At 65.9% G+C, this 112738-nt stretch carries 109 protein-coding genes (1 of these 109 running past the window's edge); 46 read left to right on the plus strand and 63 right to left on the minus strand.

The annotated features are described in order from the left end of the window. Positions 1-549: the 5' portion of an isocitrate lyase/PEP mutase family protein gene (locus C7R54_RS22965; protein WP_129152902.1), read on the minus strand. 282 nt of this gene lie to the left of the window's left edge; only the first 549 of its 831 coding nucleotides appear in the window; it begins with the start codon at positions 547-549; the stop codon falls past the left edge of the window. A gap of 266 nt (positions 550-815) precedes the next feature. Between C7R54_RS22965 and C7R54_RS22970 the strand changes: the two genes are divergently transcribed. The 3 genes from C7R54_RS22970 to C7R54_RS22980 all read left to right on the plus strand — a co-directional run bounded on the left by C7R54_RS22970 (position 816) and on the right by C7R54_RS22980 (position 4845). Further along, positions 816-2807, plus strand: coding sequence for a CocE/NonD family hydrolase (locus C7R54_RS22970; protein WP_129152903.1), 1992 nt, complete (start codon positions 816-818; stop codon positions 2805-2807). Between the two features lie 15 nt (positions 2808-2822). Beyond that, positions 2823-4418, plus strand: a complete 1596-nt coding sequence (locus tag C7R54_RS22975) for an ABC transporter substrate-binding protein (protein WP_129152905.1) — start codon at positions 2823-2825, stop codon at positions 4416-4418. A gap of 82 nt (positions 4419-4500) precedes the next feature. Beyond that, positions 4501-4845 carry a DUF2322 family protein gene (locus tag C7R54_RS22980; protein WP_129152907.1) on the plus strand — a complete coding sequence of 115 codons (345 nt, stop codon included), beginning with the start codon at positions 4501-4503 and terminating at the stop codon, positions 4843-4845. Positions 4846-4923: 78 nt separating this feature from the next. Here the strand turns inward: C7R54_RS22980 and C7R54_RS22985 are convergent, their stop codons facing one another. Next, positions 4924-7047 carry an alkaline phosphatase D family protein gene (locus C7R54_RS22985; protein ID WP_129152909.1) on the minus strand — a complete coding sequence of 708 codons (2124 nt, stop codon included), beginning with the start codon at positions 7045-7047 and terminating at the stop codon, positions 4924-4926. A 287-nt stretch (positions 7048-7334) separates the two neighbouring features. On the opposite strand from C7R54_RS22985, the gene copM reads away from it, so the two are divergent. Together copM and C7R54_RS22995 are read left to right on the plus strand one after the other, a co-directional pair. Then, the gene (gene copM, locus C7R54_RS22990) at positions 7335-7733 is read left to right on the plus strand and encodes a CopM family metallochaperone (protein ID WP_204524378.1); all 399 of its coding nucleotides are present in this window, start codon (positions 7335-7337) and stop codon (positions 7731-7733) included. A 105-nt stretch (positions 7734-7838) separates the two neighbouring features. Then, a complete protein-coding gene (locus tag C7R54_RS22995) occupies positions 7839-8177 on the plus strand; it encodes a hypothetical protein (protein ID WP_129152911.1) in 339 nt (112 codons plus the stop codon). A gap of 24 nt (positions 8178-8201) precedes the next feature. On the opposite strand, the gene C7R54_RS23000 is transcribed toward C7R54_RS22995, so the two are convergent. Continuing rightward, positions 8202-9143: a LysR family transcriptional regulator gene (locus C7R54_RS23000; RefSeq protein WP_129152913.1), complete on the minus strand. Its 942-nt coding sequence runs from the start codon at positions 9141-9143 to the stop codon at positions 8202-8204. 105 nt (positions 9144-9248) lie between these two features. Between C7R54_RS23000 and C7R54_RS23005 the strand changes: the two genes are divergently transcribed. From C7R54_RS23005 to C7R54_RS23020, 4 genes are all read left to right on the plus strand, one after another. Beyond that, the gene (locus C7R54_RS23005; RefSeq protein ID WP_129152915.1) at positions 9249-10694 is read left to right on the plus strand and encodes a CoA transferase; all 1446 of its coding nucleotides are present in this window, start codon (positions 9249-9251) and stop codon (positions 10692-10694) included. 67 nt (positions 10695-10761) lie between these two features. Then, entirely contained in the window at positions 10762-11769 is a 1008-nt protein-coding gene (locus C7R54_RS23010; protein ID WP_129152917.1) for a Bug family tripartite tricarboxylate transporter substrate binding protein, read from the plus strand. A 132-nt stretch (positions 11770-11901) separates the two neighbouring features. Continuing rightward, positions 11902-12885, plus strand: coding sequence for a tripartite tricarboxylate transporter substrate binding protein (locus tag C7R54_RS23015; RefSeq protein WP_240039672.1), 984 nt, complete (start codon positions 11902-11904; stop codon positions 12883-12885). A gap of 69 nt (positions 12886-12954) precedes the next feature. Continuing rightward, a complete protein-coding gene (locus C7R54_RS23020) occupies positions 12955-13758 on the plus strand; it encodes an SDR family NAD(P)-dependent oxidoreductase (RefSeq protein ID WP_129152919.1) in 804 nt (267 codons plus the stop codon). Here C7R54_RS23020 and C7R54_RS23025 read toward each other — a convergent pair. Beyond that, positions 13745-14647 (minus strand): LysR substrate-binding domain-containing protein, encoded by a 903-nt coding sequence (locus tag C7R54_RS23025; RefSeq protein WP_192903724.1) that lies wholly within the window; start codon positions 14645-14647, stop codon positions 13745-13747. The genes C7R54_RS23020 and C7R54_RS23025 overlap by 14 nt on opposite strands. A gap of 205 nt (positions 14648-14852) precedes the next feature. Between C7R54_RS23025 and C7R54_RS23030 the strand changes: the two genes are divergently transcribed. From C7R54_RS23030 to C7R54_RS23055, 6 genes are all read left to right on the plus strand, one after another. Then, the gene (locus tag C7R54_RS23030) at positions 14853-15824 is read left to right on the plus strand and encodes a tripartite tricarboxylate transporter substrate binding protein (RefSeq protein ID WP_158021268.1); all 972 of its coding nucleotides are present in this window, start codon (positions 14853-14855) and stop codon (positions 15822-15824) included. A gap of 79 nt (positions 15825-15903) precedes the next feature. After that, positions 15904-16461 carry a carboxymuconolactone decarboxylase family protein gene (locus tag C7R54_RS23035; protein WP_129152924.1) on the plus strand — a complete coding sequence of 186 codons (558 nt, stop codon included), beginning with the start codon at positions 15904-15906 and terminating at the stop codon, positions 16459-16461. 41 nt (positions 16462-16502) lie between these two features. Further along, a complete protein-coding gene (locus C7R54_RS23040; protein WP_129152926.1) occupies positions 16503-17303 on the plus strand; it encodes an SDR family NAD(P)-dependent oxidoreductase in 801 nt (266 codons plus the stop codon). Between the two features lie 22 nt (positions 17304-17325). Beyond that, on the plus strand, positions 17326-18132 hold the full coding sequence (locus C7R54_RS23045) for an amidohydrolase family protein (protein WP_129152928.1): 807 nt from the start codon (positions 17326-17328) through the stop codon (positions 18130-18132). 24 nt (positions 18133-18156) lie between these two features. After that, a complete protein-coding gene (locus C7R54_RS23050; protein WP_129152930.1) occupies positions 18157-19095 on the plus strand; it encodes an SMP-30/gluconolactonase/LRE family protein in 939 nt (312 codons plus the stop codon). Positions 19096-19128: 33 nt separating this feature from the next. After that, positions 19129-20094 (plus strand): Bug family tripartite tricarboxylate transporter substrate binding protein, encoded by a 966-nt coding sequence (locus C7R54_RS23055; RefSeq protein ID WP_240039673.1) that lies wholly within the window; start codon positions 19129-19131, stop codon positions 20092-20094. Between the two features lie 57 nt (positions 20095-20151). Here C7R54_RS23055 and C7R54_RS23060 read toward each other — a convergent pair whose 3' ends face one another. Continuing rightward, the gene (locus C7R54_RS23060) at positions 20152-21075 is read right to left on the minus strand and encodes a LysR family transcriptional regulator (RefSeq protein ID WP_129152932.1); all 924 of its coding nucleotides are present in this window, start codon (positions 21073-21075) and stop codon (positions 20152-20154) included. 211 nt (positions 21076-21286) lie between these two features. Between C7R54_RS23060 and C7R54_RS23065 the strand changes: the two genes are divergently transcribed. Both C7R54_RS23065 and C7R54_RS23070 read left to right on the plus strand, forming a co-directional pair. Next, positions 21287-22864 (plus strand): MFS transporter, encoded by a 1578-nt coding sequence (locus tag C7R54_RS23065; RefSeq protein WP_129152934.1) that lies wholly within the window; start codon positions 21287-21289, stop codon positions 22862-22864. 138 nt (positions 22865-23002) lie between these two features. Continuing rightward, positions 23003-23884, plus strand: a complete 882-nt coding sequence (locus tag C7R54_RS23070) for an EamA family transporter (protein ID WP_129152936.1) — start codon at positions 23003-23005, stop codon at positions 23882-23884. Here C7R54_RS23070 and C7R54_RS23075 read toward each other — a convergent pair. Then, a complete protein-coding gene (locus C7R54_RS23075; RefSeq protein ID WP_158021269.1) occupies positions 23853-25043 on the minus strand; it encodes an acyltransferase family protein in 1191 nt (396 codons plus the stop codon). The genes C7R54_RS23070 and C7R54_RS23075 overlap by 32 nt on opposite strands. A gap of 416 nt (positions 25044-25459) precedes the next feature. Here C7R54_RS23075 and C7R54_RS23080 point away from each other — a divergent pair, with 416 nt between their 5' ends. Both C7R54_RS23080 and C7R54_RS23085 read left to right on the plus strand, forming a co-directional pair. Further along, positions 25460-26446 (plus strand): tripartite tricarboxylate transporter substrate binding protein, encoded by a 987-nt coding sequence (locus tag C7R54_RS23080; RefSeq protein WP_129152940.1) that lies wholly within the window; start codon positions 25460-25462, stop codon positions 26444-26446. Positions 26447-26600: 154 nt separating this feature from the next. Next, positions 26601-27866 carry an MFS transporter gene (locus tag C7R54_RS23085; protein ID WP_129152942.1) on the plus strand — a complete coding sequence of 422 codons (1266 nt, stop codon included), beginning with the start codon at positions 26601-26603 and terminating at the stop codon, positions 27864-27866. Between the two features lie 136 nt (positions 27867-28002). On the opposite strand, the gene C7R54_RS23090 is transcribed toward C7R54_RS23085, so the two are convergent. After that, positions 28003-28980, minus strand: coding sequence for an MBL fold metallo-hydrolase (locus C7R54_RS23090; protein WP_129152944.1), 978 nt, complete (start codon positions 28978-28980; stop codon positions 28003-28005). 356 nt (positions 28981-29336) lie between these two features. Between C7R54_RS23090 and C7R54_RS23095 the strand changes: the two genes are divergently transcribed. Beyond that, positions 29337-30116 carry an SDR family oxidoreductase gene (locus C7R54_RS23095; protein ID WP_129152946.1) on the plus strand — a complete coding sequence of 260 codons (780 nt, stop codon included), beginning with the start codon at positions 29337-29339 and terminating at the stop codon, positions 30114-30116. Between the two features lie 107 nt (positions 30117-30223). Here the strand turns inward: C7R54_RS23095 and C7R54_RS23100 are convergent, their stop codons facing one another. Further along, a complete protein-coding gene (locus tag C7R54_RS23100) occupies positions 30224-31213 on the minus strand; it encodes a Bug family tripartite tricarboxylate transporter substrate binding protein (protein ID WP_129152948.1) in 990 nt (329 codons plus the stop codon). 111 nt (positions 31214-31324) lie between these two features. Next, positions 31325-32239 (minus strand): NAD(P)-dependent oxidoreductase, encoded by a 915-nt coding sequence (locus C7R54_RS23105; protein ID WP_129152950.1) that lies wholly within the window; start codon positions 32237-32239, stop codon positions 31325-31327. Positions 32240-32400: 161 nt separating this feature from the next. On the opposite strand from C7R54_RS23105, the gene pcaC reads away from it, so the two are divergent. Next, positions 32401-32811 (plus strand): 4-carboxymuconolactone decarboxylase, encoded by a 411-nt coding sequence (pcaC, locus tag C7R54_RS23110; RefSeq protein ID WP_129152951.1) that lies wholly within the window; start codon positions 32401-32403, stop codon positions 32809-32811. A 55-nt stretch (positions 32812-32866) separates the two neighbouring features. On the opposite strand, the gene C7R54_RS23115 is transcribed toward pcaC, so the two are convergent. Beyond that, complete coding sequence (locus C7R54_RS23115) at positions 32867-33580, minus strand: GntR family transcriptional regulator (protein WP_129152953.1); 714 nt, start codon at positions 33578-33580, stop codon at positions 32867-32869. Between the two features lie 252 nt (positions 33581-33832). On the opposite strand from C7R54_RS23115, the gene C7R54_RS23120 reads away from it, so the two are divergent. Together C7R54_RS23120 and C7R54_RS23125 are read left to right on the plus strand one after the other, a co-directional pair. Then, positions 33833-35248 (plus strand): MmgE/PrpD family protein, encoded by a 1416-nt coding sequence (locus C7R54_RS23120; protein ID WP_129152954.1) that lies wholly within the window; start codon positions 33833-33835, stop codon positions 35246-35248. A 30-nt stretch (positions 35249-35278) separates the two neighbouring features. After that, positions 35279-36232 carry a tripartite tricarboxylate transporter substrate binding protein gene (locus C7R54_RS23125; RefSeq protein ID WP_240039674.1) on the plus strand — a complete coding sequence of 318 codons (954 nt, stop codon included), beginning with the start codon at positions 35279-35281 and terminating at the stop codon, positions 36230-36232. 140 nt (positions 36233-36372) lie between these two features. On the opposite strand, the gene C7R54_RS23130 is transcribed toward C7R54_RS23125, so the two are convergent. The 9 genes from C7R54_RS23130 to C7R54_RS23170 form a co-directional block, all read right to left on the minus strand. Continuing rightward, positions 36373-36699, minus strand: a complete 327-nt coding sequence (locus C7R54_RS23130) for an NIPSNAP family protein (RefSeq protein WP_129152956.1) — start codon at positions 36697-36699, stop codon at positions 36373-36375. A gap of 29 nt (positions 36700-36728) precedes the next feature. Beyond that, positions 36729-37118, minus strand: coding sequence for a cupin domain-containing protein (locus tag C7R54_RS23135; protein WP_129152958.1), 390 nt, complete (start codon positions 37116-37118; stop codon positions 36729-36731). Between the two features lie 4 nt (positions 37119-37122). Then, positions 37123-38028, minus strand: coding sequence for an NAD(P)-dependent oxidoreductase (locus C7R54_RS23140; protein WP_129152960.1), 906 nt, complete (start codon positions 38026-38028; stop codon positions 37123-37125). Next, the gene (locus C7R54_RS23145; RefSeq protein WP_129152962.1) at positions 38025-38435 is read right to left on the minus strand and encodes a carboxymuconolactone decarboxylase family protein; all 411 of its coding nucleotides are present in this window, start codon (positions 38433-38435) and stop codon (positions 38025-38027) included. Before C7R54_RS23145 ends, C7R54_RS23140 begins: the two co-directional genes overlap by 4 nt. A gap of 57 nt (positions 38436-38492) precedes the next feature. Then, the gene (locus C7R54_RS23150; protein WP_129152964.1) at positions 38493-39710 is read right to left on the minus strand and encodes an ABC transporter substrate-binding protein; all 1218 of its coding nucleotides are present in this window, start codon (positions 39708-39710) and stop codon (positions 38493-38495) included. Between the two features lie 45 nt (positions 39711-39755). Continuing rightward, positions 39756-40463, minus strand: a complete 708-nt coding sequence (locus C7R54_RS23155; RefSeq protein ID WP_192903729.1) for an ABC transporter ATP-binding protein — start codon at positions 40461-40463, stop codon at positions 39756-39758. After that, positions 40456-42279 carry a branched-chain amino acid ABC transporter ATP-binding protein/permease gene (locus C7R54_RS23160; protein ID WP_129152968.1) on the minus strand — a complete coding sequence of 608 codons (1824 nt, stop codon included), beginning with the start codon at positions 42277-42279 and terminating at the stop codon, positions 40456-40458. Before C7R54_RS23160 ends, C7R54_RS23155 begins: the two co-directional genes overlap by 8 nt. After that, the gene (locus tag C7R54_RS23165) at positions 42279-43241 is read right to left on the minus strand and encodes a branched-chain amino acid ABC transporter permease (RefSeq protein WP_129152970.1); all 963 of its coding nucleotides are present in this window, start codon (positions 43239-43241) and stop codon (positions 42279-42281) included. Before C7R54_RS23165 ends, C7R54_RS23160 begins: the two co-directional genes overlap by 1 nt. A 67-nt stretch (positions 43242-43308) precedes the next feature. Next, on the minus strand, positions 43309-44052 hold the full coding sequence (locus C7R54_RS23170) for an SDR family NAD(P)-dependent oxidoreductase (protein WP_129152972.1): 744 nt from the start codon (positions 44050-44052) through the stop codon (positions 43309-43311). 281 nt (positions 44053-44333) lie between these two features. Between C7R54_RS23170 and C7R54_RS23175 the strand changes: the two genes are divergently transcribed. Next, positions 44334-45155, plus strand: a complete 822-nt coding sequence (locus C7R54_RS23175) for an N-acyl homoserine lactonase family protein (protein ID WP_129152974.1) — start codon at positions 44334-44336, stop codon at positions 45153-45155. Positions 45156-45246: 91 nt separating this feature from the next. Here C7R54_RS23175 and C7R54_RS23180 read toward each other — a convergent pair whose 3' ends face one another. The 4 genes from C7R54_RS23180 to C7R54_RS23195 all read right to left on the minus strand — a co-directional run bounded on the left by C7R54_RS23180 (position 45247) and on the right by C7R54_RS23195 (position 49718). After that, a complete protein-coding gene (locus C7R54_RS23180; RefSeq protein WP_129152976.1) occupies positions 45247-46146 on the minus strand; it encodes an NAD(P)-dependent oxidoreductase in 900 nt (299 codons plus the stop codon). A 48-nt stretch (positions 46147-46194) separates the two neighbouring features. After that, positions 46195-47178, minus strand: coding sequence for a Bug family tripartite tricarboxylate transporter substrate binding protein (locus C7R54_RS23185; protein WP_129152977.1), 984 nt, complete (start codon positions 47176-47178; stop codon positions 46195-46197). A 94-nt stretch (positions 47179-47272) separates the two neighbouring features. Next, positions 47273-48661 (minus strand): MmgE/PrpD family protein, encoded by a 1389-nt coding sequence (locus tag C7R54_RS23190; protein ID WP_158021270.1) that lies wholly within the window; start codon positions 48659-48661, stop codon positions 47273-47275. 58 nt (positions 48662-48719) lie between these two features. Beyond that, on the minus strand, positions 48720-49718 hold the full coding sequence (locus C7R54_RS23195; protein WP_129152981.1) for a Bug family tripartite tricarboxylate transporter substrate binding protein: 999 nt from the start codon (positions 49716-49718) through the stop codon (positions 48720-48722). Between the two features lie 154 nt (positions 49719-49872). Here C7R54_RS23195 and C7R54_RS23200 point away from each other — a divergent pair, with 154 nt between their 5' ends. After that, a complete protein-coding gene (locus C7R54_RS23200) occupies positions 49873-50745 on the plus strand; it encodes a LysR substrate-binding domain-containing protein (RefSeq protein ID WP_129152983.1) in 873 nt (290 codons plus the stop codon). A 28-nt stretch (positions 50746-50773) separates the two neighbouring features. On the opposite strand, the gene C7R54_RS23205 is transcribed toward C7R54_RS23200, so the two are convergent. Then, positions 50774-51553: an IclR family transcriptional regulator gene (locus C7R54_RS23205; protein WP_192903725.1), complete on the minus strand. Its 780-nt coding sequence runs from the start codon at positions 51551-51553 to the stop codon at positions 50774-50776. Positions 51554-51837: 284 nt separating this feature from the next. Between C7R54_RS23205 and C7R54_RS23210 the strand changes: the two genes are divergently transcribed. The 6 genes from C7R54_RS23210 to C7R54_RS23235 all read left to right on the plus strand — a co-directional run bounded on the left by C7R54_RS23210 (position 51838) and on the right by C7R54_RS23235 (position 57330). Continuing rightward, on the plus strand, positions 51838-52695 hold the full coding sequence (locus tag C7R54_RS23210; RefSeq protein ID WP_158021271.1) for a TauD/TfdA dioxygenase family protein: 858 nt from the start codon (positions 51838-51840) through the stop codon (positions 52693-52695). Further along, positions 52692-53507, plus strand: coding sequence for an HpcH/HpaI aldolase family protein (locus C7R54_RS23215; protein ID WP_129152989.1), 816 nt, complete (start codon positions 52692-52694; stop codon positions 53505-53507). Before C7R54_RS23210 ends, C7R54_RS23215 begins: the two co-directional genes overlap by 4 nt. A 64-nt stretch (positions 53508-53571) precedes the next feature. Next, positions 53572-54543 (plus strand): Bug family tripartite tricarboxylate transporter substrate binding protein, encoded by a 972-nt coding sequence (locus C7R54_RS23220; protein ID WP_158021272.1) that lies wholly within the window; start codon positions 53572-53574, stop codon positions 54541-54543. Positions 54544-54591: 48 nt separating this feature from the next. After that, positions 54592-55506, plus strand: a complete 915-nt coding sequence (locus C7R54_RS23225; RefSeq protein ID WP_129152994.1) for an isocitrate lyase/PEP mutase family protein — start codon at positions 54592-54594, stop codon at positions 55504-55506. Positions 55507-55529: 23 nt separating this feature from the next. Next, positions 55530-56777 (plus strand): aconitase family protein, encoded by a 1248-nt coding sequence (locus C7R54_RS23230; RefSeq protein ID WP_192903726.1) that lies wholly within the window; start codon positions 55530-55532, stop codon positions 56775-56777. A 22-nt stretch (positions 56778-56799) separates the two neighbouring features. Then, complete coding sequence (locus C7R54_RS23235; protein WP_158021273.1) at positions 56800-57330, plus strand: LeuD/DmdB family oxidoreductase small subunit; 531 nt, start codon at positions 56800-56802, stop codon at positions 57328-57330. An 18-nt stretch (positions 57331-57348) separates the two neighbouring features. Here C7R54_RS23235 and C7R54_RS23240 read toward each other — a convergent pair whose 3' ends face one another. The 14 genes from C7R54_RS23240 to hydA form a co-directional block, all read right to left on the minus strand. Beyond that, positions 57349-57567 carry an acyl-CoA carboxylase biotin carboxyl carrier protein subunit gene (locus C7R54_RS23240; protein ID WP_129153000.1) on the minus strand — a complete coding sequence of 73 codons (219 nt, stop codon included), beginning with the start codon at positions 57565-57567 and terminating at the stop codon, positions 57349-57351. A 54-nt stretch (positions 57568-57621) separates the two neighbouring features. Beyond that, entirely contained in the window at positions 57622-58968 is a 1347-nt protein-coding gene (locus tag C7R54_RS23245) for an acetyl-CoA carboxylase biotin carboxylase subunit (protein ID WP_129153002.1), read from the minus strand. 3 nt (positions 58969-58971) lie between these two features. Next, positions 58972-60189 (minus strand): CaiB/BaiF CoA transferase family protein, encoded by a 1218-nt coding sequence (locus C7R54_RS23250; protein WP_129153004.1) that lies wholly within the window; start codon positions 60187-60189, stop codon positions 58972-58974. 11 nt (positions 60190-60200) lie between these two features. Continuing rightward, positions 60201-61022 (minus strand): IclR family transcriptional regulator, encoded by an 822-nt coding sequence (locus tag C7R54_RS23255; RefSeq protein WP_129153006.1) that lies wholly within the window; start codon positions 61020-61022, stop codon positions 60201-60203. 10 nt (positions 61023-61032) lie between these two features. Next, positions 61033-62061, minus strand: a complete 1029-nt coding sequence (locus C7R54_RS23260) for a tripartite tricarboxylate transporter substrate binding protein (RefSeq protein ID WP_129153008.1) — start codon at positions 62059-62061, stop codon at positions 61033-61035. 49 nt (positions 62062-62110) lie between these two features. Further along, positions 62111-63670, minus strand: coding sequence for an acyl-CoA carboxylase subunit beta (locus C7R54_RS23265; RefSeq protein WP_129153010.1), 1560 nt, complete (start codon positions 63668-63670; stop codon positions 62111-62113). A 116-nt stretch (positions 63671-63786) separates the two neighbouring features. Then, entirely contained in the window at positions 63787-65214 is a 1428-nt protein-coding gene (locus C7R54_RS23270; RefSeq protein ID WP_129153012.1) for an FAD-binding oxidoreductase, read from the minus strand. A gap of 4 nt (positions 65215-65218) precedes the next feature. Next, positions 65219-65878 carry an aspartate/glutamate racemase family protein gene (locus tag C7R54_RS23275; protein WP_129153014.1) on the minus strand — a complete coding sequence of 220 codons (660 nt, stop codon included), beginning with the start codon at positions 65876-65878 and terminating at the stop codon, positions 65219-65221. Positions 65879-65924: 46 nt separating this feature from the next. Further along, positions 65925-66860 carry a dihydrodipicolinate synthase family protein gene (locus C7R54_RS23280; protein WP_129153016.1) on the minus strand — a complete coding sequence of 312 codons (936 nt, stop codon included), beginning with the start codon at positions 66858-66860 and terminating at the stop codon, positions 65925-65927. 101 nt (positions 66861-66961) lie between these two features. Next, positions 66962-67630, minus strand: a complete 669-nt coding sequence (locus C7R54_RS23285; RefSeq protein ID WP_129153018.1) for an amino acid ABC transporter permease — start codon at positions 67628-67630, stop codon at positions 66962-66964. 12 nt (positions 67631-67642) lie between these two features. After that, on the minus strand, positions 67643-68320 hold the full coding sequence (locus C7R54_RS23290; protein ID WP_129153020.1) for an amino acid ABC transporter permease: 678 nt from the start codon (positions 68318-68320) through the stop codon (positions 67643-67645). Next, positions 68320-69072, minus strand: a complete 753-nt coding sequence (locus C7R54_RS23295) for an amino acid ABC transporter ATP-binding protein (protein WP_129153022.1) — start codon at positions 69070-69072, stop codon at positions 68320-68322. Before C7R54_RS23295 ends, C7R54_RS23290 begins: the two co-directional genes overlap by 1 nt. Positions 69073-69108: 36 nt before the next feature. After that, on the minus strand, positions 69109-69960 hold the full coding sequence (locus tag C7R54_RS23300) for a transporter substrate-binding domain-containing protein (RefSeq protein ID WP_129153024.1): 852 nt from the start codon (positions 69958-69960) through the stop codon (positions 69109-69111). Between the two features lie 93 nt (positions 69961-70053). Next, positions 70054-71550 carry a dihydropyrimidinase gene (gene hydA, locus C7R54_RS23305; protein WP_129153026.1) on the minus strand — a complete coding sequence of 499 codons (1497 nt, stop codon included), beginning with the start codon at positions 71548-71550 and terminating at the stop codon, positions 70054-70056. 246 nt (positions 71551-71796) lie between these two features. Between hydA and C7R54_RS23310 the strand changes: the two genes are divergently transcribed. Both C7R54_RS23310 and C7R54_RS23315 read left to right on the plus strand, forming a co-directional pair. Next, on the plus strand, positions 71797-72789 hold the full coding sequence (locus C7R54_RS23310) for a LysR family transcriptional regulator (RefSeq protein WP_129153028.1): 993 nt from the start codon (positions 71797-71799) through the stop codon (positions 72787-72789). A 384-nt stretch (positions 72790-73173) separates the two neighbouring features. Further along, the gene (locus C7R54_RS23315; protein WP_129153163.1) at positions 73174-74103 is read left to right on the plus strand and encodes an N-carbamoyl-D-amino-acid hydrolase; all 930 of its coding nucleotides are present in this window, start codon (positions 73174-73176) and stop codon (positions 74101-74103) included. A 25-nt stretch (positions 74104-74128) separates the two neighbouring features. Here C7R54_RS23315 and C7R54_RS23320 read toward each other — a convergent pair whose 3' ends face one another. From C7R54_RS23320 to C7R54_RS23350, 7 genes are all read right to left on the minus strand, one after another. Continuing rightward, the gene (locus C7R54_RS23320) at positions 74129-75193 is read right to left on the minus strand and encodes a phenylacetaldoxime dehydratase family protein (RefSeq protein ID WP_129153030.1); all 1065 of its coding nucleotides are present in this window, start codon (positions 75191-75193) and stop codon (positions 74129-74131) included. Positions 75194-75197: 4 nt separating this feature from the next. Beyond that, entirely contained in the window at positions 75198-76211 is a 1014-nt protein-coding gene (locus C7R54_RS23325; protein WP_129153032.1) for a carbon-nitrogen hydrolase family protein, read from the minus strand. 151 nt (positions 76212-76362) lie between these two features. Next, complete coding sequence (locus tag C7R54_RS23330; protein WP_129153034.1) at positions 76363-77064, minus strand: ABC transporter ATP-binding protein; 702 nt, start codon at positions 77062-77064, stop codon at positions 76363-76365. Further along, complete coding sequence (locus C7R54_RS23335; protein WP_129153036.1) at positions 77048-77776, minus strand: ABC transporter ATP-binding protein; 729 nt, start codon at positions 77774-77776, stop codon at positions 77048-77050. The genes C7R54_RS23330 and C7R54_RS23335 overlap by 17 nt, the downstream gene beginning before the upstream one ends. Beyond that, positions 77773-78804 (minus strand): branched-chain amino acid ABC transporter permease, encoded by a 1032-nt coding sequence (locus C7R54_RS23340; RefSeq protein ID WP_129153037.1) that lies wholly within the window; start codon positions 78802-78804, stop codon positions 77773-77775. The genes C7R54_RS23335 and C7R54_RS23340 overlap by 4 nt, the downstream gene beginning before the upstream one ends. Then, the gene (locus C7R54_RS23345; protein WP_129153039.1) at positions 78801-79667 is read right to left on the minus strand and encodes a branched-chain amino acid ABC transporter permease; all 867 of its coding nucleotides are present in this window, start codon (positions 79665-79667) and stop codon (positions 78801-78803) included. Before C7R54_RS23345 ends, C7R54_RS23340 begins: the two co-directional genes overlap by 4 nt. An 89-nt stretch (positions 79668-79756) precedes the next feature. Further along, positions 79757-80980: an ABC transporter substrate-binding protein gene (locus tag C7R54_RS23350; RefSeq protein WP_129153041.1), complete on the minus strand. Its 1224-nt coding sequence runs from the start codon at positions 80978-80980 to the stop codon at positions 79757-79759. A gap of 236 nt (positions 80981-81216) precedes the next feature. Here C7R54_RS23350 and C7R54_RS23355 point away from each other — a divergent pair, with 236 nt between their 5' ends. Continuing rightward, positions 81217-81999, plus strand: coding sequence for a TrmB family transcriptional regulator (locus tag C7R54_RS23355; protein WP_129153043.1), 783 nt, complete (start codon positions 81217-81219; stop codon positions 81997-81999). Positions 82000-82042: 43 nt separating this feature from the next. Here the strand turns inward: C7R54_RS23355 and C7R54_RS23360 are convergent, their stop codons facing one another. The 5 genes from C7R54_RS23360 to C7R54_RS23380 form a co-directional block, all read right to left on the minus strand. After that, the gene (locus C7R54_RS23360; RefSeq protein ID WP_129153045.1) at positions 82043-83596 is read right to left on the minus strand and encodes a DHA2 family efflux MFS transporter permease subunit; all 1554 of its coding nucleotides are present in this window, start codon (positions 83594-83596) and stop codon (positions 82043-82045) included. Between the two features lie 230 nt (positions 83597-83826). Further along, positions 83827-84972 carry a mandelate racemase/muconate lactonizing enzyme family protein gene (locus C7R54_RS23365; RefSeq protein ID WP_129153047.1) on the minus strand — a complete coding sequence of 382 codons (1146 nt, stop codon included), beginning with the start codon at positions 84970-84972 and terminating at the stop codon, positions 83827-83829. Between the two features lie 118 nt (positions 84973-85090). Then, the gene (locus tag C7R54_RS23370; RefSeq protein WP_158021274.1) at positions 85091-86101 is read right to left on the minus strand and encodes a Bug family tripartite tricarboxylate transporter substrate binding protein; all 1011 of its coding nucleotides are present in this window, start codon (positions 86099-86101) and stop codon (positions 85091-85093) included. Positions 86102-86138: 37 nt separating this feature from the next. Beyond that, a complete protein-coding gene (locus tag C7R54_RS23375; protein ID WP_129153051.1) occupies positions 86139-86801 on the minus strand; it encodes a dihydrofolate reductase family protein in 663 nt (220 codons plus the stop codon). Positions 86802-86909: 108 nt separating this feature from the next. Continuing rightward, complete coding sequence (locus C7R54_RS23380) at positions 86910-87803, minus strand: LysR substrate-binding domain-containing protein (RefSeq protein WP_129153053.1); 894 nt, start codon at positions 87801-87803, stop codon at positions 86910-86912. Between the two features lie 137 nt (positions 87804-87940). On the opposite strand from C7R54_RS23380, the gene C7R54_RS23385 reads away from it, so the two are divergent. From C7R54_RS23385 to C7R54_RS23400, 4 genes are all read left to right on the plus strand, one after another. After that, on the plus strand, positions 87941-88804 hold the full coding sequence (locus C7R54_RS23385) for an alpha/beta hydrolase (RefSeq protein WP_129153055.1): 864 nt from the start codon (positions 87941-87943) through the stop codon (positions 88802-88804). Positions 88805-88829: 25 nt separating this feature from the next. Then, entirely contained in the window at positions 88830-90593 is a 1764-nt protein-coding gene (locus C7R54_RS23390; RefSeq protein ID WP_129153057.1) for a M28 family peptidase, read from the plus strand. An 84-nt stretch (positions 90594-90677) separates the two neighbouring features. Further along, positions 90678-91694, plus strand: a complete 1017-nt coding sequence (locus C7R54_RS23395) for a Bug family tripartite tricarboxylate transporter substrate binding protein (protein WP_158021275.1) — start codon at positions 90678-90680, stop codon at positions 91692-91694. A gap of 151 nt (positions 91695-91845) precedes the next feature. After that, positions 91846-92091, plus strand: coding sequence for a hypothetical protein (locus tag C7R54_RS23400; RefSeq protein WP_129153060.1), 246 nt, complete (start codon positions 91846-91848; stop codon positions 92089-92091). 112 nt (positions 92092-92203) lie between these two features. Here the strand turns inward: C7R54_RS23400 and C7R54_RS23405 are convergent, their stop codons facing one another. The 5 genes from C7R54_RS23405 to C7R54_RS23425 are packed head-to-tail and all read right to left on the minus strand — an operon-like array spanning position 92204 to position 96215. Then, the gene (locus tag C7R54_RS23405) at positions 92204-92758 is read right to left on the minus strand and encodes a DUF4142 domain-containing protein (protein ID WP_129153069.1); all 555 of its coding nucleotides are present in this window, start codon (positions 92756-92758) and stop codon (positions 92204-92206) included. Between the two features lie 51 nt (positions 92759-92809). Beyond that, a complete protein-coding gene (locus C7R54_RS23410; RefSeq protein ID WP_129153071.1) occupies positions 92810-93664 on the minus strand; it encodes an MBL fold metallo-hydrolase in 855 nt (284 codons plus the stop codon). A gap of 14 nt (positions 93665-93678) precedes the next feature. Continuing rightward, positions 93679-94614, minus strand: a complete 936-nt coding sequence (locus C7R54_RS23415) for an SDR family oxidoreductase (protein ID WP_129153073.1) — start codon at positions 94612-94614, stop codon at positions 93679-93681. A 27-nt stretch (positions 94615-94641) separates the two neighbouring features. After that, positions 94642-95124, minus strand: coding sequence for a hypothetical protein (locus tag C7R54_RS23420; RefSeq protein WP_129153075.1), 483 nt, complete (start codon positions 95122-95124; stop codon positions 94642-94644). 47 nt (positions 95125-95171) lie between these two features. After that, positions 95172-96215 (minus strand): SDR family oxidoreductase, encoded by a 1044-nt coding sequence (locus tag C7R54_RS23425; protein ID WP_129153077.1) that lies wholly within the window; start codon positions 96213-96215, stop codon positions 95172-95174. A gap of 125 nt (positions 96216-96340) precedes the next feature. On the opposite strand from C7R54_RS23425, the gene C7R54_RS23430 reads away from it, so the two are divergent. Next, a complete protein-coding gene (locus tag C7R54_RS23430; RefSeq protein WP_129153078.1) occupies positions 96341-97036 on the plus strand; it encodes a glutathione S-transferase family protein in 696 nt (231 codons plus the stop codon). Positions 97037-97038: 2 nt separating this feature from the next. Here C7R54_RS23430 and metE read toward each other — a convergent pair whose 3' ends face one another. Next, positions 97039-99333, minus strand: a complete 2295-nt coding sequence (gene metE / locus C7R54_RS23435) for a 5-methyltetrahydropteroyltriglutamate--homocysteine S-methyltransferase (protein ID WP_129153081.1) — start codon at positions 99331-99333, stop codon at positions 97039-97041. A 103-nt stretch (positions 99334-99436) separates the two neighbouring features. On the opposite strand from metE, the gene C7R54_RS23440 reads away from it, so the two are divergent. Then, the gene (locus C7R54_RS23440; protein WP_129153083.1) at positions 99437-100336 is read left to right on the plus strand and encodes a LysR family transcriptional regulator; all 900 of its coding nucleotides are present in this window, start codon (positions 99437-99439) and stop codon (positions 100334-100336) included. Positions 100337-100393: 57 nt separating this feature from the next. On the opposite strand, the gene C7R54_RS23445 is transcribed toward C7R54_RS23440, so the two are convergent. Next, positions 100394-100834: a cupin domain-containing protein gene (locus C7R54_RS23445; RefSeq protein WP_129153085.1), complete on the minus strand. Its 441-nt coding sequence runs from the start codon at positions 100832-100834 to the stop codon at positions 100394-100396. 237 nt (positions 100835-101071) lie between these two features. Between C7R54_RS23445 and C7R54_RS23450 the strand changes: the two genes are divergently transcribed. Together C7R54_RS23450 and C7R54_RS23455 are read left to right on the plus strand one after the other, a co-directional pair. Further along, positions 101072-101950, plus strand: coding sequence for an RNA polymerase sigma-70 factor (locus C7R54_RS23450; protein ID WP_129153087.1), 879 nt, complete (start codon positions 101072-101074; stop codon positions 101948-101950). Positions 101951-102120: 170 nt separating this feature from the next. Further along, positions 102121-102561, plus strand: coding sequence for a cupin domain-containing protein (locus C7R54_RS23455; protein ID WP_129153089.1), 441 nt, complete (start codon positions 102121-102123; stop codon positions 102559-102561). A gap of 249 nt (positions 102562-102810) precedes the next feature. Here the strand turns inward: C7R54_RS23455 and C7R54_RS23460 are convergent, their stop codons facing one another. The 5 genes from C7R54_RS23460 to C7R54_RS23485 all read right to left on the minus strand — a co-directional run bounded on the left by C7R54_RS23460 (position 102811) and on the right by C7R54_RS23485 (position 107434). Then, positions 102811-103290 carry a carboxymuconolactone decarboxylase family protein gene (locus C7R54_RS23460; protein WP_129153090.1) on the minus strand — a complete coding sequence of 160 codons (480 nt, stop codon included), beginning with the start codon at positions 103288-103290 and terminating at the stop codon, positions 102811-102813. A gap of 946 nt (positions 103291-104236) precedes the next feature. Beyond that, on the minus strand, positions 104237-104755 hold the full coding sequence (locus tag C7R54_RS23470; RefSeq protein ID WP_129153094.1) for a ferritin-like domain-containing protein: 519 nt from the start codon (positions 104753-104755) through the stop codon (positions 104237-104239). Positions 104756-105276: 521 nt separating this feature from the next. Further along, positions 105277-105666 carry a RidA family protein gene (locus C7R54_RS23475; RefSeq protein WP_129153096.1) on the minus strand — a complete coding sequence of 130 codons (390 nt, stop codon included), beginning with the start codon at positions 105664-105666 and terminating at the stop codon, positions 105277-105279. Between the two features lie 79 nt (positions 105667-105745). Next, positions 105746-106750, minus strand: a complete 1005-nt coding sequence (locus tag C7R54_RS23480; protein ID WP_129153098.1) for a tripartite tricarboxylate transporter substrate-binding protein — start codon at positions 106748-106750, stop codon at positions 105746-105748. A 21-nt stretch (positions 106751-106771) separates the two neighbouring features. Further along, complete coding sequence (locus C7R54_RS23485; protein ID WP_129153100.1) at positions 106772-107434, minus strand: HAD family hydrolase; 663 nt, start codon at positions 107432-107434, stop codon at positions 106772-106774. A gap of 71 nt (positions 107435-107505) precedes the next feature. On the opposite strand from C7R54_RS23485, the gene C7R54_RS23490 reads away from it, so the two are divergent. Then, a complete protein-coding gene (locus tag C7R54_RS23490) occupies positions 107506-108438 on the plus strand; it encodes a LysR family transcriptional regulator (protein ID WP_129153102.1) in 933 nt (310 codons plus the stop codon). A gap of 28 nt (positions 108439-108466) precedes the next feature. On the opposite strand, the gene gntR is transcribed toward C7R54_RS23490, so the two are convergent. Then, entirely contained in the window at positions 108467-109447 is a 981-nt protein-coding gene (gntR, locus tag C7R54_RS23495) for an HTH-type transcriptional regulator GntR (RefSeq protein ID WP_240039675.1), read from the minus strand. A 183-nt stretch (positions 109448-109630) separates the two neighbouring features. Here gntR and C7R54_RS23500 point away from each other — a divergent pair, with 183 nt between their 5' ends. The 3 genes from C7R54_RS23500 (at position 109631) to C7R54_RS23510 (ending at position 112662) form a co-directional block, all read left to right on the plus strand. Continuing rightward, a complete protein-coding gene (locus tag C7R54_RS23500) occupies positions 109631-110173 on the plus strand; it encodes a TRAP transporter small permease (RefSeq protein ID WP_240039676.1) in 543 nt (180 codons plus the stop codon). A gap of 117 nt (positions 110174-110290) precedes the next feature. Further along, positions 110291-111577, plus strand: coding sequence for a TRAP transporter large permease (locus C7R54_RS23505; protein WP_129153105.1), 1287 nt, complete (start codon positions 110291-110293; stop codon positions 111575-111577). A gap of 65 nt (positions 111578-111642) precedes the next feature. Beyond that, the gene (locus C7R54_RS23510; protein ID WP_129153107.1) at positions 111643-112662 is read left to right on the plus strand and encodes a TRAP transporter substrate-binding protein; all 1020 of its coding nucleotides are present in this window, start codon (positions 111643-111645) and stop codon (positions 112660-112662) included. Positions 112663-112738 lie beyond the last annotated feature (76 nt).

A 112738-nucleotide genomic window follows, 5' to 3' on the forward strand; every position in this document is an offset into this window, starting at 1 on the left:
GTACAGGCAGTCCGCGCCCGCGTCGGCGTAGGTCCGCAAGCGGACCAGCACGTCATCGATATCCGGCTTGCCCGTAAAGAAATTTTCCGCGCGGCCAACCAGCAAGGTATCACCGCCGCGCACGTCGATCGCGCGCCGCGCCGCCGCGATGCGCGCCACCGCCACATCCAGGGGAAAAAGGGAGCCGTCGGCCGCGCCGGTGGAATCCTCGATCGACAGCCCGGCCACGCCCGTCTCGACAGCCAGGCCCACGCTCTCGCCCACGGCGGCCGCATCCGCGCCGAACCCATTCTCGAAATCCGCGTTCACGGGCAGGGCGGTGGCCGCGACCATTTCGCGCAGGTGCGCAAGCACCGCCTCGCGCGTGACATGGTTGTCCGCGTGGCCCCTGGACCAGGCGTATCCTGAACTGGTCGTCGCGAGGGCCTGGAATCCCAGGCTGGCGAGATACCCGGCACTGCCCACATCCCAGGGATTGGGCAACATGAAGCAGCCGGTCGTGTGCAGGGCCCGGAAGGCCGCTCGTTTTTGCGTGATCGTTCGTGACATAAAAGTCTCCTGTGTAGGCATGGGCCGCGGCCTGCCCGCGCCGGCATCCGTCCGGCATCCGTCCGGCATATACGCAGTTTATGCCGGTATAAACATCACATGTCATTGCGGGTTCTGCAATTCCATTAAATTCGACCGAAATATTGCTGCTTGATAACTCGCACATCCAAGGGAGAAGGCATGGCGTACTCCATGCTGCACGGCGTCGCGCCATCGATCGCGACACCGATGCCGGCCGACCGCGCAGGCTGCCGGGAGCGTCAGCGATGACCGCCCGCGATACCGAAAAACACGACATCCGCATCATCAAGGGCCTGCGCATCCGCATGCGCGATGGCGTGGAGTTGAATGTCCGCATCACCCGGCCGGCCACACCAGGCCGCTATCCCGCGGTGCTGGAATACAACCCCTACCGGCGCCTGGATCATGCCCAGGCCAGCTTCCCGCCCGCCGTGCCCTATCTGGCCGAACACGGCTACGTCGTGGTGCAGTTCGACGTACGCGGCACGGGCAGCTCGACCGGCACGTCGACGGACGCCTACTCGGACGATGAACAGCAAGACGGCTACGACATGGTCGAATGGGCCGCGCGGCAGGACTGGTGCACCGGCGCCGTCGGCATGATAGGCAAGTCCTACGGCGCGACCGTGCAATGGCAGGTGGCCGGCAAGGCGCCGCCGCACCTGAAAGCCATCATCGTGCGGTCCGGCAGCAATGACATGTACGAGGACACCGCCTATCCGGGCGGCTGCCGGCGTCCCTGGCGCTTCGAGTTCTTCGCGCCGAACATGAACGCGTACAACTTCGCGCCGCCGGACCCCATGCTGACGGGCGCCGACTGGTCGCGCGTCTGGCAGCAGCGCCTGGACGGCAGCCAGCCCTGGAGCCTCAACATCTTTCGCCACGACACCGACAGCGGCTACTGGCGCGGCAAGAGCATCAAGGGCAACTTCCAGGACGTAGGCTGCGCCGTGTACCTGATCGAGGGTTGGGCGGATTGGTACGCCTATGCCGAACTGGACGCCTTCCGCGAACTGAATGCCCCCAAGAAGGTCGTCATCGGCCCTTGGGGCCATTACTATCCCGAGGAAAAATTCGCCCTGCCCGGCCCCCGCATCGACACCCGCATCGAGTACCTGAGGTGGTTCGACCACTGGCTCAAGGGTATCGCCAACGGCATCATGGACGAGCCGCCCGTGACGGTATTCGTCCGCCAGTGGCAGCAGCCCTCGCTGCTCACGCTGAACGAACCCGGGCACTGGCACAGCGACACGAACTGGCCGCCCGCCGCATCCAGGACCGTCGGCTACTACCTCGATCCCGCATCCGCGGGCCTCGCCGCCCAGGCGCCGGAGGACGGCGCCGTCAGCTACGACTACCGGCCCACCGTAGGCATGGCCAGCGGCCGTGTCGGCCTGGGCAGTACGTCCCCCTGGGGGATGCCCACCGATCAACGCATCGACGATGCGTATGCGGCCTGCTTCACCACGCCGCCGCTGGATGCGCCCCTGGCCTTGCTGGGGCAGCCGCAAGCCGTGCTGTTCGTTTCTTCCTCCGCCGAAGTGGCCTATTTCAACGTCAGGGTCTGCGATGTCGCGCCCGACGGCACGTCGCGCCTGCTCAGCCAGGGCGGCCGCCTGGCCACCCATCGTGCAGGCCACGACCGGCCCGAGCCGCTCGCGCCCGGGGAGATCTACGAACTTCGCGTGACCTTGCGCGACCTCGCCTATGAAATCGCCCCTGGCCATCGCCTGCGCATCGCTGTCTCCAGCGCGGACTTCCAGAATGCATGGCCGACCGGGATGCCGGCCCGTAATACCATCCATTGCGGCGCGGCCCATCCGTCGCGCGTCGAACTGACGCTCCTGCCCGCGGGTGGCCCGCGGCAGGATCCGCCGTCGTTCGCGCCCTCGCCGCACCCGCTGCCCGCCGCGTCGGAAGTGCCCAAGGCGACCTACACCCTTACCCACGACCTGGCCGCGGACACCGTCGTCTGCACGCTGGGCGCGACGGGCGACGGCACCGTGCGGCGCTCCGACTACACGGTCTCGAACCGCGACCCGGCACGCGCCTCGATCGTGGCGGAGGTCCGCTATCGCGCGCCGCATCCCAACATGGCCATCGACATCGAGTCGAATTGCCAGACCACGAGCACGCGCTCGGAATTCACGCACGCCGCCCAAGTCACCATACGCATCGAAGGCAAGGTGCATTTCCAGAAAAGCTGGGCGGAAAGCGTGCCGCGGAACCATGCATGACAAGGGGAAAGGACCATGTACTCGAAACGACGTGATTTTCTGCTGGGTACCGCCGGCACGCTGGCCGTACTGGCGAGCCCCCGGACGCTGCATGCCCAGACGCGCCAGGACACGCTGATCATCGGCACCCGCTCGGCGGCGACGTCCGCGGACCCGCACTATGCCAATACCCAGCCCAATATCGACTACGCCTCGCACGTTTTCGAGAAGCTGGTCGAGCGGGACGAGCACTCCAAGCCCACCAACGGCGGTCTCGCGGAATCGTGGAAACTGATTTCCGACACGGTGTGGGAATTCAAGCTGCGGCCCAACGTGCGCTGGCATGACGGCAAGCCGTTCTCGGCGGAGGACGTCGAGTTCACGCTCAAGCGCGTGCCCAACATCCCCGGCACCCCGGGCGGCTTCGCAAGCTATATCAACGCGATCTCGAAGATCGAGATCATCGACCCGCTGACGGTGCGCCTGCATACATCGACACCCTACGCGAACCTGCCGCGCGGCGTGGGCACGATCTACATCGTTTCCAGGCATGTGGGCGAAGGCGCCAAGCCCGAGGACTACAACACCGGCCGCGCCGCCATCGGTACCGGCCCCTACCGCTACGAGTATTTCAAGCAGAACGAGGAAGCGGGTTTCGTCCGCAACGACGACTACTGGGACCGGAAGGCGCCGTGGGCGCGCGTGCGCCTGCGCACGCTGGCCAACGACAGCACGCGCATCGCGGCCCTGCTGGCCGGCGACATCGACATGGCCGACCAGATCCCGACCTCCGACATCGCCCACCTGAAGACGGCGTCCAAGGTCAGTGTCGACCAGATCGACGGCATGCGCTCGATCTTCCTGTTTCCCAACGTCTCGCGCGACACGGACATGTCCTTCATCAAGGCCATGGACGGATCGCCGCTGCCGCACAATCCCTTGCGCGACCTGCGCGTCCGGCAAGCGCTCTCCCTGTCCATCGACCGGAAGCTGTTGGTGGATCGCCTGATGAACGGGGGGGCGGCGGCGAACGGCCAGTGGATACCGGCGGGCGCCTACTCCTACAACCCGGAGATTCCCGTCCCGCAAGCCAATCCGCAGGAGGCCAGGCGGCTGCTGGCCGAGGCCGGCTATCCGCAGGGCTTCCGGATCACCCTGCACAGCCCGAACGACCGCTATCCCAACGACGCGCGCGTCGCCCAGGCCATCGGGCAGATGTGGACCCGCGCGGGCCTGGCGGTGGATGTCGCCGTCATGCCCTACGCCGTTTTTGCGCCGCGCGCGCGCAAGCAGGAATTCGCCATCCACCTGATCGGCTGGGGCAATTCCGCGGGCGACGCATCGACGGGCCTCATGAACGTGGTCGGCACCTACAACGCCGAAACCGGATGGGGCGTGGCGAACGAAGGCCGCTACAGCAACCCCAAGCTCGACGCGATGACGGCCAAGGCGCTGGCAACCATGGATGACCAGTCGCGCGAGCAGCAATTCAAGGATGCCGTCAAGGTGGCCGTCGACGACCTTGCCATCCTGCCGCTCTACCAGGTCAATCCGGTATGGGCCGTGCGCAAGGGACTGCGGCATCATCCCAGGGCGGACGAGCGGACATCGGCGATCGACATGTCGGCGTGAGGCGTGAGGCGTGAGGCTGGGCCGGCCCTCGCGCCACGCCTCGGATAACATGTCGATTTTCAAGCAAACCAGGAAATCCGCAATGCTCCCAGTCATCCAGCCCGGCGCCGCGTTCAAGGACAACTTGCAGAAGCTGCCGTCCATCGACGGCGTCCAGCGCATCGATCTCATCGACGGCAAGGGCGCCGTCGTCGCCAGCATCGAGAACCAGCCCGGCAAGCAGGGCTCGCTGGCGATCTACCAATACCTGGCGCAGGCCTTCGGCAAGCTCGACGCCAAGGCGGCGGAGCACGGCCTGGCCGTCTTCGGCGAGCATACCGCCGATGCGCGCAACCGTCCGGGCGCGCATCCCAACGTCGACCGCCTGCTGGCAATCGCCGCGGGCGGCGCAGCCTTGCGCATCGAGGTCATCGCCGCGGGACGCTGAGCAGAATGCACAGGGCGCACCCATCCCGCAACGTCACGCCGTGGGACACATGCCCGCCTTCCGGGGCGCAGGATCTTCCTACGCGACGCTGACGGTAACGTCCGGCGTGCCCGCCGCGACGGTCGCGGTCACGACCTGGGCCACGACGTTGGCGCCCGTGGGCGCCGTGGCGCCATCGGACAGCAGCTTGTGGACCTTCTTGATCTGGCAGGTGAGGCTGGCGGGCGTCAGCGTGACGACGGCATAGCCCTGCGCGTCCGTATCGGCGTACTTGATCCACGAGCCCGATCCCTTCATCGTGGCCGATAGCGCGTCGCCGGTGTAGTTGGCCACGTCGGTCACCACCAGGCTGGCCATGGCATCGAAGGCGTGGTTGGCGTTCTTGATCGCCGCCGTATAGAAGCCCAGCAGCGACGTGCTGGATATGCCGGGCGTCATCAGGTCGACCATCACCGGCGTGGGCGTCGCCGCATCGTAGTCGTCCATGACCTGGCCGGCGAAGATGGCATGCAGGTCGCCCGTCAAGGCCACCACGTTCTGGATGCCGTTGCTCTTCAGGTGAGCCATCAACGCCTTGCGCTCCGCGTCGTAGCCGTCCCACTGGTCGCAGTCGAACAGGTAATTGGCCAAATACTGGAAGAAGGACGAATAGCCGCCATTGAGCGTGGACACCAGGCTGGCCGCGACGGCGGCGGCCGACGGCGCGTCCGCCAGCATCGTCACCAGGGCCTGCGTCCGCGCCAGGTCGCCTGCCGCGATGGCCAGGGTGCCGCCCTGCGCCTTGGCGAGCAGATATTGCGTGCCGAAGCTTTTCAGGTCGGCGGCGATGGCCGTGGCCAGCTGGGCCTGGGCGGGCGCCAGGGCCGGCACGGCGGCAACCACGCCGGCGGCCAGTTGCGGTCCCAGCCGCAGGGCGTTGACGAGATCCACCTGCATGCGCATCAAGGACACTTCATTGCCCCACAGCTTCCACGTGGTCTTGCCATTGGCGGCGCTCATCTGGTCCTTCCACCACTGGCGCTGGACATCGCCCAGCATCGATACCGACGCGTTGACGCCGCCGCCCGCCAGTTTCCGCGCCTCGACGGCCTGCAGCAAAGGCTGCGGCACCAGGTAGCGGCTGCCGATCTCGCTGCCGCCCGTATTGCTCTCCGGAATCAGATGGTCCGCGCGGTAGAGGCGTTCGTCGGTCATCACCAGCGTCGCCAGCTTGCCGAAGGTGAAGGAGCGGTAGATCTGGATATCCAGGTACTGGTCGCCGGTCATGCCGTCCGTGAACGTCACGTCGGCCAGCATGTATTCGTACCAGGCCTGGTTGGCGCCGCGGCGGCGGGCCGGCTGCGGCACGCCGGTGCTGGTGTCGCCGTTGTCGTTGTAGGTGCTGTCGTCGCCCCAGCAATCGTCCGAGAACTCGTGATCGTCCCAGATGGCGATGAAGGGGTAGCGGGCATGCAGGGCCTGCAGGCGCGGGTCGGAGCGATAGGTCTTGTACAGGGCGCGATAGTCGTCGATGGTGGTGGCGTACACGTCATCGCCCACCTTCGTGCCCCCCGCCAGCTTGTCGACCAGCGGCGGATGCACGTCCTCGCAAGCCACCAGGCGGGTCGCGGCCGCGCGTTCGTAGATATAGTCGCCGACGTGGACGATGAACTTGATGTCCGGGTCCTCGGCATTCACCAGGGCATCGAAGGCCCCCCAGTGGTTGGCGTTCCAGTCCTGGCAGGTGATGAAGGCGAATTTCAGGCTGGCCACGTCCGCGTCGGCGGCCGGCGCCGTCCAGGTGCGTCCGGTCGTGCTGGTCACCGCGCCCGTGAGAAAGCGGTAGTAGTAGTTGGTGTTGGGCGTGAGCCCCGTCACCTTGTGACGCACCGTGTAGTCCCACTGCGATACCGCGCTGACCTGGGCGTCCACCACCAGGGCCGTGAAGCCGGCATCGGTGGCCACCTGCACGCGCACCGCCACCGTGCCGCCCGAACCGCCATCGACGCGTGTCCACAGGATGACGCTATCGGGCGTGGGATCGCCCGACGCCACGCCCAGCGTGAAACCCGTGCCGGCGTTGGCGCCCGTTCCTGGATCGGCGCCGGCGCCGGCATCCGTGTCGTCGTCTTCGTGATCGCCGCCACAAGCGGTCAGCAAGACGGGGCTGACGGCCGAGACGCTGATGAATCCACTCCACTTGAGGAACCGGCGACGATCCATGACTATCCTTTTTTCGCGCTTCGCATTTGCGAAGCTGGTGTGTAGGCCGGGCATCCGTACGCAAGGCCGAATGCCGGAAAAGGCGCATTTACACACAGGGAGGTGTCACAGGAGTTACAACCGGGTCCGAGACGATAGCGTGTCGGGCGATCGTCGGGATACGGCCAGCTCCGGCCAGTCGGGCTTCAGGGAAACAGGGGGCGCTCGATAAGGGAAAAAACTTGACCTTGCCAGCATGGCAAGGTACAGACTGGCGGGTCCGCTGTCCACGTACGAGGATACCCAGTATGAAACAACGCCCCTTGCTGCTCGCGATGTGCACCCTCTCGCTCGCCCTCGCCTCGGGCCTGGCCCAGGCCCAATCCAAGCCGACAGACCCCGCGATGGGAACCATGGCGACGCACGGCCACGCGGCGGGCAAGCCGTCGTCGAATGCGGCGGTCCAGGCCTACCAGCAGGCTAACGCGAAGATGCATGGCGCCATGGCCATCGACTATACCGGCGATGCCGATGTCGACTTCATGCGGGCCATGATCCCCCACCACCAGGGCGCCATCGACATGGCGCGCGTGGAACTGGCGCACGGCAAGGATCCGGAAGTGCGTAAACTCGCGGAAAGCGTCATTGCCGCCCAGGAAGCCGAGATCGCGTCCATGCGGAAATGGCTGGCCGCGCGGGGGCATTGAGCCCGCCGTTCCAGGCCAATGACCCGGGCCAATAACCCGGGCCAGTGACCCGGGCCAGTGACCCGCGCTACCGACACCCAGCAACGCACCCGCAAAGGACCACGCATGCCAACGCCCGCCCCCCTTTCGGCCTACGACCAGCTCGTCGCCGCCATCGACCAGGCCTGCCGGGAAAAGAAGGATACCCCCGTGGTCGACGTCGCCGTCGCCCTGGACATGAAGGAAGTGGCCAGCAAGTGGAAGACCGCCTACTGGCAATATGAACTGGAGACCGAGGCCGAGGGCACCATCACCGTGATCCACGGCTGGAACGACGTCTCAGGCAGCAACCCGGGCAGCAACCCCGGCGGCAATCCGGCCCCGAACCCGGGCTCGTCCGAAGCCGAACTGTTCGAAATTTCCAGGACGCGGCCGCCCGCCACCTACCGCAACCAGTACGAATAATCGCCGCCGGCGCCGTCCCGCGCATCAAGCGGCGCCAGCGTCCGCCGCGCCCGCGGCCGGCGTCCTCGATCCCGCCGCCAGGCTGCGCGCGACCTCCAGCAGGGAGTGCAGCGCCGGATTCGCGTCATTGCGACGCCAGGCGATGGAGACCTCCTGGTCCAGATAGGGCGTGCGGTTCGAGATGGGCACATAGCAGACCTTGGGGTGGATGAGCGAGGTCAGGTTGCCCGACACCAGCGCGACCGACAGGCCCGCGGCGATCAGGCAAATGACGCTGGCCACCTGCGAGCACTCCTGCTCGATGTTGGGATGGAAACCCGCCGCCCCGCACACCGAGATCAGCTGCGCGTGCGCCGCGGGCACCTTCTCCCTGGAAAACGAGACGAACGACTCTCCCGCCAGCTGCCGCAGGTCGATGCGCTTGCGTCCCGCCAGCGGATGGCTACGCGGCAGCGCGACCACCAGCACGTCGCGCTTGTGAAAGCGCGTCTGGATCTGCGGCGCGGCGACCGGCAGCGGCGTGCGCAGCATGCCGACATCCAGCGCGCGCCCCTGTAGCTGCTCCAGCTGGTCCTTGGTCGTCATCTCGACGACGCGCAGCCGCACCTGCGGATATTCCAGCCGAAACCGGTTGATCAGTTCCGGCATGAAGCCATAGCCCACGCTGCCGATGAAGCCTATGGTCAACTGCCCTGTCTTGCCGCTGCTCGCGCCCACGGTGCGCTGTATCGCCACCTCTTCATAGCACAGCCACTGGTACGCCTCTTCAAGGAACACCGTGCCGGCCGGCGTCAGCGCGACCGACCGCTTGTTGCGCACGAACAGCGCCGTACCCACATGGGCCTCCAGTTTCTGGATGGCCTGGCTGAGCGGCGACTGCGCGATGCCGGCGCGCGCCGCGGCGCGGCCGTAGTGGAGTTCCTCGGCCACCGCGATGAATTGCCGGAGCACGCGGCTATTGATCATTTAAGACACGCCTTATCTCACAGACCCACAAATTATATGTTGGACGCGTTTTTTCCCGCTTTATAGACTGCCCTTCCCGCATTCGATGAAGATGGAGTTCCTGTCATGCAAGCGTCCCCTACCCTGTCCCACCGCGCCTGCGAGGCCATCACGGATCTGCTCGGCGCGCAGCAGCCATGGGAGGAGGCGCCGGCCGCCAGGCTGCGTTTTCACGGCACGGCGCCGGCGTTCGATACGCCGCACGCGCTGACGCTGTCGGCAGGCGCGGCGATAGGGGCGTATGCGCTGGCGGTGGAGAAATGGTGGCATCTGGCCACGGGCCAGCGCCAGACGGTCGCCATCGACTGGATGCAGGCGGCGTCCTCGCTCAATCCCGGGCACTTCCAGACCCAGAACGGCTACGGCCTGCCGGCCTTGTCCCTCCTGACCGAACTGAAGGCCGACTTCTACCGGACGGCCGACCAACGCTGGTTCTTTCCCATCGGCTCCTATCCCCACTTGCGCGACGGCGTGCTGGAGCTGCTGGACTGCGCCAATACCCCTGCCGCGCTGAGCCGCGCCATCGGCCGCTGGAAAGGCGACGACCTGGAAGCCGCCTTCGAGGAAAAACGCCTGCCCGGCGTCTACGCGCGCAGCACGGAGGAATGGCTGCGGCATCCGCAGGGCGCGCTGCTGGCGCAACGGCCGGTCATCGAAATCACCAGGATTGCCGACAGCGATCCGGAGCCGGCCCGCCCGGGCGCCCGGCCGCTGTCGGCGCTGCGCGTGCTGGACCTGGGCCACGTGATTGCCGGTCCCGTCGTCGCGCGCTCGCTGGCCGAGCATGGCGCCGAAGTGCTGCGCGTCACCCCGCCGATGAACCAGGATCCCTTCCGCCAGACGATAGACACGAACATCGGCAAGCAGTCCGCCTTTCTCGACCTGACGCAGGCCGCCGACCAGCAGCGCGCGCGCGAGCTGGTCAGCGGCGCGGACGTCGTGGTGCAGTCATGGCGGCCCGGCAGCCTGGCCCGCCGCGGCCTGGGCGCCGAGGACGCGGCCGCCTTGCGCCCGGGCGTGATCTACGTCAGCGTGAGCGCCTTCGGCGACAGCGGTCCCTGGGCCGAGCGCGGCGGCTTCGAGCAACTGGGCCAGACGGTCACCGGCATCGCCATCAGCGAGGGCGTGGCCGGCGGCAAGCCACGCGTCGTGCCGACCTACCTGCTGAACGACTACCTGACCGGCTACCTGGGCGCCGCCGGCGTCATGCTGGCATTGCTGCGCCGTGCCGTCGAAGGCGGCAGCTACCACGTCAAGGTGTCGCTGACCCGGACCTCGATGTGGGTGCAGGGCCTGGGACTGGAGCCCGGCCACACGCCGCGCGAGGACCGCCGCCATTTCGCGGAAGGGCTCCTGCCCTTGCTGGAAACCCGTCCCTCGGCCTATGGCGTGCTGCAACAACTGCCGCCCGTGGCGCAGTTCTCGCACACGCGCGCCCATTGGGCCCTGCCGCCCGCGCCCAACGGCGCGCATCCAGCGGCGTGGCTGCATCGCCCGGCCCTCACGCCATGACCGCCATGACGCATTAACGCATTAACGCCCACGCGCGCATCACCTTACCCATAACAAGGAGACACCCATGAGAACGACGCTGCCCCGCATTTCCCGCAAGCAAGCCGCCGCACTGGCGTTGGCGCTGGCCGCTTTTGCCGCCGCGATGCCCGGGGCGCAAGCCGCCGATGCCTATCCCAACAAGCCGATCACCCTGCTGATCGGTTTCGCGCCGGGCGGGCCTACCGATGCCATCGGCCGCGTGCTGTTCAAGCGCGTCTCCGAAATCCTGGACGTACCCATCATCATCGAGAACCGTCCCGGCGCGGGCGGCAATATCGGCACGCAGGAACTGATACGGGCCAAGCCGGACGGCTACACCCTGATGTACGGCACGTCGTCGGTGACCACCGCGCCCGCGCTGTTCAACCGGGACGACCTCGACCCCACCAAGGCCTTCGCCGTCGCCGGCTGCTCGGTATCCGTGCCCCTGATCCTGCTGGTGTCCAGGACGGAGGCGGCCGCCAACGCCGAGGACTTCTACAAGGCCGTCAAGGCGAATCCCGCGAAGTATTTCCAGGGCTCCTCGGGCAACGGATCGATAGACCACCTGGTGTCCATGGACATCGCGGGCAGGCTGGACCTGAAGTTCCAGCATGTGCCGTACAAAGGCAACGGTCCCGCGCTGTCGGATCTCGCCGGCGGCAACGTCAACTTCATGTACTCGGGTTCCTTCAACAGCGCGCTGCCCTTCATCAAGGCCGGCAAGGTCAAGCCGCTGGCCGTCACGTCCGGCCACCGGTCGCAGGCCCTGCCCGACGTGCCGTCGCTCAGCGAAAGCGTGGCGGGACTGCGCGGCTTCGATGCCGGCACCTGGCAGATACTGGCCGCGCCCAGGGGCACCCCGCCCGCGGTGCTGGCGAAACTGAACGACGCGATGCAGGCCGCCATGAAGGACGCCAAGGTCAAGGAGAGCCTGGACTTCCAAGGCGCCGAGCCGATGAACATGGACCAGAAGCAGTGCAGCGCCTACATCGGCCAGGAATACACGCGCTGGTCCGGCACCATCAAGCGGCTGGGACTGAAGTCCGAGTAGAAGGCGTCCGGACGCGGCGCGCCGGGCACTGATTCCCGCATCGAATTACTGCGATGCCAAATGCAAATTGGACCGGGCGGGAAGAACAAGCGACATTAAGCGCACAGAAGAACACACACACCGGAGACAAGCATGCGCAAGCCCTTCACGATGCGCCTGATGGCCGGCCTCGGCCTGGCCGCGGCCCTATCCTGGCTTCCTCTCGCCGGACACACGGCGCCGGTCTTTCCCGACAAGCCCATCCATCTCGTCGTGCCCTTCCCCCCGGGCGGCGGCACGGACACCCTGGCCAGGGTGCTTGCAGAACGCATGGGCGCGGAACTGAAAACCAGCGTGATCGTCGAGAACCGGCCCGGCGCGGGCACGGTCGTCGGCAGCGATTATGTCGCGCGTAGCGATCCCAGCGGCTATACCCTCCTGCTGAACACATCCGCGCACGCGATCAACGACACGCTGGCGCCCAGGCTGCCCTACGAAACCGAGCAGGCCTTCGCACCCATCGCCATCGTGGGGCGGGCGCCGAACGTCGTGGTCGTGCGGCCCGACAGCCCGTTCAAGACCATCGAGGATATCGCCGCCTACGCCAGGACGCACCCGGGCAAGCTGACCTTCGGGTCCTCGGGCAACGGCACGGCGGTGCACCTGGCCGCGGAGCTGTTCAAGGAGACGGCGCGGATATCGCTGACGCACGTTCCCTACAAGGGCGCCAGTCCGGCGATGACCGACCTCATCGGCGGCCAGATCGATATGTTCTTCGGCACCGCCGGTGCCGTCACTCCCCTGGTCAAGGCCGGCAAGCTGCGCGCCGTGGCGATCACCAGCACCGAACGTTCGCCTTACTGGCCCGGCGTTCCGACGATCGCGGAAACGTATCCGGGCTACGCGGCCGACGTCTGGTACGCCCTGTTCGCCGCGGCGAAGACGCCGCCCGCCGTCATCGACGCGCTGAACCGCGCCGCCATCGGCGCCACGCAATCGGACCTGTTCAAGCAGCGCATGGGCAGCGAGGGCATCACCAACAGCCCCAATACGCCCGCCGATCTGGCCCGGTACGTGCACGAGGAGATCGCGCGCTGGCGCAAGGTCATCCAGGATGGCCACGTCGCCATGGGCTGACCGCCCCACCGCGCGCACCCCACGGACGGCGGCGCGCGCCCATGAAATTCTCGTTGGAAAGGAAGTGCCATGAATGAAAAAGGCAGGCTGGCCGGCAAGGTCGGCATCATCGTCGGCGGCGGCCAGCAGCCCGGCGGAACCATAGGCAACGGCCGCGCGGTGGCGGAACGCTTCGCCGCCGAAGGCGCCACGCTGCTCATCGTCGACATCAACCCGGAATGGGCCGACGATACGCTGCAGGCCGTCGCCGGGCTAGGGGCGCGCGCGTCGGTCCTGCGCGCCGACATCACGAAGGAGGACGACTGCCGCGCGATCGCGCGGGCCTGCGTGGAGCGCTATGGCCGCATAGACATCCTGCACAACAACGTGGGCCGGTCCACGGGAGACCGGCGGACCACCGACCTGGACGTCGACATGTGGGACGCCATCATGGATATGAACCTCAAGGGCATGTTCATGACCTGCAAGCACGTCCTGCCGGTGATGATCGCCCAGGAATCAGGCTGCATCATCAATGTATCGTCCACGTCGTCGCTGGCCGCGCGCCCCACGCTGACCTACAAGACCAGCAAGGGCGCCGTGAACACGCTGACCCAGCACCTGGCCATGGAGAACGCGGCGCACGGCATCCGCGCCAATGCGCTGCTGCCCGGCCTGATCGACACGCCCATGGCCATCGAGCGGCGGGCCCGCGAGCGCGGCGTCCCGCGCGAACAGGTGCGGGCGGAGCGGGACGCCCTGGTTCCCATGGGCCGCATGGGAACCGCCCTGGACGTGGCCAACGCCGCGCTGTTCCTGGCGTCCGACGAGGCCAGGTACATCACCGGCGTGCTGCTGCCGGTCGACGGCGGCCTGCTGGTCAAGCGCGGCTGACCGGCGCCGGCGGGCGACCCGTTTCCAGCAAGGAAAGGACCCGCGGCAACAGGGGCAGCGTATTCGCCGGATTCCACACCGCCGAATACTCCGCCTCGACGGCGACGCCCTCGATCGGCTTGAATATCGCGCCCGGCAGGCCGGCGCGCGCGAACGATCGCGGCACCAGCGATACGCCGCGTCCCATCGCGACCAGGCTCACCACCGACACCAGGTGCTTGGCGTAGTGGACGATGCGGGGGCTGAAGCCCGCGCCCATGCACGCCGCGATGGTCAGGTCGTGGAAGCTGGGACCGCTGTGCCGCGGGATGGCGATGAACGCGTCCTCGGCCAGGTCCGCCAGGCGCACCTTGCGGCGGCGCGCCAGCGGATGCCCCGTCTCCAGCGCGACCACCAGGTCCACCCGCCCCACGGGTATGGACATCATCTCGCTCATTCCCCGCGATATCTGCGCGAAGCCGATGTCGATACGGTCCTGTTGCAGCGCCCGGATCTGCTCCGATGAACTCATTTCCTCCCACTGGGTCTCCAGGCCCGGCATCTTGCGTTCCAGCCCGAGTATCACCTCGCGGATGTCCATGAAGAGCACGGCGGCGACGAAGCCTATGCGTATCCGGCCGGCATTGCCGCGCTCGGCGCGCTGCACGGCGCGTATGGACAACTCGGTCTGCGTCAACAGCCGGCGCGCCTCCTCGACCAGCACATTGCCCGCGACGGTCAGGCGCACGCTGCGCTTGTTGCGGTCGAAGAGCGTGACGCCCAGGCGCTCCTCCATCTGCTGGATCGCCTTGGTCAACGGCGGCTGCGAGATGAAAAGGCGCTCCGCGGCCCGGCCATAGTGCAACTCTTCGGCCAAGGCGAGAAACATGCGCAGGAATTTTGGATCCATGGAATGGGGGTCGAGGTGCATGGAATCGAGGGCCTGGAGTTATGCATGCAGGATATTCAGCGCGGGATACTCACCGCAGAACACGCGCCGCGGCAGTAATTCCAATAGGGAATTACTTACATCCAAAAATGCAATTGGACGGATATCTGCCAGCTTAAGCAGAATCTCCCCACAAGACAACAAGGCAAACACCGAGGAGACTTTCTTGACCAAGCGCATCCTGCGTTGGCTGATCGCCATCGCCGCTCCCCTGGCCATCCTGGCAAGCGGCACCGCCGCCGCGGGCTATCCCGAACGGCCCATCCGGCTGATCGTGACCTTCGTGCCCGGGGGCGGCGCGGACCTGCTGGCGCGCTACCTGGCGAAGGCCCTCAGCGAGGACATGGGGCAGCCCGTCATCGTGGAGAATCGCCCGGGCGCCGGCGGGATGATAGGCGTGGAAGCCGGGCGCAACACCAAGCCGGACGGCTATACCCTGACGCTGATTTCATCGAGCTACACGGTCAACCCCAGCCTGTACCGGATGACCTTCGATCCCGTGGCCGACATCACGCCCATCGTGCAGGTATCGCGCGGCCCGCTGCTGGTGGTGGCGAATCCGGCGTTCCCGCCCAACTCCCTGCCCGAATTGATCGCCTATGCCAAGGCGCATCCCGGCGCCATCAACTATGCCTCGTCGGGCGAAGGCAGCGTCATCCACCTGGCCACCGAACTGTTTGCCCGCCAGGCCGGCATCCGCATGACGCACATCCCCTACAAGGGCGGCGGCAATGCGCAGACCGACCTGATGGCCGGCCAGGTCCAGCTCTACTTCGCGGCCACGGCCAGCGCCCTGCCTCATGTGGCGGCCGGAAAAATGAAGGCGCTGGCGGTCACCACGGCAAATCGCATCGCGGCCCTTCCCGAGGTGCCGACCATTGCCGAAAGCGGCCTGCCGGGCTATGACGCCACCCTGTGGTACGGCTTGATCGGCCCGAAGAACCTGCCCGTCGACATCGTCGAAAAAATCAATGCCGCGGTGAATCGCGCGCTGGTGACGCCGGAGGCCCACGCCAAGCTCCAGGCCGACGGCGCCGAGCCGGCCGGCGGCAGCGCGGCGGCCTTCACGACGACGATCGCCACGGGGATCACGCAGTGGGCCGGCATCGTGAAGGACCTTGGCATCAAGCCCGAATGAACGATGCCGGGAATGACATCCGGAAGCACCGTCCGCCAATGATTCCGGCCTTTCCCGGAAACCGAACAGGAGTCCATCCATGGCAAGAGTCCTCCCTCCCCTGGTCGAGGAAATGTCGCCCGCGCAGAAACGCGTGCACGACCTCATCGCCGCCGGCCCGCGCGGCCGCGTACGCGGACCGCTGGCCGTATGGCTGCACCGGCCGGCGATGGCCGAGCCCGCGCAGGCGCTGGGCCAGTTCTGCCGCTACGACAGCGCGCTGCCGCCGCGCCTCTCCGAGCTGGCCATCCTGGTCATCGCGCGCTGGTGGGGCGCGGAGTTCGAGTGGTGGGCGCACAAGAAGATCGCGCTGCAGGCGGGGGTGGACGTCGCGGTCGCGGACGCCATACGCGACCGGCGCCCGATTCCCTTCACCCGCGACGACGAAGCGCTGGTGCACGAATTCCTCACCGTGCTGCACGAAACGCGCGAAGTGCCCGACCCGGTCTATCGGCGCGCCGAGGCCATGCTGAGCCGCGACGGCGTGCTCGACCTGGTCACGCTGGCCGGGTACTACACCCTGATCTCGATGACCCTGAACGTATTCCGCATCGAACCGCCCGCGGGCGAACCGCAAGAGATGCGCGCCGGCGCCTGAACGCCGGGCGCGTCCCCTCACTCTCAAGGAGCCATGACGACATGAAAGGAAGACTGGAAGGAAAAGTGGCCATCGTGACCGGCGCCGGCTGCGTCGGCCCCGGCTGGGGCAATGGCCGGGCGGTGGCGGTCCGCTTCGCGCAGGAAGGCGCCAAGGTCCTGGCCGTCGATATCAGCGCGGATGCCATGGCGGAGACGCTGGCGCTGGCCCAAGGCGCGCCCGGTGAAATCCGCGCTTGGACCGCGGATGCCACCCGCAACGCCGACGTCCAGGCAATGGTCGCGGCCTGCCTGGACAACTACGGCCGCATTGACATTCTCGTCAACAACGTCGGCGGCTCGCGCCGGGGCGGCCCCGTCGACCTCTCCGAGGACGACTGGGACGCGCAGATGGACTTCAACCTGAAGAGCGTATTCCTCGCCTGCAAGCACGTGATACCCGTCATGCAGCAACAGGGCGGCGGCGCGATCGTGAACACGGCATCGACCTCCGGCATCCGCTGGACCGGCGCGGCGCAGGTGGGCTACGCGTCGTCCAAGGCGGGAATCATCCAGTTCTCCCGGGTGGTCGCGGTGGAATACGCCAAGCACAGGATACGCGTGAACACCGTGGTCCCCGGCCAGATGCACACCCCCATGGTGGAAGCCCGGCTGGCGAAACAGCGCGCGGGCGGCGACGTGGAGGCGCTGCTCAAGCAACGCCAGGCGCGCATTCCGCTGGGCTTCATGGGCGACGGCACCGACACGGCCAATGCCACGCTGTTCCTGGCATCGGACGAGGCCCGCTTCATCACCGGCACCGAAATCATCGTCGATGGCGGCATGAGCGTGCGGTGCGATTGAGCGGCGGCCAAGGATAGCCAACATGCCGGAACACGATATCTGGGATTGCCACACGCATATCTTCGGCCCCTGGGCGGACTTCCCCTTGCCGGAAAGTCCGACGTACCAGCCGGACGCCGCGCCCTACGCCGAACTGCGCGCGCTGCACGCCCGTTGCGGCATCACGCGGGGAGTCATCGTCCAGGCCACGCCTTACCGGGACGACCACGGCGCCCTGCTGGCGGCGCTGCAAGCCAGCGCCGGCGCCTATCGCGGCATCGCGCTCATCGATCTCGACACCTCCGAGGAAACGCTGGACAGCATGCATCGGCTGGGCGTGCGTGGCATCCGGCTAGGCATGATGAAACACTTGGCCGGCGCGCTGGACCTGGACCGGATGCGCGCGCTGCTGCAACGCATAAGGCCCTACGGCTGGCACGCCCTGGTCCATGCCGACCTGGCCGACGTGCTCGCCGCCGTGCCGGCGCTGGCCCCGCTGGGCGTGCCATTGATCATCGACCACATGGGCCGGATACCGGTCCACGCAGCCCATGACCCCGCGCCGCTGCTGCGCCTGCTCGACGACCCGGGGGTCTGGATGAAGATATCGGGCGCCGACCGCGTCACCGGGGGGCGCGACGGCTACCAGGCGGCGCTGCCGCTCATGCGGCGGCTGATCGCGCGTGCGCCGGACCGCATCCTGTGGGGAACGGACTGGCCACACGTCAATATCGCCTATGCCCGCCCGCGCGTCGAAGCCTTGTACGACCTGCTGCGCCAGGCTTGCGCCGATACGCCCCAGGCGTTGACGGCCATCCTGGGCACCAACCCCGCCCGCCTCTACGGCTGATTCCATCCACCAGGGACATGCATCATGTGGCAACCCTCGCAACGCTACCCCGACCCAGCCATCCGCGTGCTGGACCACCGCTTCGAGAAATACCATCTGGCGTCCACCGCCGTCGAACGGCTGGCGACCGGATGCCGCTGGGCCGAGGGACCCGTGTGGTTTGGCGATGGCCGCTACCTGCTCTGGAGCGACATCCCGAACGACCGCATCCTGCGCTGGGACGAGATCGGCAACAGCGTCCAGGTGTACCGTTCGCCGTCCAATCACGCCAACGGCAACACCCGCGACCGGCAGGGACGGCTCATCACCTGCGAACATCGTGGGCGGCGCGTCACGCGCACGGAGCACGATGGCCGCATCGCGGTGCTGGCGGACCGCCACGACGGCAAGCCCCTGAACTCGCCCAACGACGTCGTCGTCAAATCGGATGGCTCCATCTGGTTCACGGACCCGCCCTTCGGCATCGTCGGCTACTACCAGGGCGAGCCGGCGGTGCAGGAACTGCCCGGCAATGTCTATCGCATCGATGGCGTGACCGGCGAACTCACCGTCGTGGCCGAAGGCATCAACGGCCCGAACGGCCTCGCGTTCTCTCCCGACGAAAAGCGGCTGTACATCGTCGAATCGCGCGCGCGGCCGCGCAACATCGTCGTCCTGCGGGTCAGCGACGACGGGCGAGGCCTGTCCCGGCCCGAGGTCCTGATCGATGCGGGCCCCGGCACGCCGGACGGCTTGCGGGTCGACGTGGACGGCAATCTCTGGTGCGGCTGGGGCATGGGCACGGAGGAACTGGACGGCGTGCGGGTATTCACGCCGGAGGGCGATGCCATCGGCCACATCGCCTTGCCCGAACGCTGCGCGAACCTGTGCTTCGGCGGCCTGCATCGCACCCGGCTGTTCATGGCGTCCTGCACGTCCATTTATTCGTTGTACGTGAATACCCAGGGTGTCGCCGGCGGCTGAGCCGCCGCGCGCCTTGCCTGGAGGAGATACGACATGAAGAAGAATATCCGCCGCGCCATGCTGGCAGGCGCCATGATGGCCGGGCTGGCAGCCGCCGCCAGCCACGCCGCGCAACCCGTGCGGCTGGTGGTGGCCTTTCCGCCTGGCGGTCCGGCCGACACGCTGGCCCGCGTCCTGGCCAGGGAACTGGCCGACGACTTGAAGGAATCGGTCATCGTGGAGAACAAGCCGGGCGCCAACGGAGCCATCGCCATTACGTATGTGATGCGCGGCCCGGCCGACGGCAGCGTGCTGTTCCTCAGCTCGGCGGGCGCCATCGCCATCAATCCTTCCCTGTATCCCAGCCTGCCGTACAAGCCGCTGGAAGACCTGGCGCCCATTTCCCTGGTGGTGCACACGCCGGAGGTGCTGGTGGTCGCGCCCGGCAATCCCGCGCGCTCCGCCGCGGACTTCGTGGCCGCGTCGCGCCAGCAGGCCAAGCCGGCCAACCTTGCCTCCTCCGGCATCGGCAGCATGCCGCACATGGCCATCGAGCTGTTCAAGCAGCAGACCAAGGTGGGCTTCCTGCATGTTGCCTACAAGGGCGCTGCGCCCGCCATCTCCGGCACCATAGGCGGCCACGTGGACGGTTTCTTCGGCGACGTTTCGGGACTGATGCCCTTCATCGGCGACAAGCAGCTCAGGGCGATCGGCGTCGCGGCCCCGCGGCGCCTGAAGGCCCTGCCCGACGTGCCCACCCTGGCGGAGCAAGGCATACCGAACGTCGAGGCCAGCAACTGGTACGGCGTCTTCGGCCCGAAAGGCATGTCGCCGGAACGGGTGGCCAGCCTCAACGCGGCGGTGGGTCGCGCCTTGACCGCCAAGGCGCTGGTCGACAACCTGGCCACGCAGGGTGTCGAGCCCACCGGATCGACGCCCCAGGCGTTCCGCGAGCTGATCCAGCGCGACACGGAGAAATGGGCCAAGGTCATCAAGGACGGCAAGATCAAGGCGGAGTGACCCGCCGCGCGCCAGGCAATTGACGATCCGGGACCGGAAAACGACATGCGTCCGCGCCTAGCCCGCGGCAAGCGGTCCGGCCCCCATCAGCGCCGGAATCCGCGCGGCCAGCGCATCGATGGCCGCGCGGGTCTTGCAGCGCAGGTGGCGGGCCCGCGGCCAGACCGCGTGGATCTCCTGCGGCTGGATGGTGGTGTTCTCCAGCACCTGCACCAGCGCTCCGCGCTGGACATAGCGCGCCAGCAGCCAGGCGGGCATCCAGGCGAGACCCAGGCCGTCGGCGGCCGCGTTGGCGATGGCCTGGATATCGTCCATGCTGATCTGCGCCGGCACGTCCACCCGGCGCGCGCGCCCGTCGGCATCGCGCAGCGTCCATGCCGCGGTCGCCCCGCCATGCGAATAGGCGATGCGCACGTGGCCTTCCAGGTCGCCGACATCGCGCGGGGCGCCATGGCGCGCCAGGTAGGCCGGCGACGCGCCTATGCCCGTGTGCTGCGTGCCCAGGCGCCGCGCCGCCAGGGTGCTGCTGTCTTCCAGCGCGCCGATACGGATGGCCAGGTCGAAACCTTCCTCGATAAGATCCACGTAGCGGTCGCTGAAGGACAGGTCGACGTGCAGCCGTGGGTGCTGGCGCGCCAGGTCCAGCAGCACGGGCGCGACGCACAGCTGCCCGAATGCCTCGGGCACGCTGACGCGCAGCCGGCCGCTGGGCGCCATGCGCCCGCTGTCCAGGTCGGCTTCGCCCGCGTCCAGTTCGGCGAGCGCGCGCACGCAGCGTTCGTAATAGGCCTGGCCCTCGGCGGTCAGCGCCTGGTTGCGCGTGTTGCGCTGGATGAGCCGCACGCCCAGCCTGGCCTCCAGCCGGGCGATGGCCTTGCCGACCGCCGAGCGGGTCAGGTCCAGCCGCGCCGCGGCGGGGGCGAATCCACCGGTTTCCACCACCTGCACGAAGGTGGTGACGCCGTCCAGTTTGTCGATCATGGCACCGCCGATAGGCGTCCCGGTGGGGCTCGCCTGGGTCTGTATCGGACTCCCGTTGGATCCGAATTGGATCCTTACAGGATCAATAGCTAGGAATATATCTAGCCAATCTGGGAATTTTATTCCCATAAACTCCGTTCGTCGCGTCCTCGCCAGGAGCTCACGCCTTTTCCAGGAGCTGGACGCCTTTCCCTTACGGAGTGACAGCACCATGCAGGCCCGCGAAATCGACGTTCCCGCCACGGCCCCCACGGATCCCCGCCCTCGGCCCGCGTCGCGCGGCGCCTTCTCGCTCCGCGACCGCCTTGCCCTGCTGGCGGTGTGCCTGGCCGCCTTGATGTCCGGCCTGGAGATTTCCAGCGTGCCGGTAGTCCTGCCCATCCTGGAGCACACGCTGCAGGGCAGCTTCCAGGGCATGCAATGGATCATGAACGGCTACACCATCGCCTGCACCACGGTGCTGATGGCCACCGGCACGCTGGCCGACCGCTATGGCCGCAAGCGCGTGTTCCTCTGCGCGATCGTGCTGTTCGGCGCGTCGTCCCTGCTGTGCGGCCTGGCCTGGAGCACGCCCCTGCTGATCGCCGCCCGCGTCCTGCAAGGGGCCAGCGGCGGCGCCATGCTGATCTGCCTGGTGGCGGTGCTCTCGCACCAGTTCGACCAGCCCGGCGCGCGCGCCAGGGCGTTCGGCGCGTGGGGCATCATCTTCGGCATCGGACTGGGCTTCGGCCCTTTGATCGGCGGCCTCATCGTCGCCGTCTCCAGTTGGCGCTGGGTGTTCTGGGTGCATGTGTTCGTCGCCGTGCTGACGTGGGCGCTCGCCATGAGCAGCGTGCGCGAATCGCGCGATCCCCACGCAGGCCGGCTGGACGTCGCGGGTACCGTCACGCTCTCCCTTGCGGTGCTGGGGCTGGCGTACTTCGTGACCCAGGGGGCCGACGCCGGCTTCGACAGCGTGCCGGCCCTCGCCGCCCTGGCGGCAAGCGCGATTTCCCTCGTCGCTTTCCTGGCGGCGGAAACGCGCGCCGCGCACCCCATGTTCGACTTCACCGTATTCCGCGTGCGCAACTTCTCCGGCGCACTGCTGGGCTCGGCGGGCATGAACTTCAGCTTCTGGCCCATGGTCATCTACCTGCCCATCTACTTCCAGGGCGCCCTGGGCCAGGATGCGGCAACCGCCGGCGCCTCGCTGCTGGCCTACACGCTGCCGACGCTGGTCTTTCCCCCCTTGGGTGAACGCCTGGCGCTGCGCTATCGGCCGGGCATCGTCATTCCGGCCGGCCTGTTCACCATCGGGCTGGGATTCGCGCTGATGCGCATCGGCAGCGTAACCCCATGGCTGACCGTGCTGCCGGGCTGCCTGGTGGCCGGCGCCGGACTGGGCTTGACCAACACCCCGGTCACCAACACGTCGACCGGCTCCGTGTCGAGCGCGCGCGCCGGCATGGCGTCCGGCATGGACATGAGCGCCCGCATGATTTCCCTGTCGGTGAACATCGCCATGATGGGTTTCCTGCTGGTCGCGGGAGTCGCCACCCATCTGCGTACGGCCTTGCCCGCGCTGCCGGGCGGCGAGGTGGTCCAGGCACTTGCCAGCCGCATCGCCTCGGGCGACGCACGCGAGCTGGCCGTCGTGTCCACCGGCTTGCCGCCGGCAACGCTGGCGGCGATAGCCCGCGACGCCATCACGCACGGCTTCGGCTGGATCACGCTGTACGGTGCCCTCGCCGTATGGTTGCTCGCCTTGGCCAGCTACCTGACCATGCGCGGCGCAGGCGCAGGCAAATGATCCGCGCAGGCAGAGGCCGGCGAAATACGGCAAAATCGCGCAATACGGTGTTGCACTCTTTGCAAGCCCGTCCACCACCGCTCAGATTCAGCCCCGACCCGGGCTAACCCCCCGGCCCCACGCCACCATCCGCCCCTCATGCGCCGCGCCACGCTGTTACCGCTCCTGTCCGTCCTCGGCTCCGTGATCTTTCTCGCGCTGGGCACCTCCTGGGCCAAGCACACGCTTTTTCCACTGGTCGGGGCGCAGGGCACGACGGCCGTGCGGGTCGGCTTCTCGGCCCTGATCCTGCTGCTGCTGTGGCGCCCGTGGCGCTGGCCCCTGCGCGCACGCGACGCGCGCAGGGTGGCCTATTACGGCGCGGCGCTCGGCGCGATGAATCTTTGCTTCTACATGGCCTTGCGCACCATTCCCTTCGGCGTGGCGGTGGCCATCGAATTCTCCGGCCCCTTGCTGGTGGCCTTGCTCGCGTCCCGCCGTCCGCTGGATTTCGTCTGGGTGCTGCTCGCCATCGTCGGCCTGGGCCTGCTGCTGCCCATGGTGAACAACGTCAGCACCCTGGACCGCACCGGCGTCATGTTCGCCCTCGCGGCAGCCGCGCTTTGGGCCACGTACATCCTCAACGGCAAGCGCGTGGGGCATTTGCACGCCGGGCATTCGGTGTCGCTGGGCCTGACGGTCGCCGCCCTCGTCGTCGTTCCCATCGGCGCGGCGCAGGCCGGCACGGCCCTGCTGTCGCCCACGGTGCTCCTGGTCGGCCTGTGCGTGGCCGCCCTCTCCAGCGCGATTCCCATGTCGCTGGAAATGGTGGCGCTCAAGCGCCTGCCCAAGCAGGCTTTCGGCATCATGCTCAGCATGGAGCCCGCGGCGGCGGCGCTGCTGGCCCTGCTCATGCTGGATGAACATCTCAGCACGACCCAATGGCTGGCCATCGGCCTGATCATGGCGGCGTCCATGGGCACCGCCCTCACGTCGCAGCGGTCGCCGGTCACCCCGGCGGCGGCTTCGCTACAAGGGTAGCGCTGCGCCTGCGCGGGTCGCCGCTGCGCAGCGCCAGCGCGCCCCGCAGGTATCGCTGCGCGGGCTTCTCGATCCAGCGATAGCAGGCAGCCGCCAGCAGCAGGCTGGTTCCCAGCATCAGCGCCAGCAACCACAGCGACGTACCGGAGGACAGCGCATGGCGGTCCTGGATATGCAGCCCCCGCGACAGCACTTCGCTGGCCGCATGCTGCACCAGGCCATGGATCAGGTACAAGGCGTACGAGACCTCGCCCAGCCAGACCAGCGGACTGCTGTTCAGCCATGCCCCGATCCGGCTGCGGTTGGACACCACCGCCATCAACAATCCCGCGAACAGCAGGATCGCCATCAGGTCCGGCCCCTTGGCATGCAGCGTCAACAGCAGCGCGGCCAGCAGGCCTATCGCCACCGCGTCGCCGGACAACAGCGCGGCGCGCGCCGGCGACAGGTAGGCGCGATAGAGCAGCGTGCCGAGCAGGAATTCCGGCAGGCAGCGCAACAAGGTGGTGGGCCCGTCCCATTGGTTGAAATCGTCGCCGGTCCACCATGCCAATCCGGCCAGGATCGTGCACATGGCCAGCGCCAGCAAGGCCTGCGTTCGCGGACTGGCCCGCCATACCCACGCCAGCACGAAGGGGAAGGCCAGGTACGCCATGAACTCCAGGCTGATGGACCACGCCGCGTAGTTCCAGCTCAAGGTGCTGGCATGCAGGCCCTGCAGCATGAAAAGATTGGCGACCAGCGCCAGCAGGGATCGGACGCCTGTGACGGGGATGCCCGACAGGGGGCCGCCGGAGGCGTACTCCACGGCGCAGACCGCCAGCGCCAGCGCCACGAACAACCCCAGCACGGCGAGGTGCAGCGGATACAGGCGCGCGATCCGCGCCGACAGGAAGGCCCAATAGCCGCGCTTGTCGACCTGGCGCGAGAACGTTTCGCGATAGACGTGCGCCATCACGAAACCGCTCAGCAGGAAGAACAGGTCCACCGCCAGGTATCCCTTGTTCAGCAGGGCCGTATGCCTGTCCGGCCGCATCGCGGGAAAATAAAGCACGCCGTAGTGATAGAGCACCACCCAGACGGCGGCGATGCCGCGCAGTGGCGTCAGTGAAGGCAGGTGGGAGACGCGCCGGCCTGGCGCCGACGGCGGATTATCCAATCGCCCGGCCGCTCCCACGGCGTGGGCGTCCTCCGGAGGCGAGGACGATGTTTGCGAGATAGTGCGGTCCGTGATCGCTCGTTCCTCCTCGATTCAAGTTCCCGGGCAGGCTATCACGCGATGCCGGGGCGGGAGATCTCGATAACTCAAAGGATGTTTCCGTATCTTCCGTCTCTTCCGGGGCGGCCCAGGACGCGGGGACACCCGATAGCCGTTCTTCGTCAGGGGCGGCCACCTCTGCAGGACGGCTCGTCGCACGGCGGCACCTGTTACGGCTGGTGGCCGACCCGCCGGCCGCCAACCCTTCGGTTTTACTGAAGAGGGGTTGGACCAAAGTGAATGCCGGGCCGCGCCGAAGGGCGCAGACTCATTGGCGCAGTGCCACTGACATGAATAAAAACGACGGAGACTAGCCTGTGAAATCGATAAGCACCCGCCTTGCGACAGCCTTTCTTGGCATTTCCCTGATATCCGGCGCCGCCTGCGCGCAGTCCAAGGCCGCGGACAACTATCCCGACCACCCCATCAAGATCGTGGTGGGGTACACCCCCGGGGGCGGCAACGATGTCGCGGCACGCCTGCTGGCCAAGGAGCTGGCGAGCATCCTGCATGGCAACATCGTGGTCGAGAACCGCCCCGGCGCGGGCACCAACATAGGCGCGGCCTATGTCGCGCGATCGGCGCCCGATGGCTACACGCTGTCCCTGTCGTCGACGGCCCTGGCCGTGAACAAGACCTTGTATCGCCACCTCGACTACGACGCCGTCAAGGATTTCGAGCCGGTCGCCCTGTTCGCGGAGGCGCCCAACCTGCTGCTGATCAACCCCAAGCTGCCGGTCAAGTCCGTGTCCGAGTTCATCGCCTATGCCAAGAAGCATCCCGGCAAGTTGAACTTTTCGTCGGCCGGCAGCGGCAGCACGCAGCACCTGTCCGGCGAGCTGTTCAAGCTCAAGACCGGCATCGAGGCTACCCATGTGCCCTACAAGGGCTCGGCGCCCGCATTGACCGCGGTCATCAGCGGCGAGGCCGATTTCAGCTTCATCAACATCCCCAGCTCCAAGCAGCTGATAGAAAGCGGCCAGATCCGGGCGTTGGCCATCACGGCCGCCAAGCGCTTCCCGGCCGTGCCGGACATACCGACCATGGCGGAGCAAGGCGTCACGGGCATGGAAGTGGCCACGTGGTACTCCATCGTCGCCCCCGCCGGCACCCCCACGCCCATCATCGACAAGCTGAACAAGGCCATCAACCAGGCGATGAAGGAACCCGAGCTGCGCCAGCGCTTCATCGACCTGGGCATGGCGCCGATGGCGGAATCGCCGGCCTTCTTCAAGAAATACCTGGCCGACGAAATAGAACGCTGGCGCGTCATTGTGCAACAATCGCATGCATCCGTAGATTGATAGATGGCCAGGCGGCCCCGGACAGGGGTCCGCGCCGGCCCTGGACGCGCCTCGGCGACACCCGGCCGCACTCGCGCCCAGTTGTTGAATTCATCGTCCTCCCGATCACGCGCGGCGCACGTTGGTGCGTCCGCGCACCGCGTCCTTGTCATCCATGTCTTCCTCCGACACCCATTCCGCCGCGCCGCTCACCCCGGGCAGGGAGCGCGCCCTGCTGTGGCTGCTCGCGCTGACCCAGTTCACCATCATCGTCGACTTCATGGTGATGATGCCGCTGGGACCGCAGATCATGCATGCCTTCTCCATCACGCCGGCGGCCTTCGCGGCGGCGGTATCGGCCTATTCCTGGTGCGCCGGCATTTCCGGCCTGCTGGCGGCGACCTATGTGGACCGGTTCGACCGCCGCACGATGATGCTGGTGGTCTACGCGCTCTTCGCGCTGTCCAACCTGGTCTGCGCGATGGCGACGAACTATCACGCGCTGCTGCTGTCGCGCGCCTTCGCCGGCCTGACGGGCGGCGTATTGAACTCCGTGCTGCTCGCGATCATCGGCGACGTCATTCCTCCGCAGCGCCGCGGCGCCGCGATGGGCCTGGTAATGACTTCGTTCTCGCTGGCGGCCGTGGCGGGCGTACCGCTGGGCGTGGTCCTGGGCGCGCACTACGGCTGGAGTTCGCCGTTCTTCGAACTGGTCCTGCTGTCGGGCCTGATCTGGGCCGGCGCGTGCAAGGTGGTGCCCACCCTGACCGCGCACATCCGCATTCCGCCCGTGCCGCTTTCCCGGACGCTGCCGGAACTATGGTCCTTGTTGCGCGAGCCGTCGCACGTGCGCGGCTTCATCCTGACGGCCATCGTCATGGGTTCGCACATGCTGATCGTGCCCTTCATCTCGCCGACCTTCGTGGGCAACCTGGGCGTGGAGCCGGAGAATATCTCGCTGATCTACATGGCGGGCGGCTTCGCCACCTTCTTCACGTCGCGCCTGGTCGGCAGGCTTTCCGATCGCTACGGCAAGCGCCGGGTATTCCAGGTGGCCGCGCTGTGTTCCCTGCCGCCGGTCCTCTTCATCACGCATCTTCCACAGTTGCCGCTGTGGTGCCTGATCGTCCTTTTCCCCTTCTTCATGGTATCGGGAAATTCGCGCATGATTCCGGTCCAGGCGCTGCTGACCACCGTTCCGGAACCGCGCCGGCGCGGCGCCTTCATGAGCGTGAATTCGGCGGTGCAGCAGATCGCCACGGGCACCGGCGCGTGGATCGGGGGTTTGACGCTGAGCACTTCCGACACCGGGCGGATTTCCGGCTACGGCGTGAACGGGTGGCTGTGCTGCGCCTGCATCGTCCTTGCGATGTGGTGGATAGGCAGGGTGAGCCCTTACGCCGCCATGTCCAAAGGGCAGGCCGTTGCGCCCGCGACCTGAGGCGGGCGGAGAGTCCGCCCGCGCCTGCCTGGCGCGAGACGATCGCGTGGCCAGGCAGGCCGGCCTCGCCCTTGCAGCGTCGCCCTTGCAGCGTCCGCCTGTGCGGCCTGGCTTGGCCGCGCCAGGCCAGGCCGCCCTACTTGCAGCCCGCGACGCAGAGCCCCTTTGCATCGAAGGCCATCGTCCGGCCCGACAAGGGCACATGCACCGGCACGTGCACGGCCTTGACGAAGGCCTCGGTCTTGCTGCCTGGCCGGATCTTGCCATTGACGGTGCCCACCTCGTTGGCGTGCGAGGGGATGACCGAGGCGGGCTTGACCAGGCTGTTGACGATATAGGCGGCCTCGCGCGGCCCCGTGGTAAAGCCGTCGCCCATGTTCATCACCACGAGCTTGGCGTGGTACAGGTCGCGGACGACGAACTCCTGGTCGGCGAGCACTCCTGTATCGCCTGACAGGTAGGCCACCAGGCCGTTGCTGAACGTCAGCACGTAGCCCGTGGCCGGCCCGACATCGCCGGCGATGCCGGCATCCTTCATCTGCTTGCCCAGATCGCCGCCGATGAGATCCGGGTCCAGGCCGTTGCTATGCAGCGCGGCCACCGTGGCGATGCGCACGCCGCCGATCACCACGCTGCCGCCGAAGCGCGCCAGGACGGCATTGGCGGGGTCGCCGCCATTGGCCTTCAGCTTGGCGGCGAAGAACGGCGGCATTTCGCTGCCCGTGACGATCTTCGATTGCTTGGCCAGCGCGATATTGACGGCATTGGTGTTGGGCACGTCGGAGACCGACACGTCCGGCTTTTCGCAACTGCCGGAATTGGGCGCCTTGTTGTGGGCATTGCCCACGTGATCGCCATGCATGTGGCTGACCAGGATGATATCGATCTTGCCCAGGCGGGGATCGCCGGCGCCCGCGACGGTGCGGCCCGGGTCGTAGAGGATGCGGGTGCCATTGGGATCCTCGAAGACCAGGGCGCGATCCTGTGGGCAGAATTCACCGTCGATGCCGCCCAGCGGCGTGACGCGCACATTCCTGGAATCCGGCGAGGCGGCGACGGCCGGAAGGGTGGAAGCCAGGGTCAGCGCAGCAAGGAATACCGTGAGGGGTTTCATGTAGGGCTCCGTACGGGACACGCTCAGGACAGCTCAAGGACACGCTCAAGGGCACGCTCAAGGGCACGCACAAGGACACGCTCAGGGGAACACGCAAGGACAGCCGGGCACAGACAACCGCCGCGCTAGTCTAGCTTCGCCCGTCCTGGATTGCCATGCGGAATTCGCAGTATGCGGGGCATCTTGGGCGGCCCAATTGGTAGCCGGGATGGTGAGGGGACCAACTGGTCGCCATGGCGCCGGCGCCCCGTTCCGCCCGTTTGATGGTCGCGGTAGTATCGGGGCACCGGCGCGGGGCCGACGGCATCGCCGCGGCGCGTCCGGCGCAACGGGCGTTCGACCTTGGGAGCTATCACATGGATCTGGGTATCAAGGGCAAGTCGGCCCTCGTGTTCGGCGGCAGCCGGGGAATGGGGCGGGCCTGCGCGCGCCAGCTGGCGCTGGAAGGCGTGCGCGTGACGCTGGCGGCCCGCACACCGGCGACGCTGGCTGCCGCGGCCGACGAGATCTCCCGCGAGGCCGGCCTGCCCGTCGGCTGGGTGGCTGCCGACCTCACCCTGGACGCGGGCCGTTCGGCGGCCCTCGCGGCCTGCCCGGCGCCCGATATCCTGGTCAACAATGCCGATGGCCCCTTGCCCGGAGACTTCCGCGACTGGGAGCGCCAGGACTGGCTGGACGCGCTCGATGCCATGATGCTGGGCCCCATCGACATGATCCGCCGCACGGTCGACGGCATGATCGCGCGCCGGTTCGGCCGCATCGTCAACATCGTGTCGCGCAGCGTCAAGGCGCCGCATGCCGAACTGGGCTTGTCCAACGGCGCCCGTGCCGGCCTGGTCGGCTTCGTCGCCGGTCTGGCGCGGCAGACGGCGCGGCACAACGTCACCATCAACAACCTGCTGCCCGGGGCCTTCGCCACCGACGCGCAGGTTCGCCATATCCGAGGCCTGTCCGAGCAGACCGGCAAGCCGTTCGACACCCTCTGGGAAGAGCGCGCCCGCGCCAACCCCACCGGCCGCTATGGCCAACCCGAGGAACTGGGCGCCCTGTGCGCCTACGTATGCTCGGCACACACCGGCTACATGACGGGGCAGAACATCATGATGGACGGTGGCGGCTACCCGGGCACGTTCTAGACCCCTCCAAGGGATCAGCTCGGCGGCGCGGGATATCGGCCATGTCCGGGGCGCTGCCTTCCAAAGCCGCCTATCGTTTCCGTGGAGCCAAGATGGGCAGCCACGCACTATTCGAGCTTGATGTTGGCCTCCACGACCACGGTGTGCCACTTGTCGATTTCCGCCAGCAGCGCGCGATTGAACTCCTCCGGCGAACTGCCTACCGTTTCGATGCCGTCCTCCGCCAGGCGCGCCTTCAAGGCGGGATCCGCCAGCACCTTGACGATCGCCGCCTGCAGTGTGCGGATGATGGGCTCGGGCGTGCCGCGCGGCGCCAGGACGCCATGCCAGGCCGATGCCTCGTAGCCCGGCACGCCGGCTTCGGCGACCGTGGGTACGTCGGGTAGCAGGGGCGACCGCTTGGCGCCGGTGACGGCCACCGCCTTGACGTTCTTCGCCTGCGCTTGCTTGGACGCAGAGGCCGCGTCGCCGAAGGTCATGTCGACGGTGCCGCCGACCACATCCAGCAGGGCCGGGCCGGCGCCCTTGTAGGGCACCGCGTTGATGGAAATCCCCGCTTGCCGCATGAACAGTTCGATGGCAAGGTGCGCCGAACTTCCCTGGCCCGCCGTGGACACGGTCAGCGTCCCGGGCTGCCGTTTCGCCAGCGCGATCAGTTCCTTCAGGTTATCGACCGGCAATTGCTTCTTCACGGCAACGACGTACGGGTAGCGGGTCAGTTGCGTCACCGGCGCGAAGTCCTTGCGCGCATCATAAGGAAGCTTGCTGTACACCGACGGGTTGATGGCGTTCGGGCCGCTCTGGCCCAGCAGCAAGGTATAGCCATCGGGCTCGGCCTTGGCCACCGCATCCGTTCCGATGATGCCGCCCGCGCCCCCGCGGTTGTCGATGATGAATGCCTTGCCCAGCTGCTCGCTCACGCCCTTGAAGACCAGCCGCGCCACGATGTCCGCGCCGCCTCCGGCCGCGAACGGCACGATGACCCGGACCGGGCGTTCCGGATATGCCGCATGGGCGACGCTCGCGCCCAGCAGGGCTGCCGCGCACAGCGCGAGGCGTGGCAGCAGGCCGCCGCCGTTTCTTGAAAAACCGTACATCGATCGTCTCCGTGCTTGCTTTATGGCTTTGCTTTGTTCTTGGTTCTTGATCCGCCCTTCGTCCCGTCGCGCGCATGCGGACACATGAGCCAACCAGCGCGCAAAGACAGGCTACTTGGCGCCAGCCGCTTTCCCCCGCACCTCCACGCCAACTTCCTCTTCGACGTAGCGGATGATCTCGGTCATGTCCGCATCGTTGCCGAACTTGTCGCGCGCATCGTTCAACAGACGACGCGCGGCGTCACCCACGCGCAGCTTCATCCCCAGCTGCTCGCTCTCCTCAAGGCACAGGCGCACGTCCTTGGCCGACAGGCCCAGCGCGAAACCGAAATCGAACTTGCGGGTAAGCACGAAGCGCGGAATCTTGTCTTCGGACGCATTGCTGCGGCCGGAGCCCGCATTGATGATCCGCAGCATGATGTCCGGATCCAGGCCGGCCTTCACGCCCATGACCAGCAGTTCGGACGTGACGCTCAGCGCGGTGACGGAAATCAGGTTGTTGATGACCTTCATGGTCTGCGCCATGCCGGGCTTCTCGCCGACGTGGACGGATTTTCCCAGGACGCCCAGCACCGGTTGCAGCGCCTCGAAACTGGCACGCGGGCCGGAGACCATCAACGCCAGCGTGCCCTTACCCGCGCCCGCAACGCCGCCGCTCACGGGGCAATCGATGCTCTCGATCCCGTGCCTGGCCAGGCCCTCGGCCAACGCGCGCGCCGCCTGCGATCCGCTGGTGGACAGGTCGACCACGGTACGCACGGCCTTGCCTAGTGCCAGGCCTTCATCGCCCAGGGCGACCGCCAGGACGATGTCCGGCGTCGGCAGGGATACCAGCACCGTCGCCGCCGCGTCGGCCACTGCCTTCGGCGAGGCGGCGATGCTCGCCCCCTTGGCCGCCAGCGAGGCCAGGGCGGTCGGCTGCGTGTCGTGAATGGTGACCTTGTATCCGGCATTCAGCAGCCGCTCCACCATCGGGGCGCCCATGCGTCCGATGCCCACAAAACCCAGGTGCATATCCGTCGTCATTGAAGTCTCGCTCTCTTCGTTTTTCCAGGGAGAAGGCGGGGCGACCCGCCTCCTGTTTCCATCCGGCCCATCCAAATACAATAGGATTGTATTATAGTAATACGAATGGCGATGGCAACAGGAAGACCCATCGCCGCGGTTCAACCCTGGGAGAAAAGAGCATGGCAATGAGGCCGGAGTTTCAGTCCGAACAATTCAAGAAAGGCCTGGAAGTGCGTCGCGCCGTCGTCGGAGACGCCTATGTGAACAAGTCGCTGGACAGCGCCGATGACCTGACGGCCCCTTTGCAGAAGCTGGTCACGGAATACTGCTGGGGGGATGTCTGGACGCGGCCCGGACTGGAACGCAAGACCAGGAGCTTCCTGAACCTGGCGATGCTGATCGCCTTGAATCGGCCGAATGAGCTGCGCCTGCACATGCGCGGCGCGATCAACAATGGCATCACCAAGGCCGAGATCGTGGAGGTGGTGCTGCAGGCGGCCATCTATTGCGGCGTGCCCGCTTCGCTCGATGCCATGAAAGCGGCACGCGAAGTCATTGCCGAGATGGAAAAAGAGGGTCCGGTCGCCTGATCCGGACCGGGGCGCGCGGGGACGAACGCCGCGCCGCCCGCTACGTCACCGCTATTTATTGCACGGCGGCGGGCTGCGCCGCCAGCGATTCGCGGAGTATCGCTATCGCGACATTGGCGGCGTTGCGCACATGCAGGCTTCCGGCGGCCCGGGCCGCCTTGCCGTCGCGCGCCTCCAGCGCCTGCATCAGCACGGACAGCTCCGCGATACTCTGCTTGGCGCGGCCGGGCGCCTGCATGGACGTCGAGCGCAACAGCATGATGCGGGAGTTCAGCAGCCGCAGCGTGGTCATCAGCGCTTCATTGCCCGCGCCATCCAACAGGCACTGGTAGAACGCATTCTTGCTGGCGATCTGTTCAAGGGCGGTGCCGCGCGGCCAGCTACGCTTGAGCGCCTGGAAGGTCTCGCGCAACTCCGCGAGCTGGGCATCCGACGCGGATTCGGCGAACAGCTGACAGGCCAGGCCTTCAAGTTCCTCGCGTACCTGGTATATGCCCCGCGCCTGTTCCGGCGTCACTCGCGCGACCTCGGGCCCGCGATGCGGGATCACCACGATGAGCCCTTCGGATTCCAGCTGCCGCAGCGCCTCGCGCACCAGGGTGCGGCTGACGCCGGTCATCTCGCAAAGCTCGCGCTCGGGCAGGCGCTCACCAGGACTGAAGCGGCCAACGAGGATCGCATTACGGATACTGTCCGTGACGCGGTGGCGCAGCACCGAAGCAACGCGTTCGACCTTGAAATCGTCTTGTGTCTCTGCGTGAGAAGTCATGCGTCTTTAGGGAAAGTATGGTCCGGCGATCGATGGACGTGCCAGGACGGCTGCAAAACGTCCGCTTTGAATCATCCGCTTTGAATCATCTGGAAGCCGATAGTTTAGCCGGCAAATCCACGAGTCCCCGCGCGTCCTCCCATAACGTATAAGGCGCGCCTTGCGCATGCGCCGGCACACGACTAAGATCACTCAATCATACAATCCTCTAATAATACCCAAAACAAGTCGTGTGCAGACATGGCGGACATCATGAAAACCACAGCACCCTCTTCCGCTGAAGCCGCAAGTGCAAGCGCCAGCGCGACACTTGCCCGTTTCGTTGCCGACCATCCATGGCAGGACGTGCCGGAGCGCGTGCGCCATGCCGCATGCCGTGCCTTGTTGAATTTCTTCGCGGCCGCCCTTTCCGCCGCCCGCACGCCGACGATAGACGCTGCCCTGCGCACCTTTTCGCGCTTTTCGGGCCCATCACAGGCCAGCCTGGCGGGCCGTGCCGAGCGCGTGGACATGCCCACCGCCGCGGCGCTCAATGCCATGGCGGCGAATCTCTACGACTTCGACGACACGCATCATCCCACCATCATCCACCCCACGTCGCCGATCGCGCCGGCGCTGTTTGCCCTGGCCGAGACGCGTCCCCTGAGCGGCCAGCAGCTGCTGCACGCCTTCGTCCTGGGCGTCGAGGCCGCCTGCCGCATCGGCAATGCCATCTCGCCGGAGCATTACGCGCGCGGCTGGCACATCACGTCGACCTGCGGCGTCTTCGGCGCCGCGCTGGCCAGCGCGCGCTGCCTGGGACTGGACGCGGCGCGGAACGTCCACGTCATCGGCGCGGCCGCGGTCCAGGCGGGCGGACTGGTGGAAACGTTGGGTACGGCGGTAAAGAGCATCAGCGTGGGCAATGCGGCGCGCAATGGCCTGTTGTCCGCCTTGCTGGTCCAGGAGGGGCTGGACGGACCTGCCCAGCCCCTCGAAGGCGAACGCGGTTTCCTGCGCGTCGTGGGCGAAGCCCCCCGCCTTGGCGAGGTCACGGAAGGCCTGGGCGAACGGTGGGAGCTGCTGAAGAACGCCTACAAACCCTATCCTTGCGGCGTCGTCCTGAATCCCGTCATCGACGCCTGCCTCGAACTCGCGCAGGCGCCGGCGGTCGCGGAAGGCGGCTGGCGCCGCATTGCATCCATCGAACTGCGGGGCCACCCCCTGCTCAGGCAGCGCACCGATCGTCCATCGATTTCGAGCGGCCGGCAATCGCAAGTCTGCGCCCAGCATGCGGTGGCGGTATCGCTGGTCCGCGGTCGCGCGGGTCTCGCGGAGTTCTCGGACGAAGCCGTGGCCGATCCCGACCTCCGGGCATTGGGGTCGCGTGTCGTGTTCCAGGACGACGCCGCCATGTCCGTGGACGCCGTCCAAGTGCGCATCGATTTCCCGGACGGCCAGGTGTTGCGGCGCGAGATATCCACGCCGCGCGGCTCCCTCGCCCGTCCGCTGGAAGACCACGAAATCGAGCAGAAGCTGCGGGAACTGAACCGCTACGGCGGCGCCGGCATCGACGCCGACCGGCTGATAGAAGCGGTGTGGTCGTTGGAGCGGGCCCCCGATGCGTCCCTTCCCATGCGCATGGCCGCGCGTGCGGAACGTGCGGAAGGTGAGGAACGCCATCCATGATTCCATGATGGATTACCGAGGAGACATAGCGTGATAAGAAAAATATTGTGCGGCATGGCCACGGTACTCTTGTTCGCCGGCATGGCAAGGGCGGAATATCCGGACAAGGCCATCCGCCTTGTCGTGCCTTTCGCGGCGGGCGGCGGGGTGGATGTCCTGGCGCGCCCCTTCGCCAAGGAATTGGGCCAGATCCTGGGCCGCGGCGTGGTCGTGGAAAACAAGGCCAGCAACACGGGCCAGATCGGCGCCACCGACGTGGAACGCGCCGCACCGGACGGCTATACCCTGTTGCTGACCTCCGCGGCATTCGCGACGACGCCAGCGTTCTATCCAGACGTTCCCTATCATCCCGTCAAGGGTTTCGCGGCCGTCACCATCCTCGCCGCGGCGCCCCAGGTGCTGGTGGCTAGCAACAAATTCAACGCGTCCTCCCTCGCGGAAGTCGTCGCCAAGGCGAAACGGTCGGAAAAGATGAATTTCGCGTTGAGCGGCAGCACCGGGATACAGTCGCTGGCCACCGCGATGCTGGCGCAGCAGGCCGGCGTTTCCTTCATGAAAATTCCCTACAAGGGCGCGGGCGCCGCCTTCGTCGACCTGATCAGCGGCGAGGTGGACCTGATGATAGACAATCCCGCGTCGTCGCTGGTGCACGTCAGGTCCGGCAAGCTGCGCGTATTGGCCACGACAGGAAGCAAGCGCATGGCCATCCTGCCCGACGTTCCCACCGTGGCGGAGCTGTACCCGGGCTTCGAGGCTAAGAATTGGTTCGTGCTCGCCGCGCCGGCAGGCACGCCCGCGACCGTGATAGAAAAACTGAACGCCGCGGCGAGAACGGCGATGAATTCGCCCGCGCTGCAGGAAATGCTTGCGCGCGACGGCATGGACCTGGTGTCGAACAGTCCCGCCGAAGCGTCCAGCCTGGTGGCGTCCGAAGTACAGAAATGGGCCACGCTGGTCAAGCAACTCGACCTGCGCGCGGAATGAAAAAAGGCATCGAGGCGTCTTCGATGACGCCATCGATGCCGCAAGCCTGACGGGCAGGCACCGGCTGGAGCGACGCTCGAAGGGCGGCGCCCCCATGCTGGCGCCCTCCCTTCGCGGGCGTCATCCTTTCCGCCGGGCCCTCAACGCATGGGCGAATAATCCGTCGGCGCGAGAAACATATTCTCGATACGCTCGACAATGGCCTTTTCCGCTTCGCTGGCGGCGCGCTTGGCGATCCATTCCGGATCGGCCTGGAAGGCATTCCACTTGCGCTCCCGCTCTTCCATGTTTTCCCATTCCAGCATATAGGTCAACGCATGGTTGCTCGGGCCGACCAGTGTCGTCCAGAAACCGACGGCACGAATGCCGTGCTTCTTGAAGAAGTCCAGCGTGGTCCCGGAGAAGCGCTCGTGCAGCGCGGGCAGTCGCCCCGGCAGGCAATGGTAGATGCGTGTTTCGATGATCATGGTGGGGTCCTTGCTGCTTGGTACAGGACTCAGCGTCCCGCCTGGGCGTACTCGGGCTGCGGCAGTTCTTCCTGCCAGTCGGCCTTGCCCAGCGAAATAGCCAGGTGCGCCATGAAGGTATCGGCGGCCGCGCCATGCCAATGACGTTCGTTGGGCCGTATCCAGACCACGTCGCCCTGGCGGATTTCCTGGGGCTCCGAACCCTCGGAACAGATCCAGCCGCGTCCGGCGGTCACGTGCAGGACCTGGCCATACTCGTGGGCATGCCAGAACGTGCGCGCGCCCGGGGAAAAGAAGACGTGATTAATACCCACGTTGTCCTGGGTCGGCATGACCGGGTCGGCCCAGACGACGCCGGTGAAGGTGGGACCGCGCTGTTCCGAAGGCCTGCCCTCGTCCCGGCCGTGAAATACTTGCATGGCACTACTCCTTGGTTGAAACGCCATTCAAACGAACGCCGCCCGACACATCGCCGATGGCGTCCACCACACGATTGCTGATCTGGTCGCCATAGCCCAGCGCGGTGGCCAGGCCAAAGCAGGCCGCCGGACCCGCGGCGTTCAGCGACGCCACGCCCAGTTCGCGGACCATGTCCACATACAGCACCACATCCTTGGTCATTAGCTTACTGGTCAAACCGCCTTCCAGGTAGTCGCCGTCGACGATGAAGGGAAAGCGCTTGAGCGACGCGAAATTCACCCCGCTGCTGCTGTTGATCACATCCAGCAGGCGATGCAGGTCCAGTCCCGCCTTCTTGCCGGCCACCATGACCTCGGCGGTCGCCGCCAGGCTGACCGCGTTCAGGAAATTGTTCAACAGTTTCGTCACGTGCCCGGCGCCGCTGCCGCCCATCGTCACCACCTTGGCGCTGATCGGCGCGAACACCCAGTCCAGCGCTTCGATGGCCCCCGCGTCGCCGCCCACCATCAAGGTCAGCGCGCCCTTTTCCGCCGCGGCCGCGCCGCCGGATATGCCGGCGTCGACATAGCGCACGCCAGCCGCCGCGAAGCGCGCGTTCAGGCGCACGGTCGAGCTGGCCGCCGCCGTGCTGAGGTCGACCACGATCTGGCCGGGGCGGCAGTTCTCCAGCAATCCGCCGGCGCCCTCGACCACCGCCTCCACCACCTTGCTGTCAGGCAGCGACAGCAGCACGACATCGGCGCCGCCCACGACGTCTCCTATCGTCGAAGCCGCCTCGGCCCCGGCCGCGGCGGCGCGCGCCGCGTCGGTGTCATAGCCCAGCACCGCGATACCGGCGTCGACCAGGCGGCGCGCCATGCGTCCGCCCATATTGCCCAGGCCTATGAATCCGACCCTGTCCTTGTTCATTTTCCGTCTCCCTTCCCCGCGCCCGTCTCGGTCTCATACGCCCGGATGGCCTCGGAGGCGATGCGAAACGCCGCCAGCCCCAGGGGTACGCCGCAGTAGACCGCCGCCTGCATCAGCACGGCGCGGATTTCCTCCCTGGTCACTCCGTTGCGCAAGGCGCCCCGCACATGCACGCCCAGTTCGTGATGTTGGCTGGTCGCCGTGAGCATCGCCAGGTTGATGATGCTGCGCGTCTTGAACGGCAGCGCGTTGTCCCCCCAGATCTCGCCCCAGCAGTATTCCGTCACCAGCTGCTGCATGGGCCGGTTGAAGTCGTCGGCGGCCGCCCACGACCGCTCCACGTGATCCGCCCCGAGGACCGTCTTGCGATTCTCGAAACCCTCGGCAAACCGCTCGGACTGATGCATTACATGACCTCCAACGTCATCGATGCGCCGCCGCGGAAAGCAGCGGCGGAAAATCGCCTACTTGCCCGGCCAGATGGGCTGCGCGATGGCCTGGGCCTCCGGAAACACGGTGACCGGCACGCCGTCCTGCCACTGGATGACCGTGAGCGTCGCGCCGACGCGATGCCCCGCCTCGTCGAACTTGAGCACGCCGCCGGGGAAATACGGGCTGGGACCGTCGTCCAGCGTATGCATCGCCCGGCCGACCGCCTCCCGGTCCGCCTTGCCGGCGCGTTCCAGCGCCGCCTTCATGATCCACATATCGCCATAGGTGGAGATGGCGTTCTGCGTCATCCAGGGTTCGTTGTATTCCGTCTTCATGCGCTTGATGAGCGCTTCCTGGCCCTTGGCGCCCCAATTCCCCACGGCCGACATGACGCCATTGAGCAAGGCCGGGCTGACCGTCTTGACCACTTCGGGCTCGGCGATGGCGATGCCGAAGGAAATCACCGGCACCTTCACATTGGTCTCGTTCATCTTCTCCAGTATCAACTTGGCATCGGAAATAACCGTGGGCAGGAAGAACAACAGGTCGGGACGGCGCGAGCGCACCCGCTGGATCAGGGACGAGGCATCGGCCAGCGGCGGCGTGAAGGTCTCGTCGACGACAAGCTCCAAGCCGTTCTTCTTCAACAGGCCATCCTTCAGCGCCTTCACGGTGGACAACGAAGCCGCCGTGTTGTCGGTCACGATGGCCACGGTCTTGGGGCGTTTGCCGGAGGCCTTCTGCGCCAGTTCGAGTATGCTGGGCAAGGCGATATCGGCCTGCTTGCCGGCCGGCGCCGAGGTCTGGAAAACGTACTTGAACCCCCGCGACGTGATCAGGTCCGAATACGACAGCGTCAACATCGGCAGCCTGGCCCGCTCCGTCACTTCGGTGGCCGCCAGCGTGAAGGAGCTCAGGTAAGCGCCCGTCGCGGCGACCAGGTTGGGATAGTCGGCCACCATGCGCTCCGCAGCGCTCTTGGCCTTTTCGGTGGAGTCCCCGGAATCCACCACCACCAGTTTCAGCTTGGCGCCGTCCAGTGCCTTGATGCCGCCCTGGTCGTTGATATCCTTGATGCCCATCTCGGCGCCCATGCGCATGACCTGGCCATAGCGTGCATAGATGCCCGACATGGGCGCGATGAGCCCCACGCTGACGGGCGCCGGCTCGGCCCCGGCGGGCCCGGCCAGCAGCAGGCTGGCCCCCAGGGCCATGCCGATGAGACTGAAAAACGCGGATGTCTTCTTCATGTCGATCTCCTCGCCCTTTCCGCCTTGTTCCAGGCGGCTTGTGTGCTACATCCCAAGATATGCACGGCGAACACGGTCGTCCGCCTGCAGCGTCTGATGCGTGCCTTCCAGCACCACGCGCCCGGTTTCCAGAACGTAGCCCCGGTCGGCGTATTGCAGCGCCTCCGCCACCCGCTGCTCCACCAGCAGGATGGTCAGGTTCGTCTCCCGGCGAATATCCATCAGGCGTTCGAAAATGAAATCGGCGACGGCGGGCGCCAGTCCCATCGACGGTTCGTCCAGCATCAACAGGCGCGGCGACGATGCCAGGCCCCGCCCTATCGCCACCATCTGCTGTTCGCCTCCGGACAAGGTGCCCGCGAGCTGCCGCCCGCGCTGCTTGAGGACGGGGAACCAGGCATGGATGCGTTCCAGGTTGCGCGCCCAGTCCCGCCGTCCCGCCTCGGTATAGGCGCCCATCTCCAGGTTCTCGAACACGCTCATCGACGCGAATACCTGCCGTCCCTCGGGCACGTGGGCGATGCCCAGGTGCGGTCGCCGGTCGATGGGCACGGCCAGCAGGTCCCGGCCATCGAACCGGATGCTGCCCGCGCGCGCCGCCACGCTGCCGGAAATGGTCTTGAACAAAGTGCTCTTGCCCGCGCCGTTGGGACCGACGACGGACACGAACATGCCCTCGCCCACTTCGATCGATACGCCCTTGAGCACCGGCACGGCGGAATAGCCGGCCTCCAGCCGGTCGATTTCAAGCAGCATGTTGCGCGCTCCACTTCTTGCCCAGGTAAGCCTGCACCACCCGCGGGTCCTGGGTGATCGATTGCGGATCGCCCCGGGTGAGCACCTGGCCATGGTCCAGCACCAGGAACTCGTCCACCAGGCGCACCATGGTCTGCATCGTGTGCTCGATGATGACGACCGTGATGCCTTCGGCCGAGAGCTTGCGGATGGCGTCGACGATGTCCTCCACTTCGCCATGCCCCAGGCCGGCCAGGGTTTCGTCGAGCAGGAGCAGCTCGGGCTGTCCCGCCACCGCCCGGGCCAGCTCCATCAGGCGCAACTCGCGCGTGGTGAGCAGCGCGGCGACCTTGCCGGCGCAATCGGACAGGCCGACGCGCGCCATCGCCTGCGCCGCCAATTCCTGCGCCTGCGCCTCGTCCTTGGCACGCACGTACGCGCCCACCTTGACGTTCTGCGCCACCGTCAATCGCATGAAGGGCCGCATCACCTGGAAAGTGCGTCCCACGCCCGCCGCGCACAGCACGTGCGGCTTGCGCCCGGCCATGTCCACGCCATTGACCATCACCTTGCCCGTGTCCGGCCGCAGGAAGCCGTTGAGCAGGTTGAACAGCGTGGTCTTGCCCGCGCCGTTGGGACCGATGATGCCCAGGATCATGCCTCGCCGCACCGAGAAGCTGACGTCCTGCACGGCCTTGAGCCCGCCGAAGCTCCGCGACACGGATTGCACGTCCAGGATGATGTCCCCGGCGGCAGCCGTGGGCCTGTGCAGGCGGACCAGCCTCGCGGCGACGTCGGCGACGTCAGCGTCGGCCTGGCCGCCGACGGCGGCGGGCCCGACGCCGTCGGCCGGATGCGCAGGCGCGGCAGCAGGGGCGCCGAGCGCCAACTTGCGGCGCTGCAAGGTATCGCGCAACTTCCAGAACACGCCTTCCGGCGCCATCAGGATCACCCCGATGATGGCAAGGCCCAGGATCACGCCCTGGATGCCCGGATAGGTGGAGCCCAGCTCGGCATGCAGGAGTTCGCCCAGCGGCACCAGGATGGCCGCGCCGATGATGGGCCCCCACACCGATCCCACGCCGCCGAACATCGACACGGTAAGCGCCTGCGCCGACACCAGCATGCCGAACACGGACACCGGCGTCACCACCAGCAGCACGACGGCGTAGAAGGCGCCCGTGGCGCCCGCGATGGCGCCGCTCAGCGCGATCGCGCGCAGCTTCCAGCGCAGCGTGTCGATACCCGCGGCCTCGGCGGCCGCCTCGTTCTGCTTGATGGCGATCAGCGCCATGCCGAAGCGCGTGCGCTCCACGCGCAGGGTGATCGCCACGAATACCAGCAGCAGGACCAGTCCGACCACGGTGTAGTAGCGCCGGTCGCTGAACTGCATGTACAGCCCCGGGTGTTCGCGCTGCATCGGAAAAGTGACTTCCTGCAGGCCCAGCCATTCGAACACATACAGCAGGGCCAGCGGATACGCCAGCATGGCCAGCGCGAAGTAGTGTCCGCGCAGGCGGAACGTGGGCAGGCCCACCAGGACGCCGGCCACCGCGCCTATGATGGCGGCCAGGGGCAGCATCACCCAGGGCGACAGGCCCAGGTGTATCTGCCCCAGCACCGCCGCGTAGGCGCCCAGGCCGAAGAACGCGGCATGGCCGAACGACACCAGGCCGGTGTAGCCGCTCAGCATGTTCCATGACAGCCCGAAGCAGGCCCACACCAGTACCAGCGTGAAAATCAGTTGATGGTAGGCATTGCTCACCAGCAAGGCGGCGGCCAGGTAGATCGCCGCGACCAGCAGCAACACCAGGGAAGTCGGCAGTCGTTTCATCAGGTGCGCTCCGAAACCCGGCCGAACAGCCCTTGCGGCCGCAGCATCACGATCAGCAGGAAAAACACGAAGATCGCCGCGTTCTGCAACTGCATCGGCAGCACCAGCGACGACAGCTGCTGCACCAGGCCGATCACCATGCCGCCCCAGAACGCGCCGAGGATGCTGCCTATGCCCCCCAGCACCACGCCGGCATACATGATGATCACGTACTCCAGGCCCACGAAGGGATGGAAGGGAAAATTGGTCGCCAGCAGGCCGCCGGCCAGCGCCGTCACGCTGGTTCCCAGGGCAAACGCGATGCGGTACGAGCGATTGACGTCGATGCCCATGTAGGACGCGGCGACCGGATTGTCGGCCGAGGCGCGCAGGGCCTTGCCCAGGCGGCTGCGCGCGATCACAACGCCCAGCGCCACGATCGCGGCCACCGAGATCAAGGCGGCGACGGCGCGTCCCTTGTTGGCGAATACGCTGACATAGTCGCCCCACAGCGGACCGATCTCCCAGGCGCTGCTGGACAGGGGCGTGCGCAGCGACACCAGTTGCGGGCCGAACACCATCATGCCGCCGTTCTGCAGAATCAGGGCGATGCCCAGGGTCAGCACCAACTGGGCATAGTGGCCGTCGCCGTCGAGCGTGGCCCCGCGCCGCCCCGTGACGCGGGAAATCAGGAGCCGGTGCGCCAGGTACCCCACCGCATACATGACGGGCACGGCCAGCAGCACGGAGACATAGGGGACCAGCGCGGCGCCCGCCAGCCAGTGCGCGCCCAGCAGGATGAAGAAGTAGTACGTCACGTACATGCCGAGCATCATGAAATCGCCCTGGGCGAAATTGATGACGCGCATGATGCCGAAGATCATCGCCAGCCCGACGCACATCAATCCATACAGGCCGCCCACCAGGATGCCGGCGGTGAGCGCCTGCAGGAAGGCTTCGAGCTGGATTTGCAGTCCGGTCATTTCCATCGTGGCAAGCCCTTTCCCGGTTCCCGGGTCTGTGCCGCATGCGGCCGCGCTTGTGGCCGCTTCAGTAGCCTTGGACGGTCATCGCGCCGTCCACCTTGAGCGTGATGCCGGCCACCGTCGCGCTGGCCTCGGACGCCAGGAACACCGCGACGCCGGCGATATCGGCCCCGGTGGCCAGCCGGTTCAAGGGCGTGCGGGCACGCCGCTTGGCCCAGCCTTCCTCGGAGATCACGGAGCTCGCGCCCGGCGTGACCACCGGCCCGGGCGCCAGGGCGTTGACGCGGATGCCATGGGCGCCCAGTTCCACCGCCTGCTGCCGGGTCAGCGTGTCCAGCGCCCCCTTGATGGCGCTGTATACCGCGGCGTTGGTGATCGACACCGACACCGCGACGGACGACAGGTTGATGACGGCGCCGCCGCCGCGCGTCACCAGGTGCGGCGTGGCGGCCTGCAACGACCACAGCGCGCCCTTCAAGCCGACGTCTATCATCCGGGACACCTTGTCCTCGGGCATGTCCGCCAGCGGCGCGTAGTAGAAATAGGCCGCGTTGTTCACCAGGATATCCAGCCCGCCCGACTCGGCCACATAGGCGTCGACCACGCGTCGCACTTGCGCACGGTCGGACACGTCGCAGGGCAACGCCCGGGCCCCCGGCAGTTCCTGCTCGGCCTCGGCCAATGCCCGCGCGTCGATGTCGACCAATCCGACCTTGGCGCCCTCGCGGACGTAGGCGCGGGCGATTTCCCGGCCGATGCCGCCAGCCCCGCCGGTGATGATCGCGACCTTTCCTTCCAGCACTCCCATACCGCCTCCTTTGCGCATGCGCGTATCGCCTGTGCCTGCGTCTCACCGGGCACGCCCGTCGCGGCGCCGTCGATATCGATTTGTTCCCGGCCACGCTTTATTTTTGTACTATAGACTGATTGTATGATTGAATGCTTGAAGATTTGCGGCTTTGGTCCGGGTTTTTATTTGAGGATTTACCCTGAGTCCTGATGGCCTGAAGTCCTGGAATCCCGACCGCGGTCCCAGGGCATCGACAATGAAGCGCCGCCGGCGCACCGCCCCACAACAAGGAGACAACCGTGAGCAACGCCACCCCGCACACCCCCGGCCCGTTCGAGGTCTATGCCATCCGCTATGCGCATCACGCCAACCGGCGCGCCTCGGACAACTACCTGGGCACCGTCGACTTCCATGACGCCGCGTCCGGTCTCGACTACTTCGTCTGGGTGCTGCGTCGCGGACAGGAGGTCTATCTCGTCGACACGGGCTTCGGCGAAGAAGCCGCCACCCAGCGCGGCCGCGAACTGCTGATGCGCCCCGCCCAGGGCCTGGCGTTGCTCGGCATCGACGCCGCCGCCATACGCGACATCATCATTACCCACATGCACTACGACCACGCCGGCACGCTGGGCGACTTTCCGGCCGCCACCCTGCACGTGCAGGACGCCGAGGTTTCCTACGCCACCGGCCGCTGCATGTGCCACGCGCCCATGCGCCACCCTTACGACGTCGAAGACGTGGTCACCTTCATCCGCAAGCTGTACGCGGAACGCGTCAAGTTCCACCGCGGCACCGCCGAGCTTGCGCCCGGCCTGTCGCTGCACCTGGTGGGTGGGCACACCGCCGGCCTGCAGATCGTGCGCGTCTGGACGCAGCGCGGCTGGGTGGTGCTGGCGTCCGATGCCTCCCACCTGTACGGCAACATCGGGCGCAATGCCCCCTTTCCGCTGGTGCACAACGTGGCCGACATGATGGAGGGCTACGCCATCGTGCGGGCCATGGCCGACTCCGACGCCCATATCGTGCCGGGCCATGACCCGCAGGTGATGCAACGCTATCCCGCGCCGTCCGTGCAGCTCCAGGGCAAGGTCGTGCGGCTGGACGTCGCGCCGTCCGCATGATCCCGTCCGGGGGTCCGGCTCGCCGGGCCCGCCAGGGCCGATCGTGCCCACCCTGCCGACCGTGCCCGGGGCCGGTCGGCACCGTTGTCGCTTACTTCTTCGCACGCACTTTCACACCGGCCCAGTCTTCCACGACGCGGGCCACGTCGGCGTAGTCCGCGTCCTGGCCGCGAATGGCGGTGGTCATCACCAGCATCTCGCGCACGGAGGATCCCACCACCATGGGCACACCGCGCAGTTCGGCCTCTTCCAGGCACAGGCGCACGTCCTTGTGCGCCAGGCGCGCCGCGAATCCAACGTTAAACGTGCCGGTCAATACCGCCTTGGGGAATTTCTCCATGGTGGCGGAGTTGCGTCCCGAACCGGCATTGATGACATCGATCATGACGCTAGGATCCAGCCCCGCCTTCACGCCCAATACCATGGCCTCCGACGTAATGGCCACCGCGGTCGCCGACAGCAGGTTGTTCGCCAGCTTCATCACCTGGGCCTGGCCGGCCTCGGCGCCCAGGTAGAACGGCTTGCCGAAATTGCCCAGCACCGGCGTCAGTTGCTCATAGCGCGCGGGCGGGCAGGCCGCCATGATGGCCAGCGTGCCGCGCTCGGCGCCGGACACGCCACCGCTGATGGGCGCATCGACGTATTCGATGCCTTGCGCCGCCAGGATCTCGAAGGCGCGCCGGGCGGCCGCGGGACCGATGGTCGACAAGTCCACCACGCACTTGGCGCGGCTCGCCCGCGCGAGGCCATGCTCGCCGCCCAGCACCTTCTCCACCACCTTGCCGTCGGGCAGGCTGAGGAACACCACGTCGGCCGCGTCGCCCACCGCCCGCGCGCTATCGTGCGCGACGGCGCCGCGTGCCGCCAGCTTCTGCGTGGCGGCGGGATTGCTGTCCGTCACGTGCAGCGCAAGGCCGGCGTCGAGCAGGCGTCCCGCCATGGGGCCGCCCATATTGCCTAGTCCAATGAATCCATAGATCGTGTCGCTCATCGTTATCCTCGAATGAAAGAGTTCGCCGCGCCTGGGCGCGACGGTGGTTCAACGGGCCTCCAGGCCTATTTTCCTGGCCAGCTCGGCAAATTGCTTCTGGTCGCGCTTCAGGGTATTCGTGAAGCCGGCGGGACTGCGCTCCTCCGGTGACGGAACCTGCGCGGCCAAGGTGTCGATGCGGGCGCGGAAATCCGGCGTCTGCACCGCCCGGGACACCGCGTCGGCCAGTTTGGCCACCACGTCCCTGGGCATGTCCTTGGGTCCGACCAGCCCATTCCAGATCTGCAGGTCGAACTGCGGCACGCCGCCTTCGGCGAAGGTCGGCACATCCGGCATCTGCGGCAGGCGTTCCTTGGCGGCCACCGCGATGGCCTTGACCTGCTTGCCTTTGTGCAGGGGCAGCATGGTGACCGTCTGGTCCAGCACCGCCTGGATGGTGCCCCCCATCAGGTCGGTGATGGCGGGACCCGAACCACGGTACTGGATCAGGTCCGCCTTTACGCCGGCCATTTGCAGGAACAGGGCCTCGGCCAGATGGGCGGTAGTGCCGGGGCCGCCCGAACCGAAGTACAGCTTGAGCTTGCCGCTGCGCATGCCCGCCAGCATGGAAGGAAGATCCTGGATGCCGCTCTGGTTGCTCACGCTCAGCACCATGGGAACGTTGGCGACCGTGCCGACCGCCGTCGTGTCCTTCACGATGTCCAGGCCGGCCTTGGGATAAAGCAAGGGGATCAGCACCATGGACTGGTTGCTGAACATCAGGGTGTAGCCGTCAGGCGCCGAGCGGGCCAGCCGCTGGAAGCCCAGCAGACCGCCGGCGCCGGTGACGTTTTCCACCACGAAGGTACTGTTCGTGACCTTCCCCAGTTCGGTGGCCAGCAGGCGGGCCAGCGCATCCAGGCTGCCGCCGGGCGCCACGCCCACGATGATGGTGACGGGCCTGGACGGAAAGCTGTCGTCCGCCACGGCGGCATGGGCCAGCCCCAGGCACAAGGCGATGCTGGCAAGCGCGGATGCGATGCGTCGTTTCATACTGTCTCCTCTCCTCGCGTAATGGCGTAGTGGCGTAGTGGCGTAGTGGCGTAATGCCGTAATCGCCTTCACGGCCTTTGTTTTCAGTCTTCGCTCAACCTTCCAGACCTTTGTCCAGGCGCCGGGTCAGCGACCGGACGGTGTCGGCGCGATCCAGGCTCCTCACCGCATCCAGGCAGGCCGCGGTCGCGTGCGCCGGCAAGCCGGCCTGCGGGAACAGCCGCAGGAACTTGTCCTCGACGTCGCGCCACTCGATGCCGCGTGCGCCGGAGCCGCGCGGCGCGACGCACGTGGCGCGATGCACCGAACCGTCCTTCATGTGGATGATGACCGTGCCGCCATGGCGGTGCGGAAAGCGGTCCGGCAGAGGTGGTGGATCGGGATCGAACTCGACCTTGTCCTGCAGGGCGGCGATCGTCGGATCCGCCATCCTGGACTGCTCCATGTGCTGCCACGAAAAACCGCCGTCGACGATGGCCGCGGCGACGAAGTAGTGCAGGCTGTGGGCAGCGTCGACCAGGTTGCGCGGATGGGGCTCCCCCTTGAAATTGGTCCACTGCACCGCCGCCGACACGACGATGCGCGCGATATCGCCCGGCGCCACCCGGCCCGCGCGCGCGGCCTGCGCCGCTGCCTCCGCCGTCGCATGGAAGGGATGCGCGCCCGGCATGAGCTTGATCGCCATGTCGGTCACGATGTCCCAGGACGCGCCCCAGTCGCGCACGATGTCCTCGCGCGCCTGCCCGCCCAGGGCATCGAGAAAGCCGCGCGGCAGGTCCAGCACGCCCAGCTCCCCCTCGAATCCGTGCTGCGCCGCCAGCGCCGCGCGAATGCCCGTGCTCGCGGCAAGGCCGGCGTGGTACTCGCGCGCGCAGCTGGTGTCGGCGGCGATGGCCATGCCGCCGATGGAGGTGGCCGACAGCGCGATCGCGTGGGCCAGCCGCCGCGCATCCAGCCGCAACAGCAGGCCGGCGGCGACGCAGGCGCCGAATACCGTCGAAAAAGAGCCGTGGAAGCCGCGCTGCATGCGCACCGGCGTCAGCGACTCGTCGATGCGTCCGGCGACCTCGTAACCCAGCACCATGGCACTCAACACCGCCCGGCCGCCCGCGCCCTCGCGCTCTCCCACGGCCAGCGCCACGCTGGACACGATGGTGCCGATATGCGCGATGCTGCGCATATCGCTATCGTCCGAGGCCGCCGCGTCGCTGGCCACCGCGTTGACCCGCGCGGCGCCCGCCAGCGGCAGCCGGCCGCCATCGAACCAGACCGGCGCGGCCGCCACGCCACCGTCGGCGAGCTCAAGCTCACGGATGATGCGCGCCGATTCGATGCCCTGCCCGGCGGCGGCGCTGGCGAGCGTGCTGGCCAGGCTCATCTTGGCATGTTCGAGAGCCAGGGCCGGCAGTTCGCCGTCGCGTATCGACAGGACGTGTTCGGCCAATTGACGCGCCAGGGGCGGCGTCGCGGAAAGGGATTGCACAATAGGTTTCCTTCCTAGGACTCAGGACTAAAGGTGACGGCGAGGGGTTACCGTCAGCTCATTGCGCCGCCGTGCCAAGTTGCTTCAGAACGGGTACCCATTTGGCGAGGTCCTGGCGCACCAGGTCCTGGAAAGCGGCGGGCTTGGGAATCGGGGTATCGGGCAAGGTAAAGCCCTGGTTGATCAGCTTGTCGCGCAAGGTCCGCTCGCTCATCACCTTGTCCAGCGCCGCGTACAGGCGCGCGGACACGTCGGCGGGCAAGCCGGCCGGTCCCACCAGGCCCCACCATAGGGTGACCGAATAGCCCTTCAGGCCGCTCTCGTCCAGGGTCGGCACGTCAGGCAGCAGGGTCGAGCGCCTGGGTCCGGTGACGGCCAGCGCCCGCAGCTTGCCCGACTTCACCAGCCCGATGGCGGCCGGAAGGTTGTACAGGCCCATGTCCACGTCGCCGCTGAGGATGGCGCTCAAGCCTTGTGGCGCGCCGGTATAGGGCACGTGCATGAGCGGCTTGTCGAGGAATTTCGCCACGGTGGCGCCGGCGATGTGATGGCTGGTGCCCACGCCGCTGGACGAATAGCGGAAGGTCTCCGGCGGCTTGGCCTTGATGGCGTCCAGCAGGGCGAGCGCGCTCTCGTAAGGCGACTTCTCGGAAACCACCAGGAGATTCTGCACATCGGCGATCTCGCTGATGAAGCTGAAGTCCTTGATGGAGTCGTAGCCGGGCGAGGTATAGAGCACCTGGTTGTTGACGAAGGTGCCCTGCGCGGCGATGCCCAGCGTGTAGCCGTCGGGCTTGGCGCGGGCGATGTCCACGGTGCCTATGGTGCCGCCCGCGCCGCCCTTGTTGTCGACCACCAGGGGTTGGCCGAGCTGCTCGGCCAGCGCCGTCGCCACCACGCGGGACAAGGTATCCGCCGCGCTGCCGGCGGCAAAGGGCACGATGAGCTTGATCGGATGGTCGGGATAGGCGGCCTGGGCGCGCGCACCGACCAGGGTGCCGCAGACAAGCGGGAATAGCGCGAAGGCGAGCGCCATGCGTCGATGTGGCTTGGTCATTTTTGTCTCCACCTGGCCGGATCCTTGCTGCGGCACACAATGCAAATCCTGGTCCGACACTTGATTTGGTTTTATCTGGCAAGGCAGACTGTAGGCTGCTTCCTCCTCGGCGTCTGTGGAAACTTATTCCTGGATCGTTGAATCGACCTCAACAATGCACAAACTGAGAAATCGTCTCGGCCCTTTGCGGGTATTGGATGCCGTGCACCGTAGCGGCGGCGTCGGCAGGGCGGCCGAGCTGCTGCATATCACGCCGGGCGCCGTCAGCCACCAGTTGCGCAGGCTGGAAGACGAGCTGGGCGTCCGGCTGGTGCGCAAGGATGGCCGCGACATCGGCTTTACCGCGGCCGGCTCGGAGCTGGCCGTGCAGGCGGCGCAGTTGTTCGACCAGCTGGAGTCGGTGCTGGCCCGGGCCACCGAAGCGGGCGCCAATCGCCGCATCCGGGTCAAGGTCATCCCCAGCCTGGCCATCAAATGGCTCATGCCAAGGCTGGGTTCGCTGTACGCGCGCCATGGCGACATCGACATCGAAGTCGCCACGGTCGCCCGCGCCGACGACACGGAGCTGCACAACGCCGATTTCGTTGTGCGTTGCGGCAACGGCCAGTGGCCGGGGTTGAGCGCCCACCTGCTGTTCCCGGACGAGCTGGTGCTGGCCTGTGCGCCCGCGCTGGCCGAACGCCTGCGCACGCCCGAGGACGTGCCGCGCGAGACCTTGTTGAAATCGATGATCGCACCCGACTGCTGGGATCGCTGGCTGTCTTCGGCGGGCCTGGCGCCGAACGGCGACACACGCTTTCTTCCGCTGGCCAATGCCGTGCTTTGCCTGCAGGCCGCGGCCGAGGGCCTCGGCATCGCGGTCACGCAACGCGCCTATATCGCGCAGGACTTCGCCACCGGCCAGCTGGTGCAGCCGCTGGCGCACCGCGCGCTCAGCGGCGACGGCTACTACCTCGTCAGCGACCCCGCACGCACGGCCGGACGGCCATTCAGCACGTTCTCCGATTGGATATTGAGCGTGAGGTAGACGAGGCGGCCTCGTCGAGCCTCGCCGGTTACCGCGCGCGGCCGGAGGACGTGCGCTCGATTCCCGCCGCCGCCAATTCGCCGCGCATCAGCGCGGCGACCTCCCGCTGCCGTTGCAGCGGCAGGCGATCGTGCGGCGCCGTCACGCTCAATGCCGTGACGGGCCTGCGCGCGTTGCCGGCGATCGCGATGCCCACAGCCAGGACGCCCTGCAAGGCGTAGTTGCCCACGACGGAATAGCCCCGGGCCCGGCAGTTCTCGATCAGTTTCCTGATGGTCGAGACATGCAGGTTGCCCCACTCCAGATATTCAGCGGCATTGGCCGCCATCACTTCATCGCGTTCGCGCAGGCTCAACGCGCCCAGCATGGCAATACCGCCCGCCCCCACGCCCAGCGGCGATCGGCCACCGATCTGCAAGGACAGTATCTGCACAGGATGCGATCCGATCTCGCGGTGCAGGCAGATCAGGCTGCGGTGGTCACGACGGGACAGGAAGACCGCATTGCCCGTCTGGACGGCGATTCTTTCCATGATCGGCTTCATGCGCCGGATGAACAAGGCCCACTCGCTACCCACATCCACTTCGGGCGCGGACGCCAGGAACGCCTTGCCGGACTCGTCCCGCCTGACGAAGCCCTCGCCTTCAAGAATGTCCAGCAGGCGATACACGGTGGGCCGCGTCATCTCCACCGCCCGCGCAATCTCGGCGGGTCCGAGCGGGCGCGTGCTGCGCTGCAAATGCAGCAGGATGCGCAGCCCGCGCCGTAGCGCACCGGGACCGCCCGCCGCTTCGCTCTCTCTGGTCACGGCATCGTCCCCTCTTCGTCCGCTTCCTGCATCTGTATTTTTGTCCGTCTGCCAGACATTGTAGTTTCGCGCGCAACGCGATGTCGTCCTCTCCATGGGCCTTCCCGCGGTTTTTTTCGAGGTCTTTCCCACGGCGGTGTCCGAAATACGGACACCAACTCTTCACCCGGGGCGGCGACCGTCGAACAATCTCCCCCGATCGCCGGACCGCCGGACCGCCGGACCGCGGAATCGTAGACAACACCTTGCCCCACGCCCGGGCAAGTCACGGAGACATGGAGCACATGAAGGTACGCAAACTCTCATACTCGCTCGGAGCCGAAGTCCTGGGCTTTCAAGTGACCGACAAACCCTCGGCGGAAACGCTCGGTGAACTGAAGGCACTGTTTCACCAGTACCAGGTTCTGCTATTCCGCGACCAGGCCATCAGTTTCGACACCCATATCGGCTTCAGCGCCCTGTTTGGTGGACTCGACGACCACGCGCACGTTCCGGAATACCGGTCCGAAGGCCATCCCCAGCTGATCAAGGTGACGAACGAGGGCAAGGAACGCAAGACGGTCTTCGGGCAGCAGTGGCACTCGGACCATTCGCAAACCATCTGCCCCAGCATGGCGTCCCTGCTGCACGCGCACGAGTTACCCGAAGTCGGTGGCGAAACCATGTTCGCCAATATGTACATGGCGTTCGATACGCTTTCGCCAGGCATGCGGCGCATGCTGGAAGACATGCGCGCCGTGCACACCGTCGTCAACGCGAAGCACCTCAGGGGCATCGATGTCGAATCGCGGCGACAGAAGGAGCTGCGCAATCCTCCCGTGCTGCACCCCGTGGTGCGCACCCATCCAGACACGGGCCGCAAGGCGCTCTACGTCAGCGAAATGCTGACAAGCCGCTTCGAGCACCTGACGGAGGAGGAAAGCGCCCCGCTGCTGCAGTACCTGTTCAAGCATTCCGTCCAGCCGGAATTCGTCTACCGGCATCAGTGGCGCAAGCACGACCTGCTGATGTGGGACAACCGCTGCACCATGCACCTGGCCTTGATGGACTATGACCACGCGCAGCTGCGCAGACTGTTCCGCACGACGATCCTGGGCGATCACCGCGGGGAGTATCTCCAGAGCCAGGAGGCGGCGGCATGATCCACCGAAAGAACAATGTCCTGGAAGCCTTGAGGCAGGATCGCGTACCGGTGGGCGCGTTCGTGCAGATGCGGTGCCCCGAGATCGTCGAGGCGGCGGGCAATGCCGGCTACGACTATGCCTGGATCGATTGGGAACATGGTTCCTTCGAGCTCGACACCGTGGTCGACATGATCCGCGCGGCCGAGGCCACCGGGCTCACGCCCATCGTCCGCGTGCCTTGCGGCCAGCCCGCGGAGATCGCACGGGTGCTGGACGCGGGCGCCATGGGCATCATCGTGCCCCAGGTCTCGACGGCCGAGGCGGCCCGCCTGGCGGTGGCTTCGGCGAAGTACCGGACCGCCGCCTACGAGCCCGGACGCCGCGGCGCTTGTCCGCTGATCCGCGCCACGGGTCACCAGACCTTGGACTGGCCGACCTATGCCCGCTGGGCGAACGAGAACACCACGGTCTGGCTGCTAGTGGAAACGATGGAAGGCTTGCGCAACCTCGATGAGATCCTTGCCGTACCCAGCATCGACGCCATCGTCCTGGGCGCCTTCGACCTGGCCGTGTCGATGGGCAAGGACGGCGACCGGCGCGATCCGGACGTGGAGCGCGTTCTCGATGGCATGATCGAGCGCGTGCGCCGTGCGGGCGTGGAAGTGGCAGGCCTGTTGTTCGACGCGGATCTCGATGCCATGCGCGTGTCCCGCGAGCACTATATCCGTGCCGGTTGCCGCATTCTCGTGGCGGGCAGCGACCGCCGCATTCTCTCGAACGGGCTGGCCGCGGTCCGCGCCACGGCGGCCCCGGCGCCTGCCGCGCGGTAGCAAAAGCAGCAAGAACAGCAAGAACAGCAAGAACAGCAAGAACAACCAGATACTGGAGACATCCATGCAATTCAAATGGCAATGCATCGCTGTGTCGGCGATGCTGCTGACCTCGCCCGCGGTTCACGCCGAGGCCTATCCGTCCAAGCCGGTACGGCTGATCGCGCCGGCGCCTGCCGGCGGCGGCACCGATTTCCTGGCGCGTCAATATGCAATGCGCTGGTCCGGGCAAACCGGCCAGACGGTGGTCGTGGAGAACATCTCCGGCGCCAACGGCAACATCGGCGCGTCGCAGGTGGCGCGAGCGCCGGCTGATGGCTATACCCTGCTGGCCTCCTATGTCGGCACGCAGGCGATCAATCCCAGCCTGTACCAGGCCATGCCCTACAACTCCGAACAGGATCTGGTCCCCATCGGCAACCTGGCCACGTACCCTTTTGTCATCGCCGTGAACAGCGGCGTGCCGGTTCATAGCCTGGCCGAACTGGCCGACTACGCCCGCACCCACCCCGACAAGATGAGTTTCGGCAGCGCCGGCGTGGGCAGCGGCGGGCACCTCGTGGGAGAGCTGTTCAACACCCGGCACAACATCAAGCTGACGCATGTGCCGTACAAGGGCAGCGCGCCGATGATCCAGGACCTGGTAGGCGGCCAGGTCCAGGTCATCTTCGACACGTTGAGCACCGCCGGGCCCTTCATCAAGTCAGGCAAGATCCGCGCGCTGGCGCTCACCGCGGACGAGCGCGTGTCCAGCTATCCCGACATTCCCACCGTGAAGGAGCTGGGCGAGCCGGACATGGTGATCCAGGGCTGGTACGGGATCTTCGCGCCCAAGGGCACGCCCGCGCCGGTCCTGGACGTGCTCAGCGCAAGCTTGAAAACGGTCCTGGCCTCCAAGGACTACCAGGCGCGTGTCCTGTCAGCGGGTTACACCCCGGCGAAGTACATCGACCGTGACGCCTACGCGAAATTCGTGCACGCCGAAACGCAGCGCTGGGGCGGCCTGGTCAAGACCAGCGGCGCCACGGCCAACTAGTTCGCGGCGTACGCGCCTCACCCGGAACCCGTTTATCAAGGAATCATCATGACGATCACCCATCCCGGCGCAAGGCTGAGGGAATTGCTGCGCATGGACACGCCCGACGCCCTCATCGCGCCCGGCTGCTATGACGGCATTTCCGCCAAGCTGGTTGAACAGGCCGGCTACCAGGCCGCCTATATGTCCGGCCTGTGCGTGGCCGCCACGCTGGGCGAACCCGACGTGGGCGTCATCAGCGTCGATGCCATGGTCGAGCGGGTTCGTATCATCACCCGCGCCAGCAGCCTGCCGCTGATCGCCGATGCCGACTCGGGCTATGGCGGCGCGGTCAACGTCGCCCATGCGACGCGTGCATTCGAGGCGGCGGGCGCTGCCGCCATCCATATCGAAGACCAGCCTTTTCCCAAGAGATGCGCGGCGATGTCGGGCAAGAAGCTGGTCCCCGTGGCGGAGATGGTCGCGCGGGTGAAAACGGCGCTGGCCGCGCGCCGCGATCGGGACTTCATGATCATCGCGCGCACCGATGCGCTGGCGGTGGAGGGACTGGAAGCGTCGATCGCACGCTTGCGCGCCTATGAGGAAGCGGGCGCGGACGCGACCATGCTGATGTCCGTCTCGTCCGAGGAGGACATGCAGCGCGTCACTGCCAGCATGAAGATGCCGACCATCGTACTGATGGTGGAGGGCCTGCGGCCCACCGTGCCGGCAAACCGCTTGAAGCAGCTCGGCTATCCGCTGGTGCTCTATCCCGTGTCGCTGCTGCAAGCCCAGGCATGCATCCAGGCGCGATACCTGCGCCAATTGCGCGAGACAGGCGGCACCGAGGCGGCGGCCGCGTCGATGTGGTCGCTGGCCCGGATCGCGGCGCTGCTCGGCCTGCCGGCGGCCAATGCCACCGATGAGGCGTTTTCCCGTCACGCCGAAGAGGCGCTAGTGCCTACCCCGAGGATCGGGGCATGACGGCGGCGTATCAAGGGACCTCCATGCCGAACGTATCGCACCGGACAGTGGGCCATACCGCCGTCGAAAAAATCCTCGCGCGCGCGGCGAGGCGGGATCGGGTGCGCGCGGACGATGTCGTCTGGGCCGAACCGGACATGATCACCGCGCACGACCTGAACTACCACCGTCATCGGAAACTGATGGCCTCGCTGGGCTACCCCGACCTGGCCGTCCCCGAGAAAATGCTGGTCACCATAGACCACACCACGCATTCTTCGGCGCCGGGCCACCTGGAGGCGCAAGCCTACATGCGCGGGGACACGAAGGCGCAGAATGTACGCTGGTTCTTCGATACCGGCCGGCATGGCATCAGCCACAACCTGCCCCTGGAGATCGGTGCGCTGGCGCCGGGCATGCTGCTCGTGGCGGCCGACACGCGCGCCCCGGCGCTGGGCTGCGGGGGCGCCATCGGCATCGCGCTGGGCATGAGCGTTACGCTGGCCCTGGCCACCGGCAAGGTCTGGCTACGCGTTCCGCGCAGCATCCGGGTAGACCTGCACGGCACGCCGCGCGACGGCGTCATGAGCCGCGATATCGCACAATGGATCGCGGCACGGATCGGCGCCGATGCCGGCGACTACAAGTGCATCGAATTCTGTGGCCCCTACGTGCGCAATGCGAGCCAGGATGAGCGGCACACCCTGTGCAACGCCGTCGTGGACATCGGCGTCAAGACCGCCATCTGCCCGGACGAATCGACGCCCTGGCACAGTGACGACGACGCCGTCTTCGAGCGCCGCCTGGCCTGGGATGTCGGCGATATCGAGCCGCAGGTCTGCCTGCCGCCCGATCCCCAGCTCTGCGTGCCGCTCACCCAGGCGCTGGGAACGCCGATCACGTCGGCCTTCATCGGGTCCTGCATCGGGGGCAAGATGGAAGACCTGCGCGGCGCCGCCCGGGTCCTGCGCGGTCGGCGGGTGGCGGCGGGCGCCCGCCTGACGGTCATCCCGGCAACGCAGGCCATCTATCGGCAGGCCTTGAGCGAGGGGCTGGTCGCCGACATCTCGCTGGCCGGCGCCGAGATCGCGGTGGGCGTGTGCGGTCCCTGCTATGGCACCCATGCGCCGTTGGGCGACGGCGACACGTCCATCTGCACGGCCACCCGCAACGACACAGGCCGGCTCGGCAGCATGCAGTCCAAGGTCTACATCGCCAATGCCGCCGTCGTGGCCGCTTCGGCCGTCGCCGGCAGGATCGCCGATCCGGTGGCGTTGGAAGCGGGAGGCTGATCCAATGGGAGACTCGACCAACATGAAGCAACGGGGACGCGCCTGGGTATTCGGCGACGATGTACTCAATGATGGCCAGATCATGGACATCGAGATGACCAGGCAGGTCGTCTACGAACCCGAGCGGCTGGCGCCACTGGCGATGTGCGGACTGGACCCCACGTTCGCGAGCAAGGTCCGTCCAGGCGACTTCGTGGTCGCCGGAGAACGCTTCGGGCAAGGCCCCATGCACATACAGGGTCCGCTTGCGCTAGCCGCGCTCGGCGTCGCGGTCCTGAGCGCCTCGATGGCCCGCAGCTTCTATCGCCTGTCGATATCCGTAGGGTTGCGGGTGCTGCCCTTTGCGACCGGCATACGGCAATTCACCAGCCAGGGCGACGAACTGGAAGTCGATTTCCGGACCGGCGAAGTCGTCAACCTGACGACTGGCCATCGCCTGTCCGTCGCCCCGCTCACCGGCGCCGCCCTGGAAATCCTCGAAGCAGGCGGCGAGGCGGGCTGGCTCAGGGCGCATGCGCGCAGCGCGCAGCGGTCGCTCATCTTGCCGACGTGAGCGTAGCGATGCGGGTCGTCACGCCAATGTCGCGACGGTCTGGCCTTCCTCGACGATGTCTCCCTCCTGCACCAGTATTTGGGAAATGACGCCGGCGACAGGAGCCTGCACCGGGATTTCCATCTTCATCGATTCTAGGATCATGACCACGCCATCCGCCTGGACGGATGCGCCAGCCTGGACCTCGATCTTCCAGACCTTGCCGGTGGTGACGGCTTCGATATTCGTACTAGTCATGGGGACTCCTGCTACCGGGATGATCAATGAGGCGAGCGGGTTGGCGGGAAAGCGCTATTTGCCCGCCAGCACCTCGGCCGCCATGCCCGTGTGCACGTCGCCCGCGAGGAATGCGGGATGGCGCAGCACGGCCTGGATGAACGGAATATTGTTCTTGACGCCGGCGATCTCGAAGCGCGACAGCGCGGACCGCAGGCGATCGATCGCCTCGCCGCGATCGGCGCCATGGGCGATGACCTTGGCGAGCAATGGATCGTAGAAGGGCGTAACGGTACTGCCCTCGGCATAGCCGGTCTCCACCCTGATGCCCTCCCCTTCGGGAGGCGCGTAGCGCGCAAGCGTGCCAGGCGACGGCAGGAAGCGCACGGGATCCTCCGCGTAAACGCGGGCCTCGATGGCATGGCCGCGCGGCGTCGGGGCTTGCGGCAGCACATCCCGCAACCGATCACCAGCGGCCAGCCTGATCTGTGCCCGCACCAGGTCGATATCACAGACCATCTCGGTCACCGCATGCTCGACCTGCAATCGCGTATTCATTTCAAGAAAACCGAAATGACCGTCGCCGTACAGCATCTCGACGGTGCCGATCACGTCGTAGCCCAGCTCCGCCAGTATGGCGGCGATGCGCCCGCCCAGCGTGGCGATGGCATCACGCGCCAGGCCGGGCGCCGGGGATTCCTCGATTACCTTCTGGTGACGCCGCTGGACCGAGCAGTCGCGTTCATAAATATGCTGGACAGCGCCGTGGCGGTCCGCAAGGATCTGGAATTCAATATGGCGCGGCCGCGATACGAGTTTCTCGGCATACAGTTCGGTCTGGCCGAAACTGCGGGCGGACAGCGACGCGGCCCGTTCCAGCGCGGCCGGCAAGCCGGCCGCATCGGCCACGGGTATCATGCCGATACCGCCGCCACCACCGGCTGGCTTGATAAGCACCGGAAATCCGACCCGCTCGACGGCGCGCAGCTGCTCCGCCGGGGTACCGGCCAGGACCGGACTGGCCGCGCCCATGGGCATGCCGTGCGCCGCCATCAATTCGCGGGCGCGCGTCTTGTGCCCCATGGCATCCAGCCAGCGCGGCGCCGGCCCGACGAAACAGGCGCCGGCATCCTGCACCGCCTGCGCGAAACTGGCACTCTCGGAAAGGAAGCCATAGCCGGGATGCACCGCGTCGGCCCCGCTCTTGCGCAGCACATCCAGCAAGGCCTCCTGGTTCAGATAGCTGCCCGCGGGCGCGGCTTCGCCGATGCAATGCGTTTCGTCGGCCTGCGCCAGGTAGGGCAGCGTGCGATCGGCTTCCGAATAAACGCACACCGTGCGCAAGCCCATGGCCCGCGCGGTGCGCAACACGCGCGCCGCGATCGCCCCGCGATTGGCGATCAATATCTTGTTGAACGGCATGGGCTACCGACGCTCCGTCGTGACCGAACCATTGCGCTTCAATTCCTCGATGCGGGCCTCATCCAGGCCCAACCCACGCAGGATGCGCTCGGTGTCCGCGCCGATATTGGGTCCGGTATGGCGAATGGCGCCAGGGGTGCGGGACAGCTTGGGAACGATGCCCGCCTGCTTGACCGGCCCGAGATCCGGATGCGGCACATCCACCAGCATGTGACGGGCGGCGAAGTGGGGGTCCTCGTAGATATCCGCGATGGAGTAGATGCGCGCCGCGGGGATCGATTGTCCGACCAGCATGCGTTCGAGTTCAAGGCTATGGAATTTCGAGCTCCAGGCGCCGATGATGCCATCGATGGCCTTCATGTTGTCGGCCTGGCCGCGCGCCCGGATGGTCGCGAAGCGCGGGTCGGTCAGCAATTCCGGCTGCCCCATCAGGCGGACCAGCCGTTCATAGATGATGTCGCTATTCGCCGCGATCAGCATCCACTCGCCGTCGGCGGTCGGGTACAAGCTGTTGGGCGCCATGGTGGGAAGATTGGGCCCTACGCGCTTGGGGACGAATCCTAGCTGCTGGAAGGCTGGGACATAGGGCTCCATCTGGCTGAACGCGGTTTCGTACAGCGCCGCGTCGATCACCTGCCCCCGGCCGGACCGTTTGCGCTCGTGGATGCACATCATGGCGCCGAATGCCGCGTACACCGCGGTCAAGTAATCGGTGGTCGCCAGCGCCACGCGTGCGGGCGGACGGTCGGGATCGCCCGTCATGTGACGCACGCCGCCCACGGCCTCGCAGATGGCCCCATAGCCGGGCCGGTCCGCATACGGCCCATCCTGGCCATAGCCGCTGATCCTTACCATCACCAGGCCGGGATTGTCGGCGGACAGTACCTCATACCCCAGGCCCAGCCGCTCCATGACGCCAGGCCGGTTGTTTTCCACCAGGATGTCGGCGCCCTTGATCAATTCCTTCGCGATCGCCAGGCCTTCCTCGGACTTCAGGTCCAGGGCGATGGACTGCTTGCCGCGGAGAATAGTGGCGGCATAGAGCGAAATATCGCCCACATGCTTGCCCATCTGGCGGACCCCATCCCCTTGCGCGGGTTCGATCTTGATGACATCGGCGCCGAAATCGGCGAACAGGCGCGCGCACGCCGGACCGGCGATCGTCGTGCAGATCTCGACCACTTTCAGGTCGGCCAGCGGTCCTGGGGCTGCATGATTCATGGTGTCGTCTCTCATAGGGATCGCATAATCGTTTCCACGTGGCGGACCAGGCCACGCAAGCGAGGCCCGATATCCTGCTCCAACTGCCGCGGCGCCAACCGGAAGGTCGGAACGCCGCAGTTCAATGCCATCTGCACTTCATCGTCGCGGCGTTCCAGCGCCACGCCGACCGCGCGCGAGTCCTGGGTCAGGTCTTCGTCGGACATGCAGAATCCATGCCGACCGTAGTGCACCAGCGCCTGGCGGATACGCTCCCGCGTCGCTGCCCAACCCTGGGGATCACGGGCCTTGATCTGCTGCAACAGGTCCGCGCGCTCGGCCTCCGGCAAGGCGGCCAGATAGGCGCGGCCCATCGCGGTGCGCGCCAGCGGCACGCGCGAACCCAGGCCGACGATGACGGGACTGCCCGATGCCTCGCTGGCGCAACTCTCGATATACAGCATGGCCATGCCGTGCCGCACACCCAGCGACACCACGCCCTGCACCTGGTTCGCCATCTCCTGCATCAGCGGCCGGGCATAGCGGCGCACGCGCATATTGGCCAGCAAGGGATAGGCAGTGACCAGCACGGCCGATCCCAGCGAATAGCGAGACCGTTCCGCGTGGTAGTTCAGGTACCCGAGCCGTACCAGCGTATAGGTCAGGCGTGACACCGTCGCCTTGGAAAAGCCGGACCGCTCGACCAGGTCCTGGTTGCCCAGCAGGGGCTCCCCGGCTTCGAAACACCGCAGCAGCGCCAGCCCGCGCGCCAGGGTCGAGGCGAACTGGCTGTCCCCGCTTTCCTCTTCCAGGCTGCGGCGTCGGTAGTCCAGGTCGCGGCGCTTGTTGACCATGGCCGTCGCGCTACTGCCTGGCCAGGCCGAGGTCGGCCAGCACGCTACGGGTCGCGGCGTACTGCTGGTCCAGGTAGGCGGCCTCGCCCTTGGCGTCCAGATAATGGCTACGCCATTGATTGTGCGCGAGAAACTCCTGCCATTCCGGCTTGGCGGTGACCACGCGGATCGCGTGGTCCCAGAAGGCGATCTGCTCCGGTGTCATGCCCTTCGGCCCGATTACGGCCTGCGACGACACCGACACCACGTTCACCCCTTGTTCCTTCCAGGTAGGAATGCTGGCCAACGGCCCGTTCAGGCGCTCCGGCGCGGCGATCGCCAGCACCCGGATTTTTCCGGTTTGCAGGGGCGCCAGCAGGTTCGGGGTCGTCGCCGCGACGATATTGACGTGGCCGCCCAGCAGCGCCGTCATGGAGTCGGCCGACGACTTGAAGGGCACGATGGTCAGTTTGGCCACATCCACGCCCGCCGCCTTCAGCGGCCGTGCGATACCGACGTGGATATGGTTGCCTATCGACGTCGCGATGGCGATATTGGCCTGCCCGGGATTCTTCTTCAGCGCGTTGACCAGGTCCATGGCGGTATGCCAGGGCGAGTCGGCGCGGACGACCACCGCGACGTTCTCGTCCAACAGGTTCGCCACGGGCGTGTAGTCCGTGTATTTCTTGTTCAGCGAGCCGATTATCTGGTCGTTGATCAGCGAGCTGGTGAGGGTCATCAGGTAGTTGCCGTCGCCTTGCTTCTGGTCCAGGACGTTCAGCGCGATCGCGGTATTGCCTCCGGGACGATTGCTGACGATCATGTTGTCGACCAACCCTTCCTGCTGCATCATCTGTACGAGCTTGCGGGCGGCGAGGTCCAGCGCGGCGCCTGGGCCCGCCGGCACGATGTATTCCGCATGGTCCGGTTTCCAGGGTTTGGGCGCCGGCGGCGCCGCCGCGCAGGTCGACGCCCCCAGGAGGCCAGCCGCGAGCAGGCCCGCGGCGATGGCCATCAGCGGCGCGGCGCGCCGACTGTCGTGGATAGTGCTGGCCCTCATGCTTGTCTCCCTGGAAAGTGGTCCGGGTCGCCGGATCCTTGTAATGGCGTTAGCGCATCGGACGCGCCCGCGGTCCCAGCTGCGTGCGTGCCACCTCGTAGGCGTCCTCGACCCAGTCGCACAGCAAGGCGCGCGTCTCGGAAGGCTGGATGATATCCACGATGCCGAACTTCTCGGCGGTGCGGAAGGGCGACGCCAGCTTGCGGTAATAGGCTTCCAGCTCCTCCCGGCGCAACTCCGGATCGGGCGCGGCCTCGATCTCGCGTCGATAGGCGGCGGCGACGCCGCCTTCAATGGGAATGGAGCCCCACTGCGCGGATGGCCACGCGAAACGGTGGTTCAGGCTTTGCCCGGTCTCGCCGTACTTCGGTCCATGCAGGCCGCCGCCAACGCCGAAGGCACGCCGGATGACGATGGACACCCAGGGCACCGCCGCCTGCTCGATGGCGCCAGCGGCGCGATAGACCAGCGGCACGGTGCCGGCCGCCTCGGCGTCCGGCCCGATCATCAGCCCGGGCTGGTCCACGAAATTGACGATGGGCAGGTGGAAGGTGTCGCACAGATCGACGAAGCGCTCCATCTTCGCGGCCGACTGGTGTGTCATCGCACCACCCGAGACCATGGGATCGTTGGCCATCACGCCCACCGGATAGCCGTTCAGGCGGGCGAAGCAGGTCAAGGTCGACCCGCCATAGGCGCGCGACATTTCGAAAAGATCGCCATGGTCGAACAGGCGCTTGAGGATGTCGCGCACCATGTAGGGCTTGCGGCGATTCTCCGGTATGGCCTCGTTCAATTGAGGATCCGCCCGCGCCGGATCGTCCTCGCACGCGATCACGGGCGGCGCCTGCCACACATTGCGCGGCAGGAAGGAAAGAAAGCGGCGTATCTGCTGGAAAGCCTCCTGCTCGGTCTTGGCGACATTCGAAACCGTGCCCCCCCGCGCGGCTATCCTCGCGCCCCCCAGCTCATCCTTGTGCAGGGTCAACCCCAAGCCCTGGCGCACGACCGGCGGGCCGGCCGCGAAGATCTGGCTGATGCCTTCGACCATCACGGAAAAATGCGACGCCGACACCTTGACCGCGCCCAGGCCCGCGCATGCACCCAACGCCACCCCCACGACGGGGACCGTGCTCAACAAGGGAATCACTGGCCAGGTGGAATAGCCTGGGATCTTGGTCGCCTGCTGCTGTTCCAGCAGGCGCACGCTGCCGCCGGCGGTATCGACCAGCCGAACGAGGGGCATGCGTAGTTGATGGGCCATGCGCTCCGCATACACCCATTTGTCCGCGACGGAGGATTCACTGGAGCCGGCGGCGATGGTGTAGTCATCCCCCGCCACCATTACCTTCCCGCCATCGATCCGCCCGTTGCCGATCACGGAATTGGCCGGCTGGAGCTGGATCAGGTCGCCGTCGGCCGTGTACCTGGCCTTGCCGGCCAGCGTGCCGAACTCGCGGAACGTGCCGGGGTCGAGCAAGGCGTCTATCCGTTCCCGGACCGTCAGCTTGCCCCGGCCGTGCTGCTTTTCCACCCCTTCCGGCCCGCCCATGCCGCGGGCCTGTTCACGCCGCAGCGCCAGTTCCTCGTATGCCTGTTCCCACGCCATCTTCCGCTCCCTGTTTGCAGGCATTATGCGTGGACGGAAATTCGGGAACAGGAAAATCGATCAAATTTCGATATCCGAAATAATGCGGCGCAGCATACCCGGTGGCGGCAAGGGCATCAGATGAGTTTGCCCGGGTTCATGATCTGGTTGCGGTCTATCGACTGTTTCAAGGTCATCATCAGGTCGAACTCGACCGCCGATTTGTAATGCCGCAGCTCATCGCGGCGCAGTTGCCCGATACCATGTTCGGCGCTGATGCTGCCGCCGTTTTCGACCACGAGATCATGCACCACGCGGTTCAGCAGCACCGTGGCCGCCGCGGCGTCGCCCGTGGACACGTCCTTGGGCAGCAGCACGTTGAAGTGCAGGTTGCCATCGCCCAGGTGTCCGAAGTTGATGACATGGACCTGCGGCATCACCGACCGGATCGCGGACTCCGCGGCATCGACGAAACGGGGAATTACCGATACCGGCAGCGCGATGTCGTGCTTGACGACTTTTCCCGCCCGCACCTGGGCCGGCGAAATCCCCTCCCGGATCTTCCAGAACGCCTGGCGATGGGCCAGGCTGGACGCGATGGCCGCATCGTCGATGAGGCCATCGGCCACCGCCCGCTCCAGGCAGCCCTCCAGCAATGCCGACAAGCCGTCGTCGCGCGTATCCGCCACCTCGATCAAGGCATGAAAGGCGTGTGGCTGGTCGAGCGGATCCCTGACATCGGCGATCTGGTCCAGGATCAGTCGCAGCGACTGGCCGGTCAACATTTCGAAGGCGACGAGGCGATCGCCGCAGGTGTCCCGGACCCGGGCCAATAGCTGCACCAGCTTTCCGAGTTCGGCGCAACCGACCCAGGCCGTCGCGCGCGCGGTCGGCTTGGGAAACAGCTTCAACACGGCCGCGGTGATGATGCCCAGCGTTCCTTCCGACCCGATGAACAGGTCTCGCAGGTCGTAGCCCGTATTGTCCTTGCGCAAGCCCCGCAGCCCGTTCCAGATGCGGCCATCGGGCAAGACCACTTCCAGTCCCAACGCCAGCTCGCGCATGTTGCCGTACCTGAGCACGGCGATGCCGCCTGCGTTCGTGGCCAGGTTTCCGCCTATCGTGCAGCTTCCTTCGGACCCCAGGCTCAGCGGAAAGAAGCGGTTCGCACGATCGGCCTGTTCCTGGACATGGGCCAGCAGCACGCCTGCCTCGACGGTTATCGTGTTGTTCAGCGGGTCCACCTCCCGGATGGAACGCAGGCGCGTCGTGCTCAGGATGACCTGCGCGCCGCTCTCGTCCGGCGTGGCGCCGCCGCTCATCCCCGTGTTGCCGCCTTGCGGCACCACGGGCGTCCGTGTTTCGTTGCAGAGACGCATGACCTGGGCAAGCGCTTGCGTCGTATCCGGCCGCACGATGAAGCTACCCCTGCCCTTCCACTTCCCCAGCCAGTCGACCTCGTACGATGCCTTTTCGTCCTCGGCGGCCACGATGCCGGCATCCCCCACGATGGCACACAGCTTTTCTTCGAACGGCGTTTGAACCGATTGCTTCGCGACTGTCATGCCATCACCACCCCAGGCGCAGCCGGCCCAGGGCCATCGCGACCGCCGCCTGCGTGGGCTCGACGACGGGCAGTCCGACGGCATCCTGCAGCAGTTGCCGATAGGGCGCCATGCCCGCGCATCCCATGACCAGGACGTCGGCGTGGCACGTGTCCCGCAACGTGGTTCCGGTACGGATCATCGCGTCCAGCGTGGCCTTCCTGTCGGACAGCTCCGCCACCGTCCGGCCTATGGCCAGCTCTCCCACGATCCGGTCTTTCACGCCCATCGCCGCCCAGGTCCGCAGATGACGCGGAATGGAGATGTCCAGGATGGCGATGACGCCCACGCGCAGGCCCATGGACAGGGCGGTAAGCACACCGCATTCGCTGATGCCCAGCGCAAGCACGCCAGGAATCTCCCTGATCGAATGCAGCCCCGGATCGCTGAAGCAGGCCGTGACGAATCCCGCGGCATCGTCACGGTGCAGCTCCGCGAACTGCCTCACGAGGACAGACGCGCGGTCCACATCCTCCTGGGTCTGGATTCCCAGGGGCCCCTCGGCAAGCGTGACGCACTCTATCCGCGGGCCGTCAGCGCTTCTCAGGGGATCGAGCGCGGCGGCTATCCCGGCGGTGACATCCGTATTGCTGTTTGGGTTGATCACATACAAGGTCTTGGTCATGGTGCTCACCTCCGGATCGGGCGATCCTGATGAAAGAGCCGGGAATCTAGCCCAGCAGCGCGTCCTGCCGCGCGATCAGGCGCGTCAATTCCTCATGGTCGGTGCCGTCCAGCGCCGGTCCGGGCTTGCGGACAAAGGCCGAGCGGATCGCCCCCCGGCGACGCAAGGTTTCCTTGCGCAACGCCAGGCCTATGCCATACTGGAACTCATGGCGCAGCAGCGGCAGGTAGATGTTGAACAGATCCTCGGCCTGGTCGGCTTTTCCATCGGCGAACAGCTTGCACACTTGCACCAGCATCTCGGGATAGGCGAAGCCCGTCATCGCGCCATCCGCGCCGCGCAGCATTTCCTGCGGCAGGAACAGGCCGCCGTTACCCACCAGTATGCTGATGCGTCGGCGCCCCTCGGCCTCGCTCTCCTTGCGGATACGGGTCAGTTTGCGCATGCCCGGGAAATCCTCGTGCTTGAGCATCACGACCTGCGGGAATTCATCGATCAACCGATGGATGACCGCCACCGAGGTGTGGACCGCCGTCGACTGGGGGAAATCCTGCAAGCATATCGGGATATCCTTGCCCAGCAGGTTCGCGATGCCGGCATAGTAGCCATGAACCTGTTCGTCGGTCTTCAAGTTGGGCGCGGGGGCCACCATGACGCCCGCGGCGCCGAGCGACATGGCCTCGTTCGACAACCGCTGCACATGGCGGTTCGAGGAGTGGCTGACGCCGACGACCACCGGCACCCTGCCGTTCACGCGTTTAAGGATGCGCTCCATGACCGTCGTCGTCTCGGACTCGCTCAGTTTCGGCGCCTCGCCCATCATTCCCAAGATGGTGAACCCGGTAACGCCCTTCTCCAGGTAGAAATCGGTAAGGCTGTCGATACTATAAAGATCGAGTTCACCGTCGTCGCCGAAAGGCGTTGCCGCGATGATATAGACGCCGGATGCCTTTTCATCCAGGCGATGCGTGTTCTTGCTCATGTTTACCCTCACAAAAGAAATGCGCTGCGTCCCGGACGGGACCCGCTCCCCCGGCAGCAAACGCTGCCGCGCGCCCATTGGTTTCTTGGTATGTTTTCCCGTCAATGTGCCCGACGGTGCTGCAGGCGGCCCAGCCAACGGGTCAAGGGCCACAGCAGGGCGAGATACATGATGGCCGCCAACGTGATCGGCGACGGATTGAACACCAGCGACTGCGCATCCCGGGCCGCGCGCAGCAGCTCCGGCATGGCCACCACGCTGGCGATGGTCGTCATTTTCAGGATCTCGATGCTGTTGCCGACCAGGTCCGGAAGCACGTTTTTCACGGCCTGCGGGATCACGACGTAAAGCAGCGTCTGCCCATTTCCGAGCCCCGTCGAGCGCGCTGCTTCGGCCTGCCCCTTGGGCACGCCCTCGATCCCCGCGCGGAAGACTTCGGCGAAATAGCTGGTGTTGTTCAACACGAAGGCAATGACGACCGCCGCCAATTTGTTCAACTCGATGCCCAGGAATGGCCATCCGAAATAGATCAGGATAAGCAGGACCAGCGGCGGGAATGCCCGGAAGAAGTCGACGTAGGCAATGGCGGTCCAACGGATCAGGCGCCTGCGCGCCTGCGTCATCACGATGGCGAGCGCCAGGCCGCTTACCGCGCCGAGCGGAATCACGATGGCCGACAGCCATATCGTGGTCCACAAGCCTCGCAGCAGGTAGGGAAAGACGTCCGCGTAGGTCTTGAGGTCGAAGAAGGTCTGGATGATGTTTTCCATGTCATTGCCCCGTCAGCCGGCCACCCAGTGCTTCTCCAGCCAGCGCGAAAGCGCCACGAAGGGCAGGAAAATGATTACATACACGAATGCCGCCATCATCAGTGGCGTCGGGTTTCCCGACAGGCTGCTTGCCCCCTGGGCCACATTCAGCATCTCGTTCAGGGCCACCACCGATCCCAGCGCGGTGTTCTTCGTAATCGATATCACCCGATTGGTAAGGGTGGGCACGGCGCGGCGCATGGCCTGCGGCAGGACCACGCTGCCCATGGCCTGCCACCATCCCAGGCCGGTGGACCTCGCGGCCTCCATCTGGCCGGCGGGCAGCGAGGAAATCCCCGCCCATATGCTTTCTTCCGCATAGGCCGCCAGGACCAGGCTCAGCGCGAACCACGTGACGAAGAAGGACGACAGCGGCAGCCCCGCCTCCGGCAGCCCGAAATACAGCACGATCAGGATGACGAGCGGCGGCAGGGACCTGAACACGTCCGCGAACACGACGATGAAGAAGGTCACCGGGCGGTTGCGACGCGCCCTGAGCACCGCCAGGATGGTTCCGGCCAGCAAGCCCGTGACGATGACCGCGATGCCCGTTCCAACCGTAATGAGCGCCCCTTTCGCAATCGCGCCCGCATATTGGGACGCGACGCTGTGGTTGAAAAAGGTGAAAAGGAATCCGCTCGTCGCTTCCATCAGTGGGTGGACCTCGAAATGTAGCGGGACAGGAAGCTGCGCGTGCGCGTCTCGCGCGGCTGTTCGAACACGTCGGCCGCCGATCCCTCCTCCACCACCACGCCGCCGTCCATGAAGACGACATGGTCGGCCGCGGCATGGGCGAACCCCATTTCATGGGTTACCACCAGCATGGTCATGCCGCTTTCCCGCAGCTGCCGCATGACGCCCAGCACGTCGTCCACGAGTTCCGGATCGAGGGCGCTGGTCGGCTCATCGAACAGGATGATCTTGGGTTTCAGGGCGATCGCCCGCGCGATTCCCACGCGCTGCTGCTGGCCACCGGAAAGCTGGGCCGGCATGGCGTCCGCCTTGTGCGCCAGGCCCACGCGCTCCAGTGCCGCCAGGGCGGCGGCCTTCGTCTCCGCCCTACCCAGCTTCTGCACCTTGCGCAGCGCAAGCGAGACATTCTGGATCGCCGTCAGGTGTGAATAGAGGTTGAATTGCTGGAACACCATCCCCACATCCTGGCGCATCCGGTTCACGTTCGTCCTGGGATCGAGGACGTCATGGCCATTGGCCAGTATCTTCCCGGCGGTCGGCACTTCAAGCAGGTTGCAGCAGCGCAGCATCGTGCTTTTTCCGGAACCGGACGGTCCGATGACGCAAACCAGCTGGCCTGCATTGACCCGCAGGTTCACGCCGCGCAGGACCTCCGTCTGGCCATAGCTCTTACGCAAATCCGTGATCTGCAGTATCGGGCTGGAATTCATCTGGCACCCCTTGTTTTTTTTCGCGGGATCAGCGCATCATTTGCAGGTCGGCGTGACAGGCGTGGGGTCGTATCCGTCCATCCCCGGCACGCCCGTTCCCGCCGCGATGGCGACCGCCGAATCCGTCGGCTGCGGCGTAAAGCCGAACCACTTCTTCGCCAGCGCCGCGATCGTTCCATCCTTCTTCATGCACTTCAGGACATTGGAGACCTTCGCGCGACCGGCCTGGTCGTCCCGGCGGAAGGCCACGGCCCAGACCAGGCCGGTCTTGATGGTGTAGCTGGTCGCAAGCCGCGGGTTCTGCTTGGCCACCCAGGAGACGACGGTCGTGCCGGCCAGGTTGTAGTCGGCGCGCGAGGCAAGGACGGCCTGAACGGCATCGGCATTGGCGCCGTAGACTTCATACTTGAAGCCGTACTTCTCGGCGTTGTCCTTGGCCCAGGCCTCGTAGTTGGAGCCCTTGTTGACCGCGATCACCTTGCCCTTGAGCTGGTCCAGGGACGTCAGGGCGGGCGCGCTCTTCTTGCCGAGGAACGTATAGTCCGTATCCAGGTATCCCTCGGTGAAGAGCAGGGATTTGGCGCGCTCCGGCGTCACCGTCACCGGTGCGATGAGAAACTCGTATCTTCCGCTGTTGAGGCCCGGAACCAGCCCGGAAAACTCGGCGGGCTCGATGGTGATTTCGCGGCCCAGGCGCTTCGCGATTTCCTGGCCCAGGTCGATGTTGAACCCCTGAAGACCACCGTCCAGCTTGGACATCGCATGCGGCGCGAAAGTGGAGTCCACGGCCGTGCGTATCGGCCCGGTCTGCGCCATGCTCGCCGCCGCGCCCAGCAACAACGTACTTCCCAGTAAACATTGACGAATCAGTTTGGTGAGGCCTTGCATGGACGGCTCCTGAATAGAGGACGTGGCGGGTTGGGCTTGCTTGGGATTTGCTTGGCGCTGAATCGACGCTTGCGCGGCGCGCGCGCTGGATGCCTAGGGTTCGGTCGGGCCGGACGACAGCCCGACCAGCCCGCTGAATATGCCCCGCTTGCCGGAAGGCTTGCGGTCGACCATCGGTTCCGGCCGCGTTCGCGCAATGAACTGCCCGCTGCCGCGCGCCACCTGGAGTTCGTTGTTCCTGACAACGCAACGGCCGCGGCTGTACACCTGCACGGGCCATCCGTTCAGTTCGCGGCCCTCATAAGGGGTGTAGCCAACGCGGTCATGCAGCATCGCGGCCGTCACATGGACTTTCCGGGTGGAGTCCCACAGGGCGAAGTCGGCGTCGGCGCCCACGGCGATCGTCCCCTTCCTCGGGGCGAGGCCATACATCCTGGCGTGGTTCGTCGCGGTCAGCGCGACGAACTCTTCGATGGTGATACGCCCTTTCATCACCCCCTCCGAGAAAAGCAGGGGCAGGCGCAGCTCGATGCCCGGCACGCCGTTCGCCATTTCCTTGAAGGTCGTCGCATCGCCCTTGGGCAGCTTGCCCGATGCGTCGTAACGGTATGGGGCGTGATCCGACGAATAGACGTTCAACGTCCCGTCCTTGAACCCCGCCCAGACCGCCTCCTGCGACGCCTTGTCTCCCGGCGGCGGGCTGCAGCAGAACTTCGCGCCTTCCAGCCCCGGCAGGTCCGTGTCCTTGGCCTCGAGGAACAGATACTGCGGGCAGCTCTCGGCGAAGACCCGCGCGCCCAGCTGTTGCGCCTTGCGTATGATGTCGACCGTTTCCTCGCCCGCGACATGCACGATCAGCACGGGCACATCGACGAGCCTCGACAGCGTGATGGCGCGATGGGTCGCCTCCGATTCGGCCAGCGCATCGTGGGCGACCGTGTGATATTTCGGCGCCGTATGGCCACGCTCAAGCAGGCGCCTGGCAACCCAGCGGATCATGTCGTGGTTTTCGGCGTGGACCATCACCATGGCGCCGTATTCGCCGGCCACCGCCAGCACGTCCAGGAGCTGGTAGTCGTCGAGCTTCAGCCTGTCATAGGTCATGTAGACCTTCAATGACGTGATCCCGCCCTGGATGATCCTGGGCAGGTCATGGACCAGCGCCTGCTCGTCCGGGTTGGCCAGGATCAGATGGAAGCCGTAGTCGATGACGGCCTTTTCCTTCGCCCTTTGCGCATAGTCGGCCAGGACATCGGGAATACGGTCCTCGCGGTGCTGGGCGCAGAAGGAAAGAATGGTCGTCGTGCCGCCGAAGGCTGCCGCCACCGTACCGGAATAGAAGTCGTCGGCGCACATCACGCCCATGCCGGACAACTGCTCGATGTGCGTGTGGCTATCGATACCCCCCGGCAGCACCCATAGGCCCGCCGCGTCGACGTCTTCCCTGCCCGGCGGCAGACCCTGCCCGATCGCCGCGATGATGCCGTCGCGTACACCGATATCAGCGTGAAAGGTCTTGTCCGCGTTGCTGATCCGGCCGTTGCGGATGGTGAGGTCGAACGGCCCCGAGCCTTGATTGGAAGTCGCCATGGTGGGTGCTTTCTCCAGTTCTGCTGAAGCAGATTATTGAAAGGGCGGCCCACACCTGCCTATTGCTTCTTTAGGCACCTACATTAACTTTGTGTTAAGTCCTCCTGGTAACCCCCGGTGGACAGGCGCTTCGAATTCGGGTTTTCTCGGGGGTTTTCGGCATATAGTCGATCTGTCATGGCCGTAAGGCCGATTAGGTATTAACCCTAGGTTCATCCTCGACCCGGCGGCGGGCAAACCCTCTCCATGAAAATCAACCTCAAGCAGATCGAAGTTTTCCGGGCCGTCATGATCACCGGGACGATCCGCGGGGCATCGGAAATGCTCTATGTTTCCCAGCCCGCCGTCAGCCGGCTGCTCTCGCACACCGAACAGCGCATCGGCTTCCCGTTGTTCAAGCGCATCCGCGGCCGGCTGCAAGCGACGCTGGAAGCGAAGAAGCTCTTCCATCAAGTGGAAGCGGTCTACGACGGCGTCCAGCGTGTGAACGACATGGCGCGCGAACTGTACGAGCATCAGGAAGGCATCCTCAACCTGGTGGCCAGTCCCAGCGTGGGGCACATGCTGATTCCCTCCGCCATCGCGGCGTATCGCCAGACCCATCCCCACGTCAAGCTGACCTTCCACTACCTGAATCACACGCCGTTGACGGACAGGCTGCTCAAGCAGCACGCCGATCTCGCGGTGACGCTCCTGCCGATCAAGCACCCCAATCTCGAGCATGAGGAAATCGGCAGCGCGCGGCTCGTTTGCATCTGCCCATACAACCATCCGCTGGCCAGGCGGTCCATGCTGGAGGTCAAGGACCTGCTCGACTATCCCTTCATTTCATACGACAAGGGGTCGCCCTTCGGCCAGATGGTGCGCGAAATATTCGAGAACAGCGGACACGAAGTCCGCTCCGTGCTGGACGTGGGCTCGCCGCAGAATGCATGCGCCCTGGTTCAGGCCGGCGCCGGCATCGCCCTGGTCGACCAGTTCTCCGCCAAGAGCTGGACCGCCAGCGGCATCGTGACCCGCCCGATGGCGCAGGCGCCCACGTTGAACGCCTACCTGATACGGCTGCGCGACGAACCGGTTTCGCAGATTTCACAGTCCTTCATGGACGCCCTGAAGGCCACATTCCGCAAGGAAGGCGACTTCGGGAATTTCGATTTGATGCCGCCGGCCACGGCGATCTCCGATGCCGGCAAGAAAGCGGCGACGCCGCGCGCAAGGGCGGGCGCCGACGAAAAATAGGAGACGAGCGGATGGGCGCGCGCGGAGTCCCCTTCCCCCGTGCCGGCTGCTATCAATCTTTGCGCATCACCCATGCACCGCGGTTATGCCCAAGCCCGCCGGCGGCGCGTCAAAAAGATAAAAACCCCATGGAAAACAGGCGCTTACCCGAACCGCAGGCACGCGCCCCTTTTTCATCCCTGGGCATATCCCCGGGCTTCCCCTGAGCGTCGACACGATGCATTCTTGCGCCTGTTCCCGACACGACCCAGCCTCCCACGCGCGTGTGCGCGTTGCGCTGCCGCGCGGGATTCTTCCAAGACCATCCGATTCAGGGCGCCTCCACGAAGACGCCTGCCGAAATTCGAGGAGCCTACCATGAGCAAATCTTCAAACAGCCGAAAAATGGGCCTGGCCGTAGCCCAGATGGGCCCGGTCCATCTGGCCGACGACCGCGCCGCCGTGGTCAAGCGCCTGGTGGCCATGATGCGCGAAGCGGCTTCCCGCGGCGCCGAGCTGGTCGTCTTTCCGGAACTCGCCTTGACGACGTTCTTTCCCCGCTACTGGATGACCGAAGCCGAAGCCGTCGACCGCTACTTCGAGCGCAGCATGCCCAATGCCGACGTGCAACCCCTGTTCGACACGGCGCGCGAACTGGGGATAGGCTTTTACCTGGGCTACGCGGAAATCACGCCCGAGGGACGGCGCTTCAACACGTCCGTCCTGGTCGACAGGACCGCGAAGATCATCGGCAAGTACCGCAAGATCCACCTGCCCGGCCACGACGACCACAAACCCGATGCCCCTTTCCAGCATCTCGAGAAGAAGTTCTTCGAGGTGGGCGATCTCGGATTCGGCGTCTGGAACATGGACGACACCAACATCGGCATGTGCCTGTGCAACGATCGCCGCTGGCCCGAGACTTATCGCGTCATGTCGCTGCAAAGCGCCGAGCTGATCGTCCTTGGCTACAACACGCCATCCTGGAACATCCACTGGAACGAGCTGCTCCACTGGCGCACGACCACCCACGAAATCGTGCTGCAGGCCAGCGCATACCAGAACGCCGTCTGGATCGGCGCCGCCGGCAAGTGCGGGTCGGAAGACGGGCATCACATGATAGGCAGTTCCATGATCGTGGCGCCGTCCGGTGAAATCGTGGCGCGGTCCAGCTATGAAGAAGACGAAGTCATCATGGCGAAGATCGACCTCGGCCTGGGCCAGACCTTCCGCGACCATGTCTTCAATTTCGCCAAGCATCGCAGCCCGCACCACTACAAGCTTATCGTCGAGCGCACCGGCGCCGGCGACCCGCTGCCCACGGCTGGGCAATGATCCAGGATAGCCGCTCCGTGCCGGGCTATCCTTTCCCCACGGGCGCCATCACTCGCGCGTAGGGCAGGATGCCCGTCCGCGGGTGGCAGTTCACGTATTCGAACAGGTTGCCCATCCCCGGCACGAACAGCTCGTGCCAGGTCACCACTTCGCGTTTCTCCTTGTGCAGGCGGTTCATCGCGATCGCATGGCGGTATATCTCCAGATGGGTGTCGTGCGACTCGGCCCAGGCCTCCAGCTGGTTCAAGGACAGGAAAGCCGCGTACACCGACGTCTCCGCGCGCGGGCTGCCGTCTTCGTTGAGATTGGTCATGATGCGCAGGGACAGGCAGCCGGTACGCTCGCGCTGCTCGACCAGGTAGGCCATGCCCCGCAGCAGCTTGGGTTGCAGCGCGTTCATATAGTCGTCCAGCTGCTCCCGGCCGGCCCCTTCCCAGAACTGGCCCGAGCGCAGCACCGTCGCGTTATGCGGAAGCAGCGCGCACAGGTGGGCGCCACGGCTCGCATGGTCGGCCGTGGGAGGAAAAAGGCCGCCGCTCGGGCTTTCCAGGGTGTCGATGGCCGATAGCGGCAGACGGTCACGCGCCGCGCCGAAATAGCCGTTGGTCGTGATGGGCACGATCTCGGCATCCGGCGTCCGGGCGAGGCCGATGCGATAGCCGGGCGCGGAATAGATGGTCTCGTGGCGGTCGTAGGGCACGACCAGCGCCTCGAACCAATAGCCGATATCGCCGGTCAACCGGGCTGGATCGTCGAACCAGGGCCGAAAACCGGACGTCTCCAGCCAATGCGCATAGGTTCCCGGGTCGGTCCAGTAGGCGACCACGATGGTGTTGTCCAGGCCCGCTTCGTCCGTGCAGCGCATGACTTCCTGCGCCTGCGGACCGTGAGCCTCGGCCAGGAAGCCGCGCATGCGGCCGATGTGGCCGGCGGCCGACGCCGCCCCGGGCGGAGCCTGCATGCCGAAATAGGCGCTGACCAAGGTACTGCGGGGCGCCGTCCAACGCAGGGAGTAACGCGGCGCCGCGGGCTGGTGACCGGGCGGCCGGCGTTCCGGCACCGAGCGTTCGTATTTCCATTCGAAAGGCATGGCCTCACTCCTGGCGATGATCGGCCGGCCCGGCATGGGCGGGGCGTGGCGCGGGTACGGAGACACCGACGTCGCCGAGCGCCCCCCGGGTCCCGTCCACCGCGGCAACCGCCGCCATGGGCCGGTCCTCGACAGCAAGACGGAAGATATCGGCCCGCGCATAATGGCCGACCACGTCGAAGTCGAACTTCCCGCGGGTGCGGTCATCCGTATCGAGTTCGGCCACCAGTATCGTCTCGCCGCTGAAGTCCGGACCAGCCACGATGCGGCCCAGCGGATCGATGATCATGCTGCCTCCGCGCATCAACACCGCGTCTGGATCGTCCGTGATCCGGTTGTGTGTATTGGCCTGGAATTCCGAGCGCAGCATGTACTGGCAGGCCGACAGCACGAAGCAGCGGCCTTCCAGCGCGACATGCTGCATGGTGCTGGCCCAGCTGTCGCGGTCGTCAGCCGTGGGAGCGCAGTAGATCGAGATATCCTGTCCGTACATCGCCGTGCGCAGCAGCGGCATGTAATTCTCCCAACAGATGACCGCGCCCAGCCGGCCCCAGGGCGTGGGAACCGTGGACAGCGTGGAGCCGTCGCCGAAGCCCCAGCACAGGCGCTCCGCCGCGGTGGGCATGAGCTTGCGGTGCTTGCCCAGGTATTGGCCGTCCGGTCCCAGGAAGACGATGGTGCAGTATAGGGTGCCGCCGGCGCGCTCGATCACGCCGATGGCGGCGAACAGGCCGGCCTTGCGCGTGGCCAGGCCCAGGCGCTCCGTCTCCGGGCCGGGCACGTTGATGGATCGGTCGTAGTACTCGCGAAACTCGTCGCGACCCTCGGGCGTGCGCACGCCGATGGCGATATCGAAGGACGCGCCCTTGGGATAGCCGCCGACGAAGGCTTCGGGAAATACCGCGACGCGCGCGCCACGGGCGCCGCATTCCGCTATCAGCCCGACGGCCTTGTCTATGGTGGCGGCCGTATCCGGTCCGCTGGAAGCCTGCACTACGGCGGCCTTGAACTTTGCCATGCTCCAATTCTCCTTGCTGGCGCCAGCCGCGTCGCGGCCGGCCTTGGGGTTCATGATGAAACGCCGGGGCCCTTGCTCCGGCGCCGACATCCATGCCAAAACGGTTTAGGCGTCCCGGTGCGACGGATTTCAGCGCGCCGATGCCGCCAGGTCATATTCCGAGATACGTGCGGCGTATCTCGTCATTCGATTGCAATTCGCTCGCTGTCCCGCGCATCGCGATACGGCCGCTTTCCAGCACATACGCGCGTGTCACCACCTTCAGCGCGCTCGCCACGTTCTGTTCGATCAGCAACACGGCGATGCCCAGCGCATTGACACGCGATATGGCGCGGTGCACCTCGTCGACCATCATGGGCGCCAGGCCGTGGCTGGGCTCGTCCAGCAGCAGCAGGCTGGGACGGGCCATCAAGGCGCGTCCCAGCGCCACCATTTGCTGCTCGCCTCCGGAAAGCGTGCCGGCAAGCTGGGCGCGGCGCTCGCGCAGGCGCGGAAACAAGGCATAGCATTCCTCCAACGACACCGCGAGGTCCTCCCGCCGCCGGTGGAAACCGCCCATCATCAGGTTGTCGTGCACAGTCATGTCGGGAAAGACATGGCGCCCTTCGGGAACGCATGCGATGCCGCGGGCCACCCGGCGATGCGCGGGCAAGCGCCCCAGCGCCTCGCCCTTGAAGACGATGTCGCCCTGCACGCGCGGCAGCAGGCCGCAGATCGCCTTGATCAGCGTAGTCTTGCCGGCCGTGTTCGCGCCGAGGATGGCCACCGTCTCGCCGGCCGCCACGTCGATGTTCATGCCCTGGATAATGGGCCGGCCGCCGTAGCCGCCGGCCAGGTCACGTATGCTGAGCATGGTCCCCTCCCAGATAGGCGGCGATGACGTCCGGATTGGCCGCGACCTCGCCTGGCGATCCGTCCGCGATCAGGCGGCCGAAGTTCAGCACCAGCAGGCGCTCGGATAGACGCATGATGGCGCGCATGTGGTGTTCGACCACGATCAGGGTCAAGCGGTCCCGTTCGCGCAGGTCGCGCAGGGTGCCCATGACGCTGTCCATTTCCGGCGGCGTCAGCGCGGCCATGACCTCATCCAGCAGCAGGACGCGCGGGCCGGTGGCCAGCGCGCGCGCCACTTCGCCCAGGGCTTTCTGCGGGAAGGTCAGGTCGTCGACATCGGCGTCCGCGGCGGCGTCCATGCCCACCCGCGCCAGGCAGTCCGCCGCCACCGCGCGCGCCTCGCGCAGCGGATGCCGCAATAGCGCGGCGGTGGTGACGTTTTCCAGCAAGGTCATTTCGGGAAATAGCGCCGTATTCTGGAAAGTCTTGGTCATGCCCTGGCGCGCCAGCACATGCGGGCGGCGGCCATCGACGCGGCGACCGTCCAGCTGGATGTGGCCTTGCGTCGGTCGATAAAGGCCAACCAGCAGATTGAAGAGCGAGGTCTTGCCCGCCCCGTTCGGGCCGATGAGCCCGATGATCTCGCCAGCGCCGACGTCGAAGGAAACATCGTTGACCGCCACCAGGCCGCCGAACTTCAGGGTCAGTCCCTGCACCGACAACACGCTCATGGCTTGCCTCCCGCCTGGCTGGCGCCCAGTCCCGCATGCAACGTCCCGTCGGGCGCAAGCGCCCGCGCGCGGACCGGCAGCCCGGTACGCTTCGCGAACACCGAGACCACGCCGCGCGGCCGCAGCAGCACAATGGCGATCAGCGCCACGCCGAAAAGAAAGGGAGCGATGCCCGCCGCCGAGTTCGACAGCCACGCCGTCAGCAGTTCTTCCAGCGGCACGATGATCAACGCCCCCACCAGCGGCCCCGCCAGCGTCCCGACTCCGCCAACGATGGCGATGAGGGCGGCCCGGATGGAGATCGCCGAAGCGTTGAACACGCTGTCCGGATCGAGAAAGAAGACGAACTGGGCGAACAGGGTCCCAGTGGCGGCGGTCAGGGCCGCCGATATGACGGCGCCGGTGAGCTTTACCTTGAGCGTGTTCACGCCGGCCACCTCGGCGGCATCCTCGTTCTCCCGCACGGCGCGCAGCAGATAGCCGTTACGGCCGCGGGACAACCACGAGAACACAGCGTAGACCAGCACGAACAGCCCGGTGTACAGATACAGGTAATTGCCCGCGCCGCGAAATTGCATCATGGCCCAGGAGTTCCCCACGAAAGGCACGGAAATGCCCTGCGGACCGCCCGTGATGCCGGTCAGCGCAGTGGCGAGGATACGGCAAGCCTCGCCGAAAGCCAGCGTCGCCAGCGCAAAATAAGGACCGCGCAGGCGCATGGTCGGCAGTGCCAGCAGCAGCGCCGCGACCACCGCCAGCAACATGCCCACCGGCATGCCCAGCCAGGGCGACAATCCGTAGCGGATCTGCAGCACCGAGGACGTATAGGCGCCGATGCCGAAGAACGCCGCATGGCCCAGGGAGATCTGGTTGGCCAGGCCGCCCATAATGTTCCAGCACTGGCCCAGGCAGGCCGCCAGCAGGACCAGGCAGGCCACGCGCACGGCATAGCCGCGCGGTTCCAGCAACTGGGCCAGCGCCACGGCGGCGACCGCCACCAGGACGATAAGAATCAGGTCTTTTTTCATCTTGCCGCCTTGCCCAGCAGGCCTTGAGGGCGGAACGCCAGGAACGTGATGAACACCACGAACAAGGCCAGGTTCTGCAACTGGATGGGCATGAATAGAGTGGAAAGTGATTGAATGACGCCGACGATCAGGCCGCCCACCAAGGCGCCGAGCACGCTTCCCAGGCCGCCCAGCACCACGACGGTGAACATGAGCACCACGAACTGCGCGCCGGCGGTCGGGCTGACTGCCGTGTAGGAGAGGATGATGCCTCCGCCGAAGGCGCTCAGCCCGGTGCCCAGCCCGAACGCGATGGCATAGACGGTGCGCGTGTCGATGCCGAACAGGCGCGCCGCATCCGCGTTCTGCGAAGTGGCGCGGATGGCGCGTCCCACCCAGCTGCGGTTCAACGCCAGCCACAGCAGGCCCGAGACGATGAGCGCGGCGAGAAAGGCGACAAGGTAGGGCACCGATACGAAGAGCGGCCCGATCTCCAGCGCGATGGTCTGGTAAGGCGTTTGCACAGAGCGGAAAGACGACCCGAACAGCATTAGCGCGCCATTCTCCAGCACGGACATCAGTCCTACCGTGAGAAAGATCTGCGCCACCGGCGTGGCCTTGAGCACGTGCTGCACCAGCAGGCGCTGGCATAGCGCACCCACGATGAACCCGACGGCCAGCGACAGCACGGCGCCGACGATCGGGTCAAGCCCCAGCCAGTGCCAGGCAAGCCAGGCGACGTACATGCCCAGCATGAGGAACTCGGCCTGCGCGAAGTTGACGATCTTCAGCACGCCGAAGACCAGCGACAGGCCCACGGCGATCACGCCGTAGACGCCGCCGATCAGGACGCCGTCGACCAGCGTCTGCAGTACACCGATCATGATGATCCTCCCACCGGACGTGGCGCAGTTGCACTTGCCATCCGTGCGCCATCGCGGCGATCGCCTGCCGCGGTCGTGTTCGCGTTCATTTACTTGATTTCCTTGCCGTTCCAGCGCGGCGCCGCGGTTGCCGCATCGGCCGGGAAGACCGTGACCAGTCCCGGGCCGCGCCATTGCACGAAGATGGGATAAGCCGAGGCGGTCAGGCCAGTCGAGCCGAAGGACGTGCAGCCGCCCGGTATGCCGGCGGAAAAGCCGTCGCATTTCTTCAGCTTGGCGATGGCGTCCCGGATCTTGTCGGGGTCCGTGGACCCTGCCTGCTGGATAGCGGCGATCATGTGCTGAAGCGCGGCGCCGTACATGATGGCCTCGTGCGGCATGAAAGCGTGATAGCGTGCCTCGTAGCGCTTGGCGATGTCCGGCACCTTGTCGTAATTGGCAGGCGCGATGGAGTACACGTCTTCGGCGAACTCGCCCAGGCCCTGCTTGAACTCGGGAATGATGTAGCCCGCGGCCCCGCCCACTACGGGCAAGGTGATGCGCTGCTGGCGCATGGTGCGGATGATCAGCAGGCCATCGTTGAAGTAGGACACGGGAAAAACAACCTGGGCGTCGGAGCGGCGCAGCTTGTTGATAAGCGGCGCCACGTCGGTAATACCCAGGGGATAGCCGTCATCGATAACGACGTCCACGCCCGCGGCCTTGGCAGCCTTGCGTATGCCTTCGGCCTGGGCGGTACCATACGCCGTATCCTCGTAAAAGATGGCGATCCTGGACAATTTCTCGCCGGCCTTGGCGGCGATGTCGGCGGCGTACTGAAACTGTTTTTCGCCGAAGGTGCTGGCCCTGGGTGCCACCTGGAAGATATAGCGGTAGCCGCGCCCCGTGATCTGGTCGGCGAAGGAGTGCGTGATCATGGGAACGCCCGCGCGCTCGGTCACTTCGGAAGCCGCCAGCGTTACCGAACTGACGAAAGAGCCGATCACGCCCACCACCTGGTTTTGGGTGATCAGGCGCTGCACGGCAGCGCCCGCCGCATTCGGCGCGGGCACGTCGGCCGATACCAGGTTCACCTCCAGGCCTTTCAGCAGGCCGGCCGCCTTCATGTCATCCAGCGCCAGTTCAATGCCTTGGCGGGAATTGATGCCGAATTGCGCGTTGGGTCCGCTGAACGGAAAGACCAGGCCGATGTTGACCTTCTCCGCCGCGCCGGCCACGGGTGCGAACACGGCGGATGACAGCAACAGGAATGGCGTGAGCAAAGTGGCGATGCGGGGCAGGCGTGGGATGGAAGGCAAGCGGAGGTAGAACATGATTTCTCCTTGGACTGGAATTTTTTTGCGATGCGTCAATGCGACGGCAAAGTCTAGGATTTCTGTTTTCCGAGTGTCAATTGAATTTGACAAAAATGCCAACAACCTAGCGTATTCCCCTATTAAATAGGCTGTTTAAAGGGGCAATAATTCCATATATTGTTGTCGAACTTTATCGACAAAACATTTTTCGGGCATCAGGGGCGCAGAAATCCGATGAACAGGAGCAGACGACAATGACGGAGAAAATGACGGACCCGATGCGGGAAAAACTGGCCCTGTTCGGCTTGAACGACAAGGAACAGAACTTCTACCTGGCCGCCCTGCAGTTGGGCGCCGCCTCGGTCACCGAGGTGGCAGCGCGCGCCGGCGTCTCGCGCACCAACGGCTACGACCTGGTGGAACGGCTGGAAAGGCGCGGGTTGCTTGCCCAGGTGGGCGAGGCGGCGGGCGTGCGCAAGGTGGTGCCGGAAGACCCGAGCGTACTGATCAGGGACTGGGAGCGGTCCCGTCTGGTGCTGGACGAGCTGGTGCCCGAACTGCGGTCCATCTACAACGACAGCCGGACATCCAAGCCGCGCACGCGCTTGTACGAGGGCCGCGAGGGAATCAACCGCGCCTTGTGGGAAACGCTCGATTGCCACTCCAAAGTTCTGCTGGGGGTGCTGTCCATGCATGAACTGCTGGAAACGCCGGGGCAGCAGTGGATGGCCGGATTCATCGCGGAACGCGTTCGACGGGGGATCGAGCTGCGTGTCGTGCGTTCGCGCTCGCGTGAAACCGAAGCGATCTGGCCATCCGCTCACGAGGAAATGCGGGAATTGCGCTATGCGCCCGAGGACCTCGACCTCGGCATGACGATGTACATCAACGACGACACCGTCACCTATGTGTCATCCAAGGAAGAGAACTACGCAATGGTCATCGAAAGCCGCGAACTGGCGCGCTTGAACCGGGCATTCTTCCAATCGCTGTGGCTTGCGTCCTCGCCCCCCGAGCGCATGGCGGGCCCGCGATAGCCGCCGGATTGTCTTCACGATCCACGAGCACCGCGCCAGGCGGTCAGTGGCCGATGCCTTGCGCCCCGGCGGCAGCGCCCTTCACCGGGCGGGTAATCCAGATCAAGGGCGCGATGACGACGAACAATACGGCGGAAATCCAGAATATGTCGTTGAGTCCCAGCATCGCGGCCTGCGCGCCCAGGCTTTGCTCCAGCGCGGCGTACGCGCCCCGGACATCGGTATGCAAGGCCGCTTGCAGGCGCGCCAGCGCATCGCCGAAATTCGGGTTGTTCAAGCCGGTCTGCTCCGCGAGCTGCGCATGATGCAGGATGGTTCGATTGTTCCACGACGTGTTCACGATGGAAGTCGCCGCGGCGCCGGCGAAAACGCGGGTGAAATTCGACAGGCCCGCAGCGGCGGGAATCTTTTCCGGCGGCTGGCCCGACAGGATGATGGCGGTCAGGGGGGTAAAGAACAGCGCCATCGGTATGCCTTGCAGTAGCGTGGGCAGCACCAGCGTCCAGGTATCCACGCCGGTCGTATAGCGGGAACGCAGGAAGAACACGGCCGCGAAACCGAGGAATGCCAGCGTCGCCAGGCCGCGCGGGTCGGTCCTGGGCATGACCTTGCCCAGCACCGGCGCCAGCAGCACCGCGAAAATGCCCAGCGGGGCGGTCACGAGGCCGGCATCGACGGACCGGTAGCCGAGATACTCCTGCATCCATTGCGGCAGGATGACGAGATTCGCGAAGAACAAGGCATACGCGAGCGATATGGCGACGGTGCCGCCGAAGAAGTTTCTGCCCGCGAACAACCTAAGGTCGACGACGGGCTGTTTTTCCGTGAGTTCCCAGATCAGGAAGAAGACGAAACTCACGAGCGAGATCGCGGCCAGCGTCCAGATGACCGAGGAATTGAACCAATCGAGGTCCTTGCCCTTGTCCAGCATGATCTGCAGCGCCCCGACCCACACGATGAGCAGGACCAGGCCCAGCTTGTCGATGGGGATCTTGCGTGTCGGCGTTTCCCGGTCGCGGTAGATCACCCAGGTGACCGCGGCGGCAAAGAGGCCGACGGGAATATTGATGTAGAAGATCCAGGACCAGCTATAGCTGTCGGTGATCCACCCGCCGAGCGCGGGGCCCGCGATAGGCCCGACGGTCGCCGTCATCGCCCATAACGCCAACGCGGTCGACGACTTTTCGCGCGGGTAGGAGCCCAGCAACAACGCTTGCGAGAGGGGAATCAGCGGTCCTGCCACCGCGCCTTGCAAGATCCGCGCGGCCAGCAGCGTGAGCATATTGGGCGCCATGCCGCATGCCCAGGACGACAGCACGAACAGCAGGATCGCCCCGACGAAAAGCTTGACCGTGCCTATCCGTTGCGTGAGCCAACCGGTAAGGGGAATCGAAATCGCATTGGCCGCGGCAAACAGGGTAATCACCCATGTGCCTTCGTCCACGGAGACGCCCAGGTTCCCGGAAATTGTTGGAATGGCCACGTTAGCGATCGACGAGTCGAGCACGTTCATGAAGGTGGCAAGTGCGACGGCGAGCGTGGCGAGCGCCAGTTTCGCGCCGTGCAGGGGCGCGGGCGGCAAGGTGGGTTGATTCATGAGGATGGGGCCATCACCGCTGGGATAGGATCGAGCGACAGGATTTATTGCCCAATCATTATTTGCCTAGTCAATAAAATAGCTAAAAAATCGGTCACCTTGTGCGATGACCAAGTCTGGGACCTTGCGTCCGGGCAGCGCCCTTCAGCGGCGGGAAGCGGAGTATTTTCCGGCCCGAAACCGTCCACACAATAGCTGACTAGGCAACCAATGTCAACGACCGTTCCGGCTCAGAAGGCCACGCGGTAAGCCTCCAGCGCGGGCAGCTCGACGTCGACGCCGATGCCCGCCGCGTCGGGCAGCCTTATCCAGCCCTCCTCGTCAGCCACGGCCGGCAGGGTCCACAGGCTTTCCCGCAGGGGATTAGGATTGGCGTCGACCTCCACCATGCCGGCAGGCCCCATGGCAGCCCGCAGGTGCATGGACGCGGCCAGGCCGATGCCGCCGCCCAGCCAGTGCGGGCAGAAGGTCAGGCCGGCGAGTTGCGCATAGCGGGCCACGGCCATGCAGCCGCTGATGCCTCCCCACTTGCCCACGTCCGGCTGGACGAAGCGCAAGTGCCCGTTGTCGATGGCGGCCTCGAAATCCGCCTGTCCGCGGATGTTCTCGCCAGCGGCCAGCGCCAGCGGCGTCCCGCGCCCGAGGGCCTGCCAGTCCGCCAGCGATTCGTCGGCGGCCACCGGCTCTTCGACCCAGTAGGGGCGAAAGGACTCCAACGCCCTCAAGCGTTCAGCCGCGACGCCGGGCTCCCATGCCTGATTGGCGTCGACCATGATGCGCGCTTCGGGGCCCAGGGCATCGCGGATATCGCGGAAATTCGCCAGGTCGCGGGCCGGGTCGAAGCCGACCTTGAACTTGAACGCGGTATAGCCTTCGGCCTGCTTCGCCAGCGCGGTCTGCGCGACGTCGTCCGGTCCGATGCCGCTGGCATACAGCCGGATGCGGCCGTCCGCCGTCATGCCGGTGGGGCCGGCCGCCGCCGCCAGGACGCGCCACAAGGGTAGTCCGGCCCGCCGTGCCCGCATGTCCCAGAGCGCCTGGTCGATGGCCGCGACGACTTGCGCCATCGGTCCGGGTTCGCCGCACTGTATCGCCATCCGGCGCACGCGCGCGGTCAACAGGCGCCACGTCGACGCCGGGTCGTCGCTGGGGGCGCCGACCGCCATCGGCGCGACGACGTCGCGCGCCAGGCGGCCACGGTGTTCGGCTCCAACTGGCGGGAAATTGCAGAAGACTTCCCCCCAGCCCCAGGCCCCGTCGCTGGCCCATACCCGCAGGAAGACGGCGGGCCGGTTGCCGAAATGGCCGACGGCCGCCTGTACGGGCTTCGCGATGGGTGCGCGAAATACGTGGCATTCAATACGTTCTATCGTCATATGCTGTTGTCGGCCGCTGTCGTCGGTCGCTGTTGTCGGTCGCTGTTGTCGGTCGCTGTTGTCGGTCGCTGTAGCCGGTCGCTGTTCTCCGGCCGCCCGGCCTGTCCCCGCCGCGCGCTTAATCCGCCTTGATGCCGAGATCGTTGGCCACCTTGCCCCACTTCTGCAACTCGGCGCCGATATAGCTGCGAAAGTCTTCGGCCGACCCGGCGTCCGGCGTCAGGCCGGCCTCCACCAGCTTGGCATGGATGTCCTTGTCGGCCTGCACCTTATTAATGGCGCGGTTCAGCCTCTCGACGATGTCGGCCGGTAACCCGGCCGGCCCGGCCAGCCCTTGCCAGGCAATGACCTCGAAACCGGGCAGGTTGGTGGCCTCCGCGATGGTGGGAATATCGGGATAGTCGGCCGCGCGTTTCAGGCCGCCGACGCCCAGCACGGTCAGCTTGCCCGCCTTGACCTGCGCCATCATCGTGCCCTGGTCACCGAAGATCATGTCCACATGGCCAGCCACCAGGTCGCCGATGGCGGCGCCGGTGCCCTTGTAGGGCACGTGCAGCATCTTGGTCTGGGTGCGCGCCTCGAACAGCGCGGCCGCCATCTGCTGCATGCTGCCGGTCCCGGAAGAGGCGTAGCTCAAGGTCCCCGGATGCGCCCTGGCGTAGGTAATCAGTTCGGCCGCCGTGTGCACGGGCACCTTGCCGGGATTGACCACCAGCACGTAGTTCACGTTCACCGTCTTGCTGATCGGCGTCAGTTGCTTGAGCGGATCGAAAGGATTGTTCTTGTAGATGACGGGATTGATCCCCAGCGTCGCGATATTTCCCAGCACCAGCGTGTAGCCGTCGGCGGGCGCGCGCGCCACCAGTTCGGTACCGATGATGCCGCTGGCGCCGGGGCGGTTATCGACGACGACGCCCTGGCCCAGTTCCTTGCTCAGCGCTGGCGCGACGATACGCGCGTACACGTCCACCGCGCCGCCGGGCGAGAACGGCACGATCAGGCGGATGACCTGAGAGGGATAAGGTTGCGCGGCGGCCGCGGCCAGGGGCGCGCCCACGGACGCGGCCATGGCCAGCACGGCCGCGCCGTGCAGGAGCTTGCGTCGAATGCGTTGCAGGGAAGAATACATGGATGTCTCCAGCGTATTTGAATTGTCGAGAGCCCTTTCAGGCCGTCGGGCTCGCCTGGCGCCGCAGGACGACATGGGTGGCCTGCTCCGACGCCACGCGTTCGACGCACGCATACCCCAGCGCGCGCAAGTCCAGCCCTTCGAACAGCGCTTCCCCCCGGCCAAGCAGGACGGGCGAGATGGCAAGGTGCAGCTCATCGATGAGGCCCTCGCGCAGATACTGCCTGATGGTTTGCGGCCCGCCGCCGATACGCACGTCCCTGTCGCCGGCCGCCTCGCGAGCCCGGGCAAGCGCTTCGCGTATACCGCCGGTGACGAAGTGGAATGTCGTGCCACCCGCCATTTCGAGCGGCGCGCGGGCATGATGGGTCAGGACGAAGACCGGCACGTGGTACGGGGGACTGTCTCCCCACCAGCCCTTCCAGTTCGCATCGGGCCATGGCCCGCGGACGGGACCGAACATATTTCTCCCGAGTATCCACGCCCCCACGTTGCGGAAGCCACGGGCGGCGAAGTCGTCGTCGATCCCGGTGGTGCCGCCGCTCTTGCCGAACAAGGCGGACTGGAAGGTGCGTGTCGGCAACAGCCACTGGTGCAGGTCCGTTCCCCCTACGCCCAGCGGGTTGTCGATGTCTTGATCCGGACCGGCCCCATAGCCGTCCAGCGAGATGGTGAAACCCTCAACGCGAACTCGTGCCATCGCTTGTCTCCGTCGTTCTTCGTTGCTGTCCGCACTGCAGTTGCCTGCCCACGGAGTTGCCTACCCACGCAGTTGCCCACCTACTTCGGCGCCAGGCGGCAGCCTATCTTACGCCCGCGCCGCGCCGCCCCGCATCCGTTCGATCAGGTGCTTGCGAACCACCGCCGTCACGTCGGCGCGTTCGACCCGCTCCATGATGCCGATCCGACGCACCTGCGGCCGCCCCGGCAAGGGCAGGATGCGCAAGCCCAAGTCGGTCTGCCAATCGACGTGCCGCAGCATGGGGGAGATCGCTACGCCGACATCCTGCCTGACCAGTTCGGAAATCGCGGCGAGCGAATTGACTTCGAGGATGACGTTGGCCGCGATGTTGCTGCGCCTGAGGAACTGCTCCACCTTGGCGCCGGTCTGCGTCCTGCGGTCGAACTGCAGAAAGGGACGCGTGCGCAGCAGTTCGAGCGGATCGGCGCCCGGCCCCGCGGCGCGCCGGCTGGCGATCAGCATCAGCGGCTCGTCATACAGCCAGCTCCAATGCACGCCCGGCGGCACCGGCGCCGGGTCCTTCACCATGATGGCCGCATCGACCTTGCCCGCGAGGACCATGTCCGGCAACTCACCCGCATGGCCCACCAGCAGCCGTATCTCCAGTGCCGGATACCGGATCTTCAGGTCGACCAGGCTATTGGCCAGTCCGCCCATGGCCGAGACTATCCCGCCTATGGTGACCGAACCGCTGATGGTGTCCGCCTGCGATTGCCTGCCCAGCATCGACTCGTAATCCCGCAGCAACTGGCGCGCGTACGGAACCAGCGCCGCGCCATCGGCGCTCAGCCGGACATTGCGGTGCGAGCGATCGAACAGCGTGCGTCGCAACTCGTCTTCCAACGCCCGCATCTGCAATCCCACCGCAGCCGGCGTCAACGCCACGCGTTCGGCCGCGGCCGCGAACGTTCCGTATTGCGCGACGGCGAGAAAGGTCTTGAACAGGCGAAAAGTGGACATGCGAACCGCCGCGCCAAGCGCGCCCCCGATTCAAAAGCGTTTCTTTATATTTGATAAATATAATATAGATATTATTTTCCAATGCCGTCTGGAAGAATGGCCGGACCCTCACTCACGTACGTGGAACCGGTCCATTCATGTCCTCCGCAGCACAAGCCTCTTCCCAGCCGGATAGCGAACAACGCGGCCAGCAACTCTACGATCTCGGCGCGACGTCGGTGTTCAGCCTCGCCGCCGACAACCGCTTCGTCTACACGCTCTACGTTCCCGAATCCCTGGGCAAGACCGCGTCCCCTCCTCGACTGGTCGTCGCCGTGCACGGCACCGGCCGCCAGTTCGTCGACTACCGCAACGCCTATGCGGAGTTCGGCCGTTGGAACAACTGCGTCATACTTTGTCCGCTCTTCCCGATCGGCGTGCTGGGCGACGGCAACCGCAGCGGCTTCAAGTACATCCAGGAAGGCGACATCCGATACGACCAGGTCTTGCTGGCCATGGTCGATGAAGTCGCGCGCAAGTACGACCTGGATTTTTCCACCTTCGCGCTGACCGGTTTCTCCGGCGGCGGCCACTTCGTCCACCGCTTCAGCTACCTGCACCCCGAACGCCTCTGGGCACTTTCGGTCGGCGCCCCGGGCTCCGTGACGCTGATCGATCCCTCGCGCGATTGGTGGGTGGGCACGCGCGACCTGCAGGCCCGTTTCGGCAAGGCGCTCGACCTGGCTGCCTTGCGGCGCGTCCCCGTGCATATGATCGTCGGGAAGGTGGACCTGGAAACCTGGGAAATCACCCACAAGCCCGGTTCGCGCTACTACATGGAGGGTGCGAACGACGCCGGCGCCACGCGGCCGGAGCGCATCCAGGCGCTCAAGCGCTCGCTGGAGCAGGCGGGCGTGCGCGTCACCCTGGACCTGGTGGACAACATGTCCCACCAAGGCCTGCGCTCGGTCGAAAAAGTCCAGGCCTTCCTCGCCGCCGTCATCGGCGGCGAGATCCGGTAATCGTCTTCTCCCGCCATCAGCAGCCATGACTCCTACGCAAAATTCCACGCTTACCGCTCGCGCGGCGTCCTATGCGCCATCCAGGGACCGGCTGGCCCGCACGGTCGCCGACCTGTGCGCCCTCGGCGAAAAAGTCTCCGGCACCCCCGAAGAACAGCAGGCCTGCGACTACCTGACCGCGCAATTGCGGGCGATGGGGGTGTCCTACAAGGTCCATCGCTTCGACAGCTACATCAGCTATCCGACGGCCACGACCCTGACGCTGCTGGTCCCGGAGGCACGGGACATCCCGGCGGTCGGCGTCGCGTTCACGCGCGACACCGGCGCCGCCGGTATCGAGGCGGACATCGTGTGGGCCGGCGCGGGGGGCCCGGAACAGTATGCGGACCTGGACGCGCGCGGCAAGATCGCACTCATCGACAAGCTGCCGACATATGGCCTGTGCGAAGCCGCGCGCAAGGCCGGCGCCGCCGCCCTGGTCGGCATGTCGTCCGGACCGCAGCGACACAAGATGACGTGCTCGCCGATCTGGGGCGCGCCAGCCTCCAAGGCCGAAGTCGACGCCATGCCCGCTATCGCCGGCGCGTCGATCAACCGCCCGGACGGCGAATGGCTGCGCCAGCTGGCGCAGCGCGGCGGCGCGCGTGGCCGTCTGGTGGCGCGCGTCGACACCCGGTGGCGCGAAGTGCTGCTGCCCGTGGCGGAGATACCCGGAACCGAGCCCGAGTTCCTGCTCATGGGCGCGCATTACTGCACGTGGTTCGACGGCGCCACCGACAATATCGGCGCCGTCGCCATCCTGCTGGAACTGGCGCGCCTGTTCCAGGGCCGCGCCACACCGCCCCGCCATGGCATACGCCTGGCCTGGTGGCCCGGGCACACGCACGGCCGCTATGCGGGGTCGGCATGGTATGCCGACGAGTTCTGGCACGAATTGAACGACCGCGCCATCGCCTACTTCAACGTCGACATCAATGGCTCGCGCCGCGCCTACAACAAGGCCTTGCGCAACCAGACGGGGGAAGCCGCGGCCTATACCGCCGCCGTCATGCGCGACGTGCTGGGCGAGATCGATCCCGACCAGGCCGCCAGCATGCAAGCCTGCCTGCGCCGTCCCGAACGCTATGTCCATCACACGCGCCCGCATCGTGCATCCGACCAGAGTTTCTGGGGCGTGGGCCTGAGCGGGCTGCAAGTGAGCAGCTTCCTGCAAAAGGACGATCCGGACCGCCTGCCCAACAGCGGCCTGGCCCGCTGGTGGCATGCCGAAGAGGATACGGTGGAGAACTGCGATCCCGACGTGCTGCTGGAGGACGCGCGGCTGCACGCGCAACTGGTTCACGGCCTGGTCGACGCCGCCGTGCTGCCGCTGGATCTGCTCGGCATCGCGGGAGACGTCGACGACGCGCTGCGCGAGTACGCCGAGGCGGCGCCGGAATTGCGCCTGCTGGATGAAATCGCCGCGGCGGTCCAGCGCTTCCGCGGCGCGGCGCAACGCTTCCACGCCGCCGGCGCGCGGCTGGACCCGGCGGACACAGCCGCCACGGCCGCGTGGAACCGGCGGCTATTGCGGGCGATTCATGGCGTCAACCCCGCCGTCTATCTTCTCGGATCGCCTTTCCAGCAGGACAGGGCGACCGGCAGCCGGCTGCTGCCGGGCTTCAAGCCCCTCCTGGACTGGCAGGCGCTTTCCACCGACGAACGCCGCATGTTGCGTGTCGCCCTGCGCCGCGAAGTCAACCGGCTGGTACATGCGCTGGACGAGGCACGGCGCGTCATCGAAACCTGAATGTCGGCGCCGCAGGAAATGCAGTACCGATATCCCCACGCCGTCCTGGCGCGGGGCAACGACAAAATACCGACAAGGGCAAGCATGATGTTCTACGAATCTTCCCGCCGTGCCTTCGTGGCGGCGGCCGCGCGCTACACCGGCCTGGTCGCTGCATTGGCCATGGCTCTCGTCCCCTTCCCCGCCGCCCATGCCGCCGGCTATCCCGACCGCCCGATACGCCTGGTCGTTCCCATCGCGGCGGGCAGCGCCACCGACGCGGTCGCCCGGGCGTATGCCCAGGAGCTGGCGCCGATACTTGGCCAACCCATCATCGTCGAAAACCTGCCGGGCGCCAACGGCACGATAGGCACCTCCAACGTCAAGCGGGCGCCGGCGGATGGCTACACCCTGCTGCTGGGCACGATAGGCACGCACAGCGTCAACCCTTTGCTGTACAAGAACCTGCCCTACGACGCCGTCAAGGACTACACGCCGGTCTCCATCCTGTCCAAGGTCTCCAATGTCATCGTGGTGCCGGCCACCTCGCCTTATCGCACGCTGCAGGATCTCGTCGCCGCCGCGAAGAAAGCGCCGCACACCTTGAATTACGGTACGCCGACGGTAGGGAGCTCGTCCCAGCTGGCCACCGAAATGTTCCGGGTACGGGCCGGCATCGATCTCGCGAACATCCCCTACAACGGACCATCCCAGGCGGCCATCGACCTGATTGCCGATCGCATCCAGGTGCTCTTCGACCCCGTGATCAACGAGTTGGGCAACATCCGCTCCGGCAAGGTCCGCGTCCTGGCGCAAACCGCCAGCCAGCGCGTCCCCGCGCTGCCGGACGTGCCGACCGTCGCGCAAGCGGGCTATCCGGGCTTCGAGGCGTCCGGTTGGAATGGCATCATGGTGCGCGCCGGAACACCCGCAGCCGTTGTCGAGAAGCTCTCGGCGGCGATACGCCAAGCCGGCCAGTCCCAGAAGCTGCGCACGATCTTCGAGGGCCAGGGCGTCGAAATCGTGACCTCGCCCTCTCCACAGGACTTCAACGAGTTCCTGGTGCAGGACCGGAAGAAATGGGCACGGGTGATCGAAGAGTCGCATATCGCGGTCGAGTGAAACGCGCGGCGCCAGGAAGGGCCCGGCGCGACAGGCCGGAAAGAATTCGACACAAGATCGGGAACAGGGCCCACAGACGCAGCGATGGTATAAAAAAGGACTTTTGCAGCACCATCGATGCGTCGCTGCGTGGATTCAGCAGGAAGGGCAGATGTTCAATAAAGCGTTCAATAAAGCCTTGGTACGCGCCGGCGAGGCGCTGTTTCTTGTCGGGCTGGTCGCCGGTTGCTCATGGGGCGGATCCAGCTCTTCCTCCAGCCGGACCAGCTTGCAGTGCGCGGTGAGCAAGAGCAGCTGCATGTATGACGGGCCGTACGAACCGGGCGAAGCCGACTACGCGGAAAGCGAAGCGGCGAAATTGAACAGCCAGCAGCAGGTACGGCTGCGCGGCCGCTAGGCGCGCAGTGAGCGCGGGCAGCGCCGCCCCCCCGCGCACCGGTCGGCCCCGCAAGCCGGCGAGCGCAAGAAGCGCGGCGGCGCCCCGCCACAGGATGAGCGCGCTTCCCCGCTTACTTCTTCGTGACCTTGGCTTGCAGGGCCTTGGCCATTTCCAGGTGGGACTGCAGGGCCGGCAGCGTCTTTTGCGCGAAGGCCTTCACTTCGGCATCCTTGCCGTCCTTGATTTCCTTCTCGAACACCTTGATGGTGCTTTCATGCGCGGCCACGCCGATCCGGCGCGCGTACATGCTGTCGAAACTGTCATCGGTGACGTCCAGGGCCTTCAGTTCGCCCTTCTGCATGAGCGACGGCTCCGTGGGCGGCGTATAGCCCTTGGACTTGGCCAGCGCGGCCAGCTCCTCGCCCACGGCGGTATGGTCCTTGATCATCTGGTTGGCGAAGGTCTTGACGTCCTCGTTCCTGGACTTCTGCAAGGCCATCTGGCTGCCCTGGATCTCGGCGTACCCACCTTGGGCGGCGTCCTCCAGGAAGCTCTTGTCGGCGCTGGCGAGGTGCGATTCATTGGCCGTCTTCGGCGAGCCCGACAGCGTCTGGGCCGACGCGGCGAGGGGGACGGACACGGCAAAGCAGGCGCACAGTGCAAGACCGGATACGGAATTACGCATGGAAAGCTCCTGAGAGTGGTTGGCGCCCGGACTGACGCAAACGCCATGCCGCTACCGATGCCTGCGGTCGACACCCTGTTGATGAGCTTGCAGCTCCACCATGTCATGGCTGCAGAAGACCTGCACGGCCGTTCCGCTGGCGCGCTTCAGATCGCGCAGCCGGGACTGGTTCTCAAGACGGGATCGCCGGTCCTGTTCCATCATCCATTGATAGAACCGGAGCCCCGGCGTGCAATACGGCTCTCTCAAGTCCATCTCCCCGTGAAAGAAGTAGGCGTCGCCGGCGAGCAGTTTCCAGCCGGCCTGCTCTCGCACGGCCACCCCCGCGTGCCCGAGCGTATGGCCTGGCAGGGGCACAAGCGCGACCTCATCGCCCAGCCCATCGATGGGCCAGACGCCATCAAAGCCCTTCCAGCCGACGCCGCCCGCGCCGCCATAGCGACGCCACGACTCCGGCGCGGACCATTGCGCCGGCCTGAAGCGCTGCGCATCCAGCCAGGATCGTCGCCCGCTCGCCGTTATCCATTCCTTCTCCATCAGGTGCACCGTCGCGCCGGGGAAGTCGTCGAGGCCGCCCGCATGATCGAAATCCAGATGAGTAAGGACAATGTGGCGCACGTCCTCGATCTGGAAGCCCAGGCGCGATACGTGGTGCGCGGCTGTCATGTATTCGCTCAGGGCCGGCTTCACCATCGCACGGAAAAAGGCGCTCAGCCTGGAGCGGGGCGACTTCACGTCCCGCAAACCGAAGCCCGTGTCCACCAGCACCAGCCCGTTGGCGTCGGTTTCCACGAGCAGGCAATGGCAGGCGAGTTCGCCGCGGCATAGCACGCAGCGCGTTCTTCCATCCATCAGGCGGCCGCCTAGCGGGCAGGTGCACGTGCAGTTCAGGTGATGTACGCGCATGCGACGTCCTCCCGTCAGGCCGGCCGGGTGTTGCTCATGCGCGCTTCCTTGCTGTCGGCCGCGTTATCGTCGCCCCGGCCGAAGATGCGGCCCGTCTCGCCAGCCTCATACAACGTGCCCCGCCTGTCCCTGTTGGGCTCGCCGCGCTGCTGCCGGCCCATCTGCACCCGGCCCATCATGTCGGCCATGGACGGCATCAGTTTGCTGACCAAGGTATTGACGGTCGCCATCGCGCCCACCTTCACGTCCCTGGCCGGATCGGTCGCGGCGTCCAGGATCGCGCTGGCCACGGTGTGCGGATCGATCATGGGCGTGGGAAGCTTGGGCGCCTGCGGCATGGCGTTCCCTGCATGTTCCGGAAACGGCGTATTCACCGCGGTCGGCTGTATCAAGGTGATCGAGACCGGCGCGCCGTCCTCTTGCAGCTCGACGCGTAGCGCATCCGTAAATCCCTTTACCGCATGCTTGCTGGCGGCATACATGCCTTGCAGCGGAATGGCTTCTTCGGACGCTTCGCTACCCACGTTGATGAGGGCGCCGCCCTGCTGGCGCAACAGCGGCAAGGCAACCAGCGATCCGTGGACGACACCCCAGAAATTGGTGTCGAACAGGCGCCGGCTGTCCTCATCGGCCACGGCATCCAGCCGTCCGAAGATGGAGACGCCCGCGTTGTTGATCCACGTGTCCACCCTGCCGTAGTTGTCGAGGGCCGTCCGGGCAATGCGTTCAACGTCCTCCCGCCGCCCGACGTCCGCCACGGCGAAGCAGGCCTGGCCGCCCTGCTGGCGTATCCGGGATGCCAGGGCATCCAACGCCCGCTCGCTGCGGGCCGCCAGCACGACCCGCGCGCCGGCACCCGCCGCCGCAAGCGCGGTCGCCATGCCGATACCGCTGGACGCCCCCGTGACGACGACGACCTGCTGATCCAGAGGCTTTAGTTGTACTTTCATGATGAATCTCCGGGGGGAATGGCGCATTCAGCGAGCAGGCGCGGGGGTGCGCGGCGGCCCGGCATCCTGGTCATCCGATTCATTGGACGTATCCGGGCCGCCGTCCCTGTCCCCGCTCGCAGAGGGGCGGCCCGCAAGCTTGCCTGCGGGGTTTTCGCCCATCCTGCCGCTGCGGACATAGGGGCCGGTCCGGCCCGCCAGCTCCTGTTCGGCCTCGCGCTGCTGCGACGCCTGGGGCGCATGGCCCTGGCCTCCGCCGCTGAATTCAGCGCCCGGCGCCACGGCATAGTCCGCGCCGCCCTCGCTTGCATCGAGGCTGCCGCCGCCATGGCCGGCGGCACGGCGCCCTGAATGGGGAGTCTCGTAGCCCCGCGCATCCGGTTCAGTGGGCGTGGGCGCCTCACGATCGAGGTCGACCTCGTCCCCCGCACCGCTGGTTTGCTCGCGCTCCAGATTCTTACGCGCCGCCTCCCTGTTCTCGGGAGGAGGCGAGGTTGGATATTTCGACATGGCTGTCTCCATTGGTTCCAGGCGCGCGAGACGGGCTGTCCCCGCACCTACAGCGAACGCAACAGCGCGACCGCCGCGATGGCGAGCGCGCCCATTTTCAGGAGCCGCGTGGCATCGCGGTTCCCCGACGTCCGCCGGTATCCGCCATCGATGGCATGACCCTGGGATGGCGCGAATAGATTTCCTTCACTACGAGGCGCCGGATCGGCGCGCTTGAACCCGGCATCCATCAGCCGGCGCGTGACGCCGGCTGACAGGTCGGGCGCCACCGTGTGCGCCAGGCGCACCGGCCAGGCGACACTGCCCAGCATGGTGGACGGCTGCGGCCGGCGCGACAGCCGGACGAGCGCCTGGGCGACTTCCCGGGGGTCCAGCATGGGCGGCGGCGGACGCAGGGTCTTGCCCGAATAATTGGCGCCATGCCCCACGCCCGGCGTATCCACGAAAGTGGGATAGACCTCGCAGACCGCCACGTCGGGCAGGTCGGCCAGTTCCGCGCGCAGGGACTCGGAGAAGCCGCGCAAGCCGAACTTGCTGGCGGCATACGCGGCGGAGTAAGGAGCGGGCGCCCACGCGCCGATGGACACCATATTGATGATCACGCCGCGGCCGCGCTGGCGGAAATGCGGCAGCGCCGCGTGGCAACCGTAGATATGGCCCAGCAGATTGGCTTCGACCACGCGCCGGTGGGCGCTCAAGGGCACTTCCTCGAAGCGCCCCACGGCGCCGATGCCCACATTGTTGATCCACACGTCGATGCGGCCGCAGGCCTCCAGGGCGCGCTCCGCCAGGGCGACCACCTGGTCCGGCTCGGTAACGTCCGTAGGAACCGCGAGCGCGGACCCGCCCGCGCGCCGGCAGGCGCCGGCAACCTGCTCAAGCGCCTCGGCGCCGCGAGCCGCCAGCACGACAGTCGCCCCCTGCGAGGCAAATGCCAGCGCCGCCGCGCATCCGATGCCGCTCGACGCCCCCGTGATCACCACGATGGGGCCCGATGTCTGCATGGTGGGCACCGGTACGCTGCGGGATGCGCTTTCCTGGTGAACCGTGGTCGCGGCCATCGTGGTTTCGGCCTGGGGAGTTTCCGCCATCACGCTCTCCTTCGTCCGCGTGGACATTGAGAAGAACCGCGATCCCGCAACCCACATGCCCGCGATGCTAACCTTGCCAGGCGGCGCCCTTACCGATGAGCGTCCCTGAACCTGGAGCATGGCGCATGGCATTGATCCTGTACGACCTGGCGGCGGACGATACCGCCGTACGTTTCAGCCCTCATTGCTGGAAGACCCGCATGGCGCTGGCCCACAAGGGATTGCAGGCCGACTACCGTCCATGGCGCTTCACCGAAAAAGCGGCAATCGCTTTTTCAGGTCAGGAGAAAGTGCCGGTGCTGGTCGACGGCGATGAGACGATCCACGATTCCTGGCGCATCGCGCGGCACCTGGACAGCCGCTACCCGGACCGACCGGCCCTTTTCACGGAACAGCCGCCCATGCCCTTGGCGGAATTCGTGAACGCCTGGGCCGACAAGACGCTGGTGCCGGCCATCGCCCGTATCATCCTGCTCGATATCCACGCCTGCCTGCACCCGACCGACCAGGACTATTTCCGGGCCTCGCGGGAGAAGGCCTACGGGCAGGCACTGGAGTCCGTGGTGGCGGACCGCGCCGCGCATCTTCGCGCCCTCGGGCGGGCGCTGTCGCCGCTACGCCATATCCTGCAATCGCGCGACTACATCGACGGCACGGCGCCGGCCTATGCCGACTACTGCGTCTTCGGCATGTTCATGTGGGCCAGGTGCGTCAGCGCCATCCCCCTGCTCCAGCCGGATGATCCCGTCCACGCCTGGAGAGAACGCTTGCTGGACGCCCATGGCGGGATGGCGCGATCGGCGCCGGTGGCGGCCGCGTAGTATCAGCGCGACGCGGCGCGCAAGGCCTTGGCGGCCTGGACCATATTGGTCAGCGCGGGCAGGACCTCGCTCCATTGCCGGGTCTTCAGGCCGCAATCCGGGTTGACCCACAGGCGTTCGGCCGGAACCCGTTCCGCCGCCAGCTTCATCAGCTTCACCATGTACTCCTGGTTCGGAATATTGGGCGAGTGGATGTCGTACACACCCGGGCCGATTTCGTTCGGGTACTCGAAGCTCTTGAAGGCGTCGAGCAGCTCCATGTCCGAACGGCTGGTTTCGATGGTGATCACGTCCGCATCCATGTCGGCGATCGACTTGATGATGTCGTTGAACTCCGAATAGCACATGTGGGTGTGGACCTGGGTCTCGTCGGCCACGCCATTGGCGGTGATGCGGAACGATTCGACGGCCCAGTCCAGGTATTCCTGCCACTGCGCCTTGCGCAGCGGCAAGCCTTCCCGCAGCGCGGCTTCGTCGATCTGGATCACGCTGATGCCGGCCTTTTCCAGGTCCAGCACTTCCTCGCGGATGGCCAGGGCCAGTTGGTAGCACGACACGGAGCGCGGCTGGTCGTCACGCACGAAGGACCAGTTCAGGATGGTGACCGGACCGGTCAGCATGCCCTTCATGGGCTTCGTGGTCAGCGATTGCGCGTACTTGATCCACTCGACGGTCATGGCCTTGGGACGGCTGATGTCGCCAAAGAGGATCGGCGGCTTCACGCAACGCGAGCCATAGGACTGCACCCAGCCGAACTGGCTGAAAGCGTAGCCTTCCAGCTGTTCGCCGAAGTACTCGACCATGTCGTTGCGCTCGGCTTCGCCGTGCACGAACACGTCCAGGTCCAGCGCTTCCTGCTCCTTCACGCAGCGGGCGATTTCCGCCTGCATGGCGGCCTTGTACCCCGCGGCATCCAGGCGGCCCGCCTTGAATTCGCTGCGCGCATGGCGGATTTCGGACGTCTGAGGGAACGAACCGATGGTGGTGGTCGGGAAGGCCGGCAGCTTCAGCAAGGCCGATTGCTTGGCGGCACGCACGGCATAGGGGCTCTTGCGCCGGCCCAGCCGGGCGTCCAGCTTGGCAATGGCGGCCTTCACCGTGGGATTGTTGACGCGCGGCGAATTGCGGCGGGCCGCGATGGCCGCGGCGTTGGCGGCCAGTTCCGCCTGCACGGCGTCGCGGCCCTGGTTCAGCGCCGACGCCAGCACGGCCAGCTCGCCCAGCTTTTGCTTCGCGTACGACAGCCAGGATTTGATCTCGCCATCGAGTTTCTGTTCGCTGTCCAGGTCGACCGGAACGTGCAGCAAGGAGCACGACGGCGCCACCCACAGGCGATCGCCCAATTGCCTGGCAAGGGGCTCCAGCCATTCCAGCACGGCATTGAGATCGGTCTTCCAGATATTGCGCCCATTGATCACGCCCAGCGAGATCACGCTTTGCGCCGGCAGCGCGGCGATCAGCGCGTCGACTTCAGCGCGGGCGTTGATGGCGTCCAGGTGCACGCCCTGCACCGGCAGGCTCGCCACCAGCGGCAGATTGCCTTGCAGCTGGCCGAAATACGTCGCCAGCAGCAGCTTGACCTTGCCCGTGTTCAACGCCCGGTAGGCCTTGGTGAAGGCGGCGTCCCAGCCGGCTTCGAGTTCGGTAACCAGGATGGGCTCGTCGATCTGAACCCATTCCACGCCCGCGTCCGCGAGCCTGGCCAGCAGCTCCACGTAGACCGGCAGCAGGCGATCCAGCAGCGCCAGCTTGTCCGACTCGTCCTTCGCCTTGCCCAGCGCCAGGTAAGTCACCGGCCCGATGATGACCGGCTTGGCCTTCACGCCCTGCGCCGAGGCTTCGGCCAATTGCTCCACCAGGCGGGAGGCATCGAGCTTGAATGCCGTGTCGGCCTTGAATTCCGGGACGATGTAGTGGTAGTTGGTGTCGAACCACTTGGTCATTTCGCCGGCGGCCACCCCACCGCAGCAGGCGGCGTGCTCTTCGGCGCCTTGCGCCGAGCGGCCGCGGGCCACCCGGAAATAATTGTCCAGCGCATCGCCGTGGAAGCCCTGCACCCGGGTGGGCAGGTTGCCCAGGGTGAAACTCATGTCCAGGACCTGGTCGTAGAAGGCGAAATCGCCCACCGGCGACAGGTCGAGCTTCGATTGCAGGGCCCAATTTATCTTGCGTTGCTCGACGCCAACGGCCTTGAGCGCCTCGCGGCTCGACTGGCCCTTCCAATAGGATTCAAGGGCGAACTTCAGTTCGCGCTTCGCGCCGATGCGGGGGAAACCAAGATTATGAAAACGTGCCACGGCGACCATCCTGTCGATTCTGTAAAAGTAGCTGGCATGGTAGGGCCGCTAATTCATGAATGAAAATGGTAATATTTCATCGATCAATGAATTTCCTTCATGCATGGCCGCACTCGAACGCATCCATCTGGCTATCATTCGCGCCGTGGACCAATATGGTTCGCTGACGGCGGCCGCCGACCATTTGCATTTGACGCAATCGGCCCTGAGCCACACCGTGCGCAAACTGGAAGACCAGCTGGGCACGGCGATCTGGCACCGCGAGGGCCGAAGCTTGCGGCCCACCCAGGCCGGTGAATATCTATTGGCCGTCGCCAACCGCTTGCTGCCTCAACTGGACCATGCCGAGGAACACATCAAGCAATTCGCGCAGGGCGCGCGCGGCGCCTTGCGCATCGGCATGGAGTGCCATCCCTGCTACCAATGGCTGCTCAAGATCGTTTCGCCCTATCTCGCCGCGTGGCCCGCGGTCGATGTCGACGTGAAGCAGAAGTTCCAGTTCGGCGGCATCGGCGCCTTGTTTGGCTACGAGATCGACATGCTGGTGACTCCCGACCCGCTCTACAAACCGGGACTGGTGTTCGAGCCGGTGTTCGACTACGAACAGGTGCTGGTGGTCGGGCCAGGGCATCCGCTACGCAAGAAAAAATACATCGCGCCGCCAGCGCTGGCGAACGAGACCCTGATCACCTACCCCGTCGCGATCGACCGGCTCGATATCTACACGCAGTTCCTGATGCCCGCCGGCATTACGCCCCGGCGCCACAAGCCGATCGAGACGACCGACATCATGATGCAGATGGTGGCCAGCGGACGCGGTGTCGCCGCGCTACCGCGATGGCTGGTCGAGGAGTACGCCGACAAGTTCGACGTGGTGCCCGTGCGGCTGGGCGAGCACGGTATTGCCAAGCAGATTTTCCTGGGCGTGCGGGAAGCGGATGTCCAGATCGATTATCTGCGCGCGTTCGTGGAACTGGCGCTGGCGCATCGGGACGTCCGCTAGGACACCGCCCGTAGCCACACGCCCTGGACCCGCAAGGCCCACGACACGCCGGACATGTCAGGCAGCGCCGGGGCGCCAACCGGGGGCAGCCATCTCGAAGCTGGCGAATTCGAATCCGGGCGCGACGGTGCAACCCACCAAGGTATAGCGGCCCAGCGGTCGCGCTGCCTGCCAGACGTTTGCCGGCACCACGGCCTGGGGTCGCTGGCCATGCGCGAGATCCGTGCCCAGCGTGATTTCCTCCACCGTATTCCCGTCGGAAAGGCTGAGAAGCAAGGGGTCGCCCGCATAGAAGTGCCAGACTTCCGCCGCATCGCGGACGCGGTGCCAGTGGGAACTGTCGGCGGCCTCCAGCAGGTAGTAGATCGCCGTAGAATGGGCGCGAGCTTCCCCTTGGGCGCGCGCTCCCCCCGACGCATCACGAAAGGTCTCGACATACCAGCCGCCTTCCGGATGGCGCTGCATGCCCAGCGTTTCGATGATCTCGCTCGCTTCCATGTCGATATTCTCCTTGCCCCTGGGGCATTCCGCCCCGTCGTGACGGCCGCGGGGCGGGCCCTAGCATAGCGCGTCACGGCCTACGGATCAGTCATCGCGGATGACCCTCACCCAAGGGTAGGCGTCGCCATCGGCGGCACCAATACGGCCACGCTGGCATTGTTGCCGCCCGGCATGCGGGTGCGGCAAAATACCCAGCTTCCCGCCCCTCTTTCCAGGCGCCGGCCCTTCCCCCTCATGACCGACTCCTTACTCCTGTTCGATCGCCACCGCCCTCGCCTCCATGGCATTGCCTATCGCATGCTGGGCACCGTGGCGGACGCCGAAGATGTCGTGCAGGAAGCATGGTTGCGCTGGCATGTCACGGACCGCGCCGCGGTGGAGAACGCCGAAGCCTGGCTGGTGCGCGTCACCACCCGGCTGGCCATCGACCGCTTGCGCGTGGCCAAGGCCGAACGCGAGAACTACACGGGCGTCTGGCTGCCCGAGCCCATGCTGATGGCCGCGCCCGCCACGCCGGAACAACTCCATGAGCTCGCCGACGATGTGTCGGTGGCGTTTCTGTTCATGCTGGAGCGCCTGTCACCCGATGCCCGTGCTGCGTTCCTGATGCGGGAAGTGTTCGAGGCCGACTACGAGGACATCGCGAAGACGCTGGATAAGAGCCAGGCCGCCGCGCGGCAACTCGTCAGCCGCGCCAGACAGCAGTTGCGCCAGGGCGCGCCGCGCCGGTCCGTGCCGCGCGCCACGCTGCAACGCCTGCTGGAGACCTTCGCCGCGGCGATGCAGCGCAGCGATTTCCATGGCCTGCATGCCTTGCTGAGCGACGACGCCGAACTGATTGGCGATGGCGGCGGCAAGGTCGCCAGTTTCGCCCGCCTGGTCGGCGGCAAGCGCCTGGCCCAGCTGTTCTATGCCGGCGCGCGACGCTACCGCGATGCGCTGCGCGTCGAGGTGACACAGGTCAATGGACAATGGACCTTGTTGCGCTTCATCAACGGCGAGCTGGAATCCGTTCAATCCTACGAGAGCGATGGCGAGCGGCTGACCCGGGTGCTCGTACAGCGCAATCCCGACAAGCTGGCACGCATCGCCGACGCGTTCGCGCGAGGCTGACGCGCGCATTTCCTGCCGCCTTTGGTGAGGCCTTTGGTGGGGCCCTCGGCGAGGCCCTTGGTTGGGGGCTTTGGTGAGCGGCAGTCAACATGGTGATCCTTCCGGAGGATCTACCGGCACGGCATTCGCGCGCCTACGATGGGCCTGCCCTCCACTACCCGGAACAGATCATGTCCAAGACCATGAAATTCGGCTTGTCCCTGATGGCGGCAGGCGCCCTTCTGGCGCTTGACTCGCCGGTCAGCGCCGCTCCGCCCCATCACGTCACACCGTCCGCCGCCGCCCAACCCGTCGTCACCGAGCTCATGACCAGGTCGCTGCCGGACATGCCCGGCAAGGAGGGCACGATGCTGCTCGTCGACTATCCCCCCGGCGCCGCCGATCCCGTGCACCGGCACGAGGCCAGCGCATTCGTATATGTGCTGGAAGGCAGCATCGTCATGCAGGTACGAGGCGGCAAGGAGGTCACGCTGGCGGCCGGTCAGACTTTCTACGAAGGGCCGAACGACGTCCACACCGTGGGCCGCAACGCCAGCGCCACGAAGCCGGCCCGGTTCGTCGTCGTCCTGGTCAAGAAACAGGGCGTGCCGGCGTTGATTCCTGCTGAATAGAGGAATGCAGTCGTCGATCGCGCTCAGCGCGACGGTAGGTTGGCGACCTGCCTGCCGCAATACGCGTCCGACGATCAAAGGCATTACCTGTGTTATCCCAATCGCCGGCACTTGCCGGCGCATGCGGGTATTCATCGACTACATCACGGACCGGAGCCGCGGCTCGCCCTTGGTTGAACCGGTCCGTGGTTAAGCTTGGCCTCGGTTGAACCTGGCCTTGGTTGAACCTGGCCTTGGTTGAACCTGGCCTTAGTTGAACTTGGCCTTGTCCAGCCCATAGGCCTTGTCGGCCGAACCCGGCACGGTCTGGAAGCCCACGTTCAAGCGGTTCCAGCCGTTGATCGCCATCACCGCGAAGGTGAGGTCCGAGAGTTCCTTTTCGGACAGTTGCGAGCGCACGCGCTCATACACCTCGTCCGGCACGCCGTGCGCACCCAGCGTCGTAAGCGCCTCCGTCCAGGCCAGGCAGGCGCGTTCGCGAGGGGAGAACTCGTTCGATTCACGCCAGATCGCCACATGATGAAGGCGCAATTCGCGCTCGCCGTGGATCTTGGCCTCTTTCACATGCATGTCCAGGCAGAATGCGCAGCCGTTGATCTGCGATGCCCTGATCTCGATCAGGGTCAGGATCGATTTCTCGATCGCGCCCGATTTGACGAGCAGGCCAAATTCGATGAATTTCTTGAAAAGTTCGGGCGATTGCGCGAACGCGTTCAGACGTTGACTCATGATCATTCCTCCGATGAAAGGGCGTACCCGGCATTGCCCTGCCGGCGTGCTACGCATGCTTGAACAACGTCCAGATCGTAGGCGCGCGGCGCAGGCAGCGGAAGGCATGGCGAGAGGACCGTGGTGTTGCCTTCAGTGCAACAATGGCGGCGCCCTCCCTTGGCCGCGTCGCGGCGCCCTGCCCGGAGACCCTACAAGAAGCCTCCCGAAAGGCGCGACCAACGGGAAGCACGGGACGATGCGGTCAACACTGGGCGTGGAGTGCCGTGTAGGCGTAGGACCCGTCTGATTTTCGAATGGGACGTATCAGGAGCTTCCTGGCGGAGCTATGATGCGGTGCACCGGAAGGTAGTCATGGGCCTTCCTATTTTGAGCAGAGATCGATCTTGGGAACATACATACTTCGCGCCAGCCTCGGTCGAGGCCACCCGAATACGCGCACACGCCGCCGCTCCAGCGGCGATGGCCGTGGTACGGAAGTCCGTCTCGCTAAGCTCGAAGCAACCACAGAACATATCCAGCGCGATCTGTCTGATCTGAGGACGGAAGTTCGCGGACTCCGCACGGAAGTCCGCGCCGACTTTCGCCTGCTATTCGGCACCATCCTTACAGCAGCCGTGGGATTGGCAGGCCTGATGGTCAAATTGCTGGGCTGGTTTTAGGACGGCTGTTACCGCGCACCGTCCGGGCCCTCCGTGGCTGCCCCAGGCTGCTCATCACGGTCGCCTTCGAGTGGCGGCAGGCCAGCCTGGCGCCGCGCCTCGGGGCCGCGACCGTATTCGTCCTTGTTCTCCGGTCTCAAATCGCCCCCCGCCGGATAGCCCGAATTCGTCGCCTTGTCGGGATTCGGTTGGCCAGGGGGTTGGGTTTCCTGCGGTTGGGCGCTATGCCGGGAGCTTTCGTTCTCGACGTGGGGCATGACAGGGCGCGACATATTCCCTACCTCCTATACCTTGGCCTTCGCATCGGGTTGTGCGGCGAGTTGCAGGAACCGGCGCACAACGCCCGCCATATTGTGTTCCAGCCAGTCCGCCATCGCCTGCTCCTCCGGCAAGATCCTTTCGAGGACGGCCATCGTCTCATGGTCGCCCAGCGTGCGCGCTGCCTCGATAAGGTTGCGGTATGCGGCAATCTCGAAGTGTTCGAAGGCATAGCTCATCATTCCGCCCTTCACCACTTCGTCGCTGGCGAACATGCCCGCCATACCTTGGGCACCAGCCATGGCCTTGCCGGCCACATCCTTGAACGATGACGTGTCGCCGCCACGCCGCTCGATGCATTCCGCGACCAGACGCTTCTGGTTCCGGGTTTCCTCGAGATGCTCCTCGATACGGCGCTTCAAGTCCGGATAGTTTTCGAGGCGGCCGGCCTGCGCCTTCAACATGGTCTCGGCCTGCTCCTCCATTGCGTGCGCGTCACGCAGCCAGTCCATGAAATGCGACTCGGCGATTTCTCTCTCTTCCATTGCGGTCTCCCGGTGGGGGTGCACCCGCCGCGGTCGCGGCGTGGCAGGGACCACCATGGCACATATCATTCCCGCCCAAGAGGAGCGTTCCGCCGACACACGCCAAGCTCACATGCCTTATGCCGATATACACCGGTGCGTAAGATACGCTCATGAATGCGCTGGCTTTTTGAAAAATTCGGACGCAGGTACAGGACAGGCGCCCGGCTATGCACGGGCATAGCTTGCGCAAGTAGCGCTGAAGCACGTTGGGCGAAGATAGGACCAGTCTGATTTTTGAGCGATGAAGGTCTGGGGACGCTCGCGAGGGGCTGCGATTTCGCTCTGCGGTCAAATCGTCAGGATGGTCCCGGTCCGTAAGTGCAGGCCAAGGTTCCAGGATTATCCGAAATTATCCGCCACCAAGATAAGGCGGGTTACCTGGTCGGTGGTCTATGTCGATCTCTGGCAAGCGCGGCTGCGCCCTGAAGGTCATCGCTGGTCCACGAGCATGGTCGCTACGTCCTTGCCTGGAAGAAATCTCAAACGATCGCCACAGCTTCGACTTCCACCTTCAGGCCGAAATGCAGCGGCCCGGTGGGAACGACGGCGCGGGCAGGCCTGGACGTCCCCACCCATTCCGCATAGATGGAGTTGAACAAGGGCCAGTGCTCCATGGACTCGATGTACACCCGGACCTGCACCAGCTTCTCGATGCCCGTTCCACCGGCCTGCAGTGCGGCGGCGACATTTGCCAATGCCTGGCGCGCCTGTTGCTCGAACGGCGCATCGGTCAGTCGACGCCCATCCGCCGTGATGGGCAACTGCCCGGAAACGAATGCAAAGCCGTTAGCGACGACCACATGGCTGTAATGTCCACCAGGAGGCGCATTCGCTTCTACAGACGGGGTAAGCAAGCGGTCATTCGCCATGGCGTCGACTCCAGGATTGCACCGGGCGGCCAGGAACTTCCTGGGCCGCGACAGTCTTCAGTGTACGCATCATGCAGGTTCAGTCCTGCGCCTCGAATTTCGTTTTCAGCGCCGGGACATCGTCGCGCAGCCCCTTGGCGATAAGGCCTGTCACCGCTTCGGGCGCGGCCGCGCTTCCCGTGGGCAAGTCCACGCCGACGGCCGCCATCTGCTTCCGAAACTCCGGGTCCGCGGCGGCGGCGGTCAGGGCGTCCGTCAACCGTGCCATGACCCGCGCCGGGGTTCCCTTGGGCGCGAAGATGGCATTCCAGGATTGTACGTTGAGCGCATATCCCGCTTCGCTGGCCGTACCGACATCGGGGAGCTGCTTCAGACGCGCGTTGGACAGGACCGCCAACGCCCGGATTTTTCCACCCGCGACCTGCGGCAGCGCGGTGGTCGTCTGGTCGCACATGAAATCCGTCTGCCCACCCATCAAATCGTTCATTGCCGGCGCCACGCCCTTATACGGGACATGCGTGACATTGACCTTGAGCGATGCCAGCAGCAGTACGCATCCATAATGCGATATGGAGCCCACGCCGGCGCTGCCATAGGAAGCCTTGTCCTTGTTCGCGTTCAACCATGCGATAAAGGACGGCAGGTCCTTGGCTGGAAGGGTGGAGCGGCCGAGCAGCATCATGGGCGCCGAGCCGGCGAGCCCGACGGGCTGGAAATCCGCCACGGGATCGTAGGGCAGCTTCTTGTACAACGCGACATTGGCGACATGCGTCCCTATCGTGCCGAATCCCAAGGTGTAGCCGTCGGGCGCGGATCGGACCACCCGTGCCAAGCCTATCGTGCCTCCCGCGCCGGCCAGATTCTCCACGACCACGGCCTGGCCCAGGTTCTTGCCCATCTGCTGGGCGAATCCGCGCGCCAGGGCGTCGCTGGGTCCGCCTGGCGGAAACGGAACGATCAGGGTGATGGCGCGGCTGGGAAATCCGGCATCCTGGGCGTGGGCCGGCATGGAGGCTCCCAGCAAGGAGGCGGCGGCCAGCAGGCTGCCCAGGAGGAACGAGGGACGGCGGTGAGCAGGGAACATGGTTAGTCCTGAATAAGCGCGTCAGCGTACGGCGTGGAAGGATTGAAGCCAGGGCAAGGCGGGCGCCAGCGTGGGCGCTTGCAGGTCTGGCTCCGGCGCCCCCGTGGGCAAGGCCAGGCCAACCCGGTTGTGCCAGAACGTGCGCAGGCCGACCGCCGACGTGCCGAACATGTCGTAGCCGGATCCCGCGACGAAGGCGGCTTCTTGCGCGTCGACGCCCAGACGTTCGAGCGCCAGGCGATACGGACGGGGGTGGGGTTTATAGAAGCCAGCCTCTTCGGACGTAACGACGACGTCCCATTCGACACCCAGCAGGGCCGCGGCGCGCTCGCCGAGCGCGCGGGAGCAATTGGTGACCACGGCCAGCTTGCAATGCGGGCGCAAGGCCTGCAACAGCTCGCGGGCGCCGTCCCACGGAGGCAGCGTGTCCCACTGCGTTTCCAGTGCGACTGCCGCGGATGCGGGCAGGCCGGTATCGCTTGCCGCTCTACGCACCAGTTCTTCATAGGGCACGTATGCGCCACAACCATAGGTGAGTTGCAGGTAGCGGGCACGCCAGGTCCGGCCCTGTGTCTCCGAGCCCGCGGCGGCGTTCCAGATGGTCCAGGAGTCCAGCAAGGCGGTCAACAGGTCAAACAGCACCGCTTGCGGATATGAGGGAGTGGAAGTAGATGTCGAGTTCATGTCGCGCACTCTACCTGCCTGGCACGGGGCTGTGTTTTAATCATTCGACATCAATCGTTAAATTGAATTTAATGGTCCAGATCGACGATTTACAGCTCGCGGCGACGCTCCTCCAGGAGGAATCCCTTAGCGCCGCGGCGCGCGCGCTTGGTGTGACGCCTTCCGCGCTGTCGATCCGGTTGCGCAAGCTGGAGGCGACCCTCGGCTTGACGTTGGCGACCCGAAGCGCCCGCCGGTTGAACCTCACGGCCGAGGGCGAGCGCTTCGCCCGCGATGCAAGCCAGCTTCTTGCCCAATTGAATTCCCTGTGCGAGTCGCTGCAACGGGATGCGGGGCAACTCACCGGCTTGCTGCGTCTCGCCGCCCCTTTCGGTTATGGCCGCCGCCATATTGCACCGCTGATGGCGGAGTTCGCCCGTACGCATCCCGGCCTGCAGCTGCAACTCGACCTGTACGAGACACCGTGGCCGGACCGGCATGAGGCAGACGCCATCATCCATATAGGCGCGGTCCGCGACTCGACCTGGGTGGCGCGCACGCTGGCGACCAATGCCCGGTGGCTTTGCGCCAGTCCGAAATATCTTCGGAGCCACGGGACGCCGGGCACGCCCAAGGACCTGGTGAAACACGCCTGTATCTGCATCCGGGAAAATAACGAAGACGTGACGCTATGGCGCGTGCGCCCTGGCACGGGCGCCGGCGCGGATGGCGGCACGGGACAGGAGACCGTGCGGATTTCTCCGGCCTATTCGACCAACGATGGCGCGGTGGCGCGCGACTGGGCCGAAGCCGGCCTCGGCCTGGTATTGCGATCGGAATGGGATGCCGCCGAGGCGATCGCGCAAGGCAAGCTGGTCCGCGTGCTGCCGGAGTGGCACTTCGGCAATGCCCATATCATGCTGCTCGTTCCCACGCGCAAAGGCCGCAGCGCGCGGCTACAGGCATTGGTGGAATTCCTGGAGAAAAAGATAGGCGACCAGGCCCGCCATCGCGCTACTGCGTGACCGCGCGCGCGGACTTCGAACCTTCGGCTCAGGTGGTTTCCCGTTGTACGAGTCGAAAGCCCAGGTCCAGGTGGCGCTGCGGATTTTCCCTCCCCTCCAGTTCGTTCAAGAGCAGCGTGCCTGCCGAGCGGCCGATTTCGTAGCGGGGCGTGGCGATCGTGGACAGGGGCGGCGTTGTCCATGCGGCGCCGCTCAAGTCATGGAATCCCACCAGGCCCATGCGCGCGGGCACGTCGATGCCCATGCGTCCGCATTGAAATACCGCGCCTTGGGCAAGGTCGTCGTTGCAAAAGAACAGCCCGTCGCATTCAGGGTGATCGCGCAGCATGGCTTCGAGCAAATCGGCGCCCAGGCTTAGCGAGGACCTGGTCGGCGTCATGATCTCCAGTTCCGGCTCGTACATACCGGCGTCGCGCAAGGCCTGCCGGCATCCCTCGCACCGGCGCAGGGAACGCGGGTCCAACTGCGCGCCGATAATGCCGATATGGCGGTAGCCCCGGTCCACCAGATGGCGACCCGCCGCATAACCCGAGTCGAACTGCGAAAAACCTACGCTCATTCCCGAGTCGCCGGAAAGGGTCTCGATGGTATGGACCGTGGGTATCTTCAGCGATTCCAGCAGCTTCCAGGTGGCCGGCAGGTGGTCGATGCCGGTCAGGATCAACCCGTCAGGGGAGTGTTGCAGATAGGTGCGCAACAGCGCTTCTTCCGCTTCCGCCGAATAACCGGTCAGCCCGATATGCATGTGATAGGCATGGGCATCCAGGATCTCTTTTATGCCCACCACGATGTCCACGAACACCACATTGGTCAGGGACGGGATCAGCACCACAATGGTGCGTGAGCGCGCCGAAGCCAACGCGCTCGCGGCATGGTTGGGGACATAGCCCAGGCGGTCGCAGGCATCCTGGATACGGGCGCGCACCTCCGCCTGCACCTTGTCGGGCGTGCTCAACGCACGCGACACGGTGATGGGCGCAACGCCGGCGGCGCGAGCGACGTCGGCCATGGTGACGCCGTTGCGGTGGGAGCTCCTGGACCTTCGTACCGTCATGGGTGAGCAGAGGCAAAAGCTGCAAGTGTGACCCAAAGCCAATGTTGGGACAAACCCGAGCAGGGGTTGGCAAAACCCACATGGTAGCGCTACCATCCGTCCCGCGTCGAGAAAAGCCAAAAACGCAGGGAGACAACGATGCAAACCTTTCCTCCGCCGGACCCAGCGCCGCACGCCTACACCCGCGCGCTCGCCCTGGTTTTCCGCATCCAGAGCTGGCTGATGGTGGCGTGCCTGGTCACCATGGTCGTGCTGCTGTTCGGCAACGTCGCGTTGCGCTACCTGTTCAATTCAGGCATCAACATTTCCGACGAAGTGTCGCGGCTGGCCTTCGTGTGGCTGATCTTTATCGGGTCCGTACTGGCGGTGCGAACGCACACCCACATGGGTGTGACCATGCTGGTCGAGCGTTTCGGCCCGGCCGCCCGCCGTATCTCCCATCTGTTCTGCCAGGTACTGATCCTGGCGGTGCTATGCATGTGGATAAAGGGTGGTTGGGCGCAGACGCAAATCGGCATGGGCACGCAGCTTCCCGTGACCGGGCTGCCGGCGGGGCTCTTCGACCTGGCTTGCCTGTACGCGGCGCTTGCCATGGCCCTGCTGACGCTGGCCGACATCGTCTTGACGCTGGGCGGCGCCGAACCGCCGCTGGATGCCAGCGCCACCGACCCGCTCAGTTGATCCCAGGCCCAGGAGCGGCTTTCTCTTTCCGTGCGCGGCAGTGCCGCAATCCTGCGTATGGGCAACCATAAGCAGCTTCCATAAGCAGCCTTACGGCAGTCATCCCCCCCGGACGCCATGATCCTTTCCGTCTTCCTGATAGTCCTGCTTGGCCTGCTCGCCTTGGGCATGCCGATCGCATTCGCCCTGGTCATCAGCGCGGTGCCGATGATGTTCCAGCTCGATTTCGTCGATCCCCAGATCATCGCGCAGAACATGCTGTCCGGCGCCAACAGTTTCACGCTGATGGCCGTTCCGCTGTTCATGCTCGCCGGCGAGTTGATGAATGAAGGGGGAATCTCGCGCCGCATCGTCAACCTTGCGTCGATGTTCGTGGGCCATATCCGGGGCGGCTTGGGCTACGTGGCGATCTTCGCCAGCGTCTTGCTGGCCGCGCTCTCCGGTTCGGCCGTGGCCGACGCCGCCGCGCTGGGTTCGCTGCTGATACCGATGTTGCGCGAGAAGGGCTACGAGGCCGGCGACTCGGCCGGCCTGATCGCCGCGGGCGGCATCATCGCGCCCATCATCCCGCCGTCCATCTCCTTCATCATCTATGGCGTGGCGACCAACGTATCGATCACCAAGCTTTTCTTCGCTGGCATCGCACCCGGATTGCTCATGGCGCTTACGTTGATCGCCGTGTGGGCGTGGACCTCGCGGCGCAGCGGCGGTGCAAGCGTCGCGCCGACACCCAGGCAGCCGTGGTCGGCTCGCTTGCGGGCGCTGCGCGAATCCATCTGGGCGCTGTTCCTGCCTGTCATCATCATCGGCGGCTTGCGCGGCGGCATCTTTACGCCCACCGAAGCGGCGGTGGTGGCGGCCGTGTACGCGCTGTTGATCAGCCTGTTCGTCTATCGGGAAATCAGCTTCAAGGACCTGGGCCCGCTCTTCTTGCGCGCGGCGAACACCACCGCCATCGTCATGTTCCTGGTCGCGGCCGCCATGGTCTCCTCGTACATGATCACCTTGGCGGACATGCCGCAAGACCTGGTCGCCTTGCTGGGCCCATTTCTCGACCATCCGAAGTGGCTGATGTTCGCGCTGCTGATCGTCCTCACCCTCGTGGGGACCGCGATGGACCTTACGCCGACCATCCTCATCCTGGCGCCGGTCCTGACGCCGGTGATCACGAAAGCCGGGATCGATCCGGTGTATTTCGGCGTCATGTTCGTCATGGTCGGCTGCGTGGGATTGCTCACCCCGCCGGTCGGCACGGTATTGAACGTCGTCGCCAGCGTGGCGCGAATTCGCATGGAAACCATCATCCGGGGCGCCTGGCGCTATGTCGTCGCCTACACCCTGCTGCTCGTGGTGATGGTCATTTTCCCCGAGCTGATTACCGTTCCCGCGAAGTGGATCCACTAGTTCATCCGTATTGCAGCAACCCGTAGCGCGATAACCACCAAGGTAAAAACCCTGAGGAGACTCACATGTTCACTCGCACGAAAAAACTGATCGTCGCGCTGGCGGCGATATCGGCCTGCAGCGTGGCCGGCCTGGCCCATGCCCAGGAAGTAAAAACCCGCATCATTCGCTTCGGCTACGGCCTGAACGATGACAGCGTGCAAGGCCGCGCGGCGCGCTACCTGGCCGAGGAGCTGGGCAAGATCAGCGGCGGCAAGCTGAAAATGCGCACCTATGGATCGGCCAACCTGGGATCCGACGAGCAGATGCAGGCCGCGCTGGTGGGCGGCGCGCAAGAGATGATGGTCGGATCCACGGCGCCATTGGCCACCATGGTGAAGGAATTCGGCGTTTACGACCTGCCGTTCCTGTTCAATGACGATAAGGAAGCGGACGCGGTGCTCGACGGCCCCTTCGGCGAGAAGTTGCTGAAGATGCTGGATGACAAGGGCCTGGTCGGCCTGGTGTATTGGGAAAACGGTTTCCGCAACGTGACGAACTCCAAGCGTCCGATCGTGAAGGCGGAGGACCTGGACGGCATCAAGCTGCGGGTCATGCAAAACAAGATAGCGCTGGGCGTGTTCGGCGCCCTCGGCGCCAATGCAGTGCCCATGCCATTCTCGGAGTTGTTCACCGCGCTGGAGACGCACACCGTGGACGGTCAGGAAAACCCCGTCACTACCATCCAGAGCAGCAAATTCTATGAAGTGCAGCCCTACCTGAGCATGACGCGACACGTCTATACGCCGTGGGTCCTGATGGCATCGAAGAAGTGGTGGAACACCTTGTCGCCCGACGAGCAGAAATTGATCCGCCAGGCCGCCGCGTCGTCGCGTGACTTCGAGCGCAAGGACAGCCGCGCCGATTCCGCCAAGGCAATGGGTGTGCTGAAAGAGTCCGGAATGAAGATCAATGTGGTGTCGCCGGAAGAAATGCAGCGCTTGCGCGAGAAGTCGCAGCCCGTGGTGGACAAATACACCCAGGAACTGGGCCCGGACCTGGTCAAGCAGTTGCAGGAAGAAATCAACAAGGCACGCAAGGGCTGAATTGTTGTATCGCTCAGCCTGAGCCTTATGTCGAAACGCCGGGACCCGGGGCTGGCGCCCCGGGTCACCAGGCGGG

Origin of the sequence: Achromobacter aloeverae (assembly GCF_004121055.1) — a bacterium.
Taxonomy (GTDB): Bacteria; Pseudomonadota; Gammaproteobacteria; order Burkholderiales; family Burkholderiaceae_B; genus Bordetella_C; species Bordetella_C aloeverae.

Coding starts and splice junctions, on each gene's coding strand:
- C7R54_RS22970 (WP_129152903.1), top strand. CDS start 816: ATGACCGCCCGCGATACCGAAAAACACGACATCCGCATCATCAAGGGC.
- C7R54_RS22975 (WP_129152905.1), top strand. CDS start 2,823: ATGTACTCGAAACGACGTGATTTTCTGCTGGGTACCGCCGGCACGCTG.
- C7R54_RS22980 (WP_129152907.1), top strand. CDS start 4,501: ATGCTCCCAGTCATCCAGCCCGGCGCCGCGTTCAAGGACAACTTGCAG.
- C7R54_RS22985 (WP_129152909.1), bottom strand. CDS start 7,047: ATGGATCGTCGCCGGTTCCTCAAGTGGAGTGGATTCATCAGCGTCTCG.
- copM (WP_204524378.1), top strand. CDS start 7,335: ATGAAACAACGCCCCTTGCTGCTCGCGATGTGCACCCTCTCGCTCGCC.
- C7R54_RS22995 (WP_129152911.1), top strand. CDS start 7,839: ATGCCAACGCCCGCCCCCCTTTCGGCCTACGACCAGCTCGTCGCCGCC.
- C7R54_RS23000 (WP_129152913.1), bottom strand. CDS start 9,143: ATGATCAATAGCCGCGTGCTCCGGCAATTCATCGCGGTGGCCGAGGAA.
- C7R54_RS23005 (WP_129152915.1), top strand. CDS start 9,249: ATGCAAGCGTCCCCTACCCTGTCCCACCGCGCCTGCGAGGCCATCACG.
- C7R54_RS23010 (WP_129152917.1), top strand. CDS start 10,762: ATGAGAACGACGCTGCCCCGCATTTCCCGCAAGCAAGCCGCCGCACTG.
- C7R54_RS23015 (WP_240039672.1), top strand. CDS start 11,902: ATGCGCAAGCCCTTCACGATGCGCCTGATGGCCGGCCTCGGCCTGGCC.
- C7R54_RS23020 (WP_129152919.1), top strand. CDS start 12,955: ATGAATGAAAAAGGCAGGCTGGCCGGCAAGGTCGGCATCATCGTCGGC.
- C7R54_RS23025 (WP_192903724.1), bottom strand. CDS start 14,647: ATGGATCCAAAATTCCTGCGCATGTTTCTCGCCTTGGCCGAAGAGTTG.
- C7R54_RS23035 (WP_129152924.1), top strand. CDS start 15,904: ATGGCAAGAGTCCTCCCTCCCCTGGTCGAGGAAATGTCGCCCGCGCAG.
- C7R54_RS23040 (WP_129152926.1), top strand. CDS start 16,503: ATGAAAGGAAGACTGGAAGGAAAAGTGGCCATCGTGACCGGCGCCGGC.
- C7R54_RS23045 (WP_129152928.1), top strand. CDS start 17,326: ATGCCGGAACACGATATCTGGGATTGCCACACGCATATCTTCGGCCCC.
- C7R54_RS23050 (WP_129152930.1), top strand. CDS start 18,157: ATGTGGCAACCCTCGCAACGCTACCCCGACCCAGCCATCCGCGTGCTG.
- C7R54_RS23055 (WP_240039673.1), top strand. CDS start 19,129: ATGAAGAAGAATATCCGCCGCGCCATGCTGGCAGGCGCCATGATGGCC.
- C7R54_RS23060 (WP_129152932.1), bottom strand. CDS start 21,075: ATGATCGACAAACTGGACGGCGTCACCACCTTCGTGCAGGTGGTGGAA.
- C7R54_RS23065 (WP_129152934.1), top strand. CDS start 21,287: ATGCAGGCCCGCGAAATCGACGTTCCCGCCACGGCCCCCACGGATCCC.
- C7R54_RS23070 (WP_129152936.1), top strand. CDS start 23,003: ATGCGCCGCGCCACGCTGTTACCGCTCCTGTCCGTCCTCGGCTCCGTG.
- C7R54_RS23085 (WP_129152942.1), top strand. CDS start 26,601: ATGTCTTCCTCCGACACCCATTCCGCCGCGCCGCTCACCCCGGGCAGG.
- C7R54_RS23090 (WP_129152944.1), bottom strand. CDS start 28,980: ATGAAACCCCTCACGGTATTCCTTGCTGCGCTGACCCTGGCTTCCACC.
- C7R54_RS23095 (WP_129152946.1), top strand. CDS start 29,337: ATGGATCTGGGTATCAAGGGCAAGTCGGCCCTCGTGTTCGGCGGCAGC.
- C7R54_RS23100 (WP_129152948.1), bottom strand. CDS start 31,213: ATGTACGGTTTTTCAAGAAACGGCGGCGGCCTGCTGCCACGCCTCGCG.
- C7R54_RS23105 (WP_129152950.1), bottom strand. CDS start 32,239: ATGACGACGGATATGCACCTGGGTTTTGTGGGCATCGGACGCATGGGC.
- pcaC (WP_129152951.1), top strand. CDS start 32,401: ATGGCAATGAGGCCGGAGTTTCAGTCCGAACAATTCAAGAAAGGCCTG.
- C7R54_RS23115 (WP_129152953.1), bottom strand. CDS start 33,580: ATGACTTCTCACGCAGAGACACAAGACGATTTCAAGGTCGAACGCGTT.
- C7R54_RS23120 (WP_129152954.1), top strand. CDS start 33,833: ATGAAAACCACAGCACCCTCTTCCGCTGAAGCCGCAAGTGCAAGCGCC.
- C7R54_RS23130 (WP_129152956.1), bottom strand. CDS start 36,699: ATGATCATCGAAACACGCATCTACCATTGCCTGCCGGGGCGACTGCCC.
- C7R54_RS23135 (WP_129152958.1), bottom strand. CDS start 37,118: ATGCAAGTATTTCACGGCCGGGACGAGGGCAGGCCTTCGGAACAGCGC.
- C7R54_RS23140 (WP_129152960.1), bottom strand. CDS start 38,028: ATGAACAAGGACAGGGTCGGATTCATAGGCCTGGGCAATATGGGCGGA.
- C7R54_RS23145 (WP_129152962.1), bottom strand. CDS start 38,435: ATGCATCAGTCCGAGCGGTTTGCCGAGGGTTTCGAGAATCGCAAGACG.
- C7R54_RS23150 (WP_129152964.1), bottom strand. CDS start 39,710: ATGAAGAAGACATCCGCGTTTTTCAGTCTCATCGGCATGGCCCTGGGG.
- C7R54_RS23160 (WP_129152968.1), bottom strand. CDS start 42,279: ATGAAACGACTGCCGACTTCCCTGGTGTTGCTGCTGGTCGCGGCGATC.
- C7R54_RS23165 (WP_129152970.1), bottom strand. CDS start 43,241: ATGACCGGACTGCAAATCCAGCTCGAAGCCTTCCTGCAGGCGCTCACC.
- C7R54_RS23170 (WP_129152972.1), bottom strand. CDS start 44,052: ATGGGAGTGCTGGAAGGAAAGGTCGCGATCATCACCGGCGGGGCTGGC.
- C7R54_RS23180 (WP_129152976.1), bottom strand. CDS start 46,146: ATGAGCGACACGATCTATGGATTCATTGGACTAGGCAATATGGGCGGC.
- C7R54_RS23185 (WP_129152977.1), bottom strand. CDS start 47,178: ATGAAACGACGCATCGCATCCGCGCTTGCCAGCATCGCCTTGTGCCTG.
- C7R54_RS23195 (WP_129152981.1), bottom strand. CDS start 49,718: ATGACCAAGCCACATCGACGCATGGCGCTCGCCTTCGCGCTATTCCCG.
- C7R54_RS23200 (WP_129152983.1), top strand. CDS start 49,873: ATGCACAAACTGAGAAATCGTCTCGGCCCTTTGCGGGTATTGGATGCC.
- C7R54_RS23210 (WP_158021271.1), top strand. CDS start 51,838: ATGAAGGTACGCAAACTCTCATACTCGCTCGGAGCCGAAGTCCTGGGC.
- C7R54_RS23215 (WP_129152989.1), top strand. CDS start 52,692: ATGATCCACCGAAAGAACAATGTCCTGGAAGCCTTGAGGCAGGATCGC.
- C7R54_RS23220 (WP_158021272.1), top strand. CDS start 53,572: ATGCAATTCAAATGGCAATGCATCGCTGTGTCGGCGATGCTGCTGACC.
- C7R54_RS23225 (WP_129152994.1), top strand. CDS start 54,592: ATGACGATCACCCATCCCGGCGCAAGGCTGAGGGAATTGCTGCGCATG.
- C7R54_RS23230 (WP_192903726.1), top strand. CDS start 55,530: ATGCCGAACGTATCGCACCGGACAGTGGGCCATACCGCCGTCGAAAAA.
- C7R54_RS23235 (WP_158021273.1), top strand. CDS start 56,800: ATGAAGCAACGGGGACGCGCCTGGGTATTCGGCGACGATGTACTCAAT.
- C7R54_RS23240 (WP_129153000.1), bottom strand. CDS start 57,567: ATGACTAGTACGAATATCGAAGCCGTCACCACCGGCAAGGTCTGGAAG.
- C7R54_RS23245 (WP_129153002.1), bottom strand. CDS start 58,968: ATGCCGTTCAACAAGATATTGATCGCCAATCGCGGGGCGATCGCGGCG.
- C7R54_RS23250 (WP_129153004.1), bottom strand. CDS start 60,189: ATGAATCATGCAGCCCCAGGACCGCTGGCCGACCTGAAAGTGGTCGAG.
- C7R54_RS23255 (WP_129153006.1), bottom strand. CDS start 61,022: ATGGTCAACAAGCGCCGCGACCTGGACTACCGACGCCGCAGCCTGGAA.
- C7R54_RS23260 (WP_129153008.1), bottom strand. CDS start 62,061: ATGAGGGCCAGCACTATCCACGACAGTCGGCGCGCCGCGCCGCTGATG.
- C7R54_RS23265 (WP_129153010.1), bottom strand. CDS start 63,670: ATGGCGTGGGAACAGGCATACGAGGAACTGGCGCTGCGGCGTGAACAG.
- C7R54_RS23270 (WP_129153012.1), bottom strand. CDS start 65,214: ATGACAGTCGCGAAGCAATCGGTTCAAACGCCGTTCGAAGAAAAGCTG.
- C7R54_RS23275 (WP_129153014.1), bottom strand. CDS start 65,878: ATGACCAAGACCTTGTATGTGATCAACCCAAACAGCAATACGGATGTC.
- C7R54_RS23280 (WP_129153016.1), bottom strand. CDS start 66,860: ATGAGCAAGAACACGCATCGCCTGGATGAAAAGGCATCCGGCGTCTAT.
- C7R54_RS23285 (WP_129153018.1), bottom strand. CDS start 67,630: ATGGAAAACATCATCCAGACCTTCTTCGACCTCAAGACCTACGCGGAC.
- C7R54_RS23290 (WP_129153020.1), bottom strand. CDS start 68,320: ATGGAAGCGACGAGCGGATTCCTTTTCACCTTTTTCAACCACAGCGTC.
- C7R54_RS23295 (WP_129153022.1), bottom strand. CDS start 69,072: ATGAATTCCAGCCCGATACTGCAGATCACGGATTTGCGTAAGAGCTAT.
- C7R54_RS23300 (WP_129153024.1), bottom strand. CDS start 69,960: ATGCAAGGCCTCACCAAACTGATTCGTCAATGTTTACTGGGAAGTACG.
- hydA (WP_129153026.1), bottom strand. CDS start 71,550: ATGGCGACTTCCAATCAAGGCTCGGGGCCGTTCGACCTCACCATCCGC.
- C7R54_RS23310 (WP_129153028.1), top strand. CDS start 71,797: ATGAAAATCAACCTCAAGCAGATCGAAGTTTTCCGGGCCGTCATGATC.
- C7R54_RS23315 (WP_129153163.1), top strand. CDS start 73,174: ATGGGCCTGGCCGTAGCCCAGATGGGCCCGGTCCATCTGGCCGACGAC.
- C7R54_RS23320 (WP_129153030.1), bottom strand. CDS start 75,193: ATGCCTTTCGAATGGAAATACGAACGCTCGGTGCCGGAACGCCGGCCG.
- C7R54_RS23325 (WP_129153032.1), bottom strand. CDS start 76,211: ATGGCAAAGTTCAAGGCCGCCGTAGTGCAGGCTTCCAGCGGACCGGAT.
- C7R54_RS23330 (WP_129153034.1), bottom strand. CDS start 77,064: ATGCTCAGCATACGTGACCTGGCCGGCGGCTACGGCGGCCGGCCCATT.
- C7R54_RS23335 (WP_129153036.1), bottom strand. CDS start 77,776: ATGAGCGTGTTGTCGGTGCAGGGACTGACCCTGAAGTTCGGCGGCCTG.
- C7R54_RS23340 (WP_129153037.1), bottom strand. CDS start 78,804: ATGAAAAAAGACCTGATTCTTATCGTCCTGGTGGCGGTCGCCGCCGTG.
- C7R54_RS23345 (WP_129153039.1), bottom strand. CDS start 79,667: ATGATCGGTGTACTGCAGACGCTGGTCGACGGCGTCCTGATCGGCGGC.
- C7R54_RS23350 (WP_129153041.1), bottom strand. CDS start 80,980: ATGTTCTACCTCCGCTTGCCTTCCATCCCACGCCTGCCCCGCATCGCC.
- C7R54_RS23355 (WP_129153043.1), top strand. CDS start 81,217: ATGACGGAGAAAATGACGGACCCGATGCGGGAAAAACTGGCCCTGTTC.
- C7R54_RS23360 (WP_129153045.1), bottom strand. CDS start 83,596: ATGAATCAACCCACCTTGCCGCCCGCGCCCCTGCACGGCGCGAAACTG.
- C7R54_RS23365 (WP_129153047.1), bottom strand. CDS start 84,972: ATGACGATAGAACGTATTGAATGCCACGTATTTCGCGCACCCATCGCG.
- C7R54_RS23370 (WP_158021274.1), bottom strand. CDS start 86,101: ATGTATTCTTCCCTGCAACGCATTCGACGCAAGCTCCTGCACGGCGCG.
- C7R54_RS23375 (WP_129153051.1), bottom strand. CDS start 86,801: ATGGCACGAGTTCGCGTTGAGGGTTTCACCATCTCGCTGGACGGCTAT.
- C7R54_RS23380 (WP_129153053.1), bottom strand. CDS start 87,803: ATGTCCACTTTTCGCCTGTTCAAGACCTTTCTCGCCGTCGCGCAATAC.
- C7R54_RS23385 (WP_129153055.1), top strand. CDS start 87,941: ATGTCCTCCGCAGCACAAGCCTCTTCCCAGCCGGATAGCGAACAACGC.
- C7R54_RS23390 (WP_129153057.1), top strand. CDS start 88,830: ATGACTCCTACGCAAAATTCCACGCTTACCGCTCGCGCGGCGTCCTAT.
- C7R54_RS23395 (WP_158021275.1), top strand. CDS start 90,678: ATGATGTTCTACGAATCTTCCCGCCGTGCCTTCGTGGCGGCGGCCGCG.
- C7R54_RS23400 (WP_129153060.1), top strand. CDS start 91,846: ATGTTCAATAAAGCGTTCAATAAAGCCTTGGTACGCGCCGGCGAGGCG.
- C7R54_RS23405 (WP_129153069.1), bottom strand. CDS start 92,758: ATGCGTAATTCCGTATCCGGTCTTGCACTGTGCGCCTGCTTTGCCGTG.
- C7R54_RS23410 (WP_129153071.1), bottom strand. CDS start 93,664: ATGCGCGTACATCACCTGAACTGCACGTGCACCTGCCCGCTAGGCGGC.
- C7R54_RS23415 (WP_129153073.1), bottom strand. CDS start 94,614: ATGAAAGTACAACTAAAGCCTCTGGATCAGCAGGTCGTCGTCGTCACG.
- C7R54_RS23420 (WP_129153075.1), bottom strand. CDS start 95,124: ATGTCGAAATATCCAACCTCGCCTCCTCCCGAGAACAGGGAGGCGGCG.
- C7R54_RS23425 (WP_129153077.1), bottom strand. CDS start 96,215: ATGGCGGAAACTCCCCAGGCCGAAACCACGATGGCCGCGACCACGGTT.
- C7R54_RS23430 (WP_129153078.1), top strand. CDS start 96,341: ATGGCATTGATCCTGTACGACCTGGCGGCGGACGATACCGCCGTACGT.
- C7R54_RS23440 (WP_129153083.1), top strand. CDS start 99,437: ATGGCCGCACTCGAACGCATCCATCTGGCTATCATTCGCGCCGTGGAC.
- C7R54_RS23445 (WP_129153085.1), bottom strand. CDS start 100,834: ATGGAAGCGAGCGAGATCATCGAAACGCTGGGCATGCAGCGCCATCCG.
- C7R54_RS23450 (WP_129153087.1), top strand. CDS start 101,072: ATGACCGACTCCTTACTCCTGTTCGATCGCCACCGCCCTCGCCTCCAT.
- C7R54_RS23455 (WP_129153089.1), top strand. CDS start 102,121: ATGTCCAAGACCATGAAATTCGGCTTGTCCCTGATGGCGGCAGGCGCC.
- C7R54_RS23460 (WP_129153090.1), bottom strand. CDS start 103,290: ATGAGTCAACGTCTGAACGCGTTCGCGCAATCGCCCGAACTTTTCAAG.
- C7R54_RS23470 (WP_129153094.1), bottom strand. CDS start 104,755: ATGGAAGAGAGAGAAATCGCCGAGTCGCATTTCATGGACTGGCTGCGT.
- C7R54_RS23475 (WP_129153096.1), bottom strand. CDS start 105,666: ATGGCGAATGACCGCTTGCTTACCCCGTCTGTAGAAGCGAATGCGCCT.
- C7R54_RS23480 (WP_129153098.1), bottom strand. CDS start 106,750: ATGTTCCCTGCTCACCGCCGTCCCTCGTTCCTCCTGGGCAGCCTGCTG.
- C7R54_RS23485 (WP_129153100.1), bottom strand. CDS start 107,434: ATGAACTCGACATCTACTTCCACTCCCTCATATCCGCAAGCGGTGCTG.
- C7R54_RS23490 (WP_129153102.1), top strand. CDS start 107,506: ATGGTCCAGATCGACGATTTACAGCTCGCGGCGACGCTCCTCCAGGAG.
- gntR (WP_240039675.1), bottom strand. CDS start 109,447: ATGGCCGACGTCGCTCGCGCCGCCGGCGTTGCGCCCATCACCGTGTCG.
- C7R54_RS23500 (WP_240039676.1), top strand. CDS start 109,631: ATGCAAACCTTTCCTCCGCCGGACCCAGCGCCGCACGCCTACACCCGC.
- C7R54_RS23505 (WP_129153105.1), top strand. CDS start 110,291: ATGATCCTTTCCGTCTTCCTGATAGTCCTGCTTGGCCTGCTCGCCTTG.
- C7R54_RS23510 (WP_129153107.1), top strand. CDS start 111,643: ATGTTCACTCGCACGAAAAAACTGATCGTCGCGCTGGCGGCGATATCG.